93 protein-coding genes, 1 tRNA gene, 1 other RNA gene, 1 pseudogene and 1 riboswitch (1 of these 97 cut by a window edge) are annotated in these 115,343 nt (G+C 69.3%); of the genes and pseudogenes, 70 read left to right on the forward strand and 26 right to left on the reverse strand.

Annotated features, from left to right (window positions below; genetic code table 11):
* The 5 genes from trpE to ACJQWM_RS00825 form a co-directional block, all read left to right on the forward strand.
* Positions 1-33 carry the end of an anthranilate synthase component I gene (gene trpE, locus ACJQWM_RS00805; RefSeq protein ID WP_332704331.1) on the forward strand. Its footprint begins 1,488 nt before the window's first position, so 33 of the gene's 1,521 nt are visible here — the last part of the coding sequence; the start codon falls outside the window, past its left edge; its stop codon occupies positions 31-33.
* Position 34: 1 nt separating this feature from the next.
* Complete coding sequence (locus tag ACJQWM_RS00810) at positions 35-613, forward strand: anthranilate synthase component II (RefSeq protein WP_332704333.1); 579 nt, start codon at positions 35-37, stop codon at positions 611-613.
* Between the two features lie 111 nt (positions 614-724).
* Positions 725-1,759 carry an anthranilate phosphoribosyltransferase gene (gene trpD, locus ACJQWM_RS00815; RefSeq protein WP_411306609.1) on the forward strand — a complete coding sequence of 345 codons (1,035 nt, stop codon included), beginning with the start codon at positions 725-727 and terminating at the stop codon, positions 1,757-1,759.
* A gap of 139 nt (positions 1,760-1,898) precedes the next feature.
* On the forward strand, positions 1,899-2,690 hold the full coding sequence (gene trpC / locus ACJQWM_RS00820) for an indole-3-glycerol phosphate synthase TrpC (RefSeq protein WP_332704335.1): 792 nt from the start codon (positions 1,899-1,901) through the stop codon (positions 2,688-2,690).
* Positions 2,687-3,433: a haloacid dehalogenase-like hydrolase gene (locus ACJQWM_RS00825; RefSeq protein WP_332704337.1), complete on the forward strand. Its 747-nt coding sequence runs from the start codon at positions 2,687-2,689 to the stop codon at positions 3,431-3,433. The genes trpC and ACJQWM_RS00825 overlap by 4 nt, the downstream gene beginning before the upstream one ends.
* 304 nt (positions 3,434-3,737) lie before the next feature.
* Here ACJQWM_RS00825 and crp read toward each other — a convergent pair whose 3' ends face one another.
* Positions 3,738-4,427 carry a cAMP-activated global transcriptional regulator CRP gene (gene crp, locus ACJQWM_RS00830; RefSeq protein ID WP_332704339.1) on the reverse strand — a complete coding sequence of 230 codons (690 nt, stop codon included), beginning with the start codon at positions 4,425-4,427 and terminating at the stop codon, positions 3,738-3,740.
* A gap of 182 nt (positions 4,428-4,609) precedes the next feature.
* Between crp and speD the strand changes: the two genes are divergently transcribed.
* Positions 4,610-5,401, forward strand: coding sequence for an adenosylmethionine decarboxylase (gene speD / locus ACJQWM_RS00835; protein ID WP_332704341.1), 792 nt, complete (start codon positions 4,610-4,612; stop codon positions 5,399-5,401).
* Positions 5,402-5,541: 140 nt separating this feature from the next.
* Here the strand turns inward: speD and coq7 are convergent, their stop codons facing one another.
* The gene (coq7, locus tag ACJQWM_RS00840; RefSeq protein ID WP_332704342.1) at positions 5,542-6,183 is read right to left on the reverse strand and encodes a 2-polyprenyl-3-methyl-6-methoxy-1,4-benzoquinone monooxygenase; all 642 of its coding nucleotides are present in this window, start codon (positions 6,181-6,183) and stop codon (positions 5,542-5,544) included.
* Positions 6,184-6,192: 9 nt separating this feature from the next.
* Complete coding sequence (locus ACJQWM_RS00845; RefSeq protein WP_332704344.1) at positions 6,193-7,404, reverse strand: (Fe-S)-binding protein; 1,212 nt, start codon at positions 7,402-7,404, stop codon at positions 6,193-6,195.
* Positions 7,405-7,586: 182 nt separating this feature from the next.
* On the opposite strand from ACJQWM_RS00845, the gene rplM reads away from it, so the two are divergent.
* From rplM to dnaG, 7 genes are all read left to right on the forward strand, one after another.
* Entirely contained in the window at positions 7,587-8,015 is a 429-nt protein-coding gene (rplM, locus tag ACJQWM_RS00850) for a 50S ribosomal protein L13 (protein WP_332704346.1), read from the forward strand.
* Between the two features lie 56 nt (positions 8,016-8,071).
* A complete protein-coding gene (gene rpsI, locus ACJQWM_RS00855; protein WP_332704348.1) occupies positions 8,072-8,464 on the forward strand; it encodes a 30S ribosomal protein S9 in 393 nt (130 codons plus the stop codon).
* A gap of 48 nt (positions 8,465-8,512) precedes the next feature.
* Positions 8,513-8,587, forward strand: a tRNA-Gln gene (locus ACJQWM_RS00860).
* Positions 8,588-8,766: 179 nt separating this feature from the next.
* The gene (locus tag ACJQWM_RS00865) at positions 8,767-9,756 is read left to right on the forward strand and encodes a fumarylacetoacetate hydrolase family protein (RefSeq protein ID WP_332704350.1); all 990 of its coding nucleotides are present in this window, start codon (positions 8,767-8,769) and stop codon (positions 9,754-9,756) included.
* Positions 9,757-9,840: 84 nt separating this feature from the next.
* Positions 9,841-10,506 carry a maleylacetoacetate isomerase gene (maiA, locus tag ACJQWM_RS00870; RefSeq protein WP_332704351.1) on the forward strand — a complete coding sequence of 222 codons (666 nt, stop codon included), beginning with the start codon at positions 9,841-9,843 and terminating at the stop codon, positions 10,504-10,506.
* A gap of 236 nt (positions 10,507-10,742) precedes the next feature.
* Positions 10,743-11,696, forward strand: coding sequence for a YihY/virulence factor BrkB family protein (locus ACJQWM_RS00875; RefSeq protein WP_332704353.1), 954 nt, complete (start codon positions 10,743-10,745; stop codon positions 11,694-11,696).
* 192 nt (positions 11,697-11,888) lie between these two features.
* Entirely contained in the window at positions 11,889-13,616 is a 1,728-nt protein-coding gene (gene dnaG / locus ACJQWM_RS00880) for a DNA primase (protein WP_411306610.1), read from the forward strand.
* Positions 13,617-13,878: 262 nt separating this feature from the next.
* On the opposite strand, the gene ACJQWM_RS00885 is transcribed toward dnaG, so the two are convergent.
* The 3 genes from ACJQWM_RS00885 to ACJQWM_RS00895 all read right to left on the reverse strand — a co-directional run bounded on the left by ACJQWM_RS00885 (position 13,879) and on the right by ACJQWM_RS00895 (position 18,215).
* Positions 13,879-15,102, reverse strand: coding sequence for a multifunctional CCA addition/repair protein (locus ACJQWM_RS00885; RefSeq protein ID WP_411306611.1), 1,224 nt, complete (start codon positions 15,100-15,102; stop codon positions 13,879-13,881).
* 117 nt (positions 15,103-15,219) lie between these two features.
* Positions 15,220-16,122 carry a complex I NDUFA9 subunit family protein gene (locus ACJQWM_RS00890; RefSeq protein WP_332707941.1) on the reverse strand — a complete coding sequence of 301 codons (903 nt, stop codon included), beginning with the start codon at positions 16,120-16,122 and terminating at the stop codon, positions 15,220-15,222.
* A gap of 5 nt (positions 16,123-16,127) precedes the next feature.
* Complete coding sequence (locus ACJQWM_RS00895) at positions 16,128-18,215, reverse strand: lytic transglycosylase domain-containing protein (RefSeq protein WP_411306612.1); 2,088 nt, start codon at positions 18,213-18,215, stop codon at positions 16,128-16,130.
* A gap of 196 nt (positions 18,216-18,411) precedes the next feature.
* On the opposite strand from ACJQWM_RS00895, the gene ACJQWM_RS00900 reads away from it, so the two are divergent.
* Together ACJQWM_RS00900 and ACJQWM_RS00905 are read left to right on the forward strand one after the other, a co-directional pair.
* Positions 18,412-19,212, forward strand: coding sequence for a sulfite exporter TauE/SafE family protein (locus ACJQWM_RS00900; RefSeq protein ID WP_332705442.1), 801 nt, complete (start codon positions 18,412-18,414; stop codon positions 19,210-19,212).
* A 151-nt stretch (positions 19,213-19,363) separates the two neighbouring features.
* Positions 19,364-22,255, forward strand: a complete 2,892-nt coding sequence (locus tag ACJQWM_RS00905; RefSeq protein WP_332705439.1) for a TonB-dependent receptor — start codon at positions 19,364-19,366, stop codon at positions 22,253-22,255.
* A 264-nt stretch (positions 22,256-22,519) separates the two neighbouring features.
* Here ACJQWM_RS00905 and ACJQWM_RS00910 read toward each other — a convergent pair whose 3' ends face one another.
* The 4 genes from ACJQWM_RS00910 to ACJQWM_RS00925 all read right to left on the reverse strand — a co-directional run bounded on the left by ACJQWM_RS00910 (position 22,520) and on the right by ACJQWM_RS00925 (position 26,162).
* On the reverse strand, positions 22,520-23,293 hold the full coding sequence (locus ACJQWM_RS00910) for an endonuclease/exonuclease/phosphatase family protein (RefSeq protein ID WP_411306613.1): 774 nt from the start codon (positions 23,291-23,293) through the stop codon (positions 22,520-22,522).
* Positions 23,294-23,308: 15 nt separating this feature from the next.
* Entirely contained in the window at positions 23,309-24,169 is an 861-nt protein-coding gene (locus tag ACJQWM_RS00915) for a thiol:disulfide interchange protein DsbA/DsbL (protein ID WP_332705436.1), read from the reverse strand.
* Positions 24,170-24,347: 178 nt separating this feature from the next.
* The gene (locus tag ACJQWM_RS00920; RefSeq protein ID WP_332705433.1) at positions 24,348-25,010 is read right to left on the reverse strand and encodes a thiol:disulfide interchange protein DsbA/DsbL; all 663 of its coding nucleotides are present in this window, start codon (positions 25,008-25,010) and stop codon (positions 24,348-24,350) included.
* Positions 25,011-25,238: 228 nt separating this feature from the next.
* Entirely contained in the window at positions 25,239-26,162 is a 924-nt protein-coding gene (locus tag ACJQWM_RS00925; protein ID WP_332705430.1) for a c-type cytochrome, read from the reverse strand.
* 315 nt (positions 26,163-26,477) lie between these two features.
* On the opposite strand from ACJQWM_RS00925, the gene yihA reads away from it, so the two are divergent.
* From yihA to fghA, 5 genes are all read left to right on the forward strand, one after another.
* Complete coding sequence (gene yihA / locus ACJQWM_RS00930; RefSeq protein ID WP_332705427.1) at positions 26,478-27,083, forward strand: ribosome biogenesis GTP-binding protein YihA/YsxC; 606 nt, start codon at positions 26,478-26,480, stop codon at positions 27,081-27,083.
* A gap of 212 nt (positions 27,084-27,295) precedes the next feature.
* Positions 27,296-28,672: a glutamate--cysteine ligase gene (locus ACJQWM_RS00935; RefSeq protein ID WP_332705424.1), complete on the forward strand. Its 1,377-nt coding sequence runs from the start codon at positions 27,296-27,298 to the stop codon at positions 28,670-28,672.
* A 178-nt stretch (positions 28,673-28,850) separates the two neighbouring features.
* Positions 28,851-31,610 carry a phosphoenolpyruvate carboxylase gene (gene ppc / locus ACJQWM_RS00940; RefSeq protein WP_332705422.1) on the forward strand — a complete coding sequence of 920 codons (2,760 nt, stop codon included), beginning with the start codon at positions 28,851-28,853 and terminating at the stop codon, positions 31,608-31,610.
* A gap of 141 nt (positions 31,611-31,751) precedes the next feature.
* Positions 31,752-32,861: an S-(hydroxymethyl)glutathione dehydrogenase/class III alcohol dehydrogenase gene (locus ACJQWM_RS00945; RefSeq protein ID WP_332705418.1), complete on the forward strand. Its 1,110-nt coding sequence runs from the start codon at positions 31,752-31,754 to the stop codon at positions 32,859-32,861.
* Positions 32,862-32,970: 109 nt separating this feature from the next.
* Positions 32,971-33,801 (forward strand): S-formylglutathione hydrolase, encoded by an 831-nt coding sequence (gene fghA, locus ACJQWM_RS00950; RefSeq protein ID WP_332705415.1) that lies wholly within the window; start codon positions 32,971-32,973, stop codon positions 33,799-33,801.
* Positions 33,802-34,198: 397 nt separating this feature from the next.
* Here fghA and ACJQWM_RS00955 read toward each other — a convergent pair whose 3' ends face one another.
* The 3 genes from ACJQWM_RS00955 to ACJQWM_RS00965 all read right to left on the reverse strand — a co-directional run bounded on the left by ACJQWM_RS00955 (position 34,199) and on the right by ACJQWM_RS00965 (position 39,153).
* On the reverse strand, positions 34,199-37,042 hold the full coding sequence (locus tag ACJQWM_RS00955; protein WP_332705412.1) for a valine--tRNA ligase: 2,844 nt from the start codon (positions 37,040-37,042) through the stop codon (positions 34,199-34,201).
* Positions 37,043-37,094: 52 nt separating this feature from the next.
* Positions 37,095-37,520 carry a DNA polymerase III subunit chi gene (locus tag ACJQWM_RS00960; protein WP_332705409.1) on the reverse strand — a complete coding sequence of 142 codons (426 nt, stop codon included), beginning with the start codon at positions 37,518-37,520 and terminating at the stop codon, positions 37,095-37,097.
* 139 nt (positions 37,521-37,659) lie between these two features.
* Positions 37,660-39,153 (reverse strand): leucyl aminopeptidase, encoded by a 1,494-nt coding sequence (locus ACJQWM_RS00965; RefSeq protein ID WP_332705407.1) that lies wholly within the window; start codon positions 39,151-39,153, stop codon positions 37,660-37,662.
* A gap of 243 nt (positions 39,154-39,396) precedes the next feature.
* On the opposite strand from ACJQWM_RS00965, the gene lptF reads away from it, so the two are divergent.
* From lptF to ACJQWM_RS00980, 3 genes are all read left to right on the forward strand, one after another.
* Positions 39,397-40,494, forward strand: a complete 1,098-nt coding sequence (gene lptF, locus ACJQWM_RS00970) for an LPS export ABC transporter permease LptF (RefSeq protein ID WP_332705404.1) — start codon at positions 39,397-39,399, stop codon at positions 40,492-40,494.
* Positions 40,495-40,510: 16 nt separating this feature from the next.
* Positions 40,511-41,608 (forward strand): LPS export ABC transporter permease LptG, encoded by a 1,098-nt coding sequence (lptG, locus tag ACJQWM_RS00975; RefSeq protein WP_332705401.1) that lies wholly within the window; start codon positions 40,511-40,513, stop codon positions 41,606-41,608.
* Positions 41,609-41,753: 145 nt separating this feature from the next.
* Positions 41,754-42,092, forward strand: coding sequence for a hypothetical protein (locus ACJQWM_RS00980; RefSeq protein WP_332705398.1), 339 nt, complete (start codon positions 41,754-41,756; stop codon positions 42,090-42,092).
* Positions 42,093-42,419: 327 nt separating this feature from the next.
* On the opposite strand, the gene ACJQWM_RS00985 is transcribed toward ACJQWM_RS00980, so the two are convergent.
* A complete protein-coding gene (locus tag ACJQWM_RS00985) occupies positions 42,420-42,899 on the reverse strand; it encodes an RDD family protein (RefSeq protein WP_332705396.1) in 480 nt (159 codons plus the stop codon).
* Positions 42,900-42,928: 29 nt separating this feature from the next.
* Between ACJQWM_RS00985 and xerD the strand changes: the two genes are divergently transcribed.
* The 3 genes from xerD (at position 42,929) to purL (ending at position 49,279) form a co-directional block, all read left to right on the forward strand.
* A complete protein-coding gene (gene xerD, locus ACJQWM_RS00990) occupies positions 42,929-43,924 on the forward strand; it encodes a site-specific tyrosine recombinase XerD (protein ID WP_332705393.1) in 996 nt (331 codons plus the stop codon).
* Positions 43,925-44,062: 138 nt separating this feature from the next.
* The gene (locus ACJQWM_RS00995) at positions 44,063-44,893 is read left to right on the forward strand and encodes a DsbC family protein (protein ID WP_332705390.1); all 831 of its coding nucleotides are present in this window, start codon (positions 44,063-44,065) and stop codon (positions 44,891-44,893) included.
* 162 nt (positions 44,894-45,055) lie between these two features.
* The gene (gene purL / locus ACJQWM_RS01000) at positions 45,056-49,279 is read left to right on the forward strand and encodes a phosphoribosylformylglycinamidine synthase (protein WP_332705387.1); all 4,224 of its coding nucleotides are present in this window, start codon (positions 45,056-45,058) and stop codon (positions 49,277-49,279) included.
* A gap of 190 nt (positions 49,280-49,469) precedes the next feature.
* Here purL and ACJQWM_RS01005 read toward each other — a convergent pair whose 3' ends face one another.
* A complete protein-coding gene (locus ACJQWM_RS01005; protein WP_332705384.1) occupies positions 49,470-50,210 on the reverse strand; it encodes a hypothetical protein in 741 nt (246 codons plus the stop codon).
* Positions 50,211-50,680: 470 nt separating this feature from the next.
* Between ACJQWM_RS01005 and ACJQWM_RS01010 the strand changes: the two genes are divergently transcribed.
* From ACJQWM_RS01010 to ACJQWM_RS01075, 14 genes and pseudogenes are all read left to right on the forward strand, one after another.
* Complete coding sequence (locus tag ACJQWM_RS01010) at positions 50,681-51,796, forward strand: hypothetical protein (RefSeq protein ID WP_332705381.1); 1,116 nt, start codon at positions 50,681-50,683, stop codon at positions 51,794-51,796.
* A 198-nt stretch (positions 51,797-51,994) separates the two neighbouring features.
* Positions 51,995-53,713: a type II secretion system ATPase GspE gene (gene gspE, locus ACJQWM_RS01015; protein ID WP_332705451.1), complete on the forward strand. Its 1,719-nt coding sequence runs from the start codon at positions 51,995-51,997 to the stop codon at positions 53,711-53,713.
* Between the two features lie 114 nt (positions 53,714-53,827).
* A complete protein-coding gene (gene xpsF, locus ACJQWM_RS01020; RefSeq protein WP_332705378.1) occupies positions 53,828-55,045 on the forward strand; it encodes a type II secretion system protein XpsF in 1,218 nt (405 codons plus the stop codon).
* 180 nt (positions 55,046-55,225) lie between these two features.
* Positions 55,226-55,657, forward strand: coding sequence for a type II secretion system major pseudopilin GspG (gspG, locus tag ACJQWM_RS01025; RefSeq protein ID WP_332705375.1), 432 nt, complete (start codon positions 55,226-55,228; stop codon positions 55,655-55,657).
* A 45-nt stretch (positions 55,658-55,702) separates the two neighbouring features.
* Entirely contained in the window at positions 55,703-56,197 is a 495-nt protein-coding gene (xpsH, locus tag ACJQWM_RS01030) for a type II secretion system protein XpsH (RefSeq protein WP_411306614.1), read from the forward strand.
* Positions 56,198-56,379: 182 nt separating this feature from the next.
* Positions 56,380-56,802: a type II secretion system protein XpsI gene (xpsI, locus tag ACJQWM_RS01035; RefSeq protein ID WP_332705445.1), complete on the forward strand. Its 423-nt coding sequence runs from the start codon at positions 56,380-56,382 to the stop codon at positions 56,800-56,802.
* A 119-nt stretch (positions 56,803-56,921) separates the two neighbouring features.
* Positions 56,922-57,590: a type II secretion system protein GspJ gene (locus tag ACJQWM_RS01040; RefSeq protein ID WP_411306635.1), complete on the forward strand. Its 669-nt coding sequence runs from the start codon at positions 56,922-56,924 to the stop codon at positions 57,588-57,590.
* Complete coding sequence (locus tag ACJQWM_RS01045) at positions 57,587-58,519, forward strand: type II secretion system minor pseudopilin (protein WP_332705370.1); 933 nt, start codon at positions 57,587-57,589, stop codon at positions 58,517-58,519. The genes ACJQWM_RS01040 and ACJQWM_RS01045 overlap by 4 nt, the downstream gene beginning before the upstream one ends.
* Positions 58,516-59,802: a PilN domain-containing protein gene (locus ACJQWM_RS01050; RefSeq protein WP_411306615.1), complete on the forward strand. Its 1,287-nt coding sequence runs from the start codon at positions 58,516-58,518 to the stop codon at positions 59,800-59,802. Before ACJQWM_RS01045 ends, ACJQWM_RS01050 begins: the two co-directional genes overlap by 4 nt.
* Positions 59,783-60,412: a type II secretion system protein GspM gene (gene gspM, locus ACJQWM_RS01055; protein WP_332707909.1), complete on the forward strand. Its 630-nt coding sequence runs from the start codon at positions 59,783-59,785 to the stop codon at positions 60,410-60,412. The genes ACJQWM_RS01050 and gspM overlap by 20 nt, the downstream gene beginning before the upstream one ends.
* Complete coding sequence (locus ACJQWM_RS01060; protein ID WP_332707907.1) at positions 60,402-61,220, forward strand: type II secretion system protein, XpsN-like; 819 nt, start codon at positions 60,402-60,404, stop codon at positions 61,218-61,220. Before gspM ends, ACJQWM_RS01060 begins: the two co-directional genes overlap by 11 nt.
* 103 nt (positions 61,221-61,323) lie before the next feature.
* Complete coding sequence (gspD, locus tag ACJQWM_RS01065; protein WP_332707913.1) at positions 61,324-63,558, forward strand: type II secretion system secretin GspD; 2,235 nt, start codon at positions 61,324-61,326, stop codon at positions 63,556-63,558.
* Positions 63,559-63,750: 192 nt separating this feature from the next.
* Positions 63,751-64,620 (forward strand): annotated as a pseudogene (locus ACJQWM_RS01070) (glycosyltransferase); the annotation flags it as partial.
* Positions 64,621-64,694: 74 nt separating this feature from the next.
* Entirely contained in the window at positions 64,695-65,627 is a 933-nt protein-coding gene (locus tag ACJQWM_RS01075; protein ID WP_411306616.1) for a glycosyltransferase family 2 protein, read from the forward strand.
* A 166-nt stretch (positions 65,628-65,793) separates the two neighbouring features.
* On the opposite strand, the gene pyrF is transcribed toward ACJQWM_RS01075, so the two are convergent.
* Together pyrF and ettA are read right to left on the reverse strand one after the other, a co-directional pair.
* The gene (gene pyrF / locus ACJQWM_RS01080) at positions 65,794-66,621 is read right to left on the reverse strand and encodes an orotidine-5'-phosphate decarboxylase (RefSeq protein WP_332707061.1); all 828 of its coding nucleotides are present in this window, start codon (positions 66,619-66,621) and stop codon (positions 65,794-65,796) included.
* Between the two features lie 288 nt (positions 66,622-66,909).
* Positions 66,910-68,574 carry an energy-dependent translational throttle protein EttA gene (gene ettA / locus ACJQWM_RS01085; protein ID WP_332707064.1) on the reverse strand — a complete coding sequence of 555 codons (1,665 nt, stop codon included), beginning with the start codon at positions 68,572-68,574 and terminating at the stop codon, positions 66,910-66,912.
* A gap of 288 nt (positions 68,575-68,862) precedes the next feature.
* Here ettA and glyA point away from each other — a divergent pair, with 288 nt between their 5' ends.
* The 9 genes from glyA (at position 68,863) to thiL (ending at position 77,446) form a co-directional block, all read left to right on the forward strand.
* Entirely contained in the window at positions 68,863-70,116 is a 1,254-nt protein-coding gene (gene glyA, locus ACJQWM_RS01090; protein ID WP_332707067.1) for a serine hydroxymethyltransferase, read from the forward strand.
* A gap of 93 nt (positions 70,117-70,209) precedes the next feature.
* The gene (gene nrdR, locus ACJQWM_RS01095) at positions 70,210-70,731 is read left to right on the forward strand and encodes a transcriptional regulator NrdR (protein ID WP_332707070.1); all 522 of its coding nucleotides are present in this window, start codon (positions 70,210-70,212) and stop codon (positions 70,729-70,731) included.
* 4 nt (positions 70,732-70,735) lie between these two features.
* A complete protein-coding gene (ribD, locus tag ACJQWM_RS01100; protein WP_332707072.1) occupies positions 70,736-71,884 on the forward strand; it encodes a bifunctional diaminohydroxyphosphoribosylaminopyrimidine deaminase/5-amino-6-(5-phosphoribosylamino)uracil reductase RibD in 1,149 nt (382 codons plus the stop codon).
* Complete coding sequence (locus ACJQWM_RS01105) at positions 71,881-72,690, forward strand: class I SAM-dependent methyltransferase (RefSeq protein ID WP_332707075.1); 810 nt, start codon at positions 71,881-71,883, stop codon at positions 72,688-72,690. The genes ribD and ACJQWM_RS01105 overlap by 4 nt, the downstream gene beginning before the upstream one ends.
* Positions 72,691-73,014: 324 nt before the next feature.
* Positions 73,015-73,238: riboswitch (FMN riboswitch) on the forward strand.
* Between the two features lie 137 nt (positions 73,239-73,375).
* A complete protein-coding gene (locus ACJQWM_RS01110; protein WP_332707077.1) occupies positions 73,376-73,978 on the forward strand; it encodes a riboflavin synthase in 603 nt (200 codons plus the stop codon).
* The gene (ribB, locus tag ACJQWM_RS01115; protein ID WP_332707080.1) at positions 73,975-75,084 is read left to right on the forward strand and encodes a 3,4-dihydroxy-2-butanone-4-phosphate synthase; all 1,110 of its coding nucleotides are present in this window, start codon (positions 73,975-73,977) and stop codon (positions 75,082-75,084) included. The genes ACJQWM_RS01110 and ribB overlap by 4 nt, the downstream gene beginning before the upstream one ends.
* Positions 75,085-75,358: 274 nt before the next feature.
* On the forward strand, positions 75,359-75,826 hold the full coding sequence (ribH, locus tag ACJQWM_RS01120) for a 6,7-dimethyl-8-ribityllumazine synthase (protein ID WP_332707083.1): 468 nt from the start codon (positions 75,359-75,361) through the stop codon (positions 75,824-75,826).
* Entirely contained in the window at positions 75,823-76,284 is a 462-nt protein-coding gene (nusB, locus tag ACJQWM_RS01125; RefSeq protein ID WP_332707086.1) for a transcription antitermination factor NusB, read from the forward strand. Before ribH ends, nusB begins: the two co-directional genes overlap by 4 nt.
* 118 nt (positions 76,285-76,402) lie before the next feature.
* On the forward strand, positions 76,403-77,446 hold the full coding sequence (gene thiL / locus ACJQWM_RS01130; RefSeq protein ID WP_332707089.1) for a thiamine-phosphate kinase: 1,044 nt from the start codon (positions 76,403-76,405) through the stop codon (positions 77,444-77,446).
* 160 nt (positions 77,447-77,606) lie between these two features.
* Here thiL and ACJQWM_RS01135 read toward each other — a convergent pair whose 3' ends face one another.
* The 4 genes from ACJQWM_RS01135 to ACJQWM_RS01150 all read right to left on the reverse strand — a co-directional run bounded on the left by ACJQWM_RS01135 (position 77,607) and on the right by ACJQWM_RS01150 (position 81,634).
* Positions 77,607-78,197 carry a uracil-DNA glycosylase family protein gene (locus ACJQWM_RS01135; RefSeq protein WP_332707101.1) on the reverse strand — a complete coding sequence of 197 codons (591 nt, stop codon included), beginning with the start codon at positions 78,195-78,197 and terminating at the stop codon, positions 77,607-77,609.
* 2 nt (positions 78,198-78,199) lie between these two features.
* Positions 78,200-79,579 carry an FAD-binding oxidoreductase gene (locus tag ACJQWM_RS01140; RefSeq protein WP_332707092.1) on the reverse strand — a complete coding sequence of 460 codons (1,380 nt, stop codon included), beginning with the start codon at positions 79,577-79,579 and terminating at the stop codon, positions 78,200-78,202.
* A gap of 189 nt (positions 79,580-79,768) precedes the next feature.
* Entirely contained in the window at positions 79,769-80,179 is a 411-nt protein-coding gene (locus ACJQWM_RS01145; protein ID WP_332707095.1) for a YraN family protein, read from the reverse strand.
* Between the two features lie 12 nt (positions 80,180-80,191).
* Positions 80,192-81,634, reverse strand: coding sequence for a penicillin-binding protein activator (locus ACJQWM_RS01150; protein ID WP_411306617.1), 1,443 nt, complete (start codon positions 81,632-81,634; stop codon positions 80,192-80,194).
* A gap of 209 nt (positions 81,635-81,843) precedes the next feature.
* Here ACJQWM_RS01150 and rsmI point away from each other — a divergent pair, with 209 nt between their 5' ends.
* The 17 genes from rsmI (at position 81,844) to lpxC (ending at position 102,117) form a co-directional block, all read left to right on the forward strand.
* On the forward strand, positions 81,844-82,668 hold the full coding sequence (rsmI, locus tag ACJQWM_RS01155; protein ID WP_411306618.1) for a 16S rRNA (cytidine(1402)-2'-O)-methyltransferase: 825 nt from the start codon (positions 81,844-81,846) through the stop codon (positions 82,666-82,668).
* 402 nt (positions 82,669-83,070) lie between these two features.
* An RNA gene (gene rnpB / locus ACJQWM_RS01160) (RNase P RNA component class A) lies at positions 83,071-83,440 on the forward strand.
* Between the two features lie 619 nt (positions 83,441-84,059).
* The gene (mraZ, locus tag ACJQWM_RS01165) at positions 84,060-84,506 is read left to right on the forward strand and encodes a division/cell wall cluster transcriptional repressor MraZ (protein ID WP_332707684.1); all 447 of its coding nucleotides are present in this window, start codon (positions 84,060-84,062) and stop codon (positions 84,504-84,506) included.
* Positions 84,507-84,616: 110 nt separating this feature from the next.
* A complete protein-coding gene (gene rsmH / locus ACJQWM_RS01170; RefSeq protein WP_332707687.1) occupies positions 84,617-85,702 on the forward strand; it encodes a 16S rRNA (cytosine(1402)-N(4))-methyltransferase RsmH in 1,086 nt (361 codons plus the stop codon).
* Positions 85,699-85,965 (forward strand): cell division protein FtsL, encoded by a 267-nt coding sequence (gene ftsL / locus ACJQWM_RS01175; protein WP_332707690.1) that lies wholly within the window; start codon positions 85,699-85,701, stop codon positions 85,963-85,965. Before rsmH ends, ftsL begins: the two co-directional genes overlap by 4 nt.
* Positions 85,966-86,093: 128 nt before the next feature.
* A complete protein-coding gene (locus ACJQWM_RS01180) occupies positions 86,094-87,881 on the forward strand; it encodes a peptidoglycan D,D-transpeptidase FtsI family protein (RefSeq protein ID WP_332707705.1) in 1,788 nt (595 codons plus the stop codon).
* Positions 87,878-89,431, forward strand: coding sequence for a UDP-N-acetylmuramoyl-L-alanyl-D-glutamate--2,6-diaminopimelate ligase (locus ACJQWM_RS01185; RefSeq protein WP_332707693.1), 1,554 nt, complete (start codon positions 87,878-87,880; stop codon positions 89,429-89,431). The genes ACJQWM_RS01180 and ACJQWM_RS01185 overlap by 4 nt, the downstream gene beginning before the upstream one ends.
* On the forward strand, positions 89,428-90,891 hold the full coding sequence (locus ACJQWM_RS01190; RefSeq protein WP_332707696.1) for a UDP-N-acetylmuramoyl-tripeptide--D-alanyl-D-alanine ligase: 1,464 nt from the start codon (positions 89,428-89,430) through the stop codon (positions 90,889-90,891). The genes ACJQWM_RS01185 and ACJQWM_RS01190 overlap by 4 nt, the downstream gene beginning before the upstream one ends.
* Entirely contained in the window at positions 90,881-91,966 is a 1,086-nt protein-coding gene (gene mraY, locus ACJQWM_RS01195) for a phospho-N-acetylmuramoyl-pentapeptide-transferase (protein WP_332707699.1), read from the forward strand. The genes ACJQWM_RS01190 and mraY overlap by 11 nt, the downstream gene beginning before the upstream one ends.
* A complete protein-coding gene (gene ftsW, locus ACJQWM_RS01200) occupies positions 91,966-93,300 on the forward strand; it encodes a putative lipid II flippase FtsW (protein ID WP_411306619.1) in 1,335 nt (444 codons plus the stop codon). Before mraY ends, ftsW begins: the two co-directional genes overlap by 1 nt.
* A gap of 143 nt (positions 93,301-93,443) precedes the next feature.
* The gene (murG, locus tag ACJQWM_RS01205) at positions 93,444-94,499 is read left to right on the forward strand and encodes an undecaprenyldiphospho-muramoylpentapeptide beta-N-acetylglucosaminyltransferase (RefSeq protein ID WP_332706103.1); all 1,056 of its coding nucleotides are present in this window, start codon (positions 93,444-93,446) and stop codon (positions 94,497-94,499) included.
* A gap of 124 nt (positions 94,500-94,623) precedes the next feature.
* Entirely contained in the window at positions 94,624-96,072 is a 1,449-nt protein-coding gene (gene murC / locus ACJQWM_RS01210) for a UDP-N-acetylmuramate--L-alanine ligase (RefSeq protein WP_332706106.1), read from the forward strand.
* On the forward strand, positions 96,069-97,088 hold the full coding sequence (locus ACJQWM_RS01215) for a D-alanine--D-alanine ligase (protein ID WP_332706047.1): 1,020 nt from the start codon (positions 96,069-96,071) through the stop codon (positions 97,086-97,088). The genes murC and ACJQWM_RS01215 overlap by 4 nt, the downstream gene beginning before the upstream one ends.
* 178 nt (positions 97,089-97,266) lie before the next feature.
* Positions 97,267-98,205 (forward strand): cell division protein FtsQ/DivIB, encoded by a 939-nt coding sequence (locus ACJQWM_RS01220; RefSeq protein WP_332706050.1) that lies wholly within the window; start codon positions 97,267-97,269, stop codon positions 98,203-98,205.
* Positions 98,202-99,467, forward strand: a complete 1,266-nt coding sequence (ftsA, locus tag ACJQWM_RS01225; RefSeq protein ID WP_332706053.1) for a cell division protein FtsA — start codon at positions 98,202-98,204, stop codon at positions 99,465-99,467. The genes ACJQWM_RS01220 and ftsA overlap by 4 nt, the downstream gene beginning before the upstream one ends.
* Positions 99,468-99,656: 189 nt before the next feature.
* Positions 99,657-100,868, forward strand: a complete 1,212-nt coding sequence (ftsZ, locus tag ACJQWM_RS01230; RefSeq protein ID WP_332706056.1) for a cell division protein FtsZ — start codon at positions 99,657-99,659, stop codon at positions 100,866-100,868.
* 340 nt (positions 100,869-101,208) lie between these two features.
* Positions 101,209-102,117: a UDP-3-O-acyl-N-acetylglucosamine deacetylase gene (lpxC, locus tag ACJQWM_RS01235; protein WP_332706059.1), complete on the forward strand. Its 909-nt coding sequence runs from the start codon at positions 101,209-101,211 to the stop codon at positions 102,115-102,117.
* 778 nt (positions 102,118-102,895) lie between these two features.
* Here the strand turns inward: lpxC and ACJQWM_RS01240 are convergent.
* Positions 102,896-103,420: a DciA family protein gene (locus tag ACJQWM_RS01240; RefSeq protein WP_411306636.1), complete on the reverse strand. Its 525-nt coding sequence runs from the start codon at positions 103,418-103,420 to the stop codon at positions 102,896-102,898.
* Between the two features lie 4 nt (positions 103,421-103,424).
* Here ACJQWM_RS01240 and ACJQWM_RS01245 point away from each other — a divergent pair, with 4 nt between their 5' ends.
* From ACJQWM_RS01245 to ACJQWM_RS01260, 4 genes are all read left to right on the forward strand, one after another.
* Positions 103,425-104,348 carry a peptidoglycan DD-metalloendopeptidase family protein gene (locus ACJQWM_RS01245; protein WP_332706065.1) on the forward strand — a complete coding sequence of 308 codons (924 nt, stop codon included), beginning with the start codon at positions 103,425-103,427 and terminating at the stop codon, positions 104,346-104,348.
* 505 nt (positions 104,349-104,853) lie between these two features.
* Positions 104,854-107,589, forward strand: a complete 2,736-nt coding sequence (gene secA, locus ACJQWM_RS01250) for a preprotein translocase subunit SecA (protein WP_332706109.1) — start codon at positions 104,854-104,856, stop codon at positions 107,587-107,589.
* Positions 107,590-107,879: 290 nt separating this feature from the next.
* Entirely contained in the window at positions 107,880-108,845 is a 966-nt protein-coding gene (locus ACJQWM_RS01255; RefSeq protein ID WP_332706068.1) for a Nudix family hydrolase, read from the forward strand.
* Positions 108,846-109,055: 210 nt separating this feature from the next.
* A complete protein-coding gene (locus ACJQWM_RS01260; RefSeq protein WP_332706071.1) occupies positions 109,056-109,529 on the forward strand; it encodes an REP-associated tyrosine transposase in 474 nt (157 codons plus the stop codon).
* A 156-nt stretch (positions 109,530-109,685) separates the two neighbouring features.
* On the opposite strand, the gene coaE is transcribed toward ACJQWM_RS01260, so the two are convergent.
* From coaE to pilB, 4 genes are all read right to left on the reverse strand, one after another.
* Positions 109,686-110,300, reverse strand: coding sequence for a dephospho-CoA kinase (gene coaE / locus ACJQWM_RS01265; protein ID WP_332706074.1), 615 nt, complete (start codon positions 110,298-110,300; stop codon positions 109,686-109,688).
* A gap of 648 nt (positions 110,301-110,948) precedes the next feature.
* Positions 110,949-111,812: a prepilin peptidase gene (locus ACJQWM_RS01270; protein ID WP_332706077.1), complete on the reverse strand. Its 864-nt coding sequence runs from the start codon at positions 111,810-111,812 to the stop codon at positions 110,949-110,951.
* Between the two features lie 18 nt (positions 111,813-111,830).
* Positions 111,831-113,087, reverse strand: coding sequence for a type II secretion system F family protein (locus ACJQWM_RS01275; RefSeq protein WP_332706080.1), 1,257 nt, complete (start codon positions 113,085-113,087; stop codon positions 111,831-111,833).
* A gap of 302 nt (positions 113,088-113,389) precedes the next feature.
* Positions 113,390-115,114, reverse strand: a complete 1,725-nt coding sequence (gene pilB, locus ACJQWM_RS01280) for a type IV-A pilus assembly ATPase PilB (protein ID WP_332706083.1) — start codon at positions 115,112-115,114, stop codon at positions 113,390-113,392.
* Positions 115,115-115,343: the final 229 nt, after the last annotated feature.

Here is a 115,343-nt window from a genome sequence, read left to right on the forward strand (position 1 = left end):
CGGGCCGTGGCCGAAGCGGCGCGGGGGCTGTGACATGTTGCTGATGATCGACAACTACGACAGCTTCACCTACAACCTAGTGCAGTACCTGCAGACTTTGGGGGCGGAGGTACGGGTGATCCGCAACGACGAGCTGTCGCTCCCGCAGATCGAGGCGTTGGCGCCCGAGCGCATCGTGATCTCGCCGGGTCCGTGCACGCCGAACGAGGCGGGCGTGTGCGTGGAGGTGATCAGACAGCTCGGCCGGCGCATCCCGGTGCTCGGCGTCTGTCTGGGCCACCAGAGCCTGGGCCAGGCCTATGGCGGCGACGTGGTCCGGGCCAAGACGATCATGCACGGCAAGACCTCGCGCATCCGCCATGAAGGCCGGGGCGTGTTTGCCGGCCTGCCCGATGCCTACGAGGCCACGCGCTACCACTCGCTGGTGGTGTCGCAGGACACATTGCCGGCGTGTCTGGAGCTGACCGCATGGACCGACCATGAGGATGGCAGCGTCGACGAGATCATGGGGCTGCGCCACCGCGAGCATCCGGTCGAGGGCGTGCAGTTCCATCCCGAGTCGATCCTGACCGAGCACGGGCATGCATTGTTGAAGAATTTTCTGGAGCGGTAACCGCTTTCGTAGGAGCGGCTTCAGCCGCGATCGTGGAATCGTTCGTTGGTGCCGATTTTGGATCGCGGCTGAAGCCGCTCCTACAGACCCTTTGCCGACGGTTGGATACCCATGCCCATCACCGCACAAGAAGCCCTGCAACGCCTGATCGAGCACCGCGAGATCTTCCACGACGAGATGATGGACCTGACCCGGATGATCATCCGCGGCCAGATCTCGCCGCCGATGACCGCCGCGATCCTCACCGGGCTGCGGGTCAAGAAGGAGACCATCGGCGAAATCGCCGGCGCCGCCACGGTGCTGCGCGAGTTCTCGCTGCCGGTCGAGGTCGGCGACCGCACGCATCTGGTCGACATCGTCGGCACCGGCGGCGACGGCGCGCACACTTTCAACATCTCCACCGCCAGCATGTTCGTGATCGCCGCGGCCGGGGCCAAGGTCGCCAAGCACGGCAACCGCAGCGTGTCATCCAAGTCCGGCAGCGCCGACGTGCTGGAGGCCCTCGGCGCGGCGATCGAACTGCGCCCCGAGCAGGTGTCGGAGTGCATCGCCCGGACCGGGATCGGCTTCATGTTCGCCCCGGTGCACCACCCGGCGATGAAGGCGGTGGCGCCGATCCGCGCCGAGATGGGTGTGCGCACGCTGTTCAATATTCTCGGCCCGCTGACCAACCCGGCCGACGCGCCCGCGATCCTGATGGGCGTGTTCCACCCCGACCTGGTCGGCATCCAGGTGCGCGTGCTGCAGGAACTCGGTGCCCAGCGCGCGCTGGTCGTGTGGGGCCGCGATGGCATGGACGAGCTGTCGCTCGGCGCCGGCTCGCTGGTCGGCGAACTGCGCGGCGGCGTGGTGCGCGAGTACGAGGTGCACCCGGAAGACTTCGGCATCGCGATGGCGGCCAGCCGCAACCTGCGCGTGGACAACGCGACCGAATCGAAGGCCATGGTGCTGCAGGCGCTGGAGAACCAGCGCAGCCTGCCGCGCGAGATCGTCGTGCTCAACGCCGGCGCGGCGCTGTACGTCGCCGGCGTGGCCGACAGCATCGGCGACGGTATCGAGCGCGCGCGCGCGGCGATCGCGTCCGGCGCGGCGCGCGCAAAGCTCGACGAGTTCGTTGCGGCGACCAGGAACCTGGCGGCGACGTGACCGTTGATCGTAGAGCGTAGAGCGGAGCTTGCTCCGCTGCATTTCATCGGGAACGCCGGGCGGACAGCCGAGCAAGCTCCGCTCTACGAAGCCAGAAAGCTCAACTCAAAAACCCAAACCTAAGATCGCACCCTTTCCCATGACCGACATCCTCAACACCATCCTGGCGCGCAAGCACGAGGAGATCGAGCAACGCAGCCGGGTGCGCTCGCTCGCCGACCTGCGCGCACGCGCGGCCGACCAGCCGCGCACGCGTGGCTTCATCGATGCGATCCACCGCAGGATCAAGGCCGGCGAGGCGGCGGTGATCGCTGAGGTCAAGAAAGCCAGCCCGTCCAAGGGCCTGATCCGCGCCGACTTCGACCCGGCCGGGATCGCGCGCAGTTATGAGGCCGGCGGTGCGGCCTGCCTGTCGGTGTTGACCGACGTCGACTTCTTCCAGGGCAGCAACCTGTACCTGGGCGAGGCGCGCGGCGCGTGCGCGCTGCCGGTGCTGCGCAAGGACTTCACGATCAATCCGTACCAGGTGTTTGAAGCGCGCGTGATCGGCGCCGACGCGATCCTGCTGATCGTCGCCGCGCTGGAGGACGGGCCGCTGGTGGAGATGTCCAACCTGGCCCATGAGCTCGGCATGGACGTGCTGGTCGAGGTGCACGACATCGACGAGCTCGAGCGCGCCCTGCAGACCGACTGCCAGTTGATCGGGGTCAATAACCGCAACCTGCGCAGCTTCGAGGTCTCGCTCGACACGTCCATCGAACTGAAGGGCGTGGTGCCGCGCGACCGGACCCTGGTCACCGAAAGCGGCATCGCCACACGCGAGGACGTGGCGCGGTTGCGCGGCGCCGGGGTCGACGCGTTCCTGATCGGTGAATCGTTCATGCGCGAGCGCGACCCCGGCGCGGCGCTGCAGCGGTTGTTCGCACCATGAGCCAGGCCGGGCCGTCCGCCGCGCGGCAAGGTTATCCGCAGGCGCGCGAGGACGCGCCGCTGGTGGTGTTCGACTTCGACCACACCCTGTACGACGGCGACTCCGGCGGGCACCTGTTCAAGTGGCTGATCGTGCGCACTTGGTGGCGGCGGGCACTGGCGCTGCTGATCGCGCCGGTGTTCGCGCCGATGATCGCGTTCCTGCCGACCCGTCGCATCGGCATCTCCGGTTTCGTCTGGGCCGGCACGGTGGGGCTGCATTCGCGGCGCGATCTCGATCCGGAGATCGACCGCTACGTGTTGCTGCATACCGCACAGATCAAGCAGCGCCTGTTGCCGGTCGCGCTCGATGTGCTGCATCGCCATCGCGAGGCCGGGGACCGGGTGGTGATCGCCACCGGCGCGCCACCGGAGCTGGCGCGCGCGATCCTCGCCTTCGTCGCCCACGAGGACGTGCCGGTGGTCGGCACCCAGGTCGGGCCGCGGCTGGCGGGCATCGGTGCCAAGCGCCATTGCCATTCGGAAATGAAGATGACGATGCTGCGCGAGGCCGGTTATACCGGCACGGTCGCGATCGCCTACAGCGACAGCAGCGCCGACCTGCCGCTGTTGTTGTCGGCGCGCAAGCCGGTGGTGGTGAACCCCAAGCCCGGGACGGTCGAGATGTTCCGGCGGCTGCTGCCGGCCGGCACCCCGATCCTCAACTGGGGATGCGCCGATCGCGCCGGCGAGCCGGTCGCCTGATCCCAGCGCCTGTGTAGGAGCGGCTTCAGCCGCGAGCTCTTGGTTGGCGGCAAGAGCAGTTGACACGGATCAGGGCGAAAAAAGACGGATCAAAGCGAATAAAGCTTCTGTACAGACCTATCCGTCTTTATCCGTTTTCTTGCGCTCTTATCCGTGTCAAAGGATTCTTTTGATCTTCGAAAGGTTCGCGCCGGTCGTAGGATGGGTTGAGCGGAGCGATACCCATCGCGTTGGCGCCGCGGCGATGGGTATTCTCCGGATGAAGCCCGGGGAATACCCATTCTACAAGAACGGAATGGCTGCCTTACCCGCGCGTGCCGTACAGCACCACGGTCTTGCCGCGCGCGTGCAACTTGCCGTCGGCCTGCAGCTTCTTCAGCACGCGGCCGGCCATCTCGCGCGAGCAGCCCACCAGACGCGAGAGCTCCTGCCGCGATACACGCAGCTGGGTCCCGTCAGGGTGGCTCATCGAGTCGGGCTCCTTGGCCAGGTCGTGCAGCGCGCGCACGATGCGGTCGGTCACGTCGAGGAACGCCAGGCGACCCGCCTTGCGGCTGGTGTCGAGCAGCCGCCGCGAAATCTGCGCGCCGATCGCGTACAGCAGCTTCGGCGCGTCCACCGCCAGGCGCGAGAGCAGGAGCTCGTAGAAGCGTTCATGGCCGATCTCGGCCAGGTCGCAGGGCGTGCGCGTGCGCAGCATCACCTCGCGGTGGTCGTTCTCGATGAACAGGCCCAGCTCGCCGACGAATTCGCCGGGGCCGAAATAACCCAGCACCAGCTCGCGACCGTCCTCTTCCTCGGTGATGATGCTGACCGAACCAGAGACCACGTAATAAAGCGTGGTGGCCGGATCACCGGGCCGGAAAATGTCGGTGCGCGATGGATATCGGCGCCGATGACAATGCGCGAGAAAGCGCTCGATCGTGGCGGCATCCGGCAGCAACGGGCTGTTGGTGCGTCGCAGAGCAGTCAAGGGCGTAACCGTCGTATGCATTGGGCGTGGACTTGTGTGACCTTCCCGAGCTTAGGACGAAGCGACACCCCACGGCAAATCCTGACGTTCCGGGCGCCGCGTCATGGCCTCGGCGCGGCAGGTTGCGGACGCTGTCACGTTTTCCCTGACGGCCCGATTGCCGCATAATGGCCGGTCTCGCCGCCCGACCGGGACCCCCCACCATGGTCAAGCCGTTGCCGCGTCTGAGGTTGCAGGGTTTCAACAACCTCACCAAGGCGCTCTCGTTCAACATTTACGATGTCAGCTTCGCCGCCTCCGAAGAGGAGCGGCAGCGCTACATCGAATACATCGACGAGGCCTACAACGCCGACCGGTTGACCCAGATCCTGACCGATGTGGCCGACATCATCGGCGCCAACATCCTCAACATCGCGCGCCAGGACTACGATCCGCAGGGCGCCTCGGTGACGATCCTGATCTCCGAGGAGCCGGTGGTCGACCGCAAGGACGCCAAGGGCGTGATCTCCGACGCGGTGGTCGCGCACATGGACAAGTCGCACATCACCGTGCACACCTATCCGGAAACGCACCCCGACAACGGCATCGCGACCTTCCGCGCCGACATCGACGTGGCGACCTGCGGCGTGATTTCGCCGCTGAAGGCACTGAACTACCTGATCGAGAGTCTGGAATCGGACATCGTGGTGATGGACTACCGGGTGCGCGGCTTCACCCGCGACATCAAGGGCAAGAAGCACTACATCGACCACAAGATCAACTCGATCCAGGACTACCTGGCCAAGAACATCAAGTCGCGCTACGAGATGCTCGACGTCAACGTCTACCAGGAAAACATCTTCCACACCAAGATGCACCTGAAGGACTTCGACCTGGACCAGTACCTGTTCGAGGAGAAGGCGCGCAACCTGTCGTTCAAGGAGCGCATGAAGATCGAGGCGCGGCTCAAGCGCGAGATCGAAGAGCTGTATCACGGCCGCAACCTGGCCGATTGACTGGCTCTTGTAGGAGCGCCCCATGGGCGCGAACCCGAATCGGACAGGCGCGGTAGTCGGGTCCCGTCGCGCCCATGGGGCGCTCCTACAGAGGTGCCCGCACGCCGTGCTCCAAGCCCGTGCTCCAAGCCGCGGTCGCCTCAGATCCGGTAGGCGACGGTCTTCATCAGCTTCGACGCGGCCGCCATCAATGTCGGCACCGGCATCGGCAGGATGCGGGCGCCGGCCTGCTCGGCCGAGGCGGCGTGGCGCGCTTCGTCGGCCTTCATCGTGCGCAGGATCGCGCGGCTGCGCGCATCGGCCGGTGGCAGCGATTGCAGGTGCTCATCGATATGCGCCTCGACCTGGCGCTCGGTCTCGACCACGAAACCCAGGTTCCAGCCGTCGCCGCGCAGGCCGGCCAGCGCGCCGATCGCATAGCTGCCGGCGTACCACAGCGGGTTGAGCAAGCTGGGGCGGTCGTCCAGTTCGCGCAGGCGGTCGGCGCACCAGGCCAGATGGTCGGTCTCTTCCTGCGCCGCCTCCAGCAGGTGCGCGCGGGTGGTCTCGTCGCGCGCCACCGCGGCCTGGCCGCAGTACAGCGCCTGGGCGCAGACCTCGCCGACGTGGTTGATCCGCATCAGCCCGGCGGCGTGGCGGCGCTCGGCGTCCTCCAGCACGATCTCGGCAGTGTTGCCGGCCGGGTTGTCGCGCAATGCCGGCGGGGCGCCCAGCACGGTTTCCAGGGCGCGCTGCGCATCACTCAGCAGGCGGTCGAGCGGGGACAGGTTGCGAGTGTTCATGGCGGCAGTTTAGGACGCGGGCGCGGCATCGCCCGGTGAAAGTGGCGCCAGCAGGCCGCCGAGGAATTCGAGCGGATGCTGCACCGGCACTGCGGCGGCGTTGCCCAGGTGCAGCCGGCAACCGATGTTGGCGCTGAGCAGCCGGGTCGCGCCGCTGGCGGCGAATTGATCCAGCAGCGGTTGCCGGTAGCCGGCGGCGCGGTCGGGTTGAGTGAACATGTTGAGGCCGGCCGCGCCGCAACAGCCGTAGCCCGCGTCGAGTTCGACCACCTGCAGGCCGGGCACCTGCGCGAGCAGCCGGCGCAGCGCGGGTACCGACTTGACCGCATTGCGCTGGGTGCACGGCAGATGCAGCGCGACGCGCTCTTGGCAGGCAGTGAAGCGCAGGCGCGCCGAGTGCTTGTCCAGGAAGCTGAGCGCATCGACCACGGCGGTTTCGCCGTCGAGCGCCCGGGTCACCGACTGGTGACAGCCACTGGCCAGCGTCAGCACGGTGGTGGCGCCGGCGAAGGCGGCACGGTTGGTTGTCGCCAGTTGATCGGCCTGGTCGAGATCGCCGGCATGGGCATGCAGGCTGCCGCAGCAGGTCTGGTGGGGCGGTGCGATGGTGTCGATGCCTAGCGCGGCGCAGAGCCTGATCACGGCAGCGCGCAGGCCGGCTTCGTACGGGCCTGCCACGCAGCCGATGAACAACGCCACCGCGGCGCCGTCCGGCGCCGCGGTGGCGGCCTGCGCGGCGGTATGACGCACTGGTGGTCGCGGCAGCGGCCGCAGTCGCGCCGGCAGCCAGCGGTAGAGGTGGCGATAAAGCGCCAGCAGCACGTGCAGCCGGCGGGGGCGCGCGGCGAGCGCTTCGCCCCAGCGCTGGCGCCAGGCTGGCACGCGGCGTTCACGTTGGCGGGCTCGCGCGGCGACCAGCAGCTCGTCATACTGCACGCCGGCCGGGCACACGGTTTCGCAGTTGCCGCACCCCAGGCAATGGTCGAGGTGGGCTTCGCCGACCGGGGTTGGCTCGATCGTTTCCAGGGCCCAGGCACGTGCCAGCGCGATGCGGCCACGCGGGGACTCGGCTTCGACCCGGTCGCTGCCGTAGGTCGGGCAGGCCGGCAGGCACAGCCCGCATTGAACGCAGCGGTCGGCCAGCGCCACCAGCGGATCGGCTGCCCGTTGAAGCGGCGCCTGCTGGAGCGGCGGTCGGGGCGCGCGGGCGGCGGGGGACATGGCCGGCGATGCTAGCACGCGTTGCTGCGGCGACTGTCGGCCGGCTTGCGGCGCCGCCGGAAGGCCGCTATCATTCCGCCTCTTTCGTTCCACGAATCACAACGCGCGGCGAAATTCCGGCCAGACGTCCTAATTGGGATGCGCCGAAATCAGCCCGACCACGCACCTATAGAAGACCAGTAATGAAGACTTTCACTGCCAAGAACGAGACCGTCCAGCGTGACTGGTATGTCGTTGATGCGACCGGCAAGACGCTCGGTCGCCTGTCCGCCGAGCTCGCCCACCGCCTGCGCGGCAAGCACAAGCCGGTGTACACCCCGCATGTTGACACCGGCGACTATCTGGTCGTGATCAACGCCGAGAAGATCGTCGTCACCGGTAAGAAGCTCAGCGACAAGCTGTATCACCGGTTCACCGGCTACATCGGCAACCTGAAGACCGAAACCCTCGGCCAGGCGCTCGAGCGCCACCCCGAGCGCGTCATCGAGACCGCCGTGAAAGGCATGCTGCCGAAGAACCCGCTTGGCCGTGCCATGTACCGCAAGCTCAAGGTCTACAAGGGCGCCGAGCATCCGCATGCCGCCCAGCAGCCGCAGGTCCTGGATATTTAACGCGAGTTCCTCGCAAGAGCCCGCGCATCACGTGCGGACTTCCAAAGGTAGAAATCATGGCACTCCAGCAGAATTACGGCACCGGCCGCCGCAAGTCCTCCACCGCCCGCGTGTTCCTGCGCAAGGGTGAGGGCAAGATCACCATCAACCAGCGTTCGATCGAGGAGTTCTTCGGCCGCGAGACCGCGCGCATGATCGTGCGCCAGCCGCTGGAGCTGACCCAGTCGACCGACAAGTTCGATGTCAACGTCACCGTCGCCGGCGGCGGCACCACCGGCCAGGCCGGTGCGATCCGCCTGGGCATCTCGCGCGCGCTGGTCGAGTACGACGAGTCGCTCAAGGGCGAGCTGCGCAAGGCCGGTTTCATGACCCGCGATGCGCGCGAAGTCGAGCGCAAGAAGGTCGGCCTGCACAAGGCGCGCCGCGCAACGCAGTTCTCCAAGCGCTAAGAGTTGTTGCGCTAGAATCCTGTCTCTGGATGCACGTTCACGCTCCATAGCCCCGTCGCCAAGCGGTAAGGCACCTGACTCTGACTCAGGCATTCGGAGGTTCGAATCCTTCCGGGGCTGCCATACCCGCACAACAAAAAACCCGCCAATCGGCGGGTTTTTTGTTGTGCGACTGCCGGTCGGCTTGCGCGGTCGCGCGAGCCGGGACCCCGAGTCCCGAGTCCCGCAGGTCGCCCGACCCGCCCGACCCATCCGGTTACAATTGAAATCATCGCGCGTGGCGCAGGATTTCGAGGTTCCCGATGAAGCTTGGTTCTCTGAAGGAAGGCGGCCGCGACGGCACGCTGGTCGTGGTGTCGCGTGACCTGACCCGCGCAGTGCGCGCCAGCGGCATCGCCGAGACACTGCAGCGTGCACTGGAGGACTGGTCGAACACCGCGCCGCGCCTGAACTCGCTGTCGGATGCGCTCAACGACGGGCGTGCCGAGGGCGCCTTCGAGCTCGACGTGGAGGCGCTGGCGGCCCCGTTGCCCCGCGCCTACGAGTTCGTCGACGGCAGCGCCTACCTGCCGCACGTCGAGCGCGTGCGGCGGGCACGCGGCGCCGAGATCCCCGAGAGCTTCTATAGCGACCCGCTGATGTACCAGGCGGTCAGCGCCGGCTTCTACGGCCCGCGTGAACCGGTGCGGGTGGTCAGCGAGGACCACGGCATCGACCTGGAGGCCGAGCTGGTGATCGTCACCGACGACGTGCCGATGGCGGTCACGCCGGAATCGGCCGCCGCCCATATCCAGCTGGTCGGGCTGGTCAACGACGTCAGCCTGCGCGGGCTGATCCCCGGCGAGCTGGCCAAGGGCTTCGGCTTCCTGCAGTCCAAGCCGCGCTCGGCGCTGAGCCCGGTGTTCGTGACCCCCGACGAGCTCGGTGACGCCTGGCGCGACAACAAGCTGCACCTGCCTCTGCTGACCCACATCAATGGCGAGTGGTTCGGCGCCCCCGAAGCCGGCGTCGACATGCAGTTCGACTTCGCCCAGCTGGTGGCGCACGCGGCCCGGACCCGGCCGCTCTCGGCCGGAACCATCGTTGGTTCCGGCACCGTCGCCAACCAGGACACCTCGCTGGGTGCGTCGTGCTTCGCCGAGCGCCGCACCGTGGAGACGCTGGAGCACGGCAAGCCGCTGACGCCGTTCATGAAGTTCGGCGACCGCGTGCGCATCGAGGTGCTCGATCGCGACGGTCGCAGCCTGTTCGGCGCCATCGAGCAGCGCATTGAACGCCAGGCCGCGCCCTGATGCGCCGGCGCGCGGCGGGCGGCTGAAGTGAGCGGCGGGCATGACCGGCCGGCACCGGCAGCGGGCTCTGCGCAAGGTGGGGGCGTGAACGACCAACTGCGGCTGTATTCGTACTGGCGATCGAGCGCGGCCTACCGGGTGCGCATCGGCCTGAACCTCAAGGGCCTGCCCTACGAGACCGTGCCGGTGCACCTGGTGCGCGATGGCGGCCAGCAGCACACCGCCCAGTTCCGCCAGGCCAACCCGCAAGGGCTGGTGCCGGTGCTGCAGCACGGCAACCGGATGATGCGGCAGTCGGTCGCGATCCTGGAATACCTCGACGAAACCTGGCCGACCCCGCCGCTGCTGCCGGTGCTCGGCCGCGACCGCCAGCGCGTGCGGACACTGTCCCAGCTGCTGGCATGCGACATCCACCCGCTCAACAACCTGCGCGTGCTGCAGCACTTCGAGCACACCTGGAACGTGCCGCAACCCGAGCGCGACGAGTGGGTGCGGCACTGGATCGTCGAGGGCTTCGGCGCATTCGAGGCGATGGTCGCCGGCCATCCCTCCACCGGCGAGTACTGCGAGGGCAACACCCCGACCCAGGCCGATTGCTGCCTGGTCCCGCAGGTCTACAACGCGCGCCGGTTCGGCGTGGCGGTCGAGGACTTCCCGACGATCGCGCGCATCGACCGCGCCTGCCTGGCGCTGCCGGCGTTCGACCGCGCCCGACCCGAGCGGCAGCCCGACTGCCCGACTCCGCAGTAGCCGATTCTGCGCCACGTCGCAGTGCGGGGGCTCGTGGGCGGTCCACGAGCGGCCGGAAAAGCTCGCGGCTGAAGCCGCTCCTACAAGACCTCCGAGTTCCCTCCGCTGGCCGTAGGAGCGGCTTCAGCCGCGGACCCGGCTTGGCGCCGCCGCAACCGGCCCGAAAGCCCACGCGGCGCTAACCTGGCTGCCGCGATACTGGGAGTGACGCAAGCCGCGCCGCTGACGAGCGCTCCATGCAGCCCGACGACACCACAACCCCCCGGCCGGCCGAGGCCGATGACCCCGGCGCGATCGAGCGCCTGCGGGCCTTGCAGCAGCGCCTGGCGCAGAGCTGGCCGGCGAAATTCGTCCGGCGCTTCGTCGACTACGACATCCTCGCGCTGGCCGCGGCGCTGGCGTTCTACACGCTGCTGTCGCTGGCGCCGCTGGTGTTGATGCTGCTGTGGCTCACGACCGCGCTGTATCCATCGGCCCAGGAAGAATTCTTCCGCCAGGTGGGCCTGCTCGCTGGCGCCCAGGTCGAGGACACCGCGCGGCTGATCGTGGCCAATGCCGAAGATCGGCCGGGTGCCGGCTCGATGGCGGCGCTGCTGGGCACCGTCGCGTTGCTGTTCGGCGCCTCGATCGTGTTCGGTCAACTCCAGGTCGCGCTGAATCGCGTGTTCCGCAGCGATGCCAAGCGCCTCGGCGGCATGGCGGCGTGGCTGCGCAAGCGCCTGCTGTCGTTCGGCATGGTGGTGAGCGTGGGCTTCCTGCTGGTCGTGTCGATGGCGGCGCAGGCGGCGCTGCAGCTGCTTATCGCCTACGTGCCCGACCTGCTGCCGGTGTTCGCCGCGGCGGTGTCGTTCGTGCTCTATGGGCTGGTGTTCGCGCTGATGTACAGGCTGCTGCCGGACCGGCCGGTCAGCCGGCGCCGGGCCCTGCTCGGCGGCGCGCTGACGGCGGTGATGTTCATGATCGGACGCTGGGCGATCGGGCTGTACCTGGGCCAGGCTGATCTGGGCACCGCGTACGGGCCGGCCGGCGGCCTGGTGATCCTGCTGGTGTGGATGTACTACTGCGCGGTGGTGTTCCTGCTGGGCGCGCTGGTCACCGCGATGTTCGACGAGCGCGCGCGGGTGAAGCGCCGGCTGGAAGACGAATGCGCCGCGGCGGGGGTGTCGCCGGAGACCTTGCAGGCGCGGTGACGCTGATCGCCGGGTTGGCCGTAGGGTGGGCACGCTTTTTGTGCCCATTGCCGGTGGCTCGCGCCTGGTGGGCACATACAGCGTGCCCACCCTACGGCTTGCATGATGGGCGGGAGCCGCCTCGGACGGCGCGCGTGGCATCCTAGCGGCCGCTTCATCCGGATCTCGCGCCCTCGCCGGGCACCCGCACGCATGGCCCGCATTCCCGACGCATTCATCGACGATTTGCTCGCGCGCTCCGACATCGTCGAGCTCATCGGCACGCGCGTGCCGCTCAAGCGCCAGGGCAAGGAGTACTCGGCGCGGTGCCCGTTCCATGACGAGCGCTCGCCGTCGTTCACCGTCTCCCCGACCAAGCAGTTCTATCACTGCTTCGGTTGCGGCGCGCACGGCACCGCGATCAGCTTCCTGATGAACTACGACCGGCTCGAGTTCCTCGATGCGGTCGAGGAGCTCGCGCGCGGCGCCGGCATGGAAGTGCCGCGCGATACGCAGCAGCGCAACGCGCGCCCCGACAGCCAGGAGCTGTACAACGCGCTGGAGGCCTCGGCACGGTTCTTCCAGAAGCAACTGGCCGCCACCCCGAGTGCGCAGGCGTACCTGGAGGGGCGCGGCGTCGATGCCGATACCCGCGCACGTTTCTCCATCGGCTATGCGCCCGGCGGATTCAACGCGCTGCGCGACGCGCTCGGGGCCGACGAGCGCCGGCTCAAGCTGCTCGAGCGCGGCGGCATGCTGTCCAAAAACGACAGCGGCCGGGTCTACGACAAGTTCCGTGAGCGGGTGATGTTCCCGATCCACGACCGCCGCGGCCGCACGATTGCGTTCGGCGGCCGCGTCCTGCAGAAGGACGACGGCCCCAAGTACCTCAATTCGCCGGAGACCGAACTGTTCCACAAGGGCCGCGAGCTGTACGGGCTGTGGCAGGTGCGCCAGGCGCACAACAAGATCCCGCGGCTGATCGTGGTCGAGGGCTACATGGACGTGGTGATGTTGTTCCAGCACGGCGTGGACACCGCCGTCGCCACGCTCGGGACCGCGACCACGCCGGACCACGCCGAGCTGCTGTTCCGCAACGCGCCGGACGTGTACTTCTGTTTCGACGGCGACCGCGCCGGCCGCGGCGCCGCGTGGAAGGCGGTCGAGTCAGTGCTGCCGCGGATGAAGGACGGGCGCCACGCGTTCTTCCTGTTCCTGCCGGAGGGCGAGGACCCCGATTCGATCGTGCGCAGCGAAGGCGCGGCCGGGTTCGAGACGCGGCTGCAGGAGGCCACGCCGCTGTCGCAGTTCCTGTTCGACTCGCTGAGCGTGGACGTCAAGCTCGGCACGCTGGAAGGCAAGGGCCGGCTCGCCGAACGCGCCAAGCCGCTGCTCGCGCAGATACCTGAAGGCGCGTTCGCCGACCTGATGCGGCAGCGGCTGACCGAGCTTACCGGGGTCGGGGCGCGTGCCGGCTCACCGCAGACGCACGCGCCGGCGCAGCGCCCGCACGGTGGCCGCGGCGCGGCCGCGCCCAGACGCAGCCTGGTGCGCGGCGCGATCGGCCTGCTGCTGCAGCAGCCGGCGCTGGCGCTGGAGCTGCAACCGCCGTTCCGCTTCGCCGGCTTGCGCCAGCCCGGCGTTGCGCTACTGATCGAGCTGCTGCAACTGGTCGATGAGCGTCCCGACATCAGCACCGGCTCGCTGATCGAGCACTTCGATGGCCGCGAGGAGTACGCGGTTCTGCAGAAGCTCGCTGCGCAATCGCTCCCGGGTGAGGAGGCGAGCTGGCGCGACGAGTTCCTCGATGCGGCCATGCAACTGGAACGACTCACCTTGCAGCAGCGCATGGACGAGCTTCAGTCCAAGCAGCGCGAGAGCGGGCTCGACGAGGCCGACAAGGCCGAGTTGCGCTCACTGCTGCAGTCGCGGTTTGCCTGAGCTCCGTAGGGTGGGCACGGTTTTCGTGCCCACCGCCCGTGATGGTAGGCACAAGCAACGTGCCCACCCTACGCATCTGCAGTCGCGGTTCGGATGAGCGGTGGGGAGTTGCGAGAATGCAGTTCCCCCCTTTGAAAAAAGGGGGGCAGGGGGAATTTGCTTTTTGCTTCTGGTCTTTCAACAGCAACAGCAACGGCAAATCCTCCCGACCCTCCTTTTTCAAAGGAGGGAGCTAAGAGCGAGGAGGGCGCATACCGCGCGATCAGCGCTTGCCGGTCGCCGCCGCGATCGCGGCGATCCGCGCGCGCCGCATTGCCTCGCCGATCGCCGGGCCGCTGAGGCCTTCGCGCAGGTCGCCGGTGGTGACCGCCATCGCCGCGGCATGCGCCGCGCGCAGCCCGGCGGCCGGGGGATAGTCGCGCTCGGCCAGCCCGGCGCGGCCGCGTTTGTCGGCCTCGCACACCAGTGCCAGCTGGTCGATGCGTTCGGGCCTGCGGAAGCCGTCGCAGCGTGCGATCAGCTCGTGCACGGTCTGCGCGCGCAGCTCGTCGAAGCGGTGCACGTTGAGGTGCTCGCGGCAGACCGCCTCGGCGAGCTGGCGATGGCCGGTCGGCACCTTCAGCCGTTCGCACAGCACGCGCAGCGGCGCGAGGCCGGCCTGCTCGTGACCGATATGCCTGGGCAGCACATGCGCGGGTGTGAGCGCCTTGCCGAGGTCGTGGGTCAGCGCGGCGAAGTCGATCAGGTCGTCGCCCGGTGCCAGCCGCGCGGCCATGTCGCAGACCAGCTCGACGTGAACGCCGGTATCGACCTCGGGATGGTACTCGGCGCGCTGCGGCACGCCGTACAGCGCCTCGACTTCCGGCAGCACCACCGCCAGCGCGCCGCAGTCGTGCAGGGTGCGCAGGAACGCCGACGGCCGGGTGCTGGCAAGGGCGCGGCGCAGCTCCTGCCAGACCCGTTCGGGCACCAGTTCGGCCAGCTCGCCGGAGTCGACCATCTCGCGCATCAGCGCCAGCGTCTCCGGCGCGACACTGAAGCCGTGCACCGCGAAGCGCGCCATGAAGCGCGCCGCGCGCAGCACGCGCAGCGGGTCTTCGACGAAGCCCGCGCCGACGTGTCGCAGCACCCGGGCCTCGATGTCGCGCGCGCCCCCGTAGGGATCGATTAGTGCGCCGTGCGTGTCCTCGGCGATCGCATTGATGGTGAAGTCGCGGCGGCCCAGATCCTCCTCCAGCGTCACCGACGGGTCGGCATCGACCACGAAGCCGCGATAGCCCCGCCCGGACTTGCGCTCGGTGCGCGCCAGCGCGTATTCCTCGCCGGTGGTCGGGTGCAGGAAAACCGGGAAGTCGCGGCCGACCGGACGGAAGCCCGCCGCCTCCATCGCGGCCTGGGTCTGCCCGACCACCACGTAGTCGCGGTCGCCCGGCGCCAGCCCGAGCAGGCGGTCGCGGACCGCGCCGCCGACGAGATAGGTTTTCATCGAGTTGGGCATGGCTTCAACGTGCATTGATGCGATCGACGTGTAGATCGGAGCTTGTTCCGCTGCTTCTGCTCACCAGGTGGCAGCCGAGCAAGCTCGGCTCTACGTAGGGGGACGCTAGCGAAGTATCTCGTGCAGTTTCGCCGAAACCGCGGTCGCGGTGATGCCGAGCTCAGCCAGCCCGTCGTGCTCGCTGGTCGAATCGAGTTGCAGCGAGCGCCAGTTGTCGCGGCTGATCGGCTTGCCCGGCAGGTGCTCGCCGATCGCCGCCTGCAGTCTGCCCAGGCCCGGCGACAGCGCCATCACCGCGCGGTGGCGGCCGCGCGCACGCGCGGTCATGCGCACGATCTGCGCCAGGCTGAAGCGCTCGGGCCCGACCAGCTCGAAGTACTGGCCGATGCTGCCCGGCTCGGCCAGCGAGCGCACGAACGCATCGGCGACATCAATCACCCAGACCGGCTGGAACACCGCGTCGGCGCGGCCCAGCGGCAATGCCGGCAGCAGGCGCAGCAGCGCGTCGAAGCGGCAGAACAGCCCGTCGCCGGGGCCGGCGATCACCGACGGGCGGAACAGGGTCCAGTCCAGGCCGGACTCGCGCACCGCCAGTTCGGCGCGGCCGCGCGACTGCAGGTAGTGGCTCTGGCCGACGCCGGCGTGCAGCGCGCTCATCTGCAGCAGCCGGCGCACGCCGGCACTGTGCATCGCCGCGATCAGGGTCTCCGCCACGCCCACGAATACGCGCTCGAACCCGGCGCCGTTGTCGCCGCGCTCGTTGAGGATGCCGACCAGGTTGACCACCGCGTCGGCGTCGTGGAACGCACTGCGCAGGAAGCCGGCGTCGTGCACGTCGCCCTCGCGCACGCTGGCCTGCCGCGACAGCGCCGCGCGCTTGTCGGGCGTGAGCTGGCGCGTGAGCACGGTGACGCGATGCCCGGCCTGCAACAGCCGCGGCACCAGGTGGCGGCCGACGAAGCCGCTGCCGCCGAGCACCACCACGTGGCCTGGACCGTCGGTCGCCATCACGCTTACCCGCCGCTGGCCGCCGCCACCGGTGCCGGTGCCGGGCAGGCGAAGCCTTTGCGTGGGCCGTCGATGCGGCCACGCATGCGGTCCTCCAGGGTCAGCGCGTCGCCGTTGAGGCGCCAGTCGTAGATCACGCTGAAGGCGAGGATGCGCGCGACGTACTCGCGCGTTTCCCGGTAGCTGATCGTCTCGATCCAGAAGTCCGGATCCATGCCCGGGCGTTGCGAGCGCCAGCGGTTCAGCGGCGTCGGACCGGCGTTGTAGCCGGCGATCGCGAAGTACGGCTGGCCGCCGTACTCGTCCAGCAACTGGCGCAGGTAGGCGGTGCCGAGCACGATGTTGGTGTCGGCGTCATACAGGCTCTCGCCGCCGCGCCACGGCACCCCGATGCGCCGCGCCACCGCGGCGCCGGTGCCCGGCAGCACCTGCATCAGCCCGCGGGCGTCGGCCGGCGAGCGCGCCTGGGGGTTGAAGATGCTTTCGGCGCGGATCTCGGCGGCGACCCAGGCCGGGTCGATGTCGTACTTCGCAGCCTCGCGGCGGATGGTGGCGGCGTGGTGCAGCGGGAAGCGCAGGCCATACAGGCGCAACTCTTCGGGCTGGGGATCGCCGGCCGGGTTGCGGCCGAGCGAAAACACCGCCCGGTCGAACCAGTCGTTGGCCTGCGCGACCTCCACCGCGATGCGGCGCTGGGTGTCGTCGAAGCGGTCCATCGCCTCGTGCCACTCGGCCACGGCCCAGCCATGGCGGTCCAGCCGGTGCAGCCGTATCGCGCGCGCAATGGCGGGATCGCCGGCGACCGCCGACTCGGCGACCGCGCTGTCCTCGGGCAGCCACGGGCACAGCGGGTAAGGCTGCCCGAGCCGGTCGGCGGCGAGGAAGCCGTGGAACTCCGGCACGCGCGCGGCGGTCCGGTACAGCCGCTGCGCGGCGGCCGTATCGCCGGTGAGTTCGGCCAGGCGAGCCTCAAACCAGGTCCAGCGCGAATCGGCGCGCTGGTCGGCCGGCATCTTGCCGATCGCGGCGAGCGCGGCCGGCCAGTCCGACCGCGACATCGCCTCGCGCACATGCCATTCGTGCAGGCGCTCGTCAAAGCTCGCCTCTGGCACGAGGTTGAGCCGGCGCTCGGAGTCGGGCAGGTAGGAGGCCACGCTCCACAGCGCGATCTGGTACAGCACCCGGCCGCGGTCGGCTTCGGAAAATTCCAGCGCCTGCGCGTACTGCGGCAGCCGCGCCTCGGCGGCGTCGGGGTCGTCCTTGCCGAGCTTCGCCAGGCCATGCGAGGCGACCAGCCGGCTGCGCGGCGTCTTGGGCCAGTCCAGCGCACGTGGATGCACGCTGTCGAGGAACGCGGCGTAGTCGTTGGCCAGCGCCTGCTCCTGGGCAGGCAGCCCGCGCGCGGCGCTGCGCATCACGCCAGGTTGCCACTGCGCCGCCGCCAGTTCGATGCGCTGCCAGAGCAGTTCGGGCGTCAGTCCGTCGTGTTCGGCGAACACGGCGAATGGCCCGTCGCAGGCGTCGGGCAGCGACCGCCCGCTGCTGAGCCAGATCGACTGGACCTCGCCGATCCACTGCGCATCGACGCCGTCGATGGTCTGGCGCGCGTTGAGTGCATGGCAGCGCAGCGCGAGGTTGTCGATGTCGGCCCGCCAGACCGAATCGAAGCCGGCCCAGTCCTCGCGCCTGGCGGCCGCGGCCAGCCAGCCGGCGCGGAAGGTCCTTGCCACGGCCTGTCCGTCATAGCGCGACAGGAACAACTGCGCCTGCGCGGCCGAAACGCGGTCGAAGTCGCGGCGCAGGCTGGCGTATTCGATCCAGCCGTACAGCGGATGGTCGGCAAGGTCGGCGTATTGCGCGGCGGTGAAGCGGCCGCGTTCGGCCGCTTCCAGCGCAGAGCGCACACGCGGCAGCAGCGCGTCCTCGACCGGCGCGATCGAGGGGGTCAGCGGCGGCGGCGCGGGTACCGGAGTGGCTGCGGGCGGGGCGGTGCTGGCCTGGGCGGCGGGCGCGGGCGCGGGCTGCGCGCACGCGCCCGTGGCGAAGCTGGTCGCGAGCGCGACGAGCAGGGTGGTCAGGGGGCGTGGGAGCATCGCCGGACTATAACGAAGCCAATATGAAGCCCTGGTGGGTGTCGACCCTTCCCGTAGGATGGGTTGAGCAACAGGCGATACCCATCGTTGCGCGGTTGATGGGTATCGCCTCTCGGCTCAACCCATCCTACGTTCCTCACCGGCGCGCAGCGCCGACTCACGGCGTAAAGCGCCGACCCAACCTGACTCACCCTCTATGACACTGACGTGGCTGTTGTTCCTCGCGCTGGGCGCGGTTGCCGGCGTGCTTGCCGGCTTGCTGGGTGTCGGCGGCGGACTGGTGCTGGTTGCCGCGCTGGCGTGGCTGTTGCCGACGATGGGCGTGCCGGCAGATGCGGCGATGCATGCGGCCTTGGCCAGTTCTCTGGCGAGCATCGTGCTGACCGCGGCGGCCTCGGCGCGTGCCCACGCGCGGCGCGGCAGCGTGCTGTGGCGGACCGTGGCCTGGATGGTGCCGGGCCTGCTGCTCGGCGGCTGGCTCGGCAGCGGTGTGGCGGTGCGGATCGACGGCGACGTGCTGCGCGTCCTGGTTGCCGCCTACTGCGGGCTTGCAGCGGCGCAGTTGCTCCTCGGGCGCGTGCGCGGCAACGGCGTCGATGCGGTGCCGGCGCCGCGCGGCGCCATGATGAGCGCGGCCGCGACCGGCATCGGCACGTTGTCGGCGGTGATCGGCATCGGCGGTGGCAGCATGACGGTGCCGTTGCTGGTCTGGCGCGGGGTCGCACCGGTCCGCGCGGTGGGTACCTCCTCGGCTTGCGGCATCGCCATCGGTCTGGCCAGCGCGGCCGGCTACGCGCTGCATGCACCGCCCGGGGCGCTGCCGGAGCACGCGGTCGGCTACGTCTACCTGCCCGCGGCGATCGGGGTGGCGGCGGCTTCGGTGTTCGCCGCGCCGCTCGGCACGCGGCTGGCTCATCGCTTGTCCGGCGAGGCGCTGAAGCGGGTGTTCGCGGCATTCCTGGTGCTGGTCGGCGCCAGTCTGCTGCTCGGCGGCTAGGCGCGAATGGCGCTGGTGACCCATGCCGCGGCGCTCCTGAGTGACTTTGCCCCTTGTGGCGGCTGAACGAATTGTTTACAACCTCCTGACGCCGCCGTGAGAGGGGAGCGGCGCACGCACGTCCACCGGCTTTTCTAAGGAGAGAGAGATCATGAACCCGCACCGCCGCCTCACCCTGACCCATGCCATCCAATGCTCGCTGCTGCTCGCGCTGCCTGGCCTCGCGGCCGCGCAGGACGCTCCGGCGCCCACCGCCACCACCCTCGATACCGTCCAGGTCACCGGCACCCGCATCAAGCGCGCCGAGATCGAAGGCCAGGTGCCGGTGCAGACCGTCACCCGCGAGGACATCGAGCGCACCGGCCTGACCTCCATCGGCGATGTCGTGCAGGCGCTGACCGCCTCGGGCTCGGCGCTCAACACCAAGTTCAACTCGTCGGGCAACTTCGGCTTCCCGCCCGACGGCAGCGGCGTCGGCGCCGGCTCGGCCCAGGTCGACCTGCGCCATCTCGGCGCCAAGCGCGTGCTGGTGCTGGTCGACGGCATCCGCTGGGTCAACGAGGCATCGGCCTCGGGCGTCGGCTCGGCGACCGACCTCAACACCATTCCGCTGGCCATCGTCGATCGCATCGAGGTGCTCGAGGACGGCGCATCGGCGCTGTACGGTTCCGACGCGATCGCCGGCGTGGTCAACATCATCACCCGGCGCAGCTTCGATGGCGCCTCCATCAGCGCGCAGTACGGCGAGTACGGCGAAGGCGACGGTGCGACCAGCAAGCTCGACATCGCCTGGGGCTGGAACGGCGAGCGCAGCAACCTGTTCCTCGGCGCCAGCTACACCGACCAGGAGCAGGTGCGTTCAAACACGCGCGAGCAGTCACGCTTCCCGGTCCCGGGCACCGGCGTCGCGTTCGGCAGTTCCGGCACGCCGACCGGCCGCTTCATCTTCACCGACCCCAACACCGGCGCGACACTCGACGTCACGCCCAACACCGGCGACGGCGATCCCAACTACGACCCGACCCAGACCGGCTGTGACCGCACCGACGGTTTCCACTGCTTCAGTAGTGCGGACCGCTTCAACTTCTCCCAGTTCAACCTGCTGGTCACCCCGTCCGAGCGTGCCGGCCTGTTCGGCCAGTTCCGCTTCGATATCAGTGACAGCACCAACTGGTACGTCAAGGCGCTGTACAACCGTCGCGAATCGACCAACCAGGCTGCGCCCGAGCCGATCTTCCTCGGCCCTGCGGCGGGCACTGGCAATCCAATTTCCGACAACATATTCATTTCCGGCGCGAACCCGTTCAATCCGTTCGGCTTCGACCTGGACGCGCGCCTGAGCACGCCGCCGGAAGAACGAAACCTGATCCTGATCGGCCGTCGTCCGGTCGAAGGCGGCCCGCGCGTGTTCGAGCAGGAGGTCGATACCTGGTACGTCGGCACCGGCTTCGAGGGCCTGTTCGATGCCGGCCAGCGCACCTGGTTCTGGGACGTCAACTTCGCCCACAGCGAGAACGAGGCCAAGCAGACCAACTTCGGCAGCTACGACATCCGCAACATCGCCCTTGCGCTCGGCGATCCGGCGGCCTGCGCGGCCGTCGCCGGCTGTACGCCGCTGAACATCTTCGGCGGCCCGGGTTCGATCACCCCCGAGATGCTCGCCTTCATCCAGCCGATCGTGCGCGACCGCAGCGAGAACATCCTGACCCTGGCCACCGCCAACCTCTCCGGCGACCTGTTCGACATCTGGGCCGGTCCGCTGGCGTTCGCGGCCGGCGTCGAGCATCGCCGCTATGAAGGCTCCTACCAGCCCGATCCGCTCACTGTCGCCGGCTTCTACAACGGCGTGCCGTCGCTGCCGACCTCGGGCGAGTACGACGTGACCGAGCTGTACACCGAGTTCAACGTGCCGCTGATGGCCAACGCCGAGCGCGGCAGCCGCCTCGACCTGAGCGTGGCCGGCCGCTACTCGGACTACTCGACCTTCGGCGGCGAGTTCACCGGCAAGCTCGGCCTGCGCTGGCAGGTCGCCGACGAACTGGTGCTGCGCACCACCTTTGCCGAGGGCTTCCGCGCGCCGTCGATCGGTGAGCTGTTCGGCTCGGCCAGCCGCTTCGACGCGCAACTCGTCGACCCGTGTACCGAACCGTTCCTGGATCCGTCGCTGGAGGGCAACTGCCGCGTGCTTGGCGTGCCGGCCGGCTACGCCCAGCCGAACCCGCAGATTTCGGTGACCACCGGTGGCAACGAGCAGCTCGACCCCGAGCGTGCCGACAGCTTCAGCGCCGGCATGGTGTGGAGCCCCAGCCTGCTCGAGAACACCGACATCTCCGAGCGCGTCGACTTCGAGGTCACGTTCTACCGCCACGAGATCGAGGGCGCGATCCAGGCGATCGACGCGCAGACCCAGCTCGACCTGTGCGTGGAGTCGCTCGATCCGCTGTTCTGCGACAGCATCTCGCGCGCGGCGACCGGCGACATCAACGGCTTCAACAACCGCCTCACCAACCTCGGTGTGATCGAGACCTCCGGCTGGGATGTCGACCTGTTCTGGGTGTTCCCGGAGTCGGACCTCGGCCAGCTCAGCGTCGACTGGCGCAACACCTTCGTCGCCGACTACGAGGCGATCGGTGCCGCCGGCCAGCGCCAGCCGCAGGGCGTGGGCATCGAGGTGGTCGACAGCTCGATCCCGGAGTGGACCTCGACCTTCGTGACCGAGTGGGAACGCAACAACTGGTCGGCGGCCTGGACCATCCGCCACATCGACGAGTTGCGCGAGGACTGCGGCGCGGCGGTGACCTTCCCGATCTGCAGCGACCCGGCGACCGGCACCAACGTGCTGGAGGCCACGACCTACCACGACCTGCAGGTCGGTTACCGCTTCGACTGGCTGCGCGGCCTGGAGCTGACCGCCGGCGCCAACAACCTGTTTGACGAGGACCCGCCGATCTGCCTGTCGTGCTCGCTCAACGGCTACGACGCATCGACCTACGACATCCCCGGCGGCCGGTTCTTCTACGTCCGCGCGGACCTGCGGTTCTAGTCGCTACATTGCAGGCGTGACGACGACGGCCGGTGGATGTCCACCGGCCGTTCGTTTTTATGGGCGGGATCCGGGACTCGGGACTCGGGACTCGAACGGATTCTTCCAATTCGCCGTACCGACTAGCGCCGGTACATTCTTCCTAGTGGTTGTTGTTGTTGCGGCTCATGCTGCCCGGCAGGAGCAACAGCAAATCGGCTACGTACGCCTCCGGCGCCGAAGCGCAAAGCGTTTCCGAGTCCCGAGTCCCGAGTCCCGCAAGCCTCAAAGCAGCGCCGCCTCGGGTACCTGCAGGTCCAGCGACAGCGCCAGGTGATCAGAGAACGCCGCCGGCATTGCGCAGGCGCCGGAGCAGCTGAGGCCATCGCCGATCAGGATGTGGTCGATCGCGCGCTGCGGGCGCCAGCTGGGGAAGGTGTTGACCACGCACTCGGGCGGCTGCAGCCGGGTCTGGCGGAACAGCGCGTCCATCTCGGGCCGGTCGATCGGGCAGTTGAAGTCGCCCATCAGCACCGCGTGCTTGTGGTCGTGCAGCAACTCGGCGATGAACCCCAGTTGCGACATGCGCGAACTCGCGCCGAGCGAGAGGTGCACGATCGCCACCAGCAGGCCTTCGTCGCCGTCGCCGAAGCGCGCCAGCAACACCCCGCGACCGCTGATGCGGCCCGGCAGCGGGTGGTCGATGACCTCGCGCGGCTCCAGCTTGCTCAACAGTCCGTTGGCGCTGGAGGCGACGTTGCCGACGCGGCGGTTCGGCTGGTGGCTCCAGTAGTCGAAACCGCCGCGCTGGGCAAGATAGTGGGTCTGGTTGGTGAAGCCCGAGCGCAGGCTGCCCGGGTCGCTTTCGTTGAGGCCGACGATGTCGTGCTCGCCGGCCAGCTTCGCGATCGCGTCCAGGCTGACCCGCTTGTTGCCGGCCGGCAGCACGTGCGACCAGCTGCGCGCGAAATAGTCGTGGTAGCCGCGCGTGCTGGAGCCGGCCTGGATGTTGGCGCTGAGCAGGCGCAGCCGGCGCCGGCCCTGGTCCGCTGCGGCCATATCGCGGGTGTTGGGTCAGTCGCTGGTCACGGGCGGGACCGGCGCGTCGTCCTCGGCCGGCGGCGCGCCGTCGGCCGCGCGCTCGCGCGCGATCAGGTGCTCGGCGATGCGCAGGTGCTCCTCGAAGGTGTTGCCGGTGATGCGGTACTGGCCGTTGACCACCAGTGTCGGGGTCGAGTCGACGCCACTGCGGGTCAGGAACTGGCTCGCGCGCTTCATCTTGGCGTTCACCGCGAAGCTCGACATGGTGTCGGCGAAGCGCTCGGCATCGGCGCCATGCTGCGCATAGAACGCGGCGAGCTGCTCGTTGGTGGGCACCGGCTGCACCGGCAGGCTGCGCTCGATGTGGATCGCGCGGAACATGGCGTCGTGGGTCTCATCGACCAGCCCGAGCGTGTCGGCGGCGTAGTAGGCCTTGGCGTACGGCTCCCAGTAGCCGCCGAAAGGCGCCGCCACCGGCACCACCTGCACGTCGGCCGGCTGGCGCGCCTTCCATGCATCCAGCAACGGCTCGAAGCGGGCGCAGGCCGGGCAGGTGTAGCCGAACACCTCGACCACTTCGATCTTGCCGCTGCCCGGCGCGAACGGCTGGCCGCCGGCGATCACGACATAATCGGTGCCGGCGATCGGCGCCGGACCGGTCGGTGGCGTGATCGGGCCGGGTTCGACCACGGCGGCGGGAGTGGAGGGCTGGGCGGCTTCCACGCCGGCGTTGGCCGGGGAGCCGGTCGCATCGATGGCGGCGCCCGCGGTCGGATCGGCAGCAGGCGCGGCGGTGTCCTGCGACGAGCAGGCGGACAGGGCCAGCAGCGCTGCGAGCAGCAGCGGGATACGGATCGGGGAAAAGCGGGGCAGCAGGGCCGGGCGCGAGGTCATGGGTCAATCTCCGCTGAGTACGGGGGGAAAAACGCGGTCGGAACTTCCGTCGGGATTCTTGCTGGAATGCCGCCGGGACCGCCGCGGCGGCAGGACGACGGATGCATATCGTTGGCGCCGCAGCGGTCCAGCATAGCCACCGGCGGCTTGAACAGGGTGTGTAGCCTGTCTCGCGACTTCAACCGCCGGGCGCGGATCGTTCGCGCGCGATCAGGTGATCGGTGATGCGCAGCATGTCCTGGAAGCTGTTGCCGCGCACGCGGTACTTGCCGTTGACGATCAACGTCGGCGTGCCCTGTACCCCGCTGCGCTGCATGAATGCAGTGACGCGCTCGAACTGGGCATCGATCGCCGGATCGGCCATGGCCTGCACGAACTGCTGCGGGTCGGCACCGTATTCGGCGTAGAAGCCGGCGATCTCCTGCGGCGTCGGCCGGCTCAGCGGCAGGCGGTGCTCGTCGTGCAGGGCGCGGAACAGTGCATCGTGGGTGCGGCCAAGCAGCCCCAGCGTGCGCGCCGCGTAGTAGGCGCGGGCGTAGGGGATCCAGTAGCCGCCCAGTGGCGCGGCCAGTGCGGTGAACTGCACGTCGTCTGCCAACTGCGATTTCCACGGCTCGAGCACCGGCTGGAAGTTGGCGCAATGCGGACAGGTGTAGCCGAACACCTCGACCACCTCGACCTTGCCCGGCATCGCTTCGAACGGGATGCCACCGGGAATCTCGACGTAGTCCACCCCGGCCACCGGCGCCGGCCCGGCCGGCGCGCGGGCCAGTGCGTGGGTGGCGAACAGAAGCTGCAACAACACCAGCAAGCAGCTCAGACGTGCGGTACGTGCGGTCATCGAATCACTCGTTGTAGCGCCTTGCGGAGAAGGCGGGGGCGGCGGTCGGGCCGGTCGGTTCCTGGCGGGTTGCCCGGACTGCCGTCGCAGGACTGGCCACGGACCGGCTGCATGGACGGGCCGCAAGCGGACGCCTGAACAAAAACGCCGGCCGTCATCATAACGGCCGGCGCAAATTGGACCATGAGTGCAGGCTCTGACCCGTCGGAGCGGCAAGTTCCGGAAAACTCAGGAGCCGGGGCCCGGCGCGGCGGCATCATCGCCGGTGGCGTCCGTCTCGTCCTCGGCGGTGGGCTGCTCGGCAGCGGCTCCGGCCGGCGCCGCGTCGGTCTGGGCCGGCACAGTCGATGCGCGCGGCGCGACCGCGGGCGTCGGCGCATTGGCGGCGGCAAGGTCGTGGGCGCGTGGGTGCAGGCCCTGCAGGTAGCTGGCCAGTGCGCCGATTTCCTCGTCGGTCAGTGGTGCGGCGACCGACGCCATCACGTTGAAGGACGCCGGGTCGGTGCGGTCGGTGGCACCGGCGCGGTACTCCTGGAGCCGGCGCTGGCTGTACTCGGCGAACTGGCCGGCGACGTGCGGGTAGGCCGGGCCGGGATTGCCGGTGCCGTCGGGGCCATGGCAGGCCAGGCAGGCCGGGATGCCGCGCTCAGCGTCACCGGCCAGATAGAGTTTTTCGCCGACCTCGTAGTACTGCATGCCCTCGTACGGGCCGGCCGCGATCAGGGCATCGTCGGCGACGCCAGCACCGGCCTGCTGGGTGGCGTAGTAGGCACCGATGTCGCGGGCGTCCTGCGCGCTGAGCATGTCGGCGAACGGCTTCATGATCGCGGCCATGCCGCTGTCGCGCTCGCCGCTCTTGAACAGCGCGATCTGCTGGGCGATGTAGCGCTCGCTCTGCCCTGCCAGGCGCGGGTATTGCGGGTCGGTCGGATTGCCGTCCAGGCCGTGGCAGGCCACGCAGGTGCCGGCCTTGTTCGCTCCGGCCCCGGCGTCGCCCCAGGTGGTCGTCTCCGGCGTCAGCACCAGCGGCGCGGTGTCGACCGGCGGGGTCTCCGGAATCGGCGTCACGGTGGTTTGTGCGTAGGCGACGGCGGCGATTGCAGCGGCGAGGGCGGCAACACCAATCGTGCCGAAAACGCGGGCGTGGCTCATCAGGTGGGGCTCCGGAACTCTAAGGCGACGGGCCGGACCAGCACCGTCGAACCGCGGAATTATCGTCGCCGGGCCGGGCCCGGTCAACGCGGCGGGCGCCGTGGCGCGGGTCGCGGCGGGGCTTCGGATGCGGCGCGGCAGCGGGTTCAGCCAGCGGCGTCGCGCACCGCGAATCCCGCTTTTGCTTTTGCAGGCCGGGCTGGCAAACCCAGCGCCTCGGTTGGCCGCCTCGTCGCGGTGGCAAGGCGCCGGGCTTGCCAGCACCGCTTGCCGCGGGCAGCCCCGCGTCCGCGGTTGCCGTGCGATCCTATGCCGATGGCCAATCCCCTTGCCCGCGCCAAATACCTGCTGGCGGCGCACAATCCGCAGCAACTGCCGCCCGACGGCGGTTTCGAGGTCGCCTTCGCCGGCCGCTCCAACGCCGGCAAGTCGACCGCGCTCAACGCGATCTGCCAGCAGAACGCGCTCGCGCGGGTGTCCAAGACCCCCGGCCGCACCCAGCAGTTGGTGTTCTTCGACATCCCTCCGACCACCGACCGCTACCTGGTCGATCTGCCGGGCTACGGTTACGCCAAGGTGCCCAAGGACCTGCAGGCGCACTGGCAGGGCTTCCTCGATCGGTACTTCCGCACCCGCGAGGCGCTCAAGGGCCTGATCGTGGTGATGGACATCCGCCACCCGCTCAAGGAGTACGACCGGCAGATGCTCGGCTACGCGGTCAGCCGCGGCCTGCCGGCGCACGCGATCCTGACCAAGGCCGACAAGCTCGGCCGCGGTGCACAGGGCAATGCGATGCTGGCGATCCGCAAGGAGATGACGGCCGAGTACCGCGACGCGGTCAGCGTGCAGCTGTTCTCGGGCGAGTCCAAGCAGGGCGTGGACGAGGCGCGCCAGGTGATCGGCCGCTGGCTGGACCTGTAGGAGCGGCTTCAGCCGCGATCCAGAACCGGTCATCCATCGCGACGTCCGATCGCGGCTGAAGCCGCTCCTACAAACCCGGAGTCGTCGCGCCGGCAGGTTGCAGCGTTGCGCCCGCGGCATTGTCCACCTCACCACCGCCGCTACACTGCGACGTCTTGCGATTGCAGGCGCCGCGCCACATATCGCCGGCTTCAGTCCACAGCGAGGTGCGCGTGTCCGGTCCCAGCCAGGTCAAGGATGTACCCATCGAAGGGCGCGATGCGCTGGTCGACTACCTGGCCTCGGGCGTGCGCCCGGCCAGCCAGTGGAAGATCGGCACCGAGCACGAAAAGTTCGGTTTCCGCACCGACGACCTGCGCCCCCCGACGTTCGACGGCGAGCGCGGCATCGAGGCGCTGCTCAAGGGGCTGACCCGGTTCGGCTGGCAGCCGGTCCACGAACACGGGCGCGTGATCGCGCTCAGCCACGACGGAGCGTCGGTGTCGCTGGAACCGGCCGGGCAGCTGGAACTGTCGGGCGCGCCGCTGGACAACCTGCACCAGACCTGCCACGAGGCCTTCGCCCACCTGCGCGACGTGCGCACGGTGGCCGACCCGCTCGGGCTGGGTTTCATTGGAATCGGTTTCCAGCCCAAGTGGCGCCGGGACGACATGCCGTGGATGCCCAAGGGCCGCTACAAGATCATGCGCGATTACATGCCCAAGGTCGGTGCGCTCGGCCTGGACATGATGACCCGCACCAGCACCGTGCAGGTCAACCTGGACGTCGGCGACGAGGCCGACATGGTCAAAAAGTTTCGCGTATCGCTGGCGCTGCAACCGATCGCCACCGCGCTGTTCGCCGACTCGCCATTCACCGAAGGCCGGCCCAACGGATACCTGTCGTACCGCTCGCACATCTGGACCGACACCGACGCCGATCGCACCGGGCTGCTCGACTTCGTGTTCGAGGACGGCTTCGGCTACGAGCGCTACACCGACTACCTGCTCGATGTGCCGATGTATTTCGTCTACCGCGACGGCAAGTACATCGACGCCAGCGGGCAGTCGTTCCGCGACTACATGGACGGCCGGCTGCCGGCATATCCGGGTCATGCGCCAACGATGCAGGACTGGGCCGACCACATGACTACCGCGTTTCCCGAGGTGCGGCTGAAGAAGTACCTGGAGATGCGCGGCGCGGACGGCGGGCCGTGGAGCCGCATCTGCGCGCTGTCGGCGTTCTGGGTCGGGCTGCTGTACGACCAGACCGCCCTGGATGCGGCCTGGGACCTGGTCAAGGATTTTACCCTGGAGGAGCGTCACGCCCTGCGCGGCGGCGTACCGCGCCATGCCTTCAAGCTGCCGGCGCGGCTGGGCACCACGCAGGGCACCGTGCTCGACCTGGCGCGGCGCGCGCTGGAGATTTCCGCCCATGGCCTGGCGCGGCGCGCACGGGTCAACGCCAACGGCGCCGACGAGGCGACCTACCTGGAGCCGCTGATGGAGTTCGTCGAGGCCGGCATCACCCCGGCCGAGCGCAAGCTCGAGCTGTTCCACGGCAAGTGGGGCGGCAACGTCGACCCGGTGTTCAAGGAATTCGCGTACTGAGTTCGAGCCCGCTCCCTCGCTGTAGGAGCGGCTTCAGCCGCGATGCACTGGTAGGAGCAACGTGAGTCGCGACCGGCGCCGCCGCTGTCATCACCCGTCGCGACTCACGTCGCTCCTATCGGGCCGCGGTGACAATCAGCGCACCCGGCCTTGCCCCCGGCTGCGTTAGCCTTGCCGCATGAACACCTCCCCCGCACCTACCGAACAATCCGCCTCCGAGGAACCCCTGCGCACCGTCGAGTTCGCCGCGAGCGACGCGCTGCTGCGCGAGGACGTCAAGACGCTCGGGGCGCTGGTCGGCGAGATCCTGGCCGAACAGCGCGGCGATGCCTTCCTCGCCGAGGTCGAACACCTGCGCCGCACCGCGATCGCGCGGCGCGAGGCCGACGCGCCGGTGGCCGAGCTCGCCGAGGCGCTGGCCGACATCGAGCTTGAACAGGCCGGCGACCTGGTGCGTGCGTTCGCCAGTTATTTCCAGGCGGTGAACCTCGCCGAACGCGTGCACCGCATCCGCCGTCGCCGCGACCACGAGCGCAGCGGTGACGGCGCCCAGCCCGGCGGCTTGCGCGCGGTGCTCGCCACCCTGGCGCGGCAGGGTGTCACCGCCGAGGAGGTGGCCGCCCTGCTGCCGCGGTTGCGGATCGAACCGGTGTTCACCGCCCATCCGACCGAAGCGGTGCGCCGCGTGCTGCTGGAAAAGGAGCGCCAGATCGTTGCCTGCCTGATCGCCGACATCGACCGCGGCCGCACCCCGGCCGAGCGCCGCGCCGGGCGCGAACGCATCCGCCTGGCGCTGACCGCCAGCTGGCAGACCGCCGAGGCGCCGGCGGCCAAACCCAGCGTCAGCGACGAGTTCGAGCACGTCGGCTTCTACCTGTCCGAAGTGCTGTATCGCGTGCTGCCGGTGTTCCACGAGGTGCTCGAGGAGGCGCTGGCGGAGACCTTCGGTGGCGAGTTCAGCTTGCCGCCGCTGCTGGGTTTCGGCACCTGGGTCGGCGGCGACATGGACGGCAACCCCAACGTCGGCGCCGCGACGATTGCCGCCGCGCTGGACGGCCAGCGCGCGCTGGTGCTGGCTGCATACCAGCGTGACCTGATCACGCTGGGCGAGTCGCTGAGCCAGTCGCAGACGCGGGTGCAGGTCTCCGCCGCGGTGCTGGAGCGCATCGAGCAGTACCGCGAGCTGCTGCCGGCCGCGGCGGTGCAGCTCAAGCCGCGCCACGCCGACATGCCGTATCGCAACCTGCTGGCGTTAATGGGCGAGCGCCTGCGCGCCACAGTCGACGAGCAGCCCGCCGGCTATCCCGATGCCGATGCGTTCCTGGCCGATATCGTCGCGATCCAGGACAGCCTGGCCGCGCACGGCGGCACCCATGCCGGCGGCTTTTCGGTGCTGCGCCTGCGTCGTCGCGCGCAGTGCTTCGGGTTTCACCTGGCCAGCCTCGACCTGCGCCAGGACTCGGCGGTGCACGACATCGCCCTGGCGGCGTTGCTCGACGACCCGGCGTGGGCGTCGCGCCCACCGGAGGAACGCGCCGCGCGCCTGCACGGGCTGCTGACCCGGCGCGAGATTCCTGCCGCCGAACCCGACGCGGCCGCCTCCACGCTTGCGGTGTTCCGCACCGTGGCCGAGCTGCGCCCGCGCTTCGGCGAGCATGCGTTCGGGCCGTACATCGTCAGCATGAGCCGCAGCGCGGCCGACGCGCTGGCGGTGCTGGCGCTGGCGCGTATCGCCGGCTGCGTCGGCACCGACGCGGACGGCCGTGGCGATCAGGTGCCGCTGGATGTCGCACCGCTGTTCGAAACCGTCGATGACCTCGATGCCGCCGCCGACACCCTGCGCGCGCTGTTCGCCGACCCGGTGTACCGGCAGCACCTGGCCGCGCGCGGCGACCGGCAGGTGGTGATGCTCGGCTATTCCGACAGCGCCAAGGACGGCGGCATCGTCGCCTCGCGCTGGGCCTTGCAGCAGACCCAGATCGCGCTGACCCGGCTGGCCCATGACAGCGGGGTGCGGATCGCGTTCTTCCACGGCCGCGGCGGCTCGCTCAGCCGCGGCGGCGGCAAGACCGAGCGCGCGGTGATTGCCGCGCCACGCGGGTCGGTCGATGGCATGTTGCGGCTGACCGAACAGGGCGAAGTGATCCACCGCAAGTACGGCATCCGCGCGATTGCGCTGCGCAACCTGGAACAGACCACCGGCGCGGTGCTGCGCGCGACCCTGCGGCCGCGGCCGCCAGAGCCGCGCGAGGAGGGCTGGCGCCGGATCGCCGGACAGCTCGCGAGTGATGCGCGTGCGCAATACCGCGAACTGGTACATGAGGACGCGGATTTCCCCGCGTATTTCCGCACGGCGACTCCTATCGACGTGATCGAGCGCCTGCGGATCGGGTCGCGCCCGAGCAAGCGAGGCGGCAGCGGCGGGATCGAATCGCTGCGGGCGATCCCGTGGGTGTTCGCGTGGTCGCAGAACCGCTGCGGCCTGACCGCGTGGTACGGCGTCGGCACCGCGTTGGAGCGGGCGCTGCAGACCCACGGCCGCGACCACCTGGCCGAGATGGCGCGCGACTGGCCGTTCTTCGGCACGCTCATCGACGATGTGGAGATGGCGCTGGCAAGCTCCGATCCGGCGATCTTCGAGCGCTATTCGCAGCTGGCCGGCGACCTGCACCCGCGACTGCATCCGCGCATCGCCGCCGAGTTCGAGCGCACGCGCAGCGCGGTGCTGGCGATCAAGGGTTGCGACGAGCTGCTGGCCGGCGACTACCGCATGCGACAGTCGATACGCCTGCGCAACCCCTACGTCGATCCTATCAGCCTGCTGCAGGTCGATCTGCTCGCGCGCTGGCGCGCGGCCGGGTGCCCCGACGACGAGCTGCTGCACGCGCTGGTCGCCACCGTGAACGGCATCGCAGCCGGCGTGCAGAACACCGGCTGACCCGCGGAACCCGCCGTTGGCTCCCTTCTTTGTAGGAGCGGTTTCAGCCGCGGTCCGGCCACGCAGAGCCGACGATTTTTGATCGCTGAAGCCGCTCCTACAGCATCTCTATCATTGCGCTTTACCCGCAGGAGCCCCGCCATGAAATCACGCGCCGCCGTCGCCTTCGCAGCCGGCCAGCCATTGCAGATCGTCGAACTCGACGTCGAGCCGCCGCGTGCGGGTGAGGTGCTGGTGCGCATCACCGCCAGCGGCGTCTGCCACACCGATGCGTTCACGCTCAGCGGCGAGGATCCCGAAGGCATTTTCCCGGCCGTGCTCGGCCACGAGGGCGGCGGTGTGGTGGTCGAAGTCGGCGAGGGCGTCACCAGTGTCAAGGCGGGCGACCACGTGATCCCGCTGTACACCGCCGAATGCCGCCAGTGCAAATTCTGCCTGTCGGGCAAGACCAATCTCTGCCAGGCGGTGCGCGCAACCCAGGGCAAGGGCTTGATGCCCGACGGCAGCACGCGGTTCTCCTATGACGGCCAGCCGATCTACCACTACATGGGCTGCAGCACCTTCAGCGAGTACACCGTGGTGCCGGAGATCTCGCTGGCGGTCATCAATCCCGAGGCGCCGCTGGAAAAAGTGTGCCTGCTCGGCTGTGGCGTCACCACCGGCATCGGGGCGGTGCACAACACCGCCAAGGTCGAGGCCGGCGCGAGCGTCGCGGTGTTCGGGCTCGGCGGGATCGGGCTGGCGGTGATCCAGGGCGCGGTGCAGGCCAGGGCCGGCCGGATCATCGCGATCGACACCAACCCCGGCAAGTTCGAACTGGCCCGCAGCATGGGTGCAACCGACTGCGTCAATCCCGGCGATCACGACAAGTCGATCCAGGAGGTGGTCGTCGAGATGACCGACGGCGGCGTCGACTACAGCTTCGAGTGCATCGGCAACGTCGAGGTGATGCGCGCGGCACTGGAGTGCTGCCACAAGGGCTGGGGCGAGAGCGTGGTGATCGGCGTGGCCGGCGCCGGCCAGGAAATCAGCACGCGGCCGTTCCAACTGGTGACCGGCCGGGTCTGGCGCGGCTCGGCCTTCGGCGGGGTCAAGGGCCGCAGCCAGTTGCCGGGCATGGTCGAGCAGGCGATGAAAGGCGAGATCGACCTGGACCCGTTCATCACCCACGAGTTGCCGCTGGAGCGGATCAACGAGGCCTTCGACCTGATGCACGAGGGCAAGTCCATAAGAACCGTAATCCGCTATTGACCGCATACCTGTAGGAGCGGCTTCAGCCGCGATCGGATGCATGTCTGCTCGCGCCGGTGTCACGATCGCGGCTGAAGCCGCTCCTACAAAGCCAGCTGGAGGCCAGCGCATGCAACGCATCGAACAACACGCCTGCTTCGGCGGCCGCCAGCAGGTCTGGCAACACGCATCGAGCGCGCTCGGCTGCGACATGAAATTCGCCGTCTACCTGCCGCCGCAGGCCGAAGGCGGGCCTTGCCCGGTGCTGTACTGGCTTTCGGGCCTGACCTGCAACGAGCAGAACTTCATCGGCAAGGCCGGCGCGCAACGCTTCGCTGCGCAGCACGGGGTGATCCTGGTCGCGCCCGACACCAGCCCGCGCGGTGAGGGCATCGCCGACGACCAGGCCTATGACCTGGGCCAGGGCGCCGGGTTCTACCTCGATGCAACGCGCGAACCCTGGGCCGCGCATTTCCGCATGTACGACTATGTGGCCAATGAGCTGCCGGCATTGGTCGAGGCGCATTTCGACACGACCCCCGCGCGTGCGATCAGTGGGCACTCGATGGGCGGCCACGGGGCGCTGGTGATCGCGCTGAAGAATCCGGGCCGCTACCGCAGCGTGTCGGCTTTTGCGCCGATCGTGGCCCCGTCACGGGTGCCGTGGGGCGAGAAGGCGTTGGCCCATTACCTCGGGGATGACCGCGACGCCTGGCGGCACTGGGATGCAAGCGAATTGGTGGCCGATGCGCAGGAGCGCCTGCCGCTGCTGATCGACCAGGGCGATGCCGACGAATTCCTCAGCACCCAGCTCAGGCCGGAACTGCTGCGGGTCGCGTGCGAGCGCGCCGGTCATCCGCTGCAGTTGCGCATGCAGCCGGGCTACGACCACAGCTACTACTTCATCGCCAGCTTCATCGGTGAACACATCGACCACCATGCGCGTGCGCTGAAAGGCTGACGTGCGCGCCCGCGGCGCACGCGGCCGCTCGGCTCGTAGAGCCGAGCGTGCTCGGCTGCGTCCTCGCCCGGACAGACGCCGGCGGATTTTGTAGGAGCGCCCCATGGGCGCGATCGCGCTCACCCGGCCTCGACATCGGCCGGAAAAGCATCGCGGCCCTGGGCCGCTCCTACAAAAGCGCCGATGACCGCGTAGAGCCGAGCTTGTTCGGCTGCGAATCCACGATGCCTCGCACACCCACCGCACCGCAGCGGAGCAAGCTCCGCTCTACGATCGCATCGCCGCACTCCGGCCGCATCTCTGTAGGAGCGCCCCGTGGGCGCGAACGCGAATCGGCCAGGCGCGGTGGTCCGGTTTCCATCGCGGCCATGGGCCGCTCCTACAGGGGCAGGGCGCTTCAGCCGAGTTTCGCGCGCTGTGCGGCCAGGGCTTCGCGTTGCTGGTTCCAGTCGACCAGGCGCTTGCGCTCCTGCTCCACCACCGCGGCGGGCGCGTTGCTGACGAAAGTCTCGCTGGCGAGCTTGCCGGTGCACTTGGCGATCTCGCCCTCGACCCGCTTGAGCTCCTTGTCCATGCGCGTCCGTTCGGCGCCAAGATCGACCAGGCCCTCCAGCGGCACCAGCAGCTTGAGCTCGCCGACCACTGCGGTCGCGGCGGCCGGCGCCGCGTCGGCATTGGCCAGGAACTCGATCCGGTCGAGCCGGGTCAGGAAGCGCAGCTGCGAATCGAAGCGCTCGGTGCGGGCGCGATCGGGCTCCAGGCCACCGGCCAGCAACAGCGGCACCCGTTTGGCTGGCGCGACGTTGAGCTCGCTGCGCACGCGGCGCAACGCCGAGACCATTGCCTTGAGCCATTCCACATCGGCCGCGGCCTCGGCGAAGCCCGCCGCGTCGACATCGAGCGGCTGCGGGTAGGGGCGCACCATGATGCTTGCCTCGGCCAGGCCGAGCTTCGGCGCCACCGCCTGCCACAGTTCCTCGGTCACGAACGGGATCAGCGGGTGCAGCAGGCACAGCAGCCGTTCGAGTACATGCAGCAGCGTGTGCCGGGTGCTGGCCGCGGCGGCGCTGCCTTCCCCGGTGGCGCTGTCGTTGTTGAGAGCCGGTTTGGCCAGCTCGACGAACCAGTCGCAGAAATCGTTCCAGGCAAATTCGTACAAGGACTGCGCGAGCAGGTCGAACCGGTACGCGGCGAAGTGCGCTTCGGCTTCGGCCGCGGTGCGCGCCAGTTGCGCCAGGATCCAGCGTTCGGCATCGGTTCGCGGAGCAAGAGCGCCCTCATCCGGCCTCCGGCCACCTTCTCCCGCAGGCGGGGGAAGGGAGAACGACTCGGTGTTCATCAACACGAAGCGGGTTGCGTTCCACAACTTGTTGCAGAAGTTCTTGTAGCCCTCGGCGCGGCCCATGTCGAAGCGGATGTCGCGGCCGTGGGTCGCCAGCGCGGCGATGGTGAAACGCAACGCGTCGGCGCCGAACGCCGGAATGCCGTCGGGAAATTCCCGCCGCGTGGCCTTGGCGATCTTCTCGGCCATCTTCGGTTGCATCAGGCCGCTCGTGCGCTTTTCCAGCAACGCATCCAGGCTGATGCCGTCGATCAGGTCGAGCGGGTCCAGGATGTTGCCCTTGGACTTGGACATCTTCTGGCCGTCCTTGTCGCGGACCAGCCCGGTGATGTAGACGTCCTTGAACGGCACCTGCCCGGTGAAGTGGTCGCTCATCATGATCATCCGGGCGACCCAGAAGAAGATGATGTCGAAGCCGGTGACCAGCGCGCTGGACGGCACGAACCGCTCGAAACCGCGTTGCTGCATCAGCTCCTTATTCGGCCAGCCCATCGTGCTGAATGGCCACAGCGAGGCGGAGAACCAGGTCTCCAGCACGTCGTTGTCCTGGCTCAACCGAACATCAGGCCCGATCCCGGCGCGCGCGCGAGCATCTGCCTCGTCGCGACCGACGTAGATCTGGCCGGACTGGTCGTACCACGCCGGGATCCGGTGTCCCCACCAGAGCTGGCGGCTGATGCACCAGTCCTGGATGTTCTCCATCCAGTGGCGGTAGGTGTTGATCCAGTTGCCGGGCACGAAACGCACCGCGCCGGGCTTTCCATCGGCCGCGCCGACCAATTCGAGCCCGCGTGCGCCGAGCGTGTCCATTTTCACGAACCACTGGTCGGTCAGGTAAGGCTCGATTGCCTGGCCGCTGCGGTCGCCGCGTGGCACCTGCAGCTTGTGCGGCTGGGTGTCGACCAGCAGGCCGGCCGCGTCAAGGTCGGCGACCACCCGCTTGCGCGCCTCGTAGCGGTCCAGCCCGCGGTACTGCTCCGGCACCAACTCGTTGGTCGCCGCATCCGGGGTGAAGATATTGATCAGCGGCAGCTTGTGCCGCAGGCCCACCTGGTAGTCGTTGAAATCGTGCGCCGGGGTGACCTTGACCACGCCGGTGCCGAACTCGCGGTCGACGTAGGCATCGGCGATCAGCGGGACCAGCCGCCCGGTCAGCGGCAGGGTGACGGTCTTGCCGACCAGGTGGGCGTAGCGTTCATCGTCGGGGTGCACCATCACCGCTGTGTCGCCGAGCATGGTCTCCGGGCGCGTGGTGGCGACCACCAGCGTGCCGCTGCCGTCGGTCAGCGGGTAGGCCAGCGACCACAGGAAGCCGTCCTCATCCTGGTTGACCACCTCCAGGTCGGAGATCGCGGTCTTCAGCACCGGGTCCCAGTTGACCAGCCGTTGTCCGCGGTAGATCAGGCCCTGTTCGTGCAGCTTCACGAATGCCTCGATCACCGCCTCGGCGGGCATCGGATCCATCGTGAACACGCTGCGGCTCCAGTCGCCGGAGGTGCCGAGCCGGCGCATCTGGCGCTCGATGGTGTCGCCGGAGTGCTGCTTCCACTCCCAGACCTTTTGGATGAAGCCCTCGCGGCCAAGCGAGTCGCGGCTGATGCCGTCACGGCCAAGGTTGCGCGCGACCACCATCTCGGTGGCGATGCCGGCGTGGTCGCTGCCCATCTGCCACAGGGTGTCGCGGCCGAGCATGCGGTGGTAGCGGATCAGCGCGTCCTGCAACGTGTGCTGGAACGCGTGGCCCATGTGCAGGGTGCCGGTGACATTGGGCGGCGGCAGCAGGATCGAATACGGCTCGCCCTCGCCGCGCGGCTGGAACACGCCGCTGGCCTCCCACTGCTGGTAGAGGCGGGTTTCGAACTGGGTGGGGTCGTAGCTGGGGGACAACGAAGTGGTCATCGTGGGTCGCTCTGGTTCGTCATCCCCGCCTGCGCGGGATGACGGCAAAAAACTACATGTCGTGCTTGTTGAGCTCGAACCCGCGCGACTTGTACTGCTTCCAGCGCTCACGCAGCGGCTCGCGTGCGGACTCGTCGGCCGGGACCACCTCGAGCACGCGCTCGAAGCCGCCCTGCACCGCCTCGTCGCGCAGGTTGATCACCAGCGGGCGCATCGGCGCGTCGCTGCCCGGCGCGGCGATCAGCACGTCGGCCTCGTCCTCCTCGATGTCGGCGCCGGCGATCTGGTGCGGGATGAACGCGTCCGGGTCGAACGACCACAGCAGGTCGTCGAGCCGCTCGGCCTGCGCGGCATCGCGCGCCAGCACCAGTGTGGGCAGGCCGGCCGCGTGCGACTTGCGGGCCAGCTCGCATACCAGCAGCAGCGGCTCCTCGCAAAAGCGCGGCTTGGCGATCAGGTAGAAGTCGGCGCGGGGCATGTCAGTCGCTCGCTGCGCTCGCTGTCAGGAGGAAAGTCGGCCGCAGGGCGGCCCGTCAGCGCAAGCAGAGGCGGCCGGCGTTTGCTGATTGCTGACAGACGGCGGAGCCGCCGACAGACCGCGCGCTCAGCGCGTGAGCTCACTGCGCCGCCCGATCGATCAGCCACTGCGACAGCAGGCCCACCGGGCGCCCGGTCGCCATGCCGCGCTTGCCCTCGTCGCTGGCGGTGCCGGCGATGTCGATGTGCGCCCAGCGCTGGCCATCGGTGAAGCGCGACAGGAAGCAGCCGGCGGTGATCGCGCCGGCCCAGCGGCCGCCGATGTTGCATACATCGGCATAGGTCGAGTCGAGCAGGGGCTGGTACTCGTCCCACAGCGGCAGCCGCCAGGCGCGGTCGAACGCGTGTTCACCGGCCTCCAGCAACTCCGCGGCCAGTTCGTCGTTCTTGCTCATCAGGCCGCTGGCGCACTTGCCCAGGGCGATCATGCAGGCGCCGGTCAGGGTGGCGACATCCAGCAGCGCGGCCGGCTGGAACTTCTGCGCCCAGGTCAGCGCATCGCACAGGATCAGGCGGCCCTCGGCGTCGGTATTGCCGACCTCGATGGTCTTGCCGGACATGCTGGTCAGCACGTCGGACGGGCGGTAGGCGTCGGCGTCGAGCATGTTCTCGACCGCCGGCACGATCACCACCAGGTTGATCGGCAGCTTCATGCCCACTGCCGACACGAAGGTGCCCATCACGGTGGCGGCGCCGCACATGTCGAACTTCATTTCCTCCACGCCGCCCTGCACTTTCAGGTTGACGCCGCCGGAGTCGAAGGTGATGCCCTTGCCGACCAGCACGTACGGCTTGGCATCGCCGCCGCCGTCGTACTTCAGCGCGATGAGCCGGGGCGCGTTGGCCGAGCCGCGGCCGACCGCGAGCAGCGCGCCCATCCCGAGCTTCTCCATCGCCGCCACGTCGAGCACCTCGCAGCTGGTGCTGTCGAAGCGGCCGGCGAACTCCTGCGCCTGCGCGGCCAGGTAGCCGGGGTTGCAGACGTTCGGCGGCAGGTTGCCCAGTTCGCGCGCGAACTTGACGCCCGCGGCGATCGCCTGGCCCTGCGCGAGCGCGGCGCGGCTGGCCTCGGCATCGCTGTCGCCGGCGATGCTCAGGCGACGCAGGCCGGGCTCGTCCTGCTTGCTCTTGTCGCCAAGCGTGGCGAGATAGCGGTAGCAGGCGTGGTCGGCAGCAATCGCGGCATGGCGGATCGCCCAATCGCCGTCACGGCCGGTCACCGGCACTTCGACCAGGGTGAACAGCGCATGCGCCACCGGGCCGAGCTTCAGGGCACGCGCGGCATCGGCCACGGCCTTGAGGTACTGCGGCGGGCCGAACTTGCCGGCCTCGCCCAGCCCGACCACCAGCACGCGTGGCGCAGTCACCCCGGCCAGGTCGTGCAGCAGGGTGGTCTTGCCACTCTTGCCGCTGACGTCGCCGCGCTGCAGCAGGGCTTTGACGCGCCCGTTGCTGGCGCTGTCGAGTGCGCTGGCGGCCGGCGTGAGCGTGTTGTCGGCGAACGCACCGACGACGACGCAATCGGCTTGGGCGGCGGCGGGGGCGTCGCGGTTCAGGTCGAATTCGAGGGCCATGCAACGGATTCCAGGCTGGAGTGAGGGGAGGACGGTGCGGGCATCAGGGCGCCACATTGTGCTAGCAGGCGCGCGGGAGGCGTAACCAGATACACGTGAATAACCAGATACACGTGAATCCGCCGAATGGCCGGGCGCTTGGGCCACAATGGCCGCCGGCCCGGTCACGTGCGGCCACGTTCCGCCGTCCAACGAGCCCCCGAGTCTAAAGCAAGCCCGTCCCATGCCGAAGCCCGATGCCCGATGCCCAAGCTTGACCGCTACCTGCTGAGCGAGTTCGCCCAGTCCACGTTCGCCACCCTGACGGTGCTGCTGATCGTCAGTGTCGGCGGCGCGTTCACCGACGTGCTCAGCAACATCGCCCGCGGCCGGGTGCCGGCCGGGATGATGCTGTCGCAGCTGGGCCTGGTGTTGCTGACCTGGCTGCCGCTGATCCTGCCGCTGGCGCTGATGCTGGGTTTGATGCTGGCGGTCGGGCGGCTCTACCGCGACTCGGAAATGCCGGTGATCGCCTCGATCGGTGTCGGCCCGCGACGCATGCTCAAGCCAGTGCTGCTGCTGGTGCTGCCGGTGGCGCTGGTGGTCGCGCTGTGCTCGCTGTGGCTGGGGCCGTGGTCGGAGCGCATGTCGCAGCAGCTGATCGCCGAGGCCAATCGCAACCTGATCGTGGCCGGGCTGGAGCCGGGCAGCTTCACCGAGATTCCCGGCGGCGGCGGGGTGGTGTTCGTCGGCTCGATGTCCAATGACGGCAGCCGTTTCAGCCGGGTGTTCGTGTATCGCCAGTCCGGCGACCGGATCGACATCACCACCTCCAACGACGGCGAGGTCACCCTCGGCGAGGACGGCCAGCGCTATCTGGTGCTCAACGACGGATTCGAGGTCGAAGGGCCGCTAGACGTCGGGGTCGAGGGCAAACTCGACTACCGCCTGATGCGCTACGAGAGCAACGAGGTGCTGATGCAGGCCGACGCACGCCGCTTCGATGAGAACGACCCGGAAGTGATGCCGACCAGCGCCCTGCTCGGCGATCCGCGGCCGGAGGCCAACGCGCAACTGCACGCCCGGCTCGCACCGCCGCTGCTGACCCTGGCGTTTGCGCTGATGGCCATTCCGCTGGCCCGCAGCACGCCGCGGCAGGCCCGCTACGGCCGGATGTTGATGGGCTTCCTGGGTTACCTGATCGGCGTGAACCTGATGCTGATGGGCGAGGGCTGGCTGGAAACCGGCCGGCTGGCCCCGGCGCTGGGCCTGTGGTGGCTGGTGCTGCCGCTGCTGGCACTCGGCGGCTGGCTGTACCTGAGCGACGGCCGGCTGGGCCGCGCGAAGAAGGTTGCCGCGTGATGCCGGGGTGCTCGCGATGAGGCCGGTCCTGAAGATCCACGACCTGTACGTCGGTCGCGTCGTGCTCGGCACGGTGCTGCTGACCTGGGCGGTGCTGCTTGGCCTGGATGTGATGCTGAGCCTGGTCAACGAGTTCGGCGATGTCGGCGAGGGCTACGGCGTGATCGAGGCAATGGCCTACATGGCCTACACCGTGCCGCGCCGCGCGCATGCGCTGTTCCCGTATGCCGCTGTGATCGGCTCGTTGATGGCCCTGGGCCAGCTGTCGGCGACCTCGGAGCTGACCGCGCTGCGCGCCATCGGGCTGTCACGGCGCCGGCTCAGCGTGACGGTGGCCGCGGCGGTCGCGGTGTTGACCCTGCTGATGACGGTCAGCGGCGAGACCGCGGGGCCGTGGGGCCAGCGCCAGGCCGAGGCGTTGAAGACGTCCTCGCGCTCGCAGGACATGATCGTGGCGCGCTATTCGGGGGTGTGGGCGCGCGAGGGCGACACCATCCTCAACGCCCAGGGCGGGCAGGAGCACGACGACGGCGAGGACCGCTGGCTGGAACTGCGCAACGTGCGCCTGTACGAGTTCGCCGACGACGGCCGCCTGCAGTCGTTGGCGCTAGCCAGGATCGCCGAGCACCGCCCCGGCGGCTGGCTGCTGCGCGATGTCACCCGGACCTATTTCGACGAGCGCTCGGTGAGCCAGACCCATGTCGAGGAGGAGCGCTGGGAGTCGCGCCTGGATGCCACCGCGCTGAGCGCAGACATCGACCGACCGCGGTATCTCTCGGCCAGCGAACTGCAGGCCGTGATCGACTACCGCCTGCGCAACCGGCTCGACGCCAGCGAGTTCCAGGAGCACTACTGGGGCCGCTGGTTCTATCCGCTCAACGTGCTGGCGCTGGTGCTGGCGGCGATCCCGTTCGCGTTCGGCATGTTGCGCAGCGGTGGCATGGGCAAGCGACTGTTCGTCGGCATCGTGTTCGCGTTGGGTTTCTGGTTGCTGCAGACGCAGTTCGTGCAGTTGGCGAGTGTCTACAAGTTCGACTACCGCATCGCCTATGCGTTGCCGACGCTGATCATGATCGCGGTGTCGGCGTTCCTGTTCAGGCAGCGCTCGGGCTGATCGCGGGTACGCCGCGGGGGGGCGGTGATCCGCGCTGAGCAGTCATTCCCGTGACGGCGGGAGCCATCCTGCCGTCCCCGTCCCCGTCCCCGTCCCCGTTGCCGTTGCCGTTGCAGTTGCAGTTGCGTTTGCAGTTGCAACGTCAATGAATCCGCGTCGTCTCTCCACAGACCCCGGAGCGGCGGCGGGCATGGATGCCTGCCGTTTTTCGACCGAGCCATGGATGGCGAGTCGAAAAATCCCCGCGCTACTCCACGCCCGCACGGGAGGTGTGTCGGGGAAGACCCTTTCTTTGGTTACTTTCTTTTGGTCAGAAAAGAAAGCGACCCGCCTTCAGGCGGAAGCTCTTGATCTTGATCTTGATCTTGATCTTGATCTTGAGCGCGCCGCGATCTTAAAAACATCCGCAGGCGGTAGACAGGCAAGGATCAAATGCTTTCGCCTGAAGGCGAGTCACTTTCTTTGCGAGGGCCAAAGAAAGTAACCAAAGAAAGGCCCTTCCCCGACACTTCAAACACCTCGCCGTGCGGGCGACGCGGGGATTTCCCGACTCGGCATCCTGCCTCGATCGGAAAACGGCGGCCATCCATGGCCGCCGCCCCTTCGGGGTCTGTGGAGAGGCGGCGTTGATTGATTTGCGTTGCACGGCAACTGCAACTGCAACTGCAACGGCAACGGCAACGGCAACGGCAACGGCAACGGCAACGGCAACGGCAACGGCAAAAGGCAAAAGGCAAAAGGCAAAAGGCGAAAGGCAAGGCCACAACCATAGCCACAGCAAGCCGGTGGCTGCTGCAACAGCCCAAGCGGATTAGTGGCCCCGCGCCTCGCGGCGCATGCGCGTGCCGCTTGCGCGGTCGTGCCAGGTCAGGCGGTCGCGGTCGAACCAGGCCCACCAGAAACCCGCTCCGGCCAACAACAACGACGCCGTCGCGACCGCATAGCGCAGCATCAGCGCGCGCCAGCCCGGGCGGCCGCCATCGGGTGCGGCCACGCGCAGGCGCCAGGCACGCATGCCCAGGGTCTGGCCGCCGCGGCGCCAGCTCAGTACCGCGTATGCGCCGGTGACCGACCACAGCGCGGCCAACTCCAGCCAGCCGGCCAGCGTATCGGCGCGGACCGGCTCGCCGCCGTGCAGTGCCACGCTCAGCACCCCGACCGTGAACCACAGGCCGAGGGCGGGGAACAGGTCGTACAGCAGCGCCAGCCAGCGCCAGCCGATCAGCGCGGCAGGAGGAAGAGGGGCGGTGGCCGGGGTGCCGGAGGGACGGTCGCGGTGGTCGGATGCCATCGCAAAAGGATAGTCGCTAAGCTGCGGCAATGAGCTCGCCTGTACTGGCCCAACCCCGATCCGCCCAGGCACTGCCCGCCAGGCCGCGCACGCCCGCCGATCGCCGGATGCGGGCGATGGCGTTGCCGGTACTGGCCGATGGCGATGCCCGGGTGATCGAGCAGTTCCTGGAGGCCATCTGGTCGGAAAACGGGCTCGCCCGGCAGACGCTGGACAGCTACCGGCGCGATCTGCAAGGCCTGGCGCGCTGGCGCCATGGCCGCGGGCTGGCCGACATCGACCGCGCCAGCGTATTCGACTACCTGGCCTGGCGCACCCGCGAAGGCTACTCGCCGCACAGCAGCGCGCGGCTGCTGTCGGCATTGCGCGCGTTCTTCGCCTGGCGCGTGCGTCGCGGCGACCGGCAGGACGATCCCACCGCCTTGCTCGTGCCGCCCAAGCTGCCGCGCTCGCTGCCCAAGGCGCTGGCCGAAAGCGAGATCGACGCACTGCTCGCCGCGCCCGATACCGAGTTGCCACTGGGTCTGCGCGATCGCGCGATGCTCGAGCTGATGTACGCCTGCGGACTGCGCGTGAGCGAGCTGGTCGGGCTGCCGGCGACCGCGGTCAACCTGCGCCAGGGCGTGCTGCGCGTGCTCGGCAAGGGCAGCAAGGAGCGCCTGGTTCCGCTGGGCGAGGAGGCGCAGCACTGGCTGGAGCGTTACCTGGCGCATTCGCGCCCGGCGCTGGCCGGCAAGCGCGCGCTGGCGCCGCTGTTTCTCGGCGCCGGTGGCCAGCCGCTGAGCCGGCAGCAGTTCTGGGCGCTGGTAAAGCGCTACGCCGGCGCGGCCGGTATCGACGCGGCGAAGATCAGCCCACACGGTCTGCGCCACAGCTTCGCCACCCACCTGCTGAACCACGGCGCCGACCTGCGTGCGCTTCAGATGCTGCTCGGCCACAGCTCGCTGTCGACCACGCAGATCTACACCCTGGTCGCGCGCGAGCAGCTCAAGCAATTGCACGCCCGGCACCACCCGCGTGGATGAACAGGCAGTAGTGCCGTGCGCGCAGGAGCCGATCACAGCTGGGCGCCGGCGCGTCAGCTGCGCTCAAGGTGCTGCATGCCACAATCTTTGCTTGGACGCTAATGTCCGCCCGCCGCCTTCCTGCAAGGACCGCCACCGATGAAACGCATCTTCCTCGCCATGCTTGGCGCGATCAGCCTGTCCGCCTGCGCCCAGGCACCCGATCCGGGCGCTGCCACCGAGGCCGCACCGGCCGCCAGTGCGCCGGCGCCGACCGCCATGGAGGCGCCGGAGGCCGGCACGCCGGAAGCGCGCGCGATCGAGGCGCTACGCTCGCTCAACCCCAACGTTGCCCCCGAGCACGTCGGCGCCGCGCCGATCCCGGGCTTCCGCGAAGCCATCGTCGCCGGCCAGGTGGTCTACGTCAGCGACGATGGCCGCTACCTGTTCGTGCCAGGCAGCGGCGGCGCGCTGTTTGATGCCACCGCCCGCAAGAACCTGAGTGAAGCCGCGCTCTCAAGTGCGCGCAAGGAGCTGCTGGCGACGATCCCCGACAGCGAACGCATCGTGTTTGCGCCGGCCAACCCGGTGCACACCGTCACCGTGTTCACCGACGTGGAATGCGGCTACTGCCGCAAACTGCACGAGGAGATCGAGGACTACAACGCGCAGGGCATCGCGGTTGAGTACCTGGCGTTTCCGCGCATGGGCCTGGGCAGCGAGGACTACGACAAGATGGTCGCGGTCTGGTGCGCCGCGGACCGACGCCAGGCGCTAACCGACGCCAAGGCCGAGCGCGCGGTGCCGAGCCGCGAGTGCACCAACACCGTCAACATGCAGTACGACATCGGCCGGCGGGTCGGCCTGACCGGCACGCCAATGATTTTGGCTGAGGACGGCACCCAGCTCGGCGGCTACGTGCCGCCGGCGGCGCTGCGCGCGGCGCTGGACAAGCTCGATGCCGATGCGGCGCCGGCCGGCGGTGCCTGAGCCCGGCGATGCGGCAGCACTTGCAGGAGCGGCTTCAGCCGCGATGGATGGTCCGGGCCGACGCAACATTCCGGAAGGCATCGCGGCTGAAGCCGCTCCTACAGGCGGGTGCCGGGCTGCTTCGCTACAATCTGCGGCCCGACGTAGCACGGTTCCCCGGACATGATCGTCCTCGAGGGCGCTTCCGCCCTGTCGCCGTTCCGACGTGAACGGCTCCAAGCCCGCCTGCAAGCCCTCCACCCGACCGTCCGCCTGCTCGGTGCATGGCATGTCTACTGGGTCGAACCTGACGCGGTCGCGGCGACCGATGCGCTGGCGATCGATACCGATGCCTTGTGCCGGATCCTGCAGGCGGGTGCGGCACCGGCCGAGCGCGCCGACGGCGCGGTGTCGCGCTACGTCAGCCCGCGCCTGGGCACGTTGTCGCCCTGGGCGAGCAAGGCCACCGAACTGCTGCACGGGGCCGGCCTGCCGGTGAAACGGGTCGAGCGGGGCACCCGCTTCGATTTGGCTGGGTGGCCCGACGATCCCGTCGTCGCAGCCGCGCTCGCGCGGGCGCTGCATGACCCGATGACCCAGTCGCTGCTGGACACCCGCGACGCCGCCGCGGCGCTGTTTGCCGAACCGGCGCGCGGGCAGCTCGAGCGCGTGCCGCTGGCCGAGCTGGAAGCGGCCAACGCGCGGCTCGGGCTGGCGCTGGCCGAGGACGAGATCACCTATCTGCGCGAGCGTTACGGCGCGCTGGACCGGCAGCCCTCGGACGTCGAACTGATGATGTTCGCGCAGGCCAATTCCGAGCATTGCCGGCACAAGATCTTCAACGCGTCCTGGACCATCGACGGGCGCGAGCAGCAGTTGAACGGCGGGCCGAGCTCGCTGTTCAAGATGATCAAGCACACCCACGCGCAGACCCCCGCGCATACGCTGTCGGCGTACAGCGACAACGCCGCGGTGGTCGCCGGCTATTCGAGCCAGCGCTTCCGCCCGGATCCGCGGACCGGCGGCTACCGCGCCGAGGCGACGGTGGAGTCGGCGTTCTGCATCAAAGTCGAAACCCACAACCACCCGACCGCGATCGCCCCGTTCCCGGGTGCCAGCACCGGCGCCGGCGGCGAGATCCGCGACGAGGGCGCGACCGGTCGCGGCGGCAAGCCCAAGGCCGGCCTGAGCGGGTTTTCGGTGTCGCACCTGCGTATCCCGGAGCTGCCGCAGCCGTGGGAGCAGAGGCCGGGGCAGCCCGGCCGCACGCTCAATCCGCGCATGGCGCCGGCGCTGGAGATCATGCTCGACGGGCCGATCGGCGCGGCCGCGTTCAACAACGAGTTTGGCCGGCCCAACCTGACCGGCTATTTCCGCAGTTTCGAACTGAGCGAAGGCAGCGCTGACGGGGTCGAGCTCACGCGTGCCTACGACAAGCCGATCATGCTGGCCGGCGGGCTCGGCGCCATCGACCGGATCCAGGTCGAGAAGCTCGGGCTGAAGCCGGGCCATGCGGTGATCGTGCTCGGCGGGCCGGCGATGCTGATCGGCCTGGGCGGCGGCGCGGCCAGTTCGGTCGCTTCCGGCGACAGCGCCGAGGCGCTCGACTTCGCCAGCGTGCAACGCGACAACCCGGAGATGGAGCGACGCTGCCAGGAAGTGATCGACCGCTGCGTCGCGCTGGGCGCCGAAAACCCGATCGCGAGCGCACACGACGTCGGTGCCGGCGGCCTGTCCAACGCAATTCCGGAGCTGCTGCACGACTCGCGCCTGGGTGGCGTGATCGACCTCAGCAAGGTGCCGAGTGACGATCCCTCGTTGTCACCGATGCAACTGTGGTGCAACGAGTCGCAGGAGCGTTATGTGCTCGGCCTGCCGGCCGACCGCGTGGCGGAGTTTGCGCAAATCTGCGCGCGCGAGCGCTGCCCATTCGCGGTGGTCGGCTACGCGACCGCCGAGGAGCGGTTGGTGGTGGGGTATGGCGCCACCATCGAGAACGTCTACGGCGAAGCCGCAGCCGACTCCCTTCTCCCGCGTGCGGGAGACAAATCGGCAGGGATTGCCGATTTGGACGGCGAAGCCGCCCGGAGGGTGAGCCACATGGATGTGGCGAATCCACGTGCCTGCAGGGCGGATGAGGGCGCGCTCGAATCGAGCCACGACGCGACCGGCCACCCTGCGCGCCCTCACCCGAACCCTCTTCCGCAGGCGGGAGAGGGGGCTAACGGCGAGTCCCGGCTGCACCCCATCGATCTCCCCATGGACCTGCTGTTCGGCAAGGCCCCGAAGATGCAGCGCAACACCCGCCGCCCCGGCGATGCGCCCTGGCCGGCGCTGGACTGGAGCGGGCTGGACCTGCACGACGCGGCGTTGCGCGTGCTGGCGCATCCGACGGTGGCGTGCAAGCAGTTCCTGGTCACCATCGGCGACCGCAGCGTCGGCGGGCTGACCGCGCGCGACCAGATGATCGGCCCGTGGCAGCTGCCGCTGGCCGATTGCGCGATCACCCTGGCGGGGTTCGAGGGCTACGCCGGCGAGGCGATGGCGATCGGCGAGCGCGCCCCGCTGGCGCTGCTGGACACCGCCGCGGCCGCGCGCATGGCATTGGGCGAGGCGATCACCAACCTGTGCGCGGCGCCGGTCGAGTCGCTGGAGCGGATCAAGCTGTCGGCCAACTGGATGGCCGCCGCTTCGCACGATGGCGAAGACGCGCTGCTGTACGACGCGGTCCGGGCGGTCGGGCTGGAGCTGTGCCCGCAGATCGACCTCAGCATTCCGGTCGGCAAGGACTCGCTGTCGATGCAGGCGCAATGGCGTGCCGAAGGCCGCGAGCACAAGTCGGTCTCGCCGGTCTCGCTGGTGGTCACTGCGTTCGCGCCGGTGCTCGACGTGCGCCAGCAGCTCACCCCGCTGCTGTCACGCGAGGACGATTCGGAACTGTGGCTGATCGGCCTGGGCGCCGGCAAGCAGCGGCTCGGCGGCTCGGTGCTGGCGCAGTGCCATCCCGAGGCCGGCCTGGCCGCGCCGGCCGACGGCGCGCTGCCTGCGTTCGCCGGTCCGCCGTCCGAGGATGGGCGCCGCAACGCTGGCGTGCCCGATCTGGACCACCCCGAGCGCCTGCGCGACTTCTTCGAGCTGATCCGCGATGCGCGAGAGGCCGGCCTGCTGCGGGCTTACCACGACCGCTCCGACGGCGGCGCGTTTGCCGCGCTGTGCGAGATGGCGTTCTGCTCGCGCCTGGGCCTGGAGATCATGCTCGACGGCTGGGGCCTGGATCCGTTCCGCACCCTGTTCAACGAGGAGCTCGGTGCGGTCGTGCAGATCGCCGGCGAGGACCGCGCGGCATTCGCCGACTTGGTCGCGCGGTACGGGCTGATCGACTGCGCGCAGCGCATCGCCCGCCCGACCACCGCGCCGGTGATCCGCGTGCGCGAGGACGGCGAGAGCCTGGCCGAATGGCGCTGGGAGGAGTTGTTCGATGCGTGGTGGTCGACCAGCCATGCGATGCAGAGGCTGCGCGACAACCCCGACTGCGCCGACGAGGAGCGTGCGGCCGCGCGTGACTTCAACGCGCCGGGAATCAAGCCCACGCTGGTGTTCGATCCAACCGAAGACGTTACCGGCCCGTACCTCAACACCGGCGCCCGGCCGAAGGTCGCGATCCTGCGCGAGCAGGGCGTCAACGGCCAGATCGAGATGGCCTGGGGCTTCGATCGTGCCGGCTTCGAGGCCATCGACGTGCACATGAGCGATCTGATCGCCGGCCGCATCGGTCTGGAAGGTTTCAAGGGCATCGCCGCCTGCGGCGGTTTCAGTTACGGCGACGTGCTCGGTGCCGGCCGTGGCTGGGCGACCTCGATCCTGGAGCGTCCCGCGCTGCGCGAGATGTTCGCCGCGTTCTTCGCGCGCGAGGATGCCTTCGCGCTCGGTGTCTGCAACGGCTGCCAGATGCTCAGCCAACTCAAGCCTATCATCCCCGGCGCCGCGCACTGGCCACGGTTCCTGCGCAACCGCAGCGAACAGTTCGAGGCGCGCCTGGGCCTGGTCGAGGTGGTGGAGTCGCCGTCGCTGTTTCTGCGCGGCATGGCGGGCTCGCGGATCCCGGTGGCGGTGTCGCACGGCGAAGGCCGCGCCGAGTTCTCCGGCACCCTGGACCGACCCGCCGCCCGCGTCTCGCTGCGCCATGTCGAGTCCGACGGCAGCATCGCCACGCGCTACCCGGCCAACCCCAACGGCTCGACCGACGGCATCGCCGGACTGACCAGCGACGAGGGCCGCGTCACCATCCTGATGCCGCACCCCGAACGCACCCTGCGCACCGCGAACCTGAGCTGGGCGCCGCGCGAATGGGGCGAGGATTCGCCGTGGCTGCGGATGTTCCGCAACGCCCGGGTGTGGGTGGGCTGAACACAGATACGTAGTGTGTGCACGAACGCGCGTTTTTGTAGGAGCGGGCCATGCCCGCGACCGCCAGCCGGAGCTACGCGGTCGCGCCCGTGCCTTTACAAGCATGGGCCGCTCCTACAGGGGCGGCTGGGTGCGTAGAGCCGATTTGCCCGGCTGCTTTCGCAGCGACCGGGCGGCGCATCGACGTGGATCAGTCACACGGCGGCGCGCTGCGGTAGGCCCTCATGTAGGTCCTGATCAGCGCGCTCAAACGGGCTGGGGGCTGGTCGACTTCGCAGATCCGCTGGCACAGGTTCAGCTGCCGGCCGCTGAAGCCCTCCTGCGCGCACGAGACGAACAGATCCTGGTTGATCGACAGCGTCCAGCCGCCAGCTAGCACGCCGCCGTCGCCGGGGCCTTTGTCGGCCACGTACAACTTCCACACGCCGTTCTGCGCGTCGGCATCGCCGTTGAGCGAGCCCAGTTTCTGATTGGGCGTGTCCGCCGGGGCCACGCCGGGAAAGTCGTAGTTGTCCTCGATCCAGTCGGTCGGCCGGTAGGTCCCGGACGTGATCTCGCTGCGCGGAGGGACGTTGGCGTGGGAGGCATCGCTCAAGGTGAGCGTCACCGGATCGATCCGGACCCCGGCACCGACGTCGGACATCAGGCGGATCTGCTGACCGCCTGGCGCGAGCAGCATCACTTCCAGGTCATCGGGGTAGGTGTGCGTCAGGCTGTTGAGGGTGACGGTGACCGAGGTGATGTTGCCGCGCAGGTCGTTCACGGTGATCGGCGAGGGATACAGCGAGCCGGTGCCCTGCTCGGGAACTTCGATGGCGTCCGGGTTGCTGGCATTGGTGGTGAGCTCTATGGCACCGGCGGCGGAGATGGCGGCGGCCGTGCACGCCAGGGTGAGCCAAGTGGCTGCGGCCCGTGATAGGCGGGTTCTCATGGGCACTTCTCCGATTGGGGGGAACAGCATTGGGCGAGATGCGTGAGGGATCAGCGACGGCTCGCGCGCGGATCGCACGACGCCGAGCCCGAACCGACCCTGCGCATCGCCAACCTGAGCTGGGCACCACGCGAACGGGCGAGGATTCGCTGTGGCTGCGTATGTTCCGCAACGCCCGGGTGTGGATGGGGTGATCCCCCGGTCTGACCGGGCGTCCGCGGGTGCGGGCTGCTCCGGTCATCGCCACGGACGGATTCGCCGGTCCGGCCCTGCCGGCCGCGCCATGCAGCCGGTAGACGGCGCGTACCGCCCGACGGACGGCGCTACAGCACGGCCTGTTCATGTCGGCCGTCACGTTTAATGCGTGAACTGCATCACAAAGCAGTGGATCGCGGACGTCGCCCCAGTCCGGCGCCCGCACCTTGCGACGAGGTCGTCAGGATTCGATGGGCTGGCTACAGGGGACTTCCATGAATCGACCGACCACTCGCCGCAAGGCGCGCGGGCTGCTGCGCAGCCTGCTTTTCATCGCCTCGTTGGCCACCGCCACGGCCGCCTGGGCCGGCAAGGATCACCTCGAGGTCAGCGTCTCCGACATCTTGCCCCAGCACGTGTCGCTGACCAGCCAGTCGGCCCCATTGGCCGAAGGGGACTTCAGTTCCGATGCCAGTATCGTGCTGCGCTACGACTACGTCGCCCATGCGTTTCCCGACGGGACGGCCGATTTCGGCAGCTTCGCGCTGGGCCAGCGCCTGGTCGACAACAGTGCCGAACCGGGCAACGACAGCAACTATCCGGTGACGGTGACAGCCGGCCAGAACGGCACCGGCCAGCACCTGCGCGTGGAGGTGACGCCGGGCAACCAGCAGCGCAACGGCCCGGGCGACTTCGATCCGGCCAGCGTCGCCATCACCACCCACTGCTCGGCCGCCAACCCGTGCCCGACCGACGACGGCTCGGAGATCGAGGCCAACCTGCAGTTCTCGCAAGGCTCGGAGGTCAACACCAGCGTCAAGATCAAGGTGGTGGTGAAGCTGGTGCACCCGACCGAATGCGTGCGCTTCTACAACTTCCTGACCGACCAGGACATGACCACCGTGGTCGATTCCACCGAGGTCGGGGTTATCAAGAACGGCAGGAACGCCGGCAAGGTCACCGCGACCAACCCGTTCGGGCAGTTCTCCGACAACGTGCTGGTGGTCAACACCTGTGCGACCGAGCAGAACTTCGACCTCGACATCAACCTGGACCCGGCGTTCGCTACCAACCCCAATCCCACCGGCAACCCCGGCAATGCGGTGTTCACCTACCGCGGCGGCGTGAACGTCGATCCGGACACGTTCAACATCGACGAGTTCTCGATGGGCACCCCGCACGGGCAGCTGCTGTGCCTCAACAACGTGATTTTGGGCGGCAACGAGAGCTTCCTGGCCACGGTGCACATGGGCACCCGCCGCGACCTCCACGTCGATGATCTGCCCGCAGACGGGTTCCTGTTCACCGCCGCGATGCTGGAGCCGAACCTCGCGTGCGCAGGTGCGGAGCTGGCGATCCAGGCCGCCACGATGAGCTACACGATCAAGTAGGCCAACGGCTGTGATGATCGGAACACTCGGGCCCGGCATGCCGCTGCTGCGACATGCCGGGCCGGTTCTTGCGTGGTATCTCCTGCGCGACTGTCGCGTGTGAACGAAGCCGGGCCCGGCGCCTGACCGCATGACTCCGGCCCGACCGTTGTGCTGCTAAAGTCGACGACCTCTTGGGAAACAGGCATGAGCGTAGCGATGGCCGAGGCGCTGTATACCGGTGCAGCTGTGGGCGACAGTGTCGAGACCGGCATCGTCGATGCGCTGCTTGCCAAGGGCCGGCTCAAGGAGCCCGACCTGGTGCGCGCGCGGCGCCTGCAGGAGGAGACCGGCGGTAGCCTGCTGGGTCTGCTCGCGCGGCTCGGCCTGGTGTCGGAGCGCGATCACGCCGAGGCTGTCGCGGCGGTGCTCGACCTGCCGCTGGTCAGCGCCAAGGACGCGCCGGAAATGCCGCCCGAAGGAGTCGGGCTGACGGTCAAGTTCATGAAGCAGTTCCACGTCTGCCCGCGCCACGAGACCGACGCCGCGGTCGAGGTGCTGATGGCCGACCCGCAGGATGACTACACCACCGACGCGGTGCGGCTGGCCATGCAGCGGCCGGTGATCGTCAAGGTCGCGGTGCGCTCGGAAATCGACGACCTGATCGAGCGCTGGTATGGCCAGGGCCGCAGCGCCATGGGCGCGATCGTGGAGACCGCCGAGGGCGAGGGCAGCGATCTCGATGACGTCGAGCACCTGCGCGATCTCGCCTCCGAAGCGCCGGTAATCCGGCTGGTCAACCTGGTGATCCAGCGCGCAGTGGAGTTGCGCGCGTCCGACATCCATATCGAACCCTTCGAGAACCGGCTCAAGGTGCGCTACCGCGTCGACGGCGTGCTGACCGAGGGCGAAAGCCCGCCGGCCAACCTGACCGCGGCGGTGATCAGCCGGGTCAAGATCATGGCCAAGCTCAACATCGCCGAGCGCCGCCTGCCGCAGGACGGCCGCATCATGCTGCGCGTGCAGGGCCGCGAGCTCGACCTGCGCGTGAGCACGATGCCGACCGCGCACGGCGAGTCGGTGGTGATGCGCCTGCTCGACCGCGAGACGGTGGTGCTGGACTTCTACCGGCTCGGCTTCACCGACGAGTTCCTGCCGCAGTTCCAGAAGGTGCTCGAGCAGCCGCACGGCATCCTGCTGGTGACCGGGCCGACCGGCTCGGGCAAGACCACCACGCTGTACACCGCGCTGAGCAAGCTCAACACCGCCGACGTCAAGATCATCACGGTCGAGGATCCGGTCGAATACCAGATCGAGGGCATCAACCAAATCCAGGCCAAGCCGCAGATCGGGCTCGACTTTGCCCACGCGCTGCGCTCAATCGTGCGGCAGGACCCCGACATCATCATGATCGGCGAGATGCGCGACCTGGAGACCGCGCGCATCGCGATCCAGTCCGCGCTTACCGGCCACCTGGTGCTGTCGACGCTGCACACCAACAACGCCGCCGGCGGCATCACCCGCCTGCTGGACATGGGCGTGGAGGACTACCTGCTGACCTCCACGGTCAACGGCATCCTTGCCCAGCGACTGGTGCGCAGGCTCGAGCCAGTCCACGCCGAGAAGTACCCGGCCTCGCCGGAAGAGATCGAGAAGTTCGGCCTGCGCCGGTTCCAGCCCGAGGGCGAGATCTTCCTGTACCACCCGCGCACCTCGGTGATCGCGCCGACCGGATACCTGGGCCGCACCACGATCATGGAGTTCCTGGTCATGAACGACGAGCTGCGGCGCGCGGTGATGCGCCACGCCGGCATGGGCGAGCTGGAGCAGATCGCCCGCGGGGCCGGCATGCGCACGATGTACGAGGACGGCATCGTCAAGGCACTGGCCGGGGAGACCACGATCGAGGAAGTGCTGCGGGTGACGGAAGATGCTTGAGGCCGGGACCGGGGACCGGGGACCGGGGACCCGGGAAAAGCGGGTGCGCATCCCGGTTTTTGCTTTTGATTCTCCCGGGTCCCGGGTCCCGGGTCCCCGGTCCCGAGCCTCCTGATGCCCCTCTACACCTACAAGGCACTGAACTCGCGCGGCGAGATGCTCGACGGCCAGATGGAGGCCGCGACCGACGCCGAGGTGGTCGTGCGGCTGCAGGACCAGGGCCATCTTCCGGTCGAGGCCCGGCTGGCCAGCGAGGGCGGCGGCGCGGCGAGCTGGCGCAGCCTGTTCAAGGCCAAGCCGTTCGCCGGGGCGCGGCTGGTGCAGTTCACCCAGCAGCTGGCCATCCTGCTCGGTGCCGGCCAGCCGCTCGATCGCGCACTGACCATCCTGCTCGAACTGCCCGAGGACGAGGCGGCCAAGCGTACCGTCAGCGACGTGCGCGATGCGGTGCGCGGCGGCACGTCCTTGTCGGCGGCGCTGGAGCGCCAGCACGGCACGTTCTCGCGGCTGTACATCAACATGGTGCGGGCCGGCGAGGCCGGTGGCAGCCTGCATGAGACGCTCGCCCGATTGGCCGATTACCTGGAGCGTTCGCGCGCGCTACAGGGCCGTGTGCTTAATGCGCTGATCTACCCGGCGATCCTGCTGGTGATGGTCGGGCTGAGCTTGTTGTTCCTGCTCGGTTACGTGGTGCCGCAGTTCGCGCAGATGTACGAGAGCCTGGATGCGCCGCTGCCGCTGTTCACCCAGATCGTGCTGTGGATCGGGATATTCGTGCGCGACTGGTGGATCGTGGTGCTGGCGTTGCCGGTGCTGGCGCTGTGGTGGTTCGATCGCAAGCGACGCGATCCGGTGTTCCGCGAGGCGCTGGACCGCTGGTTGCTGAAGCGCAAGTTCGCCGGCAGCCTGATTGCCAAGGTCGAGACCGCACGGCTGGCGCGTACGCTCGGCACGCTGGTGCGCAACGGCGTGCCGCTGATGGCGGCGCTTGCGATCGGGCGCAACGTGCTGGGCAACCGCGTGCTGGCCGCGGACGTCGAGGTCGCGGCCGACGAAGTCAAGAACGGCGTGGCGTTGTCGACCGCGCTTGGCAAGGGCAAGCGCTTCCCGCGGCTCGCGCTGCAGATGATCCAGGTCGGCGAGGAGTCCGGCGCCATGGATGCGATGCTGCTGAAGACCGCCGATACCTTCGACCAGGAGACCTCCTCGGCGCTGGACCGCATGTTGGCGGCGTTGGTGCCGCTGGTGACGGTGGTACTGGCGGTGGTGGTCGGCCTGGTGGTGATGGCGATCCTGATGCCGATCTACGGCTTGACCGAAGTGATCGGCTAGGAAGCAGTAAGTAGTAGCAGGTAAGAGGTAAGAGGTAAGAGGTAAGAGGTAAGGAGTAGAGGTACTAGGCATTCGCGCTTCTGCTGACTGCTCACAAGGGCCGCGCAGCGTCCGCCTTACAGCTCGCGCAGCGAGCGACTTGCAGCCCGCACAACGAGCGACTCACAGGAACCAACCGCAATGAAAAACCGATCACTGACCCGTTCCCCTTCCGCCGCGCGCCAGGCCGGCATGAGCCTGATCGAGATCATCATCGTCATCGTGCTGATCGGCGCGGTGCTGACGTTCGTCGGCAGTCGTGTGCTCGGCGGCGCGGACCGCGCCAAGGCCAACCTGGCCAAGTCGCAGGTGATGACGCTGGCGCAGAAGGTCGAGTCGTTCCAGATGGACACCGGCCGGGTGCCGGACTCGCTGGACCAGTTGGTGACCGATCCCGGCGATGCGCCGGGCTGGCTGGGCCCGTACGCCCGCGCCAGCGAGCTGCAGGACCCGTGGGGCAATCCGATCGAGTACCGCGCCCCCGGTGAGACCGGCGCATTCGACCTGATCATCCTGGGCAAGGACGGCCAGGTCGGCGGCACCAGCATCGACGCCGACATCCGCTACGAGTAGGCCCAGATGGGATGCCGCGTCCACAGCCTTTGGCCCGCGCGTGGCGTGACGCCGCCCCGCAGCGCGTCGATCGCGGGGCCACGGCTGCCGAACACTGTCCGCGGCGTCTCGCTGATCGAAATGCTGCTGGTGGTGATGCTGATCGCCGCGGCCAGCGCGATCGCGGCGGCCGCGTTCGGCGGCGGTTTTGCCGGCATGCAGCTGCGCGCCAGCGCCAAGGAAATCGCATCCCAACTGCGCTACACCCGCACCCAGGCGCTGGCCACCGGCGAGCCGCAGCAGTTCGTGATCGACCCGCAGACCCGGCGCTGGGAGGCCCCCGGCGGCCACAGCGGCGAGCTGCCGGAGTCGCTGGGGATCGTCTTCACCGGTGCGCGTGAAGTGCAGCCGACGCGCGGGCAGGGCTCGATCATGTTCTTCGAGGACGGCGCGGCCACCGGCGGGCGCATCCAGCTCAACCGCGACAACGCGGCATGGAACATCGATGTGGCGTGGCTGACTGGCGAAGTTCGGCTGCGGCGGGCCGAGGTGGCGCGGTGAAGCCGGGGCCGGGGACCGGGGACCAGGGACCCGGGGAAAGCGGCAGCGCTGCAGGCATGCCATCCCGCGCGCGGATGAATTTTTTGCCTCCGCCTCCGCCTCCGTGTTCGCTGTTGCCATTGACCTTCCCAAGTCCCGAGTCCCGCCTTTCCCGGCCCCCGGTCCCCGGTCCCCGGTCCCGGCTGCAGACCGGCTACACCCTGATCGAGGTGATCGTCGCCTTCGCGCTGCTCGCGCTGGCGCTGACCCTGCTGCTGGGGACGCTGTCGGGCTCGGCGCGACAGGTGCGCTGGTCCGGCGATGCCGGGCGCGCGGCGCTGCATGCGCAATCACTGCTCGACCAGGTCGGGATCACCGAGCCGCTCGAGCCCGGTGAGCGCCGTGGCGAGTTCGAGGATGGTCGTTACCGCTGGATCCTCGACATCGCCCCGTGGAACGACCCGTCGCTGCCGCCGGAGGGGCCGCAGCCGCTGGCGGGCTCGGCGCCGCAGCTTTATGAGCTCTCGCTCGCGGTGGAGTGGGGCGATGGCGGCAGCGGCGAGCGACTGGCGCTGCGCAGCCTGCGCATGGTGCAGCCGGGATTGCAGGACTGGGGTGCGCTTTGAAGCGGCTTGTGGACATCTCGCGTCGATGCAAAATCGGGCGTGGAGTGCGGGCGGGCGGTTGCGTGGGTGGAGCGGAGAGCAGGCGTCGGCGATTCACTAGCGCAGGCCGTGCCGACGGCATTGTTCGCGTGGGGCCGGGTATTGCTGCCGGGCGGGGCTTCACGCTGATCGAGGTGCTGTTGGCGACGGTGTTGCTGGCCGCCGGCCTGGCGCTGGCGTTCGCCACGCTCACCGCCGCGACCCGCACCGTCACCCGCGGCGAGGCGATGGCGCAGCACAGCGAGCGCGAACGCGCGGTCTACGGCTTCATGCGCGCGCGCCTCACCGCGGCGCGGTCGATCGCATTTGGCAGCGACCGCGACACCACGCTGCCGCAGCGTTTCATCGGCGAGCCCACGCGCATGCGCTTCGTCGCCGACCTGCCCAACTATCTCGGTCGCGGCGGGCCCTACCTGCACGATTTCAACATCGAGCCCGGCGCCGATGGCGGGGCCCGGATCATGCTGACGCTGTCGATGGTGCAGGCCGGAGAGGTGATCGAGGAAAACCAGCCGCGGGAACCGGAGGTGCTGGTCGAGGACCTGGCGTCGGCCAGCTTCCGCTACCGCTCGCTCGATGGCGAGGGCGGGGTCGGCGAATGGCAGGAGCGCTGGGAGACAGTCGAGCAGTTGCCGCTGCTGGTCGAGGTCACCCTGACCGACCAGGACGGCCGCGCCTGGCCGCCGCTGGTAGTCACGCTGCCGCAGGCGGCCGGTACCGCCGGCGGCATGTTCGGGGGCTCGCTGTGAGCGGCGCGCGCGTGCACGGTGCCGCGTGCGCCGGCGCAGCCGCTGAGGCACAACGCGGGGCTGCATTGTTGCTGGTGCTGTGGCTGATCACCCTGTTGACCGCGCTGGTCGGCGGTTTCGCGCTGTCGGCGCGGATCGAGGCCCTGCAGGGGCGGGTGCTGGTCAGCGGCGTGGTGGCCTCGGGCGCGGCGCGCGCCGGCGTCGAATACGCGCTGACCCGGGTTGCGCTCGAGGATCCGCAGTGGCAATGGCAGCCCGACGGGCGGCCGCATCTGTGGGAGTACGGCGGCGCCAAGGTCGAGGTGACGCTGGTGGACGAGAGCGGCAAGGTCGATCTCAACCAGGGCGCCGCGCCCCTGCTGAGCGGCCTGCTGCGCGCGGTCGGTGCCGAGCAGGCCGTCGCCGAGCGTCTGGCCGGCGCCATCGTCGACTGGCGCGACCTGGACCCGCTGACCCAGCCCGGTGGCGGCGCCGAGGACGCCGACTACGCATCGGCCGGGCTGCCTTATGGCGCCAAGGATGCCCCGTTCGAGAGCATCGCCGAACTCGAGCTGGTGCTCGGCTTCACCCCGGAGCTGTATGCGTTGGTCGAGCCGCACGTCACCGTCTACAGCGGCCGCGGCCAGCCCGATCCTGCGTTTGCCCCGGCTGAGGTGCTCGATGCGATGGGCATGGATGGCGCGGCCGTGGTGGAGCAGCGCATGCGTGTCGACCCGGTCACCGGCCTGCCCGGCGTGCCCGGCGCAGGTGGGCTGCCGATCGAGGCACTGATGGGCAGCCGCAGCGGAACGTATAGTATCGAGAGCCGGGCGCGGCTGACCAACGGCCGCGAGTCGGTGCTGCGGGTCGTCGTGCGTGCGGGCGGAAGCGCCGTGCCGGGAATGGCATACACCGCGTTACGTTGGGAGGAAGGAGCTTCGCCGCGATGACAGGGTTGCGTGACCGCTTCGGTTCGATCGGAGCCCGGCTCGGGCCGGGTGCGGGCGGAGCTGCGCGCGGGTTCTTCGGCTGGTGGGGCCGTGCGCTGGCATCGTGGCTGCCGCTGCGCCTGCGCCAGGTGCTCGGGCTCGATCGCGGCCGCCTGCTGTTGCAGGTCGAGGCCGACACCGTGCAACTGCGCCTGCAGCAGGGCGAGAGCCTGATCGATCTTGGCCAGGTGCCCGGGTTGGCGGCCGCCGCCAACGCCGACGGGTTCGAGTCCGGCCGGACCGACGCCCGCCTGGACCGCGCTCGCTCCGAGGCCAGCCGTACCGACCGCGCCCGCGCCGACCACCTCCGCGCCGACCCGAACGAATTTCCCTACGACCCGCTCGCCGGCCTGCTGGCGCCGCGCGTGGCCACACTGCCGCGCTGGCTGCTGCTGCCGGCCGGCAGCAGCCTGCGTCGCCGGCTGACCCTGCCGGCCGCCGCCGCCGACCGCTTGCGCGACGTGATCGGATTCGAGATCGACCGGCAGACGCCGTTCAGCGCCGACGCCGTCGCATTCGACGCGCGCGTGCTCGGGCGGCGCGAAAGCGATGGCCAGCTCGACGTCGAGCTGGTCGCGGTGCCGCGCACCGCGATCGATCCCCCGCTGGCCGCACTGGGGCCGCTGGCCGCGACGTTGTCGGGCATCGATGTCGCCGGGGCCGATGGCGCGCCACTGGCAGTCAACCTGCTGGCGCCGGATCGGCGCCGCCGCCGCCGCGACCCGTGGCTGCGCTGGAACTGGGCGCTTGCCGCGGCCGCACTGGTCGCCTGCGCCGCCATGCTGGGCCAGGTGCTGGCCAACCGGCGCGACGCAGCCGACGCATTCGAGCAGCTGATCGCCGCCAAGGCCGATACCGGCCGCCGCGCCGCAGCGCAGCGCCAGCAGCTGATCGATCTGATCGAAGGCCAGGTATTCCTCGACAGCGCCCGTACGGCGCGGCCGAGCGCGGTCGAGGTGCTCGACGAACTCGCCCGGCGCCTGCCCGACGGCACCTATCTGGAGAAACTCTCGCTCGAGGACCAGCGGCTGACGCTGATCGGCCTGAGCAACGAGGCGCCAGCGCTGATCGGCCGGCTGCAGGGCTCCGAATTGTGGCGCTCGCCGGCGCTGGCCGGGGCGCTGCAGCCGGACCCGAGCAGCGGCCGTGACCGCTTCACCCTGACCGCCGAACTCGGGCGCACCACGCCGGCCCCGGCCGCCGCAGCCCGCGGAGGTGCGCCCGATGCAAGTGCAACCCGCTGATCGCGACCGCTGGCTCGCACTCGGCCTGCTGCTGGCCGCGCTGGCGCTGGCTTATGCGTTGCTGGTGCATCCATGGTGGACCGTCCCGATGCGGGCCGAGAACCAGCGCATCGATGCCCTGCAGCAGCGCGAGTTGCGCCTGCGCATGCAACTGCAGCAGGCCCCCGCCGTGAGCGAGCGGCTCGAGCAGCTGCGCCAGCAGCAGACCAGCGGCCCCGGCTTCCTGCCCGAAGCCAATGCCCAGCTCGCCACCGCCGCGCTGATCCAGCGTCTGGAAACGGTGGTGCAGCAGGCCAGCCCGGGCAACCGCAGTTGCGCGATCACCAACCGCTCGCCGCTGCAGCCCCGCACGGGCCAGCGTTACACCCGCATCACCGTGCAGGTGCGCATGCGCTGCGGCAACCCGGAACTCGCCGCGGTGCTGCATTCGCTGGAAAGCGGCACGCCGCGGCTGTTCGTCGACAACCTCAACATCCTGGCGCAGCGCATGTACTTCTCGCCCGGCGCCGGCGCCGGCGCCGGCGCGCCGACCGGCGATGGCGGCCTGGAAGTCACCTTCGACCTCTACGGCTACCTGCGCCCCAGCGTGGAGGTCCCGCGTGCGGATTGAAGATGCGAGCTCGCGCACCTGGCTACTGGCTGCGGTCGCCGGCTGGGCGGTAATCGCCTGGGTGCTGGCGCTGGTCGGCATGGGCGGGCGGGTCGCGCCGCTGGACGATGACGCCAGCCTGTTGCGGCCATTGCCGGGCATGCCGGCCGCCTCGGTGAGCCCTCTGGGGCCGCCCACCCAGTACAGCGAGATCGGCGCGCGCCCATTGTTCGCACGGGACCGCCAGCCGCGGCCGTTCCTGCTGCAGGGCGACGACGGTGCCGCTGCCGGCGAGTTCGACTACGTGCTGACCAGCGTGCTGATCAGCCCGCGGGTCAAGCTGGCGATCCTGCAATCGCCCGACGGCGGCGAGTCGGTACGGGTCAGGCTGGACCAGGCGCCCGAATCGCATCCGGCCTGGCGCCTGATCGCGCTGGAGCCCCGCAGTGCGGTGTTCGAAGGCCCCGAGGGCCGGCACGAGCTGGAGCTGCGGGTCTACGACGGCGTCGGCGGGCAGGCTCCGACCGCGGTCTCGCGGGAAGCCCCCGGGCGTGCGCGCACTGACCTGCCGATCCGGCCGCCGGTGCCATCGCGCGCGGCGGATGCGGCGCAGGACTCCGCCTCGCCCGAACGCGCCCCCGATGCCGCCGAGGATGCCGCATCGCCCGGCGCCGACGCGCCATCGACCGACCAGGCGCAGATGGAAGCGATCCGCCAGCGTATCCAGGCCCGCCGCGACCAGTTGCGCATGCAGGCGCCACAGCAGACGCCCCAACCGACACCGCCACAACCCCGGAACTCGCCGCGACCGCCGGCCAAGAGCCAGTAGAGTGCATGCAATGAATCGATCCCCACAGCTCCGCGCCCGTGGCGCCCGCCACGCCCTCGTGTCGCCGGTCAGCCTGCCGTCGTCCAGCCTGCTGCCGTCGGACATGGCGTCACGCACGAGAGCTGGCTGCGCCGCGCTGCAGCGCCTGCTGCTGGCGCTGGTCGCCGGCACGCTGCTCGCCTCGTGCGTCAGCACCCCGGTGCCGAGCGTGCGGCGCGGCGCCGATCCGGCTGCCCTGCAGCGCAACGAGGCAGCCGCCACCGGCGAGGGGCCCGCGGTGGCTGGGGAGGGCGTGCAGGCCGAGCCGCTCGAGCCGGAGGACAACGGGCTGACCCCGCAGATCCGCCGCGGCACCGGGCAGGTGATCAACCGCGACGCCGCCGCCGAGCCGCGGTCCGGCCTGCCCGCCAGCACTGGCGCGGCGACCTTCAATTTCGAAGGCGAATCGCTGCACGCGGTGGTCAAGGCAATCCTGGGCGACATGCTCGGGCAAAACTACGTGATCGCGCCGCAGGTGCAGGGCACGGTGACGCTGGCGACGCCGCAGCCGGTCAGCTCGGCCGGCGCGATCCACCTGCTGGAGATGGTGCTGGGCTGGAACAACGCGCGCATGCTCTACAGCGGCGGGCGTTACAACATCGTCCCGGCCGACCAGGCACTCGCCGGCAACGTCGCCCCGCGCACCGGCCCGGCCACCACCGCGCGCGGCTTCGAGGTGCGCACGGTGCCGCTGCGCTACATCTCCGCCGAGGAGATGGCCAAGGTGCTGGAGCCGTACGCGCGGCCAAACGCGATCGTCAGCACCAACAACGCGCGCAACGTCATCAGCATCGCCGGCACCAGTGCCGAGTTGGAGAACTACCTGCGCACCATCGAGATCTTCGATGTCGACTGGCTCTCGGGCATGTCGGTCGGCGTGTTCCCGTTGCGCTCGGGCAAGGCCACCCGGGTGGTGGAAGACCTGGAGAAGGTCTTCGGCGAGGAAAGCGGATCGCCGGTCTCCGGCATGTTCCGCTTCATGCCGCTGGAGGGCGCCAATGCCGTACTGGTGATCACTCCGCAGCCCGATTACCTGGACAACATCCAGCAGTGGCTGGAGCGCATCGACGGCGCCGGCGGCAGTGCCCAGCTGTTTTCCTACGAGCTCAAATACATCAAGGCACGCGACCTGGCCGATCAGCTGGCCGAGGTGTTCGGCAGCTCGACCGGGCGCGGCGAAGAAGACGGCGGGCGAGCGCCTTCGCTGATGCCGGGCCTGGATCCGGTCGAACTGCGCAGCGGTGACAGCGGCGGGCGCAGCGCCAGCTTCGGGCGCAGTGGCCAGACCGGCGGCGCCGCCGGTGGCGGCCTCGGCAGCGGGGAGTTTTCGCTGAATCAGGAGCGCGAAGGCAGCGGCAGCGTCAGCCTGGACGTCGATGGCGACCGCGTCGGCGTATCGGCGGTGGAGGAAACCAACGCCCTGCTGGTGCGCGCCACCCCCCAGGCATGGCGCTCGATCAGGGACGTCATCGAGCAGCTCGACGTGATGCCGATGCAGGTGCATATCGAGGCGCAGGTGGTCGAGGTACAGCTCAGCGGCGCGCTGGAATACGGCGTGAACTGGTACTTCGAGCGCGCCGTCACCGACGCCGGCCTGCCCAGCGCGGTCGGCCGCGACACCTGGAGCACCCTGGCCGGCAGCGTGCAGTCCGCGGCCGGAGACCCAGCGGGATTGGCCTGGACCTTCCTCGGCCGCAATGCCGCCTCGATCATCAGCGCGCTCGACCAGGTCACCGACCTGCAGCTGCTGCAGACGCCGTCGGTGGTGGTGCGCAACAACGCCGAGGCCGAGCTCAACGTCGGCAGCAACATCCCGATCGAGTCGGTCACGGTCAATCCGGGGCTGGGCGGCGACGCCAGCTTCAGCCAGGTCCAGTACCTGGAAACCGGCGTGATCCTCAAGGTGCGCCCACGCGTGACCCAGGACGGCATGGTGTTCCTGGACATCGTGCAGGAGGTCAGTTCGCCGGGTCCGCGCGAAGCCGGGCAGCGCAACGTGCGCATCGACACCCGCCGGCTCAAGACCGAGGCCGCGATCCAGAGCGGGGATACGGTGATGCTGGCCGGCCTGATCAGCGACGGCGTCACCCGCGGCTCGTCGGGTTTCCCGGGGCTGAGCCGGATCCCGATCATCGGCGGCCTGTTCGGCACCCAGTCCACTCGCACTGATCGCAACGAAGTGATCGTGCTGCTGACCCCGACCATCGTGCGCAACCCGCAGGAAGCGCGCGACCTGACCGACGAATACGGACGCCGGTTCCGCGCGATGGAGCCGTTGAACCCGGCCCGCTCCGACTGATCGAAGGGCGACACTGGGGTGACAGGGGGCGTGGTGACACCGGGTACGGCTGAGCTTTCCGCCGCGGTGCCGCTTGCGGCACCGCGCCCGGGCATGTCCATGCCGCTTGCGGCGTCGCCCCCGGGCATGTCCATGCCGCTTGCCGCGCCGCGACCGGGGACGTCCGCGGCGTTTGCAGCGCCATCCGCGGGCATGTCGACGCAGCCCGCGGCCGCGCCCCGCACGCGGCCCCCCGAGACGCAGCTGCCGATCGTGGTGGTGCCAGTCGGAGTCGACGACGCTGCGCTGGACGCCTGTCTGGCGGCGCTGGAATCCGCGACGCCGGCCGGCACCCGCGTCTGGCTGGCCGACGACGCCCAGGCCGGCCCGCGCGGCTACGCCGTGATCGAACAGTGGATGGCGCGCACCGCACTCAAGGCCGACTACACCCGGCGCCAGCGTGGCGTCGGCCCGGTCGCGCACCTGGACGAAGTGCTTGCCGCCTGCGGTGATGCCGACGTCGCCGTACTCGCCGCCGACGCGATGCCGCTTCCGGGGTGGCTCGAGCGCCTCGGCGCATGCCTGGCGCGCGATGGCGCGATCGCCTCGGCCACGTCGTGGTGCAATGCCGGCGAGGCCGCGGCCTGGCCGCGCATCGGCGAGATCGCGGCCACGCCCCGCGAGCCGCAGCGGCTGGCGCGCGCCGCCGCGGCGATGCCGGCGATCCATCCCGAACTGCCGTCGGCGGTCGGACATGCGGTAGTGCTGCGCGGCAGCGCCCGGCGCCGCGTCGGCGGGCTCGACGCCGCCAGTTACGGCTCCTGGTACGCCGCGCTGATCGACCTGTCGTTGCGGCTGTCGGGACTGGGCTGGCGCAATGTCCTGTGCGAATCGGCGTTCGTCGCGCGCCCGCGCGAGGGCAGCTCGTGCGAGGGCGACATGGACCGCCTTGCGGTGCGCTGGCCGGACTGGCATGCACGCATGGCGAACTTCCTGATGCGCGACCCGCTGCGCGATGCGCGCGAACAGCTCGCCGCGCTGCTGGCCGGCATCGGCCCGCCGGAGCCGCAACGCGATCTGTTCGCAGAGGCATCGCCATCACCGCAGGCCGCCCCGGCCCGCAAGTCCCCGGCGCGCGGACGTGGCAGGGCAAGACCGTGAGTGCGGGCACGCCGCCCGACGGTGGCGCGATCGCCGCGGTTGTCGCCACCTACCAAAGCGCCTCGACGATCGATGCCTGCCTGCAGCGCTTGCGCGTGGCCGACGGCGTCGCCGCGATCCGCGTGGTCGACAACAATTCCAATGACGGCACGCTCGTGATCGTGCAGCGCCACGCCGCGCACGACCCACGGGTGCGGTTCATCGCAAACCCGGACAACCCCGGTTTCGCGGTCGCCTGCAATCAGGGCGCAAGGGAGGCCGCGCACGCCGAGCCCGCACCCGGCTGGCTGGCGTTCGTGAACCCCGATTGCCTGGTCGAGCGCGATAGCCTGGCGCGCCTGCGCGCGCTGGCGGCGTCACACGAAGAAGCGCTGCTCGGCGCCGACCTGGTCGACCAGACCGGCGTGCGCGATCCCGCAGCCCGGCGACGCCAGCCCGATTTCGCCCGCATGCTCGGGGCCGGTCTCGCCGGCGTCGTGCCTGCCGCGGGTCGCAGTGCTCGCCGCGCCGGCGCGGCGAGCACTGCGGTCGCGCCCGACGACAGCCAGCCGCTGCAGCCGGTCGGGGCAGTGTCCGGTGCTTTGATGCTGATGCCGCGCGGCTTGTTCACGCGCATCGGCGGTTTCGACGAGGGCTACCGGCTGCACGCCGAGGACCTGGACCTGTGCCGCCGCGCGCACGAGGCCGGCGCATTGATCGCCGTCGCCAACCAGGTCCGGGTGGTGCACGTGCGCGGCGTGTCGAGCCGCGCCCGGCCGTTGTTCGTCGAGTGGCACAAACATCGCGGCCTGTGGCGCTACTTCGGCAAGTTCGAGGCGGCCCGCTGCAGCGCACTGACGCGAGCCGGCGTATTCGCCGCCATCTGGTTGCGCTTCCCGTTCGCCGTCATGCGCGCGGTGCTGCGTAGCCGCAGCCGTGACACTGTGTAGGAGCGGCTTCAGCCGCGATCCCGACCTGTCCGCAGGGGAACGGTTCCGGTGCGCCTAACCCCCCGGTCCTCGTGGCTCTCGTAGGCTGGGCTGGCAAGCCCGGGGCGCGGCGACATGGGTCGATCATGCTGCCGCAAAAGTGTGGCGTCGCAGCCCAGCCTACGGCTCATCGGTGGCGGTTGATTTCGTCGCGCAGCGTGCGCGCGGCACTCGCTGCGGCATCGGCGTAATCGTCTCCGGCCGACGCATACAGCACCGCGCGCGAGCTGCTGACGATCAGGCCGGTGCCGTCGGCGGTCTTTGCATTGTTCACCACCGCCGCGACATCGCCGCCCTGCGCGCCGACGCCAGGCACCAGGAATGGCAGATCACCGACGATCGCGCGTATCTCGCGCAACTGCTCCGGCCAGGTCGCGCCGACCACCAGTGCGCAATTGCCATGGGTGTTCCATTCCAGCGCGACCTTCTCGGCCACGCGCTGGTACAGCGGCTGTCCCGCGCCGCTTCCGTCCTGCACGAGCAGGTCCTGCAGGTCGCCCGCGCCAGGATTCGAGGTGCGGCACAGGATCACCACGCCGCGATCGCTGCGGTCGAGGAACGGCTGCACCGAGTCACGGCCAAGGTAGGGGTTGGCGGTGACCGCGTCGGCGCGGTAGCGGTCGAATGCTTCGCTCGCGTAGTGCTGCGCGGTGCTGCCGATATCGCCACGCTTGCTGTCGAGGATCACCGGGACGCCCGGATGCGCGATGTGGATATGCGTGATCAGCCGGGCCAGTGCATCTTCGGCGCCGAGCGCTGCGAAGTGCGCGATCTGCGGCTTGAAGCTGCACACGTACTGCGCGGTCGCATCGACGATGTCGCGGCAGAAGTTGAACACCGCGTCGGCGTCACCACCGAAGCGCCCGGGAAACCGCGTCGGCTCCGGATCGAGGCCGACGCAGACCAGCGAGTTGGCGTCTATCCAGCGTTGCCGTAGTGCCTGCATGAAGCCCATCGCCGTCCCTCGTTCAAAAATCCACTGTAGGAGCGGCTTCAGCCGCGAACCAGAACCGGTCTACCGGCGATCCTTCCGATCGCCAGATCCGCTCTGTAGGAGCGACGTAAGTCGCGAGCCGCCGCAACTTCTGGAGGCCATGTACAGGTCGCGACTTACGTCGCTCCTACGACCGGAGGAAGCCCAGTCGGACAGGGAGCGTCGTTGCGATCCTGTAGCACCGTTCGGCACCGATGGAGGTTCGCGGCTGAAGCCGCTCCTACCGGTGTCGACGTCGGCGCCATGGCCTTACTTCAACGCCTTGAACCGCAGCCGGTGCGGCCGCGCGCCTTCCTCGCCGAGCCGGCGCTTCTTGTCTTCCTCGTACTCGCGGTAGTTGCCCTGGAAGAACTCGACGTGCGACTCGCCCTCGAACGCGAGGATGTGCGTGGCGATGCGGTCCAGGAACCAGCGGTCATGCGAAATGACCACCGCGCAGCCGGGGAACTCCAGCAGCGCATCCTCCAGCGCGCGAAGGGTTTCCACGTCCAGGTCGTTGGACGGCTCATCGAGCAGCAGCACGTTGCCGCCCTGCAGCAGCGTCTTGGCCAGGTGGAGCCGGCCGCGCTCGCCGCCCGACAGCGTGCCGACCAATTTCTGCTGGTCCTGGCCCTTGAAGTTGAAGCGGCCGATGTAGGCGCGCGACTGGATCTCCACGCCGTTGATGTTGAGGATGTCGGCGCCGCCGGAGACTTCCTGGAACACGTTGTGGTTGCCGGTCAGCGCATCGCGGCTCTGGTCGACGTAGGCGACCTTGGTGCTCGGGCCAGTAGTGATCTCGCCTTTGTCCGGCTTTTCCTGCCCGGTGATCATCTTGAACAGGGTCGACTTGCCGGCGCCGTTGGGGCCGATGATGCCGACGATCGCGCCCGGCGGGATGATGAAGCTGAGATCGTCGATCAGCAGCCGGTCGCCGAACGACTTGGAGACGTTCTTGAAGTCGATCACCGAGTTGCCCAGGCGTTCGCCCGGCGGGATGAAGATCTCGTTGGTCTCGTTGCGGCGCTGGTACTCGACCGAGTTGAGTTCCTCGAAGCGCGCCAGGCGCGCCTTGCCTTTGCTGCGGCCGCCCTTGGCATTGCTGCGCACCCACTCCAGTTCCTTGGCCAGCGCCTTCTGGCGCGCCTTCTCGCCGGACTCTTCCTGCTTGAGGCGCTCGGACTTCTGCTCCAGCCAGGCGGTGTAGTTGCCCTTCCACGGGATGCCGCGGCCGCGGTCGAGTTCGAGGATCCACTCGGCCGCGTTTTCCAGGAAGTAGCGGTCATGCGTCACCGCCACCACCGTGCCGGTGTAGCGCTGCAGGAACTGCTCCAGCCACTCGACCGACTCGGCGTCCAAGTGGTTGGTCGGCTCGTCGAGCAGCAGCATGTCGGGCTTCTGCAGCAGCAGCTGGCACAGCGCGACGCGGCGTTTCTCGCCGCCCGACAGCTTGCCGATGATCGCGTCCCACGGCGGCAGGCGCAGCGCGTCGGCGGCGACTTCCAACTGGGTCTCCAGCGTGTGCGCATCGCCGCTGGCGAGGATCGCTTCCAGGCGCTGTTGCTCGGCGGCGAGCTTGTCGAAGTCCGCACCTTCCTCGGCGTAGGCGTCGTAGATCTTGTCGAGCTCGGCCTGCGCGCTGAGCACGTCGCCGACGCCGACCTCCACCGCCTGGCGCACGGTGTGGGTCGGATCGAGCTGCGGTTCCTGGGCGAGGTAGCCGACCTTGATGTCCTTGGCCGCGCGCGCTTCGCCGCTGAAATCCTGGTCGACCCCGGCCATGATCTTCAGCACCGTGGACTTGCCGGAGCCGTTGAGCCCGAGCAGGCCGATCTTGGCGCCCGGGAAGAACGACAGCGAGATGTCCTTGATGATCTGACGCTTCGGCGGCACGATCTTGCTGACGCCGTTCATGGTGTAGATGTATTGCGACATGGGGGCTCCGCAGACGGACGGCGGCGCCCTGCGCGGGGGCAGGGGCCGCTGGTGGATTCGGGGACCGCCCATTATCGCGGATATGCCGCCTGGCTGCCACGCGCCGCGAGCGCCGCCGAGCCACTTGCAGGAGCGGCTTCAGCCGCGAACCGGAGTCGGACGATCGACCCGGCATCCGATCGCGGCTGAAGCCGCTCCTACAAGAAGCCGCCGATGGACCGGAGCCGGGCCATGGATCGGTATCTCTCGGCTAAACTCGACGTCCTCCCCATCCCACCCGGAGCGGCAATGTTCCCGCGCGATGCCCGTATCGAAGGTTTCGACCCCGAACTCGCCCAGGCCATCACTGACGAGCGCGCCCGCCAGGAAGACCACGTCGAGCTGATCGCCAGCGAGAACTACGCCAGCCCGCGGGTGCTGGAGGCGCAGGGCAGCGTGCTGACCAACAAGTACGCCGAGGGCTATCCGGGCAAGCGTTACTACGGCGGCTGCGAATACGTCGATGTCGCCGAGAAGCTTGCGATCGACCGCCTCAAGCAGCTGTTCCAAGCCGACTACGCCAACGTCCAGCCGCATTCGGGCTCGCAGGCCAACCAGGCGGTGTACCTGGCGCTGCTGCAGCCGGGCGACACCATCCTGGGCATGTCGCTCGCCCACGGCGGGCATCTGACCCACGGCGCCAAGGTCAACTTCTCCGGCAAGTTCTTCAACGCGGTGCAGTACGGCGTCGATGAAAACGGCCTGATCGATTACGCCGAGGTCGAGCGCCTGGCGACCGAGCACAAACCGAAGATGCTGGTTGCCGGGTTCAGCGCGTATTCGCAGGTGATCGACTGGGCGCGCATGCGCCAGATCGCCGACGGCATCGGTGCGATCTTCTTCGTCGACATGGCCCATGTGGCCGGCCTGATCGCCGCCGGCGTCTATCCGACCCCGCTGCCGCATGCGCACGTGGTCACCTCGACCACCCACAAGACCCTGCGCGGGCCGCGCGGCGGCATCATCCTCGCCCAGTCGCCGCCGGAGGATCTGGTCAAGAAGCTGCAGAGCATCGTGTTCCCGGGCATCCAGGGCGGCCCGCTGATGCACGTGATCGCGGCCAAGGCGGTCGCATTTAAGGAAGCGCTGGAGCCGGAGTTCAAGCAGTACCAGCAGCAGGTGGTCGACAACGCGCAGGCCATGGCGAAGACGATTATTTCCCGCGGCTACAAGATCGTCTCCGGCGGCACCCAGAACCACCTGATGCTGGTCGACATGATCGGCAAGGGCATCACCGGCAAGGACGCCGAAGCCGCCCTCGGCCGCGCCCACATCACCGTCAACAAGAACGCGGTGCCCAACGATCCGCAGAAGCCTTTTGTGACCTCCGGTCTGCGCATCGGCACCCCGGCGGTGACCACCCGCGGGTACCGGGAAGACGATTGCATCGCGCTGGCGAACTGGATGTGCGACGTGCTGGATGCGCCGAGCGATGAGGCGGTGATCGCGCGGGTGCGCGAGGCGGTGACGGCGCAGTGCCGTGAGTTTCCGGTGTATGGCTAGGTTGGGACCGGGGACCGGGGACCGGGGACCCGGTAAAAGCAGAACCGACTCTCCCGGGTCCCGGGTCCCGGGTCCCCGGTCCCGGCTCCTCTGATGCACTGCCCCTTCTGCCAGCACACCGACACCCGGGTGATCGATTCGCGCGTGTCCGACGACGGCGCCACCATTCGCCGGCGGCGGGTCTGCGAGGCGTGCGGTGAACGCTTCTCGACCATCGAGACGATCGAGCTGAAGCTGCCGGCGATCATCAAGTCCGATGGCCGCCGCGAGGCATTCGATGCGCGCAAGCTGCGCGCCGGGTTCGACCGGGCGTTGCAGAAGCGCGCGGTGCCCGATGAACAGATCGAGGCTGCGGTGCGCGCGGTGGTGCACCAGCTGCGCATGACCACCGAACGCGAGCTCGCATCGCGCCGGGTCGGCGAGTTCGTGATGGCCGAGTTGCGCAGGCTCGATCACGTCGCCTACGTGCGCTTCGCCTCGGTCTACCGGGCGTTCGAGGACGTCGCCGATTTTCGCGAGGAGCTCGACCGGCTCGAGAGCGACAACGCCGGCGAAGACCAGTTGCCGCTGCTCGGGGGTGAGCCCGCGCCGCACGGCAAACCCAGGAAGCGCTGATCGCATGTCCAGTCCCGCGTCTCCAGGCCCTGGCCCGACCCCCGGATTCTCCGCGACCGACCACGCCCTGATGGCGCGCGCCTTGCGCCTGGCCGAACGCGGCGCCTACACCACCAAGCCCAACCCGATGGTCGGCTGCGTGCTGGCGCACGGCGCGGAGGTGATCGGGGAAGGCTTCCACGCGCGCGCCGGGCAGGCCCATGCCGAAGTCCACGCCCTGCAGGCGGCCGGCGACCGCGCCCGTGGCGCCACCGCATATGTCACCCTGGAACCCTGCGCGCACACCGGCCGCACCGGCCCGTGCGCCGATGCGCTGATCGCCGCCGGCGTCGGCCGGGTGGTCGCGGCGATGCGCGACCCGTTCCCGCAGGTCGACGGGGCCGGTTTCGACCGCTTGCGCGCGGCCGGCATCGAGGTCGCCAGCGAGCTGATGGAACTTCAGGCGCGCACGCTCAACCGGGGCTATCTCTCGCGGCTGGTGCGGGGCCGGCCATGGGTGCGGGTCAAGCTCGCCACCAGCCTGGACGGCCGCAGCGCGCTGGCCAACGGCGATTCCAAGTGGATCAGTGGCGAGGCTTCGCGCCTGGACGTGCAACGCTGGCGCGCGCGGGCCGGCGCGATCGTGACCGGCGCCGGCACCGTGCTGGCCGACGATCCCTCGCTGACGGTGCGCCTGGGCGAGGACACGCCCGATTCGTCGCGAGATTTCGTCGCGCCGCTGCGGGTGGTGCTCGATGCCGGCCTGGCCACCGTGGCGCGCGGTCGCGTGCGCGAGGGCGATGCGCCGACGCTGTACATCCACGCGCCCGACACCAAGGTCGGCCGCGGGCTGAGCGCGCAGACCGCGGTGGTCGAGGTGCACGGCTCGCGGTTCGATCTGGCCGCGGTGCTCAAGCTGCTGGCCGCGCGCGGGGTCAACGAGGTCCAGGTCGAGGCTGGTGCGACCCTGGCCGGGGCCTTTCTCGCCGCCGGCCTGGTCGACGAGCTGCTGCTGTACGTCGCCCCGGTGCTGCTGGGCTCGCAGGCGCGGCCGTTGTTCGACGGGCTCGACATCGCCAGCATGGCCGAACGCATGCGGCTGCAGATCGTCGAGACGCGGCGCATCGGCGAGGACCTTCGCCTGCTGCTGCGCACGCCGGACGCGCTGCCGTGAAAGTGCCCGACGCGCCGACGCCTTCTGGTTCGCGCGACGTAGCCTCGTTCAAGGATCACTTCTCCGGCGTCGCCGACGCCTACGCGGCGGCGCGCCCGGAGTATCCCGACGCGCTGTTCGATGCGCTGGCGGCGGTGGTGCCCTCCGACGCGCAGGTCTGGGAGCCCGGCTGCGGCAGCGGCCAAGCCACACGCGGGCTGGCGCAGCGATTCGCACGCGTGCACGCGTCCGATCCGAGCGCGCAGCAGATTGAGCGGCATTGGGGTAGGGCGGCGCCGCCCAGTATCACCGTTGCGGTCGAACCGGGAGAGCGCACCACGCTCGCCGATGCCAGCGTGCAACTGGTCGCGGTCGCCCAGGCGCTGCACTGGTTCGACCGCGCGCGCTTCTTCGCCGAGTGCCGGCGGGTGCTGGCACCGGGCAGCGTGCTGGCGGCGTGGGGATATGGCGATTTCCTGGTGCCCGACGGCATGGCCGTGGCGGTCGCCGACTTCCGCACGCAGATCGAGCCGCACTGGCCGCCCGAGCGGGCCCAGATCGATGCACGCTACGCCGGCTACGACTGGCCGTTCCCGCCGCTGCCGGCACCGGAATTGTCCTTGCAGGCGCGCTGGACCCTGCCGCGTTTCCTCGGCTATCTGGCCAGCGGCTCGGCCAGCGCGCGCTGCATCGAGGCGACCGGCGAGGACCCGGTCGCCCGACACACCGCCGCGCTCGCCGCAAGCTGGGGCGATGCCGAGACCACGCGCACCATCACCTGGCCGCTGTTCCTGCACCTGCGCCGCAAACCCGATATCCGGCTGTAGGAGCGGCTTCAGCCGCGATCCCCAGCCGGTCGCCCGTGCCGGTTCCCGATCGCGGCTGAAGCCGCTCCTACAAATTCCGGCCGACGTAGAACGCGGTGAGTCGAAGGCGAATCGCTGCATCGTTGACGACCCCAGCGCCGCCGCGAGGCAGCTCGGGGCGAACCCAGGGGCTTTGGCCCCGACAGGATCCGGTGTAGGAGCGGCTTCAGCCGCGATCGAACCTGCGCCGGCGCCGAACGCACCGTTCCGCGGCTGATGCCGCCCCTACAGGGGCCGGAGCTGGTTGCGGTGCTAGAATCCTCGCGCCGCTGCGGCGGCAACTCATAACGTCTTCAGGGCGGGGTGGAACTCCCCACCGGCGGTAAGTCGGCTGGTTGCCAGTGCAATCCCGATGAGCCCGCGAGCGCCTCCAGTGGCACGCCTGTGCGGGCCGCCGGAGGGTCAGCAGATCCGGTGCGATGCCGGAGCCGACGGTTGGGCGTCGTGGTCCAGTCCTGCTGCAGGACCGGTCTGCGACTCCCTGAAAGTCCGGATGAAAGAAGACGGCAGCACCCGGCCAGTGCCGGGCGCGTGCCATGCCTTGCGGCGTTTTTCGCTAGCCATTGCGGGAAACGTTCATGCTCACTGCTTTCACGTCCATCGCCACGCAGCGCGATCGCCGCGGCCTCCAGGCGGAGTCGCGCTGATGTTCACCGGTCTGATCGAAGGCGTCGGCCGGCTCGCCGCGCGCGACAGCCGCGGCGGCGATGCGCGCCTGCGCATCGAGGTCGGCTCGTTGCCGTTCACGCAGGTCGCCCTGGGCGAGAGCGTCGCGGTCAATGGCGTGTGCCTGACCGTGGTGGCGTTCGACGCAGCCTCGTTCGAGGTCGACGTCTCCAACGAAACACTCGCGCTCACCACCCTGGGCCGATTGCCGCCCGGCGCGGCGCTCAATCTGGAACGCGCGATGCGCCCCAGCGACCGCCTCGGCGGACATCTGGTCAGCGGCCACGTCGACGGCGTCGGCGAGGTCGCGACGATCCGTGAGGACGCGCGCGCGCAACGCTGGCGCTTTGCCGCGCCGGCCGCGGTGCTGCGCTACCTCGCGAAGAAAGGTTCGATCTGCGTCGACGGCGTCAGCCTGACGGTCAACGAGGTCGACGCCAGCGGCTTCGAGGTCGCGCTGATTCCGCACACCGTCGCGCACACCGCGTTCTCACAGTCCGGCGTCGGCGATGCGGTCAACCTCGAAGTCGACCTGGTCGCGCGCTATGTCGAGCGACTGCTCGGCCAAGGAGTACAGCAATGAGTTTTTCCCCGATCCCCGAATTGCTCGAGGAAATCCGCGCCGGCCGCATGGTGGTGATCGTCGACGACGAGGACCGCGAGAACGAGGGCGATCTGATCATGGCCGCCGAGCTCGTCAAGCCGCAGGACATCAACTTCATGGTGACCCACGCGCGCGGCCTGGTGTGCCTGTCGCTGACCCGCGAGCGCTGCCGCCAGCTCGGCCTGCCGCCGATGGTCCGCGACAACACCTCGCAGCACCACACCAACTTCACCGTCAGTATCGAGGCCGCGGAGGGCGTCACCACTGGCATCTCGGCCTACGACCGCGCCCACACCGTGCGCACCGCGGTGCGGCCCGATGCCGCGCCGCGCGACCTGTCGCAGCCGGGCCACATCTTCCCGCTGATGTCGCAACCCGGCGGCGTGCTCAACCGCGCCGGCCATACCGAGGCTGCCGCCGACCTGGCATTGCTGGCCGGGATGGAGCCGGCCGGCGTGCTGGTGGAGATCCTCAATCCCGACGGCAGCATGGCGCGGCGGCCGGAGCTGGAGCGTTTCGCCGCCGAGCACGGACTCAAGATCGGTTCGATCGAGGAGCTGATCCGCTACCGGCTCGACACCGAACACACGGTCGAGCGGGTCGATGCACGCGAGATCGAAACCGAGCACGGGCACTTTCAGCTGGTCAGCTACCGCGACCGGCTCAGCCACGCGTTGCATTTCGCGCTGCTGCGCGGCGAGCCGGACGCGGGCGCTCCGACGCTGGTGCGGGTGCACGTGCAGAACCCGCTGGCCGATGCGCTGCACTGGCGCCGCGCCGACTTCGGCCCGGCGGTCGGCGACGTGCTTGCCGCGATCGCCGCCGAAGGCCGCGGCGCACTGGTGCTGCTGGGTGACGACCTCGACCCCGACACGTTGCTGGCGCGCGTGCGCGAGCAACCCGACGTGGTCGACCCGGCCCGCCCCGCCCGCGGCCATGCCCTGGCCGAATGGCGCCGCAACGGCGCCGGCGGCCAGATCCTCGCCGACCTCGGCCTGGGCAAGCTGCGCGTACTCGGCACCCCGCGCAAGCAGGTCGGCCTGGCCGGCTTCGGGCTGGAGGTGGTGGAGTACGTGGGCTTGTGATTGGCCGCTGAGGCTCGCGGTCGGGACTCGCGGGACTTGCGGGGCTCGGGACTCGGGAGGAGCGCGTCCGCGGCGCGGCTCTGATGGTGCGTGGCCTGCCTGAAGCTCCCGCTGCATCGGTATTCCCGCCGTTGCCGTTGCCGTTGCCGTTGCTGTTGCTGTTGCTGTCCCCGAGTCCCGAGTCCCGGGTCCCGGGTCCCGGGTCCCGAGCCTCAATCCCGGTCCCAAGGCCCAGCCCGGCTACACTACGTCCCCCGTCTCCATCGACCGCCCCATGCCCCATATCGAAGGCGACCTGCGCAGCCCCGAGGGCGCGCGCTTCGCAATCATCGCCAGCCGCTGGAACCCGCGCATCACCGATACGCTGGTGGCCGGCGCGCGCAAGACCTTTGCCGAGCACGGCGTGTCCGAGGACGCGATCGACGTGATCCGCGTGCCCGGCGCCTGGGAGCTGCCGGTGACCGCGGCGCGACTGGCGATGGCCGGCGGCCATGCCGCGATCGTCGCCCTGGGCTGCGTGGTGCGCGGCGACACCCGCCACTTCGAGCAGGTCGCCGACGGTTGTTCGGACGGGTTGATGCGGGTATCGATCAAGTACGGGCTGCCGGTCGCCAACGGCGTGCTGGCGGTGGAGCTGCACGATGATGCCCAAGCGCGCGCCGGTGGCAGTCACGGCAACAAGGGCGAGGAGGCCGCACTCGTCGCGATCGAGATGAGCCAGCTGCTGGAGCGGTTGCCGTGAGCCGGGCGCCGCGCCGGGACGGCATCGATCCGGTTGCGCGCTCGCGCGCGCGTCGCCGCGCACTGCAGGCGGTCTACGCCTGGCAGATGGCGGGCGCGCGCGTGAACGACGTGATCGCCCAGTTCGCCCACGAGCAGGCCAAGGAAGTGGCCGACCTGGAATACTTCGAGGACCTGGTGCGCGGCGTCGACAAGCACCGGGCCGACCTCGATGCCGCACTCGCGCCGTTCCTCGACCGCGAAATCGAGCAGGTCGACCCGATCGAACGCGCGGTGCTGCGCATCGCCGCCTTTGAACTACGCCTGCGCCCGGACGTGCCGTATCGGGTGGTGATCAACGAGGCGATCGAGACGGTCAAGCGATTCGGTGCCGAGCACGGGCACACCTATATCAACGGCGTGCTCGACCATGCCGCCGCGGCCTGGCGCGCCACCGAAGTGCAGGCGCCGCGCAAGTAGCGCTAGCGCCCTTGTAGGAGCGGCTTCAGCCGCGATGCTTCTTCCAGAGTGCGATCGCGGCTGAAGCCGCTCCTACATCCCGAAGGGTACCCTTGGGGAGCGACCCGGGAGAATCCGCGTGGCCGAGTTCGAACTGATCGACCACATCCGCCGCCGCGCCCTGCAGCGCAGCGACGTGATCCTCGGCATCGGCGACGACGCCGCGGTGCTGGAGGTGCCGCCGGGCAAGCACCTCGTGGTGGCCACCGACACGCTCAACGCCGGCGTGCACTTTCCCGAGGCCACCGCGCCGGCCGACATCGGCTGGAAAGCGCTGGCGGTCAACCTGTCCGATCTGGCGGCAATGGGCGCGCAGCCCGCGTGGTGCACCCTGTCGCTGTCGTTGCCGGGCAGCGATGCGGCGTGGCTGGATGAATTCCTCGACGGTTTTCTTGAACTGGCCCAACAGCATCGCGTCGCGCTGGTTGGTGGGGATACGACTCGGGGCCCGTTGTCGATATGTGTCACCGCACACGGCCTGGTCGAGCCCGACCGGGCGTTGCGGCGCGACGGCGCACAAGCGGGCGACGATATCTGGGTCAGCGGCACCCTCGGCGATGCGGCCGCCGCGCTGCGGCTCCTGCTCGCCCTCCGCCCGGGAGAGGGCGGAAGTGAGGGGCCGGAGCAGACGGACAGGCACCGGGCCGCTCCGGACCTGGTGCAACGCCTCCACCGTCCGACCCCGCGCATCGCCACGGGGCTCGCGCTTGCCGGCATCGCCCACAGCGCCATCGACATCTCCGACGGCCTGCTCGCCGACCTCGGCCATATCTGCCACGCCAGCGCGGTTGCCGCGCAATTGCAACTCGATGCGCTGCCGGTATCGCAGACGTTACGCGACAGCTTCGAGCCCGCCCAGGTCCGCGAGCTGCAGACCGGCGGTGGCGACGACTACGAGCTGTGTTTCACCGCGCCATTCGCGGCGCGGGACACGATCCAGCAGATCGCACGATCGACCCGCACGGCGCTGACCCGCATCGGCCGGATCGAAGCCGGCAGCGGCGTGCGCGCGCTGACCGGGCAGGGGCAGCCGTGGATGCCGCCACGGACCGGGTATGCGCACTTCGCACCTACGAGCGGCTTCAGCCACGATCGGATGCACGACAGCTCGTCCGATTGCTGATCGCGGCTGAAGCCGCTCCTACAACAGCGCGCGCACCGCTCGCGCAGCGCCGGCAATACCTCGCACCGTACGGTGGGCACGATCTTTGTGCCCACCATCCCGGGCGGTGGGCACACAAGACGTGCCCACCCTACGGGCCTGATTGCGGCTGACGCCGCTCCTACAACAGCGTGCGCACCCGCTCGCGCAGTGCCGGCAACACCTCGCCCTCGAACCACGGGTTGGCCTTGAACCAGCCGACGTTGCGTGGGCTGGGGTGCGGCAGCGGCAGGTATTGCGGCAGGTAATCGCGCCAGGCACGCACCGTCTCGCCAAGCGTGGACTTGCGCCGCGCGCGCAGAAAGCCGGCCTGCGCGTACTGGCCGACCAGCAGGGTCAGCTCGACCCCGCCCAGCAACGGCAGCAGGCGCGGGTGCCAGGTGTCGCGGCACTCGCGGCGTGGTGGCAGGTCGCCAGAGGCACCCTTGCCGGGATAGCAGAAGCCCATCGGCACGATGGCCACGCGCGCCGCGTCGTAGAACGTGTCGGTATCGATCTGCAGCCACTCGCGCAGGCGCCTGCCGCTGGCGTCGTCCCACGGCACGCCGCTGGCGTGGACCTTGGTGCCCGGCGCCTGGCCGACGATCAGCAGGCGCGCGCTGCCGGAGGCCCGCAGCACCGGCCGCGGGCCGAGCGGCAGCTGGGCCTCGCACAGCCGGCACGCGTGGATCTCGCCGAGCAGGCGGTCTAGTGAGATGCGGTCCGACGGCATGCTCACGGCGGCAGCAGCTTGCCCGGGTTGAGAATGCCGTCCGGGTCGAACACCGATTTGAGTTGCCGCATCAGCGCCAGCGTGGCCCCGGTCACCGCCAGCGGCATGAAGTCGCGCTTGGCAAGGCCGATGCCATGCTCGCCCGACAGCGTGCCACCGAGTGACAGGGTCAGCGCAAACACCCGCGCGAGCGCCGCGTGCGCGCGCTCGAGCTGCGCGGCGTCGGCCGGATCGAACAGCAAATTTACGTGCAGGTTGCCGTTGCCGGCGTGGCCGAAGCAGACGATCGGCAGCTCGAACTCGCGCGCCAGCACCTGCACGCCGTCGACCAGCTGCGGGATGCGCGAGACCGGCACCACCACGTCCTCGTTGATCTTGCCCGGCGCGAGGGTGCGCAGCGCCGGCGACAAGGCCTTGCGCGCGGCCCACAAGCGCTCGCGCGCGGCCTCATCGGCGGCGTCGTCGAGCGCGACCAGACCTTCGCCTTCGGCCGCGCGCATCAGCGCTTCGACGTCGTGCGGCAGGGTGTCGGCATCGCCGTCGGTCTCGATCATCAGCAGTGCCCCGGCATCGGCCGGCAGGTCGGCGCCGCCGACGTCACGCGCCAGCCGCACCGCGTGCGCATCCATGAACTCGAGCATCGACGGCGTCACCGGCTGCGCCATCAGCCGCGCCACCGCCTGCGCCGCAGTCGAGACGTCGCGGTAGATCGCGCGCAGCGCGCGGTGGGCCGGCGGCGACGGACTCAGCCGCAGACTCGCCTCGACGATCAGGGCCAACGTGCCCTCGCTGCCGACCAGCAAGCGCTGCAGGTCGTAGCCGGTCGAGCCCTTGGTGGTGGCGGTGCCGCAGACGATCAACTCGCCGGCGCCGGTGACCGCGGTCAGCGCGAGCACGTTGTCGCGGCTGGCGCCGTACTTCACTGCACGCGGACCGCCGGCGTTGCACGCCAGGTTGCCACCGATGGTGCTGAACATCGCGCTGGTCGGGTCCGGCGGCCAGAACAGCCCGTGCGGGTTCAAGGCGGCCTGCAGATCGCCGTTGAGCACGCCTGGTTCGACCACTGCGCAGCGATCGCCCGGCCGCACTTCGAGAATGCGGTTCATGCGCTCGAACGACACCACCACGCCGCCGTCGACCGGCACCGACGCGCCGGTGGTGTTGGTGCCGCGCCCGCGCGCGACCACCGGCACCCGGTGCGCGCGGCAGGCGCGCACCAGCCCGAGGACCTGCTCGCGCGTGGTCGGCAGCGCAACTGCGTCGGGCAGCACCTCGCGCCGCGAGTTGTCGTAGGCATAGGTCAACCGCTCGCTGGCATCGGTCAGCCAGCCGTCGCCGAGCAGCTCGGCAAGTTCGCGATGCAGTGGGGAAGGGAGCGGCATGGTGTCTGGAGGGGCGGAAAAGCTTTGACGCGGATCAGGGCAGAAAAAAGCGGATAAGGATCAACAGAAGAACGCATATTGGCGGCGCCGGCTACCGGGCTGGCAAAACGTTCGACCAGCAGGTTTCCGATCTGAATTATCTGCTCTTATTCCGTGTCGATCCGCGTTGATCCGCGTCAGGGCCTTTCTTCAGCAATCATCCGCGCGAAATGCGTCACGCAGCCAGGTCAGCGTGGGTGCGGCCGGGTCGCCCTGGGCTTCGACCACATCGAAGCGGCATGCGGCGTTGGCGTATTGCCGGTGCGTCAACAGGAACGCCTGCGCGGCGCGGACTAGCTTGCGGCGCTTGCCGGCGTCGATCGATGCGGCGCCGCCGCCAAATGCGGCGCTGCGGCGGTAGCGGACCTCCACGAACACCAGCATCGCGCCCTGTCCGCCGCTGGTCGCCTGCCGGCCGTCATCGAACATCACCAGATCGAGCTCGCCGGCGCGGAACGTCGCATTCGCCGCAACCAGGCGCAGGCCGGCCGCCTGCAGATGCACCCGCGCGGCCGCCTCGACCGCGGCACCGCGGCTGCGCCGGTCGATGACGTCCCTCATCGGGCAGGCGCCCTAGCGCCCCGGGCCGGCCAGCGGAACCACATGGCCGCTGATGAACGTCGACCACGCCGGCGTGCGCCGCACGTGGCCGAAGCCATCCAGCCGCAGCGTGCCGGTGGCCCCCTCGACATGCGCATCCAGGCGGGTCGCCAGATGCTCCAGATAGGCCGTGAGCAGCCAGGCGTCGTAGCCGAAGGCAAACAGTCGTGCGGCCGGGCCCCGGGCCGTCGGCAGCGTCTGTCCGGCGCTGGTGACCGGCGGCAAGCCGCGCACGCCGCGGTTGGTCCAGGCCTCGCTCGGGAATGCAATGCCGTCGAGCACCTGGTCCTGCTCGGCATTGCCGGTGCCCGAGAGCAATTGCGAGGTCGCCACCCGCGGGATGTCGGCCAGGCCGGCGAGCGCCAGCTTCGGGATCAGCTCGCGCGCGGCGCTGCCACGGATCGCAAGCAGCACCGCGTCGACGCCGCCCTCGCGCTGCGCGAACGGCGCGAGATCGGCCGTGGCCGCACCGACTACATCGGTCACCACGCCGCCGCTTTCGGTCAGGCGCTCGCGGAACGCCGCGACCGCACGGCGCTGGCTGTCGTCGCTGCCCTCGACCACCAGTACCCGCCGCGCCCCGCGATCGGTCAGGTAATCGGCCGCGGCCAGACCCTCGTCTTCGGGCGACAGCGAAAATCCGGCGTGGCCGGCTGGTGGGCGCACCACGCCGCGGTTGAGTGCGAGCACCGGCACCGGCAGCGCGGCGCGGTTGAACAAGGCGCCGACCTCCTCGCGACCGAGCGGGCCGAGCACGAAGTCATTGCCCTCCGCGCTGGCCTGGTCGTACGCGGCCACGGCGCCGCCCGGCGTGCCCTGGGTGTCGTAGAAGGTGACCTCGGGGCGGCGGCGTTGCTCACCGTAGTAGCCGGCGAGAAGTCCGTCGCGCACCGGCGCGGCCGCGGCCGACATGTCGCCCGACAGCGGCAGCAATACCCCGAGCATGACCGGCGGCCGGTAGCCATCGGTATCGGCCGGCGGGCGGATGCCTGACCCGAACTGCCACTGCTCCCGATCGAACGCACGCGGCGCCGGCATGCCCCGGCGCAGCAGCGCGCGGCCAGCGTAGTTGTACAACGGATCGCCCGGCGCCAGCGCGGCGGCTTCGCGCGCGAGCGTCTGGTCGTCCAGCTGCGACAGTAATGCGTCGATCCGCTCGTCGTTGGCCTCGCGCGCCGCGCCGCCCAGCGCGTCGCTGCCGCGCGCCAGCTCGGAGGCCTGCGCGGTGACCGGGTGGACGCTGGGCTGCGCGGAAGCGGATGGCCCGACCGCGCGCGTCTGCACCGTGCCGCACGCAGCGAGCACGCCCGCCACCAGCACGCCGGCCAGCAGTGGCCGCAACGGGCCCGACAGCGCGGATGGGAATGACTCGATCTTCGACAGCGCGGCCCGGGACCGCAGGTTCGGAAGGCTCATCGGCGTGCGTGCGCCGCAGGGCGGCGTTCTCAGGGGAATGACCCGATTCTACCCGTCCGGCTGGGCCGGCACGGTCGCCCGCCCGGCCAGCACGTTGCGCAGGGTAGGAAACGAAGCGGTGGGCTGCACGGATGCACTTCCCCGGCGCCCCGTGGCCATGGCGCCCGTGGCCGAGACAGCATCGGCACCGACCACTACCATGCTGCAGGATGCACACCCCCGGCACGCTCCACATCGTCGCGACCCCGATCGGCAATCTCGGCGACCTGTCGCCGCGCGCGCTGGAGATCTTGCGCACGGTCGCGGCGATCTGCGCCGAGGACACCCGCCACACCCGCCAGCTGCTGTCGCACTTCGGCCTGGAACGTCCGCTGCTGGCCCTGCACCAGCACAACGAGGAAGCCCAGGCCGCGCAACTGGTCACACGTCTGCAAGCCGGCGACTCGCTGGCGCTGGTGTCCGATGCCGGCACGCCGCTGGTCAGCGATCCCGGTTTCCGCCTGGTCCGCGCCGCGCGCGCCGCGGGCGTGCGGGTGTCGCCGCTGCCGGGCGCCTGCGCCGCGATCGCCGCGCTGAGCGTGGCCGGCCTGCCGTCGGACCGGTTCGTGTTCGAGGGCTTCCTGCCGGCCCGGGCGAGCGCGCGCCGCGAGCGGCTGGCGCGGTTGGCCGCCGAGCCGCGCACGCTGATCTTCTACGAGTCCGCCCACCGGATCGAGGAGGCGTTGGCCGACATGGCCACGGCGTTCGGCGCTGCCCGCCCGGCGGTGCTCGCGCGTGAACTGACCAAGCTGTTCGAGACCGTGCTCGATGGCGATCTTGCGGAGTTGCGCGAACGTGTTGCGGCCGATCCCAACCAGCGCCGTGGCGAGTTCGTGCTGATCGTCGAGGGCGCCGGCGACGATGCCGACGCCAAGCTGATCGAAGGGCGGCGCCTGTACGCCAAGCTCAGCGAACACCTGCCGCCCTCGACCGCGGCCAAGCTCGCCGCCGAGCTCAGCGGGGCGCCGCGCAAGGGGCTGTACGGCGGGGGCTGATTGCTGGTCAGCAACAGCAACAGCGGAGTGGACGGTTTCTCGGCTTCGGGTGGGCGTCGCCCTGTCCGGGCATTGCTGCCCGGTTCGGGCGGCCATCCATGGCCGCACTCACCGCCGTGCGCCATCCATGGCGCACTCTTCGCAATACCGGGACAGGACGCCGCGCCGGCGTGTGCGGTGCGCAGCGTTGTTGGCTAGGTTGTCGCTTCGCTTCCATCGGATGCGCACGCTTTTTTGTAGGAGCGGCTTTAGCCGCGATCGGAAATCGTTCGCCCGCGCCGATTCCAGATCGCGGCTAAAGCCGCCTCCGACAAGTGCCCCTGCTTCGTTCTGAACCAAGCCTCTTTGATGAGCGTCACAAACCCGTCGGCGATGCTCGCCAACCGGTAGACTGCACGCGGCGGAGTCGGCCAGGCAGTCGCGTCATCCGCATGCACCTCGGTGCGTGAGGGTGCCGAGGAAAGTCCGGGCTCCACAGGGCACGGTGCCAGGTAACGCCTGGGCGGCGCGAGCCGACGGAAAGTGCAACAGAGAGCAGACCGCCGAACGGTCCCCCCGGGGATGCGTGGCAAGGGTGAAACGGTGCGGTAAGAGCGCACCGCGAGTCCGGCAACGGACCGGCACGGCAAACCCCACCGGGAGCAAGACCAAATAGGGAGGCAATGCCGCGGCCCGCGGTGCCTCCGGGTAGGTTGCTCGAGCGTATCGGTGACGATGCGCCTAGAGGAATGACTGTCCACGACAGAACCCGGCTTATCGGCCGGCTCCGCCGCTTTTGCTGTCGCGCTTGCGACAGCAAAAGCTCCAAAATTTTCATGAAGCAAAATTTTGGACCCTGGCCTTCGCCTCCAATTCCCCGCCGCTGTCGCGGCGCCCCCTTTACTAAAGGGGGCTGCTTGCCGTGGTTGATCGTTGGCAGGCAGATTTCTGCAGTCGCATGTCCGGTCGCAGATCGGTCTTCTTTAGGAGCGGCTTCAGCCGCGAACTCTAGGTCACGAGCCGAGCCGCTCACACGTGGGGCCGCAGCCGAACCACTCCCGCCAGCCGCCACTCCGGAACGGCCGTGTTTTTGCTGCGTTGCGACAATCCATGAGTCGGTCTTTTTCTGAACAGACCACAAGCCGCGACGGAAGCCTCAATCTCAAAATACGAGACGAAACAAGGCTTAGTGGATAACTCTTGAATAAAACTCTGAAGTCTGACGCAAGCCATTGATGCACCTGATGAATTTGGCCCACGGAACTTGTTGACAACCCTCTGGGGCGTGCCTAAGGTGGTGATCCGAGGGAAAGCCTGGTTTTTAGCGGTTTTCCGTGGCCGGATCCGCCCCAGTTGGGCGTTTCCATCGACAGGCTGATCCGCCCGCAGAGGCGGGCTTCCACAGGTGCGCAATGTTCCAGGGCGAGACCGCGATCACCATCGACGACAAGGGCCGGCTGGCGGTGCCCACCGCCCACCGGGACGTCGTCGCGCGTGAGTGCGGCAACCGCCTGGTGATCACCTACAGCCCGTTCGAGGCCGGCTGCCTGTATCTCTATCCGATGCCGGTCTGGGAGCGCCTGCGTGACCAGGTCAACAAGCTGCCCAGGACCCGCAGGCACAGCCGCATGATGCAGCTCAAGCTGGTGGGTGCGGCGACCTTCGTCGAGCCCGACGGCAATGGCCGCATCACCGTGCCGGCCAGCCACCGCGCCGCGGTGGGGATCGAGAAGAAAGCCGTGCTGCTGGGCATGGGCGACAAATTCGAGTTGTGGAGCGAGCAGGCGCATCACGCGCAGATCCGTCAGACGATCTCTGATGACGATCTCAGTGACGAGCTGCTCGACCTGCAGCTATGACGGGCGGTGGCATGGAGCGCCCCGATGCGCCCTCCGGCCACCCCCAAGCCTCGCAGACGACGGCCTCGGAGACGCCGGCCCCCCAGCCGCCGTCGCAGCATCTGCCCGTCATGTTCGCGCAGGCCCTGGCGGGGCTGCGGATCAGTGCGCAGGGCACCTATCTGGATGGCACCTTCGGACGCGGCGGCCACGCCCGCGGCGTGCTCGAGCAACTGGGCGCGGGAGGTCGGCTGCTGCTGATGGACAAGGATCCCGACGCGATCGCGGTGGCCGAGCGCGAGTTCGGCGCGGACGAGCGCGTGGCGATCTTCCGCGGCAGCTTTGCCGACCTGCTGCACTGGGATGCGACCGCCGCCGGCCTCGACGGGGTGCTGCTGGACCTCGGCGTGTCCTCGCCGCAGCTCGATGTCGCCGAGCGCGGCTTCAGCTTCGGCAAGGACGGTCCGCTGGACATGCGCATGGATCCCGAGTCCGGCGAGAGCGCTGCGCAGTGGCTGGCCCACGCCGGGGAGCAGGACATCGCCAACGTGCTGTGGACCTACGGCGAGGAGCGCATGAGCCGCAGGATCGCGCGTGCGATCGTCGCGCGCCGCGAGGCGCAGCCGCTGACCCGCACCGCGCAACTGGCCGAGATGATCGCGTCGGTGATGCCGCGCGTGGACAGAAGCAAGCAGCACAAGAGCATCCATCCGGCCACCCGCAGCTTCCAGGCGATCCGCATCCACATCAACCGCGAACTGGCCGACCTCGAGACCGGCCTGGACGCGGCACTGCAGCGGCTCAAGCCGGGCGGACGGCTGGCGGTGATCAGCTTCCACTCGCTGGAGGACCGCATCGTCAAGCAGTTCATCGCACGCCACGCCAAGGCCCCACCGGCCAACCGCCGCCTGCCCGAAGCCCGCGCGTTCGTCCCGGCCCTGCGCATGATCGGCGCCGCGCAGAAGGCGGTCGGCGAGGAGACCGCAAGCAACCCGAGGGCGCGCAGTGCGGTGCTGCGGGTTGCCGAGAAGCTCGGGACCGGGGACCAGGGACCCGGGACCCGGGTCCCGCAAGAGCAGCAGCCGCAGTCGGCACCGGAGTCGCGCAACGACCCCGAATCCAACAGTACCCAGCGTCACAGCCGCGACCGGGGATCCCGCCTCACCCGAGTCCCCGGTCCCGGGTCCCCGGTCCCGGTTCGCGGAGCGAAGCCATGACCCCGCGGCTGCTGCTGACCTTGCTGGTGATCGCCACCGTCGTCTCGGCGCTGGGGGTGGTGCAGGCGCGCCATCAGCATCGGCAGCTGTTCGTGCAGCTGAGCAAACTGCAGAAGGCGCGCGACGAGCTCAACATCGATTTCGGCCGGCTGCAGCTGGAGCAGGCGACCTGGGCTGAAAGCAACCGCATCGACCAGGTCGCGCGCGACCGGCTCGGCATGACGTTTCCCCGAGGCGGCGAAACCGTGGTGGTGCGGCCATGAAACAGCGCAACGCAACGGCCGCCCGCAGCGACAATCCGTGGTGGCGCAAGCTGCCGCTTCTTGGCCAGCGCACCCCCCGTGCACTGCAGCCGCGCGGTGCACGGCCGCGTTACAACCTACGCAACCGAATGATCCTGGTCGGCGGCACGCTCGGGCTGTGCGCGCTGGCGCTGGTCGGGCGCGCGCTCGACCTGCAGGTGATCAACAACGACTTCTACCGCGCGCAGGGCGACCAGCGCATCCTGCGCGAGATCGCCATCCCCACCTCGCGCGGCATGATCACCGACCGCAACGGCGAGCCGCTGGCGGTGTCCACCCCGGTCGAGTCGGTCTGGGGCAACCCGCAGGAGCTGCTCAAGCATCCCGGGCAGATCCCGCTATTGGCCCGTGCGCTGGATGTTCCGGTCGATGAGCTGACCCGCAAGCTGAGCCAGCGCGCCGACAAGGAGTTCGTCTACCTCAAGCGCCGGATCAACCCGCTTCAGGCGCGCGCGATCCTCGCCCACGACATCCCCGGGGTGTTCAGCCAGCGCGAGTACCGCCGCTTCTATCCGCAGGGCGACGCGGTCGCGCACGTGCTGGGCTTCACCAACATCGACGACCGCGGCCAGGAAGGGCTGGAGCTGGCCTTCGACGACTGGCTGCGCGGCACGCCCGGCGCCAAGCGCGTGATCCGCGACAGCCGCGGGCGTTTCGTCGAGAACGTCGAGCTGATCGAGGCGGCCCGGCCCGGCCATGACCTGGTCCTGAGCATCGACCGGCGCATCCAGTACCTGGCGCACCGCGAGCTGCGTAACGCCCTGACGCGCACCGGTGCGAGCGCGGGCTCGGCGGTGGTGCTCGACATCGCCACCGGCGAAGTGCTGGCGATGACCAACCTGCCCAGCTACAACCCCAACGCGATCGGCGTGCGCGACGCCGACGCCTACCGCAACCGCGCGGTGACCGACGTGGTCGAGCCGGGCTCGACGATGAAACCGATCACGGTCGCCGCCGCGCTCAGCGCCGGTGTGGTCACCCCCGGCACGCTGATCGACGTGTCGCCGGGTTACATGTCGCTGGGCCGCTACACGATCAGCGACTTCCGCAACTACGGCGTGCAGACGGTCACCGGGCTGATCACCAAGAGCTCCAACCTCGGCGCTGTCAAACTGTCGGAGCGGCTGCCGGACGAGTACTTCTACGAGTTCATCCGCGGCTTCGGCTACGGTCAGGCGCCGGGCAGTGGCTTCCCCGGCGAGACACCGGGCGTACTGGCCCATCCGGAGGACTGGAGCGGCTCGTCCAAGGCGACCATCTCCTACGGCTATGGCCTGTCGGCGACCCCGCTGCAGATCGCGATGGCCTACGCGGCGCTGGGCAACGGCGGGCGCCTGATCGCGCCGACCTTCGTCAAGGGCCAGCGCAACGAGGCCGAGCAGGTGCTCGATCCGGCGGTCGCCGCGCAGGTCATGCGGATGATGCAGACCGTGACCGAGGACGGTGGCACCGCCACCCAGGCCGCGATCCTGGGCTATCACGTCGCCGGCAAGACCGGCACCGCGCGCAAGTACAACGACACCGGCGGCTATTCGCGCCGCTACGTGTCGTTCTTCGCCGGCGTGGTGCCGGTGGAGAACCCGCGTTTCTCGATGGCGGTGGTGATCGACGATCCCGACCCGTCCACCGGCTACTACGGCGGCATGGTGTCCGGACCGGTGTTCAAGAACGTGATGGAGGGCGCGCTGCGGCTGATGGACGTCGCGCCCGACGACATCGAGACCTGGCTGGCGGTGCAGGCGGCGGAGGACGCAAAGCGCCTGAAAGCCAACAACGGCAAGCCCGGCCACGGGCCGGTGCTGCCCACGCCTATTCCGGTTGCCGCGGGCGCGGGCGCGCTGGTGCCGGCGGTGTCCACCGCGGGCGGTGCGCAATGAGCCGCACCCTGCCGTTGGCCGAGTTGCTGCCGGACGTGGCGGGCATCCCCGCCGACCTCGTCATTGGCGGCCTGGCGCAGGACAGCCGAGAGCTCGACGCCGGCGACGCGTTCATCGCCATCGCGGGGTTCGGAGCGCACGGGCTGCACTTCGTCGACCAGGCGCGCGCGCAGGGAGCCAGCGCAATCCTGTTCGAGCCGCCGCTGCCGGACGGCCTGTCGGCGCCGGCCGATGCCATCGCGGTGCCGGGGCTGCGTGCGCGCCTGGGCGAGCTCGGCCATCGCTTTTATGGCGGCGCCAGCGAGTCGATGCGCGTGGTCGGGGTCACCGGCACCAACGGCAAGACCTCCACCGTGCAGTTGCTCGCCCAGGCCTGGGCGCTGCGCGGCGTGCGCGCCGGGACCATCGGCACGCTCGGCGCGGGCCTGTACGGCCAGGTCCGCGCGACCGGCTTCACCACGCCGCAGGTGCTGCGCCTGCACGCGTTGCTCGCCGATCTGCACCAGGCCGGGGCGCAGGCGCTGGCGATGGAGGTCAGCTCGCATGCCCTCGACCAGGGCCGCGTCGACGGCGTGCGGTTCGAAGTTGCGGTATTCACCAATCTGAGCCGCGACCACCTCGATTACCACGGCGACATGGCCGGCTATGGCGCGGCCAAGGCGCAGCTGTTCGCGTGGCCGGGACTGCAGGCGGCGGTGATCAACCTCGACGACGCATTCGGCCGCCAGCTGCATGCGGCGCTGCCGGACTCCGTGCGCGCGATCGGGCTCAGCTCCCGCGGCAACGAGAGCGCCAGCCTGCGCGCCGAGAACCTGCAGCTGGACGGCGCCGGCATTGGGTTCGAGTTGGTGCTGGACGGGGCACGCCACCCGGTGCGCTCGCCGCTGCTGGGCCGCTTCAACATCGACAACCTGCTTGCGGTCGCCGGCGCGCTGCATGCGCAGGGCGCTGCGCCGGCAGAGATCGCCGGCACCCTGTCGCAGCTGCAGCCGATCCATGGCCGCATGAACCGGCTCGGCGGCGGCATGCCCGCCGGCGGCCGCGCGCAGCCGCTGGTGGTGATCGATTTCGCACACACCCCGGATGCGCTGGAACAGGCGCTGGTGTCGCTGCGCGCCCATGCCACCGCGCGGCTAATCTGCGTGTTCGGCTGCGGCGGCGAGCGCGATCGCGGCAAGCGCCCGCAGATGGCCGCAATCGCCCAGTGCCATGCCGATCTGGTGGTGGTGACCGACGACAACCCGCGCCGCGAGGACGGCGACGCGATCGTGGCCGAGATCATGGCCGGCTTTTCCAGCGGCGGCGACGCGCCTGCGGCGCAGATCCTCGTGCAGCGCGACCGCGGCCGCGCGATCACCGAGGCGATCGGCCAGGCCGGTCCCGACGACATCGTGCTGGTCGCCGGCAAGGGTCATGAGCCCTACCAGGAGATCGACGGCGTGCGGCACCCGTTCGATGACACCGAAGTCGCGCAGCGGGCTCTCGAGGGCAGGGCGCCGCCAATGGATGTGCAGGGCTCGCGAGCGCACGATGCGCAGGAGCGACCATGAAGCCGATCGCACTGTCGGAGATCGCGCGCATGACAGGCGGCCGCCTGGCCGGCGAGGACGTCGTGGTCGAGGCACTGGTGACCGACACCCGGGCGCCGTCGGCAGGCACGGGCCGTCTGTTCGTCGCGCTGAAGGGCGAGCGCTTCGACGGGCACGACCACGTCGCCGCCGCGGCGCGGGCCGGCGTCGCCGCGGCACTGGTGGAGCGCCGCATCCACACCGGTCCCGCCCAGGCCGACATCGCCCAAATCATCGTCGCCGACACCGAGCGCGCGCTGGCCGACTGGGCCGGTGCGGTGCACCGCGCGGCTCATAGCTGCACCCTCGCGATCACCGGCAGCAACGGCAAGACCAGCGTCAAGGCGCTGCTGCTGGCGATCCTGGAGCAGGTCGGGCGCGCGTACGCCAACCCCGGCAACCGCAACAACGAGATCGGCCTGCCGCTGGCGGTGCTGGACGCGCCCGCGGATGCGGAGTTCTCGATCTACGAGATGGGCGCCGGAAAACCGGGCGACATCGGCTATCTCACCGCGATCGCCAGGCCCGATGTGGCGCTGGTCAACAACATCGCGCCGGCGCACCTGGAGCGCATGGGCAGCCTGCTCGGCGTGGCCGACACCAAGGCTGCGATCTACGACGCGCTGGCGGCCGACGGCGTCGCGGTCATCAACGCCGATGACGCGTTTGCGCCCTTCTTTGCCGAGCGCGCGCACGGGCGCCGGATGATCCGTTTCGGCCTGGACAGCAGCGCCGACGTCATTGCGCGCGACATCCGCATCGACGCCGACGCCAGCCGCTTCACCCTGGTCACACCCGAAGGCGAGGCTGCCATCACGCTGGCGCTGCCGGGCCGGCACAACGTGCGCAATGCGCTGGCGGCCGCGGCGCTGGCGTTGGGGGCGGGGGCATCGCTGGACGCGATCGCGGCCGGACTTGCTGCCGCGCAGGCGGTCGCCGGCCGCTTGGTGGCGCGCCCGCTCGGCGGCAACGCGGTGCTGATCGACGACAGCTACAACGCCAATCCCGGCTCGCTGGCCGCGGCCATCGACCTGCTGGCCGAGGCGCCCGGCGATGCATGGCTGGTGCTGGGCGACATGCGCGAGCTCGGCGGCGATGCGCAGGCAATGCATGCCGAAGCCGGGCGCCGCGCCAAGGCTGCCGGAATCCAGCGGTTGTACGCGCTCGGCCTGCTGAGCGCGGCCGCCGCGCAGGCGTTCGGCGCAGGCGGCACCGAGTACGACAGCCACGCCGCGTTGATCGCCGCGCTGCGCGACGACCTGGCCCGTGTAGGAGCGGCTTCAGCCGCGATCCCGCCGGGCGGTTCAATCGGGGCTGAAGCCCCTCCTACAGAAGCGGCAGCCGGCGTGCGCGTGCTGGTCAAGGGCTCGCGCGGCAGCGCGATGGACAAGATCGTCACCGCGCTGCTGTCTGACCGGGAGGACACCACGCATGTTGCTTGAACTGGCGCGCTGGCTGGAACAGCTGGAAAGCATCTTCGGGGTGTTCAACTACCTCACCCTGCGCGGCATCCTCAGTGCATTGACCGCGCTGGGGCTGTCGTTGTGGTGGGGGCCGGTGGTGATCCGCCGCCTTGGCCAGCTCAAGGGCGGCCAGCCGATCCGCCAGGACGGTCCGCAGTCGCACTTCTCCAAGGCCGGCACGCCGACCATGGGCGGCGCGCTGATCCTGATCACCGTGTTCGCCGCGGTGCTGCTGTGGGGCGATCTGCGCAACCGCTACGTGTGGCTGGTGCTGGCGGTGATGGTCGCGTTCGGCGCGATCGGCTGGTACGACGACTGGATCAAGATCGTCAAGCGCGATCCCAACGGCATGAAGTCGCGCTGGAAGTACGCGCTGCAGTCGGTGTTCGGCCTGGCCGCCGGCATCTACCTGTTCATGAGCGCCGACACGCCGACCGCCACCACCTTCTACATCCCGCTGTTCAAGACGATCGCATTGCCGCTGGCCGGGCTCACCTTCATCGCGATCGCCTACTTCTGGATCGTCGGCTTCTCCAACGCGGTCAACCTGACCGACGGCCTGGACGGGCTGGCGATCATGCCGACGGTGCTGGTCGCGTGCGCGCTGGGCGTGTTCGCCTATGCCTCGGGCAACGCGGTGTTCTCCGAATACCTGCAGATCCCGCCGGTGCCGGGCGCGGGCGAGCTGATCATCATCTGCGCCGCGATTGCCGGGGCCGGGCTCGGTTTCCTGTGGTTCAACACCTATCCGGCGATGGTGTTCATGGGCGACATCGGTGCGCTCGCGCTCGGTGCGGTGCTCGGCACCATCGCGGTGATCGTGCGCCAGGAGCTGGTGCTGGTGATCATGGGCGGGATCTTCGTGATCGAGACGCTGTCGGTGATGATCCAGGTCGCGTCGTTCAAGCTGACCGGCAAGCGCGTGTTCCGGATGGCGCCGATCCACCACCACTTCGAGCTCAAGGGCTGGCCGGAGCCGCGCGTGATCGTGCGCTTCTGGATCATCTCCGTGGTGCTGGTGCTGGTCGGCCTGGCGACGTTGAAGGTGCGCTGATGATCGAGCGCCACGCCCATGCCAGTCACAAGCATGCCGGCCACGCCCAAGGCGGCAGCACCCGCCAGGCCACGCGCCTGGATGCGATCAGCGGTCGCTTCGATCCGTGGCTGATCGGAATCGCGTGCGCGCTGGCGTGCCTGGGCGTGGTGATGGTCGGCTCCAGCTCGATCGCGATCGGCGAAGGCCTGGATGTGGGTCCGTTCCATTTCCTGACCCGCCACATCGTGTTCCTGGGGGTTGGCGTCGCCTGCGCGCTGTGGCTCACGCGCACCGAGCTCAAGCTGGTCGAGCACCACAGCCAGACCCTGTTGCTGTTGTGCTTTGCACTGCTGCTGCTGGTGTTCATCCCCGGCATCGGCCACAGCGTCAATGGCGCCCAACGCTGGATCCGGATTCCCGGTGTGTCCAACTTCCAGGTGGTCGAGGCGGTCAAGCTGCTCTACATCGTGTGGCTGGCCAGCTACCTCAAGCGCTACAGCGAGGAGGTCAGCGCCACCTGGCCGGCGATGCTCAAGCCGATCGGGGTGGCGCTGGGGCTAGTGGTGCTGCTCGCATTCCAGCCGGACTTCGGTTCGCTGTCGCTGATCCTGGCGATCACCGGCGGCATGCTGGTGCTGGGCGGGGTCAACATGCCGCGGATGTTCGGCCCGGTGCTGGTCGGCTTGCCGCTGCTGGCGATCGTGGCGATCGCCGAGCCGTACCGGATGCGCCGCCTGACCTCGTTCATGGACCCGTGGGCGGACCCGTTCGACAGCGGCTACCAGCTGACCAATGCGTTGATGGCGGTCGGGCGCGGCGAGTGGTTCGGCGTCGGCCTGGGCGGTTCGATCCAGAAGCTGCAGTACCTGCCCGAGGCGCATACCGACTTCATCCTGGCGGTGACCGCCGAGGAGCTCGGCTTTGTCGGCGTGTGCCTGGTGATCGGCCTGTACGTGGCGCTGGTGGGGCGTGCATTCTGGGTGGGCATGCAGTGCGCGCAGATGCGCCGACATTTCTCCGCCTACTGCGCGTTCGGCATCGCGTTGTGGATCGCGTTGCAGAGCTTCGTCTCGATCGGAGTCAACCTGGGCCTGCTGCCGACCAAGGGGCTGACCCTTCCGTTGATTTCCTACGGCGGCTCCAGCGTGCTGATGAGCTGTGCCGCGCTGGGCCTGCTGATGCGGGTGTCGTTCGAGCTCGACCGTGCCCAGCGCCAGGTCGCGCGCCTGCGCGGCGACGCGGCACGCCCAGCGGCAGAGCCGCCTTCGACGCCCACGGCGGCGGGCAACGAGGCGCGCGCCACCGGCCGCCTGCGCCAGCGGGTCGAGCGGTCGCTGGGGAGGCTCGCATGAGCCGGCCCCAAGAGAATGACGAGGCTCGCATGAGCCGACCCCGAGAGCATGGCGAGGCTCGCATGAGCGGACCCAGTGAACATGACGAGGCTCGCGTGACCGGCACCGGCACCGGCAACCCGCCGCAGCAGCTCCGCCCGGTGATGATTCTCGCCGGCGGCACCGGCGGGCATATCTTCCCCGGCCTCGCAGTGGCCCACGTCCTGCGCGGGCGCGGCGTGCCGGTGGTCTGGCTCGGTGCTCGCGGCGGCATGGAGACGCGCCTGGTCCCGCAGCACGACATCGAGATCGAGACGATCGCGGTGCGCGGCGTGCGCGGCAAGGGGCGGGCGACCCTGCTGGCGGCGCCGTTCAAGCTGCTCGGCGCGATGAGTGCGGCGCGGCGCGTGCTGCGCCTGCGGCAACCCGCGGCGGTGATCAGCTTCGGCGGGTTCGCCGCCGGCCCCGGCGGTCTGGCCGCGCGAATGTCCGGCATCCCACTGATCGTGCACGAGCAGAACCGCGCGCCGGGCATGACCAATCGCGTGCTCGCCCGCCTGGCCGACCGCGTACTGACCAGCTTCCCCGACACCTTCCCGCGCGCGCACGAGCACGTCGTCGGCAACCCGGTGCGCACCGAAATTTCCGCCATCGCGCCGCCGGAGCAACGCTTCGAGGGCCGCGGCGGCGCATTGCGACTGCTCGTGCTCGGTGGCAGCCAGGGGGCACGCGCACTCAATACGCACGTGCCGCAGGCGCTCGCCGCGCTGCGCGGCGTGGTCGCCTGCGAGGTGCGCCACCAGTGCGGCGAGACGCTGCGCGAGGAGGCCGCACGGGCCTACGCCCAGGCCGGCGTCCCCGCCTCGGTGGAGCCGTTCATCAAGGACATGGCCGCGGCCTATGCCTGGGCCGACATCGTGGTCTGCCGCGCCGGCGCACTGACCCTGGCGGAGCTGTGTGCAGTGGGAGTCGGCAGCATCCTGGTGCCGTTTCCGCAGGCGGTCGATGACCACCAGACCCGCAACGCCCAGTACCTGCTGGACCGCGGCGCCGCCCAGCTGCTGCCACAGGGCGAGACGCTCGCCGAGCGCATCGCCGCGACGCTGGAAATCCTCTCCGAACGCGCCGACCTGCTGCCCATGGCGCAGGCCGCGCGCGCGCTGGCGCGGCCGGACGCCGCCGAGCGCGTTGCCGACGCCGTGCTGGAACTAGCCCAATGACCCCGGCCGAAAACCTGAAACCTAAAACCGAAAACAAGACTCGTCTGCTGGCGATCGCCTGCGAAAGCACCGGCGCCCCTGAGGCCCGGGTGCTGCTGTCAGGAGTGCGCGAATGAACGCCACCGTGCGCCGCCGCCTGCAACACACCGGCGACCTCGCCAAGGCGTTTCCGCGGGTGCATTTCGTCGGCATTGGCGGCACCGGCATGAGCGGCATTGCGGAGGTGATGTGCACGCTCGGCTATCAGGTGTCGGGCTCGGACATGGCCGACACGCCGGTGACGCGGCGGCTGGCGAAACTGGGCGTGACCGTGCACCGCGGCCACACCGCGGCGAACGTGCTGGGCACCGACTGCGTGGTGATTTCCAGTGCGATCAGGCCGGACAACCAGGAACTCACCGAGGCGCGTTCGCAGCGCATCCCGGTGGTGCCGCGCGCGGAGATGCTGGCCGAGTTGATGCGCTTCCGCCGCGGCATCGCGGTGGCCGGCACCCACGGCAAGACCACCACCACCTCGCTGATCGCCAGCGTGCTCGGCGAAGGCGGCATCGACCCGACTTTCGTGATCGGCGGGCAACTGCTGGCCGCCGGCGCCAATGCCCGGCTCGGCAGCGGCCAGTGGCTGGTGGCCGAAGCCGACGAGAGCGACGGCAGCTTCCTGAGGCTCAACCCGCAGATCGCGATCGTCACCAACATCGACGCCGACCATCTGGAGAACTACGGCGGCGACTTCGCCCAGGTCCAGGCCGCCTTCGGCGAGTTCATGCACCGGTTGCCGTTCTACGGGCTGGCGGTGCTGTGCATCGACGATCCGGAAGTCGCCGCACTCGCCGCCAATACCCCGCGCCACGTCATGACCTATGGCTTTGCCGGCGAGGCCGACGTGCGCGCCGACGAGGTCAGCCAGCACGGCGCGTGCATGCACTTCATCCTGGCTTTGCCCGACGGCACCCGCACGCCGGTGACGCTGGCGATGCCGGGCCGCCACAACGTGCAGAACGCGCTGGCCGCGGCGACGGTCGGCTGGCAGCTCGGCGTGGAGCCGGCGGCGATCGCGCGTGCACTGCAGGGCTTCGCCGGCATCGGCCGGCGTTTCAACGTACTCGCGCCGGTGCCGGTGCCGCGCGGCGGCACGGTCACCGTGGTCGACGACTACGGCCACCACCCGCGCGAACTCGAGGCGGTGTTCGCCGCCGCGCGCGGCGGCTGGCCCGACAAGCGCCTGGTGGTCGCGTTCCAGCCGCACCGCTACAGCCGCACGCGCGATCTGTTCGACGATTTCGCCGCGGTGCTGTCCAGCGTCGACGTGCTGGTGCTGACCGAGGTCTACCCGGCCGGCGAGGCGCCGATCGCCGGCGCCGATGCGAAAGCGCTGGCACGTGCGATCCGCGCGCGCGGGCGCATCGATCCGGTGGTGGTAGGCAGCGCCGGCGACTTGCCCGGGGTGCTGGGCGACGTGCTTGAGGACGGCGACCTGCTGCTGTTGATGGGCGCCGGCGACATCGGCCAGGCCGCGCAGCAGGTGGCGATGGGCGGATTCGCTGCCAGCGCTGCACCGGGAGACGCCCCATGAACGCTGCATTGCCCGCGCCTCGGGTGAGCGATCCGGCGGTGTTCGGTCGCGTCGCGGTGTTGATGGGCGGCACCAGCGCCGAACGCGAGGTGTCGCTGGATTCGGGCCGCAACGTGCTGGCTGCCTTGCAGGCGCGCGGCGTGGAGTCGTTCGCGGTGGACGGCATCGCCGCGCTGGTGGACGTGATCCGTGCCGGCGCAGGCGGCGCCGGTCGCGTCGACCGGGTGTTCAACATCCTCCACGGCAACAAGGGCGGGGGCGAGGACGGCGTGCTGCAGGGATTGCTAGACGCGCTCGGCGTGCCGTACACCGGCTCCGGCGTGCTCGGTTCGGCCTTGAGCATGGACAAGATCCGGACCAAGCAGGTGTGGCTCAGCCAGGGCCTGCCGACCCCGCGCTATGTGCGCCTGGCCGCAGCCGGCGGGGGCGCGCGCGATGACGTGCACGCCGCCGCGCGCGAACTGGGGCTGCCGGTGATTATCAAGCCTTCCTCGGAGGGATCCAGCGTCGGCATCTCGCGTGTGTACGACGGTGCCGGCCTCGACGAAGCGGTGGCGCTGGCCGGACGTTACCCGGGCGAGCTGCTGATGGAGCAGTTGGTGGTCGGTGACGAGCTGACCGTCGCCATCCTCGGCGTGGCCGATGAAGGCGGCCGGCTCGCGTATCACGCGCTGCCGTCGATCCGCATCGTGCCCAAGGGCGAGTGGTACGACTACAACGCCAAATACGTCGCCGAGGACACCCAGTACCTGTGTCCCGGCCTGGACGGCGCCGACGAGGCCGAGATCCGCCGCATCGCGCTGGAGGCCTTCATCGCCGCCGGCTGCGAGGGCTGGGGGCGGGTCGACGTCATGCGCGACCGCGACAGCGGCGGGCTCCACAACGGCAAGTTCCACCTGCTGGAGGTCAACACCGCCCCGGGAATGACCAGCCATTCGCTGGTGCCCAAGGCCGCGCGCGAGGTCGGCATCGATTTCGAGGAGTTGTGCTGGCGGGTGCTGGAGACGTCGCTATGAGCGTCGCGACTTGGGACTCGGGACTCTGGGCTGGATTCCGCTGTCCTGTAGGAGCGGCTTCAGCCGCGATCGGGCACCACGCCCGCCGACGGTTCCGGTTCGCGGCTGAAGCCGCTCCTACGATGAGCGGATACGCCGCGCGCCACACCATTCCCGCAAGCACCGCAGGAGCGCTGCAATGAGCGCGCTGCTGCGCCTGATCGGCTGGTCGCTCGCGGTCGCGCTGGTGGTGCTGCCGGTGGTGGCCGTGCTCAACGGCTGGGTCGGCAGCGGACATTGGCCGCTGACCAAGCTGCGTGCGACCGGCGCGTTCGAGCGGGTCGACGAGGCGGTGCTGCGCGAGACCCTGCTGCCGTACGCGCAGCCGGGTTTCTTTGCGGTGCGCCTGGACCAGGCGCAGGCCGCGGTAGCGCGCCTGCCGTGGGTCGAGCAGGCCGAGGTGCGCAAGCGCTGGCCGGACGTGCTGGAGGTGCGCGTGACCGAGCACCGGCCGTTCGCGCGCTGGGGCGAGGACCGGCTGCTGTCCTCGCAGGGCCGGCTGTTTCCGGCCGAAGGCATTGAGGTGCCGGCTGGACTGCCGCAGCTGAGCGGACCGGACGCCCGGGTGCCCGACGTGGTGGCGCTCTACAACGAGGCGCGCTCGCTGCTGGGTCCCATCGGCATGGAGGTGCAGGTGGTGGCGCTGGATGCGCGCGGCAGTTGGACGCTGGGGCTGGCCCGTGCAGGTGCTCCCGGTGACCGCGATGAGGGCGTCGCCTCCGACCGCATGCCACCCGACAGCACGACGTTCGACGGCAGGGTCGCCACCGAGGTCGTGGTCGGCCGCAACGAGGCTCGCGCGCGGCTGGAGCGCTTCGCCCGGCTGATGCCGCGCATGCTCACCCAGCAGGCGCAGCGGCTGGTCCGCGCCGACCTGCGCTACACCAACGGGTTCGCGCTGACCTGGGCGCCGCGTGAGGTCGAAGCGCCGGGACCAGGGACCGGGGACCCGGGACCGGCAAGCAGCACGCCCCTCGCCACAGCGCCACCAGCACTCACACCACCCGTTCTCAACCCCCGCTTTTACCGGGTCCCCGACCCCCGGTCCCCGGTCCCGGCTTCCAAGGCATCCACATGAATCGAAAAGGCGACAAGTCGCTCATCGTCGGCCTCGACATCGGCACCTCCAAGGTGGTCGCGCTGGTCGGTGAATACACCACCGACAGCAGCCGCGGCGACAACGGCCGCGACGGCAATCCGATCGAGGTGATCGGGATCGGCTCGCACGAATCGCGCGGCCTGCGCCGCGGCGTGGTGGTGGACATCGAATCGACCGTGCAGTCGATCCAGCGTGCGATCGAGGAGGCCGAGCTGATGGCCGGTTGCGAGATCCGCTCGGTCTACGCCTCCATCTCCGGCAGCCACGTGCAGTGCCGCAACTCGCAGGGCATCGCGCCGATCCGCGATGGCGAGGTCAGCTTCTCTGACCTGGACCGCGTGCTCGACGCGGCCAAGGCCGTCGCGATACCGGCCGACCAGAGGATCCTGCACGCGATCCCGCGCGACTACGTGTTGGACGACTCGCAGGAAGGCATCCGCAACCCGGTCGGCATGAGCGGGGTGCGCCTGGAGGTGCACGCGCACCTGGTGGTGTGCGCGCAGTCGGCCGCGACCAACGTCAGCAAGTGCGTGCAGCGCTGCGGGCTGCAGGTCGACGACCTGGTCCTGGGCGTGCTCGCCTCCAGCCACGCGGTGCTCACCAACGACGAGCGCGAGCTTGGCGTGGTGCTGGTGGACATGGGCGCCGGCACCACCGACATCGCGGTCTTCGTGCACGGCGCGATCGCCCACTCGGCCAGCCTCGGCATTGCCGGTGACAAGGTCACCGAGGACATCGCCCACATGCTGCGCACGCCGACCCCGGAAGCCGAGCAGATCAAGGTCCGCTACGCCTGCGCGCTGGCGCAGATGGCGACCGCGGAGGAGTCGATCCAGGTGCCGAGCGTCGGCGACCGGCCGCCGCGGCGCATGCCGCGCGCCTCGCTGGCCCAGGCGGTGCAGGCGCGCTACGAGGAAATCTTCGAGATGGTCCAGGCCGAACTGCGGCGCAGCGGCTTCGAGCAGCACGTGCGCGCCGGCATGGTGCTGACCGGCGGCGCGGCAAAGATGGAAGGCGTGGTCGAGTTGGCCGAGGAAATGCTGCAGATGCCGGTGCGCGTGGGCATCCCGCAGCACGTGACCGGCCTGGGCGAAGTCGTCGGTAACCCCGTGCACGCCACCGGCGTCGGCCTGCTGCTGATGGGCAGCCAGATCGAAAACCCGCGGCGGCCGGTGATCTCGACCGGGCGGGCGGGCTCGTTCTTCAACAAGTTGAAGAACTGGTATCGGGGCGAGTTTTGAGAGCCGGGACCGGGGACCCGGGACCGGGGACCCGGGACGGCAAAGGCGAAAGACGAGACGGCGAAGCAACAGCAGTGAGTGAAGCGGTCGTAAGAGCAACGGGAAGCAGCTTTCGCGGGTCCCGGGTCCCCGGTCCCCGGCCCGATTCCCCACCAGCACCACATAACTAAAAGCTAAGAGGACACGGACATGGCGCACTTTGAACTGGTAGAAAGCATGGCCCCCAACGCGATCATCAAGGTGATCGGCGTCGGCGGCGGAGGCGGCAACGCAGTCGCCCACATGGTCAGCGGGAATGTCGACGGCGTTGAGTTCATCACCGCCAACACCGACTCGCAGGCGATCAAGAACTGCGGCGCCAAGCTGCAGTTGCAGCTCGGCAGCAACGTCACCAAGGGCCTGGGCGCGGGCGCCAATCCGGAGGTCGGTCGGCAGGCCGCGCTGGAGGACCGCGAGCGCCTGATGGACGCGATGCAGGGCGCCGACATGGTGTTCATCACCGCCGGCATGGGCGGCGGCACCGGCACCGGCGCGGCGCCGGTGGTGGCGCAGCTGGCCAAGGAGATGGGCATCCTCACGGTGGCCGTGGTCACCAAACCGTTCCCGTTCGAGGGTCGGCGTCGCATGCAGGTCGCGCTCAAGGGCATCGAGGAACTCAGCCACCACTGCGACTCGCTGATCACCATCCCCAACGAAAAGCTCATCACCGTGCTGGGCCGCAACGCGACCATGATCCAGGCGTTCCGCGCCGCCAACGACGTGCTGCTCGGCGCGGTGCAGGGCATCGCCGACCTGATCGTGCGCCCGGGCCTGATCAACGTCGACTTTGCCGACGTGCGCACCGTGATGTCGGAGATGGGCCTGGCGATGATGGGCACCGGTACGTCGGGCGGCGATGATCGCGCCCAGGCCGCGGCCGAGGCGGCGATCCAGAACCCGCTGCTCGACGACGTCAACCTGCAGGGCGCCAACGGCATCCTGGTCAACATCACCGCCGGCCCGGACTTCACCATGGCCGAGTTCGACGAGGTCGGCCGCACCATCGAGGCGTTTGCCGCCGAAGATGCCACCGTGGTGATCGGCACCGTGCTCGACCCGGACATGCGCGACACGGTCCGGGTCACCGTGGTCGCCACCGGGCTCAACCGCGTGGCGGTCAGGGGCCGCGAGCGCGATACCCAGCGCTCGCCGGTGCGACTGGTCCGCGACGGCACCACCGGGTTGCCGATCGACAACGGCGAGGGCGACTACACGGCGGCGGCGACACCGGGCTTCGGCGAGCTGCGCAGCAGGTCGCACGGCAGCGCGGAGACCGCCGCGCCGGCGCCGGCGGCGGCCGACTTCGGCGCCAGCGACAGCTACCTGGATATCCCGGCGTTCCTGCGCAGGCAGGCCGACTGATCAGCCGCGACCGCAGCGCCAGCGTCAATCCTCGACTGGTCCCGGGCCTGGCCCGGGGCACTTTTGACCGGTCGGTCACGGCCGACCGGTCAGTTTCCACAGCGTCGATGACATCGACAGGACAGCGCGCCGTTTCCGTTCAGGTTCAGCTACCTGCGTGCTACTCTTTCGCCGCTTCAGCGTCATGAATGTCCCGGTTCCCGAGTCGACGCGTCACCCGGTCTCCGCGCCATGAAGCCATGCCGCCGGCAAGTTTTCGTTCCGCGCCACCACGTACCGCGCAACGCCCCCGCGTCCTGCCGATCGTAGCGCCACAGAAACCCACAACAGACCCGAGCCCATGCTGCGCCAGCGCACCCTCAAGAATGTGATCCGCGCCACCGGCGTCGGGCTGCACAGCGGCGAGAAGGTCTTTCTTACCCTGCGGCCGGCGCCGGTCGATGCCGGCATCGTGTTCCGCCGCGTCGACCTCGACCCGGTGGTGGAACTGCCCGCGCGCGCCGAGCTGGTCACCGAGACCGTGCTGTGCACCGGCCTGAGCTGTGGCGCCGGCAAGGTCCAGACCGTCGAGCACCTGCTCTCGGCCATGGCCGGGCTGGGCATCGACAACGCCTACGTCGAGCTGTCCGCGCCGGAAGTGCCGATCATGGACGGCTCGGCCGGTCCGTTCGTGTTCCTGCTGCAGTCGGCCGGCATCGCCGAGCAGGAGGCACCCAAGCGCTTCATCCGGATCATCCATCCGGTCGAGGTGCGCGACGGCGACAAGGTCGCGCGGTTCGAACCGCACGACGGATTCCGCATCGGCTTCACGGTCGAGTTCGACCACCCCGCGATTCCGTCCTCGCAGTCGCGCGCGGAGGTCGAGTTCTCCACCGCGTCCTACGTCAGGGAAGTCAGCCGCGCCCGCACCTTCGGCTTCATGCGCGACCTGGAATACATGCGCGAGCGTAACCTCGGGCTGGGCGGATCGATGGACAACGCGATCGTGCTCGACGAGTTCCGCGTGCTCAACGACGACGGACTGCGCTACGCCGACGAGTTCGTGCGGCACAAGATCCTCGACGCGGTCGGCGACCTGTACCTGGCCGGCCACCCGATCATCGGTGCCTACGAAGGCTTCAAGTCCGGCCACGCGCTCAACAACGCCCTGGTCCGCGCCCTCCTGGCAGAACGCTCGGCCTGGGAAGAAGTGACCTTCACCGGCAACGAGCCGGTCCCGGTGACCTACGGCGCGCCGCTGACGATCTAGGCAGAAGCAGCGGAGCAAGCTCCGCTCTACAAACCCGCCGCGCATGTGTACGACCGGCCCACGTCGCGCCCGCCACGCCTTTGCAGGAGCGGGCCATGCCCGCGATCGCGGCCACACGCGCAGCAGAGCGATCGCGCCCATGGGGCGCTCCTACGAAAAGCAGGAGCGAGGCAGGAGCCGCCCATGCGAGGCGATCCCGCCTTTGTAGGAGCGGGCCATGCCCGCGATCGCCCGCACACGCGCAGCAGAGCGATCGCGCCCATGGGGCGCTCCTACGAAAAGCGGCAGCGAGGCAGGAACCGCCCATGCGCGGCGATTCCGCCTTTGTAGGAGCGGGCCATGCCCGCGATCGCCCCCACACGTGCAGCAGAGCGATCGCGCCCATGGGGCGCTCCTACGAAAAGCGGCAGCGAGGCAGGAACCGCCCATGCGAGGCGATCCCGCCTTTGTAGGAGCGGGCGATGCCCGCGATCACCCCCACACGCGCAGCAGAGCGATCGCGCCCATGGGGCGCTCCTACGAAAAGCGGCCCGCGTAGGATCGCGCCAGGCCCGCACAGGCAGCAGGGAAAACCAATGGCCGGCCGGCGGGGCCTGTACCGCGGCAAACGCGCGTTGTGTCACATAGAAGGGGGCAAGCCCGCAATATTTAACGGTTTCGTAACGCATTTCCGCCAATCGGCGCGCGTTTGTTAACAAAACCCTGCCCGGGCGCCGTTAGGATGCCCCCACTTGATGGCGCGGCTGCATGGCAAAGCCACGCCACGACGCCCGCAGCCTCAGGTCGAATCATCGGAATCAGCGCTGGACCCGGCGTCATCGGAACCAACGTCGTCATCGAAACCAGCACCACCGGAACGAGCAACATGGGAATCCGACGGACCGGGCTCCTTCAGCGACGCCAGTGCCGCTTGCAGGGCTTGCTGGGTAGTCGCTGACAAGGGAATGACCGGACGCGGTGCCTGCATGGGGTGGGCCACCGGAACAGCCGTCTTGACGACGAGTTCGGCCGCAGCAATCCCGACGGAACGGGCCGCATCGAGCAGCTCCGGGGCCGCGAGCCTCAGCTTGGCCCGCCACACCGGGGCATCGACCACGAACACGAGCCTGCCGTTTTCAAAGTTAGCCAGCCGCGCGTGCGCGGCAAGTGAATACGGCAAGTGGGGGCGTAATCGACGGTCCAGCCCGTCGAGCCAGAGGGCTCGCCGGATCGGGTCGCCCGCCGGCTCCGCCAGCAGCGCGTCAAGCGCAGGCTGGGGGGACGACGGACGCCGCGGCGGGGGCTTGGACCTGTAATCGGACATCGACATGACCTATCAATCCAGAAACCAGGCCATCGTAAACACTCCAGGCGGCGTACTGGGGCAGTTGCTCCAGCATGCCGCTGAGTTCGGCGGCCGCCGTCCCGGCCTGTTCGTCGCGCTGTTGCTGGGTACCGGCCTGGCGACGGGTAGCGGCGCTGGTATCGCCTACAACGCCAGCCTGCGGGCCCAGGTGAATGCCCAGCAGGCGCAGATCGAGGCCACCCGCCGCGACGCGCAGCGCGAGATCAACGCGCTGGCCGCCCGGCTTGGCGAGCTGCAGGCCGAAGCCAACCGGCTGAACGCCCTGGGCGAGCGCCTGACCCGTATCGGCCGGCTGCAGGACGGCGAGTTCGACTTCGAGAAGCCGGTCGCCATCGGCGGCGCCGGCCCGGTCGAGGACATGCCGCGGCAGGAGCTGGATATCGGCCTCGACCAGCTCGACAGCCAGTTCAACGCCTCCGGCGAGCAGCTCGCGGTGCTCGAATCGCTGCTGTTCAACCGCCAGCTCGACATGAACTCGGTGCCGTCGCGTGAACCGGTCGCCGCGGGTTATGTCACCTCCAGCTTCGGCTATCGCGCCGACCCGTTCCGCGGCGGCCGCGCGCTGCACAAGGGCATGGATTTCTCGGCCCGCACCGGCGATGCGGTGCTGTCGGTGGCCGACGGGGTGATCAGCTACGCCGGCCGCCGTGCCGGCTACGGCAACATGGTCGAGGTCGACCACGGCAACGGCTACGTCACTCGCTACGCCCACAACTCGCGCCTGCTGCACAAGGTCGGCACGCTGGTGCGCGCCGGTCAGGAGATCGCCAAGGCCGGCTCGACCGGGCGTTCCACCGGCCCGCACGTGCATTTCGAGGTCTGGCAGAACGGCCGCGCGGTCAACCCCAACAAGCTACTGACAGCGCAGTCGCCGCTGCGCGGCTGAGCCGCACGCACCTTTCTGCAGGAGCGGCGCGCCCGCAACGCGTGCCTTTGTGTAGGAGCGGGCCATGCCCGCGATCGCCCCCACACGCGCGGCAGCGCGATCGCGCCCATGAGGCGCTCCTACAAAACCGTCACGCACCCACCATTTGTAGGAGCGGGCCATGCCCGCGATCGCCCCAACACGCGCGGCAGCGCGATTGCGCCCATGGGGCGCTCCTATCAAACCGTCACGTACCCATCGTTTGTAGGAGCGGGCCATGCCCGCGATCGCCCCAACACGCGCGGCAGAACGATCGCGCCCACGCGGCGCTGCTGCAGCGGCGAATTCGGGCTGCGCATACCGCCACCGGCCCTTGTTAGGCGCCCCGCCGCCCCCACGCTAGAATAGGCTTCGCCACGACAGGGCGCCTCGCGTCCTGTCTTTCTGTGTATTGCTTTTGTCCGGGGGCTACGCATCGCATGCTTGCATGCGCCTGGCCCGCCCACGACCCGCTTCGGACCCGTTCATGCTCAACAACCTGCTTACCCGCGTTTTCGGCAGCCGCAACGAGCGCCTGCTGCGCCAGCTGCAACGCTCCGTCCTCAAGATCAATGCCCTCGAGGCGGAGATGGAGAAGCTCACCGACGCGCAACTGCAGGCCAAGACGCCCGAGTTCCAGCAACGCATCAAGGACGGCGAATCGCTCGACAAGCTGCTGCCCGAAGCGTTCGCGGTGTGCCGCGAAGCCTCCCGGCGCGTGCTCGGCATGCGCCACTACGACGTGCAGCTGATCGGCGGCATGGTCCTGCACCTGGGCAAGATCGCCGAGATGCGGACCGGCGAGGGCAAGACCCTGGTCGGCACGCTGCCGGTCTACCTCAACGCGCTGGAAGGCAAGGGCGTGCACGCGGTCACCGTCAACGACTACCTCGCGCGGCGCGACTCGGCCTGGATGGGCAAGCTGTACAACTGGCTGGGCCTGTCGGTCGGCGTGGTCTACCCGGGCATGAACCCCGGCGACAAGCGCGCCGCGTATGCAAGCGATATCACCTACGGCACCAACAACGAGTTCGGCTTCGACTACCTGCGCGACAACATGGCGCTGTCGAAGGACGACCGCAACCAGCGCGGCCTGAACTACGCGATCGTCGATGAGGTCGACTCGATCCTGATCGACGAGGCGCGCACCCCGCTGATCATCTCCGGCCCAGCCGACGAGTCGCCGGAGCTGTACATCAAGGTCAACCGCATCGTGCCCTCGCTGGTCCGCCAGGCCGCCGAGGACGCCGAAGGCGACTACTTCGTCGACGAGAAGGGCAAGCAGGTGCACCTGTCGGAAACCGGCCAGGAGCGCGCCGAGGACCTGCTGCGCGAGGCCGGCATCCTCAACGCCGAGGACGAGGACGGCCTGTATGGCCCGCAGAACCTCAGCGTCGTGCACCACCTCAACGCCGCACTGCGCGCGCACGCGATCTACCAGCGCGACGTCGACTACATCGTGCGCGACGGCGAGGTCGTGATCGTCGACGAGTTCACCGGCCGCACCCTGGCCGGGCGCCGCTGGTCCGACGGCCTGCACCAGGCGGTCGAGGCCAAGGAGGGCGTGCCGGTGCAGCGCGAGAACCAGACGTTGGCCTCGGTCACCTTCCAGAACCTGTTCCGCATGTACGGCAAGCTGGCCGGCATGACCGGCACCGCCGACACCGAGGCCTTCGAGTTCCAGAGCATCTACGGCCTGGAAGTCATTGTGATCCCGACCAACATGCCGATGGTGCGCCAGGACCACTCCGACCAGGTGTTCCTCAACCGCGCCGGCAAGTTCCGCGCGGTCGCCAACGAGATCAAGGAGGCGCACGCGCGCCAGCAGCCGGTGCTGGTCGGCACCACCTCGATCGAGGTCTCCGAACTGCTGAGCCAGCAGCTTACTGAGGCCGGCATCCACCACGAGGTGCTCAACGCCAAGCAGCACGAGCGCGAGGCGACCATCATCGCCCAGGCCGGCCGCCCTGGCGCGATCACCATCGCCACCAACATGGCCGGCCGCGGCACCGACATCGTGCTCGGCGGCTCGCTGGACGCCGAGCTGGCCGAGCTGGAAAAGGAGACCGGCGCGCCGGTCGACGAGGCCACCGCGACCCGCATGAAGGCCGAGTGGCAGCAGCGCCACGACGCGGTCAAGGCCGCCGGCGGCCTGCACATCGTCGGCACCGAGCGCCACGAGTCGCGTCGCATCGACAACCAGCTGCGCGGCCGCGCCGGGCGCCAGGGCGACCCGGGCTCCTCGCGCTTCTACCTGTCGCTGGAAGACAACCTGATGCGCATCTTCGCCGCCGATTGGGTGCAGAAGGTCATGGCGCGCATGGGCCTGAAGGAAGACGACATCATCGAAAGCGCGCTGGTCAGCAAGCAGATCGCCAACGCGCAGCGCAAGGTCGAGGCGCACAACTTCGACATCCGCAAGAACCTGCTGGACTTCGACGACGTCAACAACGACCAGCGCAAGGTGATCTACGGCCAGCGCGACGAGCTGCTCGAAGCCGAGAGCGTGCAGGACAACATTGTCGGCATCCGCGAGGACGTGGTCGGCGACATGGTCGCGCGCCATGTGCCAATGAACTCGGTCGACGAGCAGTGGGACCTGCCCGGCCTGGAGGCCACTCTGGCCGAGGAGTTCGGCCTGCAGATGGCGCTGGTGCAGATGGCCAAGGACAGCAGCGAGCTCAACGCCGAGGACATCGAGGAGCGCGTGCAGGCCGCCGTCAACAGCCACTTCGAGCAGCGCGAGGCGCAGCTCGGGACGGAGACCTCGCGCATGCTGGAGAAGCACATCATGCTAAACGTGCTCGACCAAAGCTGGAAGGAGCACCTCGCGCGCATGGACTACCTGCGCCAGGGCATCCACCTGCGTGGCTACGCGCAGAAGCAGCCCAAGCAGGAGTACAAGAAGGAGGCGTACCAGCTGTTCTCCGACATGCTGGACAAGGTCAAGCGCGAAGTGGTGACCCTGCTGGCGCGCGTGCGCATCCGCAGCGAGGAGGAGGTCGCCGCGTTGGAGGCACAGGAGCGCGCCCAGGCCGAGGCCAAGGCCCGGCAGATGCAGTTCCAGCACGCCTCCGCCGGCGGCTACAGCGCCGACGAGGAAGCCGAGCAGGCGCAGCAGCGAAAGGGCGGCAACGAGCAGTTCGCCCGGGTCGGCCGCAACGAGCCGTGCCCCTGCGGCAGCGGCAAGAAGTACAAGCACTGCCATGGGCAGCTGGCCTGACACCCACTTGCACCCGCCCCACCTCCTGTAGGAGCGCCCCATGGGCGCGAACGCCTTACTGCGCATCGCCCGGTCGCAGGCATGGCCCGCCTTCACCAGCGTCCGCTGTAGGAGCGCCCCATGGGCGCGAGCGCTTCACTGCGCATCGCCCGGTCGCAGGCATGGCCCGCCTTCACCAGCGTCCCCTGTAGGAGCGCCCCATGGGCGCGAACGCTTCACTGCGCATCGCCCGGTCGCAGGCATGATCCGCTTTTCCCCCGCCAAGCCAGTGCAGGTAACGGGCGCCACCCATGTCTGACCCGCCCCCCATCGACGTCATCGCCGGCGTGATCCGCGACTCCCGCGGCCGCATCCTGCTGGCCCGGCGCACCGAAGGGCGCGACCTGGCCGGCCGCTGGGAGTTCCCCGGCGGCAAGCGCGAGCCCGGCGAGTCCCCCGAAGCGGCTCTGATCCGCGAGCTGCGCGAGGAGCTCGGCATCGAGGTCGAAGTCGGCGCCGCCTTGATCACTGTGCCCCAGGCCTACCCGCAAAAGCGCCTGCGCCTGGACGTGCGCCACGTCAGCGCCTGGCGCGGCACCGCCCGCGGCCTGGAAAGCCAGGCGCTGGCGTGGGTCCCACCGGCCCGGCTGTCGAGCTATCCGATGCCGCCGGCCGACCTGCCGGTGGTGGCCGCCCTGCAGCAGCCCGACACCTGCCTGGTGACGCCGGAACCGGGCGTCGACGACGCCACCTGGTTGCAACAACTCGAGCTCGCGCTGGCCGCCGGCGTGCGCCGCGTCCAGTTGCGCGCGCCGTCACTGCCGTCGGAGCGCTGGCGTCCACTGGCGTCCGCCGCGGCACAGCGCTGCAAGGTGGCCGGCGCCGAAGTGCTGGTCAACGGCGACGCCGCCCTGGCCGCATCGCTCGGAGCCGGCTTGCACCTGCAGGCGGCGCAACTGACCGCCTTGGAGCAACGCCCGGTCGCCAAGGAGGTGACGCTGTCAGCCTCCTGCCACGACCTCGCCGAACTGCGCCGCGCCGAGGCCCTGGGCTGCGATTTCGCCGTGGTCGGCGCAATCAAGCCGACCCCGACCCACCCCGGCGCCGCCGGCATCGGCTGGCAAGGATTCGCCGAGCTGCGCGAGCAGGTATCGCTACCGCTATACGCCATCGGCGGCCTGACCCGCGCCGACCTGCCCGAAGCCCGCCGCCACGGCGCCCAAGGCATCGCCGCCATCCGCGGCCTGTGGCCCCAGGACCAGACCGCACCCCTGTAGGAGCGCCCCATGGGCACGACCGCTCTACTGCGCATGTGGGCCCGATCGCGGGCATGGCCCGCTCCTACCAAAGCGACGCGGATGTCCGTGAGAGCGGGCCATGCCCGCGATCACCACCACACCGTATCGCGCCCACCACGGGATTTTTCCTACCCGTAAGCTCGGCGCCGACCTACAGCCGTCCGACAAGACCGTTGTCAGCATTGCCCCATGGAATCCCTCGCACCCTCACCGCCCGGCCACGCCGCACTGCGGCGCGGCCGCACCTCCCAGCCACACCAGGTCTATCACCTGACCATTACGACGCAGGCACGCGCGCCGGTTTTCGCCGACTACCGCGCCGCCTTTGCCGCATCGCGGTGCTTTCAGAACGCGACCATGCTGGGCGACGCCACGATGCTGGCCAGGGTGCTGATGCCCGATCACGCCCACTGGCTGCTGCAGCTCGGCGAAAACGATCAGCTCGAAGCCGTGGTCAATCGCCTCAAATCGGGCAGCGCACGCGCGACAAACCGGATGCTGGACAGAAAGGGCGTGCTGTGGAGCCGCGCGTACCACGATCACGCGATGCGCAGCGACGAGGACCTGCGTGCAGTCGCGCGTTACATCGTGGCCAACCCACTGCGCGCCGGACTCGTAGATTCGATCGGAAACTACCCGTTCTGGAACGCCGTCTGGCTGTAGCCCCTTTGCACGAGCCCCTTACCCGCGATCCCGCCTGTGTAGGAGCGGGCCTTGCCCGCGATCGTGGCGCTTTTGTAGGAGCGGGCCATGCCCGCGATCGCCCCCACACGCGCAGCAGAACCATCAGGCCCATGCTTCATATCGGCAAGCGCCGCTCTACAGCGCCCCAGCCATTTCCCGGTAGCGCCGATCCAGCGCGGCCACCCGCTCATCGAGCGCATCCAAAGGCCCATCGTTGACGATCACGTCGTCGGCGATTGCCAACCGCTCCGTGCGGCTGGCCTGGGCGGCGATCATGCGCGTGGCGAGCGCGTCATCGATGCCGTCGCGCAGCATCAGGCGCGCGTGCTGCACCTCGACGGGCACGTCGACCACCAGGATGCGGTGCAACCACGGGTATCCCGTGCGGCCGCCGCCTTCGGTCAGCAACGGCACCGCCGCGATCGCATACGGACCGGTGGCCTCACTGCATTGCACCTGCAGCCGCTCGCGCACGCGCGGGTGGATGATCGACTCCAGCAGCTTCCGCGCCCCGGGCTGCTCGAACACCCGCGCCCGCATGGTCGCGCGGTCGAGTGCGCCTTCGGCATCCAGCACGTCCTGCCCGAATGCGGCAACCACCTCGGCCAAGCCCAGCGAGCCGACCGCCACCGCGGCGCGTGCGGCGACATCGGCGTCGGCCACCGCCACGCCCAAGGCGCCGAAGCGGCGGGTGACCTCGCTCTTGCCGGACGCGACCCCGCCGGTGATGGCGACGATGTAGTTACTCATGCGTGTGGACTGCTCTTGTCCGACAAGGATGCTTCACGGCGTGGGAGCGGCCCACGCCCGCGATCCCGCCTTTGTAGGAGCGGGCCATGCCCGCGACCGCCCCCACACGCGCAGCAGAGCGATCGCGCCCATGGGGCGCTCCTACGAAAAGCAGCAGCGCAGGCAGGAGCCGGGCCATGCCCGCGACCCTGCCTTTGTAGGAGCGGGCCATTCCCGCGATCGCCCCCACACGCGCAGCAGAGCGATCGCGCCCATGGGGCGCTCCTACGAAAAGCAGCAGCGCAGGCAGGAGCCGGGCTATGCCCGCGACCCTGCCTTTGTAGGAGCGGGCCATGCCCGCGATCGCCCCCACATGCGCAGTAGAGCGATCGCGCCCATGGGGCGCTCCTACGAAAAGCACCAGCGCAGGCAGGAGCCGGGCCATGCCCGCGACCCCGCCTTTGTAGGAGCGGGCCATGCCCTCGATCGCCCCCACACGCGCAGCAGAGCGATCGCGCCCATGGGGCGCTCCTACGAAAAGCGGCAGCGCGAGGTAGGAGCGGGCGATTGCCCGCGATCCCTCCTGTGTAGGAGCGGGCCATGCCCGCGATAGCCCGCACACGCGTAGGAACGCGATCGCGCCCATGCTCCATAGCGGCATGGGCGCTCCTACGCCAACCCCGACAAACGCAAATACCCGTCGACCAACTGATCGCCCCAGAAAAACACGACCCAGCCCGCCACCGCGAGGTAGGGGCCGAACGGGATCGGGGTGGCCTTGTCGCGGCCCTTGGCCGCCAGCCAGATCGAGCCGATGATCGCCCCGACCAGCGACGACAGCAGCACCGTCGGCAGGATGCCGTTGAGCCCGACCCACGCGCCGATCGCGGCCAGCAGCTTGAAGTCGCCAAAGCCCATGCCTTCCTTGCCGGTGATCTGCTTGAACAGCCACCACACCGACCACAGGCTCAGGTAGCCCGCCACCGCGCCCAGCAGCGCCGGCTTGGTGTCCATGTACAGGCTGTCGGCCGCCGCGATAAGCCCCAGCCACATCAGCGGCAGGGTCAGCTGGTCGGGCAGCAGCTGGGTGCGCAGGTCGATGCCCGACAGCGTGATCAGGAAGCCGGTGAACACCACCGCGCCGAACCCCTGCCAGCCAAAGCCGAAGCGCCACACGCAGGCGATGAACAACACCATCGTCAGCAGCTCGACCAGCGGGTACTGCGCCGAGATCCGGGTGCCGCAACCGCGGCAGCGGCCGCGCAGCGCCAGCCAGCTGAGCACCGGGATGTTCTCGTACCAGGACAGCTGGTGCTTGCACTGCGGACAATGCGAGCGCTCCACCACGATCCCGGGTGGCGGCGGATCGTAGGCCTCCGGCTCGCCGAGCACCTCGCGACTGTCCTGCTGCCACTGCCATTCCAGCCGCCGCGGCAGCCGCAGGATCACCACGTTGAGGAAGCTGCCGACCAGCAGCCCGAGGCCGGCCACCAGCGGAAAGCCGATGGCCGGGTTTTCGTCGAGGAATGCCATGCCTTGCCGGGCTTCCGGTCAGATGGTCGCGGCGAGCTTGAAGATCGGCAGGTACATGCCGACCACCATGCCGCCGACGATCACGCCCAGGATGATCATGATCAGCGGCTCCAGCAGGCTCGACAGCGCATCCACCGCGTTGTTGACCTCCTGCTCGTAGAACTCCGCGACCTTGTACAGCATCGCATCCAGCGCGCCGGCCTCCTCGCCGATCGCCACCATCTGCACCACCATGTGCGGGAACACGTTGACCTGCTTCATCGCCAGGTTGACCTGGTAACCCACCGAGACGTCGTCGCGGATGCGGTTGACGGCCTGCTCGTAGACCACGTTGCCCGTTGCGCCGGCCACGGTGTCCAGCGCCTCCACCAGCGGCACGCCGGCCTGGAAGGTCACCGCCAGGGTGCGGGCAAACCGCGCGATCGCGGAGTTATGCAGGATCTGCCCGACCACCGGCAGCTTCAGCATCATCCGGTCGAGGAAATGTGCGAACCGCGGCGAGCGGTTCTTGGCCATGACGAACAACACGCCGGCACCGACCGTGACCAGCAGCACCAGCCACCAGTAGGCGATCATGAAATCACTGGCGGCCAGGATCATCAGGGTGAACGCCGGCAGGTCCGCGCCGAAGCTGGCGAAGGTCTTCTCGAACTGCGGCACCACGAACACCAGCAGGATCGCGCTGACCAGGATCGCCACGGCGACCACGGTGGCCGGATAGAACAGCGCCTTCTTGATCTTGCCCTTCAGGCTCTCGATGTTTTCCTTGTAGGTGGCGACCGTATCGAGCACGGTCTCCAGCACGCCGGCCGATTCACCTGCCTTGACCAGGTTGCGGAACAACTCGTCGAACTGGACCGGGTGCTTGGTCAGCGCCTCGTGCACCGAGGAGCCGCTTTCCAGGTCCGCGCGCAGCGAGTTGACCATCGCCTTCATCTTGGGGTTCTTGTGGCCGCTGGCGATGATCTCCATGGAGGTCACGATCGGCACGCCCGACTTCATCATCGTCGCCAGCTGGCGGCTGAACACGGCGATGTCGCCCGGGGTGATGCGCTTGCCCGAGCTGCCGAACAGCGGCTTGGGCTTGACCTTCACCACCTTGGGCATGATCCCCTGGCGACGCAGCTCGGCGCGCACCATGTTGGCGTTCTTGGCCGGCTGCTCGCCCTTCATGGTGACGCCGCGCTTGTCGGTGCCTTCCCAGACGAACAGAGGCTGTGCATCGGCACGGCGGACGGGGAGCTTCGGCTTGATGGCAGTACGGGTCGCGGACATTGGCGTGGTCCCCTCGGAGGGTCAGTCAGAACGCAGGAAGCAACCTGCTTTCGTTGTTGCGGTATGGAGTGAAGCGTCGCGCATGGGCTCTTGCCCGTCATTCCCGCGAATGCGGGACGCGTGCAGCTTTTGTTCGTCATTCCCGCGAACGCGGGAACCTAGTGACTTCGCTCCCGAAATCCCGGTAACAGCAAAGGCACTGGCTTCCCGCATGCGCGGGAATGACGAGCGGGGTGCTTTCGTAAAGCTCCCGCGGACGCAGGACGTGCGCGGCAATGACGATTGGGCCGGATGCATCATCATCAGTCCTTGGTCACCCGGTTGATCTCGGCCAGGCTGGTGACGCCGTTCTTGACCTTGAGCAGGGCCGACTGGCGCAGGTCGCGCACGCCGGAGCGCTGCGCGGCGTCGGCAATCTGCATGGCATTGCCGCCCTGCAGCACGATCGCCTGGATCTCATCGCTCATCGGCATGACCTGGTAGATGCCGGTGCGGCCCTTGTAGCCCTCGGTGCAGTCCGGGCAGCCGACCGCTTCGAAGATCTTCAGGCCAGCGTCCAACTCGTCCTGGGTGAAGCCCTCGGCCAGCAGCGCGTGGTCGGGCAGGTGCACCTCGCGCTTGCAGTCGTGCAGGCGCCGGGCCAGGCGCTGGGCGATCACCACGGTTACGCTCGAGGTGATGTTGAACGGCGCCACGCCCATGTTCATTAGCCGCGCGATGGTCTGCGGCGCGTCATTCGTATGCAGGGTGGACAGCACCATATGGCCGGTCTGCGCGGCCTTGATGCCGATCTCGGCGGTCTCCAGATCGCGGATCTCGCCGACCATGATCACGTCCGGGTCCTGCCGCAGGAAGCTGCGCAGCGCGGCGGCAAACGTCATGCCGCGCTTGACGTTCATCTGCACCTGGTTGATGCCCGGCACCCGGATCTCGACCGGGTCCTCGACCGTGGAGATGTTACGGCTGTCGTCGTTGAGGATGTTCAGCGCGGTGTACAGCGACACCGTCTTGCCCGAGCCGGTCGGGCCGGTCACCAGCACCATGCCGTAGGGCTTCTTGACCGCGTTGACGAAGATCTCCCGCTGGTCCGGCTCGTAGCCCAGCTTCTCGATGCCCAGCCGGGCCGCGCTGCCGTCCAGGATGCGCAGCACCACCTTTTCGCCGAACAGCGTCGGCAGGGTGCTCATGCGGAAGTCGATCTGGCGGGTCTTGGACAGGTTGAGCTTGATCCGGCCGTCCTGCGGCACGCGCTTCTCGGCGATGTCCAGCTGCGCCATCACCTTGAGCCGCGCGGCGATGCGCGCCTGCAGCTTCACCGGCACCTTGGCGACCTGCTTGAGCAACCCGTCGATGCGCAGGCGCACGCGGTAGTCGGTCTCGTAGGGCTCGAAATGGATGTCGGAGGCGCCGCGGCGGATCGCGTCGACCAGGATCTTGTTGATGAACTTGACCACCGGGGTATCGTCGCCCTTGGCGTCGATACCGGTGTCGGGGCCGGCGGCCAGCTCATCGTCGCTGCCGACCTCCAGGTTCTCCATTCCCTCCTCGTCCTCGCCGTGGCTCAGCGAGTCGCTGCTTTCCAGCCAGCGGTCCAGGCTGCGGCGGATGCTGTCCTCATCGACCAGGATCGCCTCGATCGTGAGGTTGGTCTGGAATTTGATCTCGTCCAGCGCGCGCGTGTTGGTCGGGTCGGCCAGCCCGACGAACAGGCGGTTGCCGCGCTTGAACATCGGCAGCACGCAGTGCTTGCGCAGCAGCTCCTCGCTGACCAGGTTGATGGCCGACTGCGCCGGGTCGATCGCGGAGGCGTCCATCAACGGCACGCCAAACTCGATCGAGTTGGCCGCGGCCATCGCCGATGGCGCGACCAGCCGCTTCTCGGCCAGGAACGTGGCGATAGGTTTACGCTCGGCCGTGGCCCCGGCCAGCGCCTCGCGCGCGGACGACTCGTCCATGGCGCCGTCCATGACCAGGCGCCGGGCAATACCGGTGATGCCGACCAGGTTGGCGGTGGTGACGGCGTTCATGCAGGCCCCGAAAAGTGTTCCCCCTGCGGACTTTAGCGCAATCCAGCGTGCGCGAGCGGACACAGCGCACCTTTCCGCAGCCCCCGCCAGCGCGTTAAGCCAATACCCCTCTCCCGCCCGCGGAACTACCCTTCTCCCGCGTGCACTGCACCCCCCCCTCTCCCGCTTGCGGGAGAGGGGGGGGGAGGGAGGGCACTCGACCCCCACCTGCGACAAACCTCCCCTCCAA

This window comes from Novilysobacter longmucuonensis, assembly GCF_046600735.1.
In the GTDB taxonomy this organism is placed as follows: Bacteria; Pseudomonadota; Gammaproteobacteria; order Xanthomonadales; family Xanthomonadaceae; genus Novilysobacter_A; species Novilysobacter_A longmucuonensis.

What these genes read in the sequence shown, in the direction of transcription:
- ACJQWM_RS01275 (WP_332706080.1), bottom strand. Translation starts at nt 113,087, where the DNA reads ATGTCCGCGACCCGTACTGCCATCAAGCCGAAGCTCCCCGTCCGCCGT.
- gspE (WP_332705451.1), top strand. Translation starts at nt 51,995, where the DNA reads ATGGCCGAGGCGCTGTATACCGGTGCAGCTGTGGGCGACAGTGTCGAG.
- ACJQWM_RS01255 (WP_332706068.1), top strand. Translation starts at nt 107,880, where the DNA reads ATGTCTGACCCGCCCCCCATCGACGTCATCGCCGGCGTGATCCGCGAC.
- gspD (WP_332707913.1), top strand. Translation starts at nt 61,324, where the DNA reads ATGGCGTCACGCACGAGAGCTGGCTGCGCCGCGCTGCAGCGCCTGCTG.
- coq7 (WP_332704342.1), bottom strand. Translation starts at nt 6,183, where the DNA reads ATGAACACTCGCAACCTGTCCCCGCTCGACCGCCTGCTGAGTGATGCG.
- ACJQWM_RS00910 (WP_411306613.1), bottom strand. Translation starts at nt 23,293, where the DNA reads ATGGCCGCAGCGGACCAGGGCCGGCGCCGGCTGCGCCTGCTCAGCGCC.
- ACJQWM_RS00945 (WP_332705418.1), top strand. Translation starts at nt 31,752, where the DNA reads ATGAAATCACGCGCCGCCGTCGCCTTCGCAGCCGGCCAGCCATTGCAG.
- rsmI (WP_411306618.1), top strand. Translation starts at nt 81,844, where the DNA reads ATGCACACCCCCGGCACGCTCCACATCGTCGCGACCCCGATCGGCAAT.
- coaE (WP_332706074.1), bottom strand. Translation starts at nt 110,300, where the DNA reads ATGAGTAACTACATCGTCGCCATCACCGGCGGGGTCGCGTCCGGCAAG.
- ftsA (WP_332706053.1), top strand. Translation starts at nt 98,202, where the DNA reads ATGAATCGAAAAGGCGACAAGTCGCTCATCGTCGGCCTCGACATCGGC.
- pyrF (WP_332707061.1), bottom strand. Translation starts at nt 66,621, where the DNA reads ATGGGCTTCATGCAGGCACTACGGCAACGCTGGATAGACGCCAACTCG.
- ribD (WP_332707072.1), top strand. Translation starts at nt 70,736, where the DNA reads ATGTCCAGTCCCGCGTCTCCAGGCCCTGGCCCGACCCCCGGATTCTCC.
- rplM (WP_332704346.1), top strand. Translation starts at nt 7,587, where the DNA reads ATGAAGACTTTCACTGCCAAGAACGAGACCGTCCAGCGTGACTGGTAT.
- ACJQWM_RS01110 (WP_332707077.1), top strand. Translation starts at nt 73,376, where the DNA reads ATGTTCACCGGTCTGATCGAAGGCGTCGGCCGGCTCGCCGCGCGCGAC.
- ACJQWM_RS00925 (WP_332705430.1), bottom strand. Translation starts at nt 26,162, where the DNA reads ATGAGCCACGCCCGCGTTTTCGGCACGATTGGTGTTGCCGCCCTCGCC.
- ACJQWM_RS01185 (WP_332707693.1), top strand. Translation starts at nt 87,878, where the DNA reads ATGAGCCGCACCCTGCCGTTGGCCGAGTTGCTGCCGGACGTGGCGGGC.
- dnaG (WP_411306610.1), top strand. Translation starts at nt 11,889, where the DNA reads ATGGCCCGCATTCCCGACGCATTCATCGACGATTTGCTCGCGCGCTCC.
- murG (WP_332706103.1), top strand. Translation starts at nt 93,444, where the DNA reads ATGATTCTCGCCGGCGGCACCGGCGGGCATATCTTCCCCGGCCTCGCA.
- ACJQWM_RS00985 (WP_332705396.1), bottom strand. Translation starts at nt 42,899, where the DNA reads ATGGCATCCGACCACCGCGACCGTCCCTCCGGCACCCCGGCCACCGCC.
- gspG (WP_332705375.1), top strand. Translation starts at nt 55,226, where the DNA reads ATGAAAAACCGATCACTGACCCGTTCCCCTTCCGCCGCGCGCCAGGCC.
- ppc (WP_332705422.1), top strand. Translation starts at nt 28,851, where the DNA reads ATGAACACCTCCCCCGCACCTACCGAACAATCCGCCTCCGAGGAACCC.
- ACJQWM_RS01005 (WP_332705384.1), bottom strand. Translation starts at nt 50,210, where the DNA reads ATGAGAACCCGCCTATCACGGGCCGCAGCCACTTGGCTCACCCTGGCG.
- glyA (WP_332707067.1), top strand. Translation starts at nt 68,863, where the DNA reads ATGTTCCCGCGCGATGCCCGTATCGAAGGTTTCGACCCCGAACTCGCC.
- rpsI (WP_332704348.1), top strand. Translation starts at nt 8,072, where the DNA reads ATGGCACTCCAGCAGAATTACGGCACCGGCCGCCGCAAGTCCTCCACC.
- ACJQWM_RS00900 (WP_332705442.1), top strand. Translation starts at nt 18,412, where the DNA reads ATGACACTGACGTGGCTGTTGTTCCTCGCGCTGGGCGCGGTTGCCGGC.
- ACJQWM_RS01215 (WP_332706047.1), top strand. Translation starts at nt 96,069, where the DNA reads ATGAACGCTGCATTGCCCGCGCCTCGGGTGAGCGATCCGGCGGTGTTC.
- ACJQWM_RS00980 (WP_332705398.1), top strand. Translation starts at nt 41,754, where the DNA reads ATGAATCCGCGTCGTCTCTCCACAGACCCCGGAGCGGCGGCGGGCATG.
- ACJQWM_RS00955 (WP_332705412.1), bottom strand. Translation starts at nt 37,042, where the DNA reads ATGACCACTTCGTTGTCCCCCAGCTACGACCCCACCCAGTTCGAAACC.
- ACJQWM_RS00865 (WP_332704350.1), top strand. Translation starts at nt 8,767, where the DNA reads ATGAAGCTTGGTTCTCTGAAGGAAGGCGGCCGCGACGGCACGCTGGTC.
- lptG (WP_332705401.1), top strand. Translation starts at nt 40,511, where the DNA reads ATGAGGCCGGTCCTGAAGATCCACGACCTGTACGTCGGTCGCGTCGTG.
- ACJQWM_RS00960 (WP_332705409.1), bottom strand. Translation starts at nt 37,520, where the DNA reads ATGCCCCGCGCCGACTTCTACCTGATCGCCAAGCCGCGCTTTTGCGAG.
- ribB (WP_332707080.1), top strand. Translation starts at nt 73,975, where the DNA reads ATGAGTTTTTCCCCGATCCCCGAATTGCTCGAGGAAATCCGCGCCGGC.
- lptF (WP_332705404.1), top strand. Translation starts at nt 39,397, where the DNA reads ATGCCCAAGCTTGACCGCTACCTGCTGAGCGAGTTCGCCCAGTCCACG.
- xerD (WP_332705393.1), top strand. Translation starts at nt 42,929, where the DNA reads ATGAGCTCGCCTGTACTGGCCCAACCCCGATCCGCCCAGGCACTGCCC.
- ACJQWM_RS00915 (WP_332705436.1), bottom strand. Translation starts at nt 24,169, where the DNA reads ATGACCTCGCGCCCGGCCCTGCTGCCCCGCTTTTCCCCGATCCGTATC.
- ftsL (WP_332707690.1), top strand. Translation starts at nt 85,699, where the DNA reads ATGACCCCGCGGCTGCTGCTGACCTTGCTGGTGATCGCCACCGTCGTC.
- trpD (WP_411306609.1), top strand. Translation starts at nt 725, where the DNA reads ATGCCCATCACCGCACAAGAAGCCCTGCAACGCCTGATCGAGCACCGC.
- ACJQWM_RS01190 (WP_332707696.1), top strand. Translation starts at nt 89,428, where the DNA reads ATGAAGCCGATCGCACTGTCGGAGATCGCGCGCATGACAGGCGGCCGC.
- ACJQWM_RS01135 (WP_332707101.1), bottom strand. Translation starts at nt 78,197, where the DNA reads ATGCCGTCGGACCGCATCTCACTAGACCGCCTGCTCGGCGAGATCCAC.
- ACJQWM_RS01260 (WP_332706071.1), top strand. Translation starts at nt 109,056, where the DNA reads ATGGAATCCCTCGCACCCTCACCGCCCGGCCACGCCGCACTGCGGCGC.
- ettA (WP_332707064.1), bottom strand. Translation starts at nt 68,574, where the DNA reads ATGTCGCAATACATCTACACCATGAACGGCGTCAGCAAGATCGTGCCG.
- ACJQWM_RS00995 (WP_332705390.1), top strand. Translation starts at nt 44,063, where the DNA reads ATGAAACGCATCTTCCTCGCCATGCTTGGCGCGATCAGCCTGTCCGCC.
- ACJQWM_RS00875 (WP_332704353.1), top strand. Translation starts at nt 10,743, where the DNA reads ATGCAGCCCGACGACACCACAACCCCCCGGCCGGCCGAGGCCGATGAC.
- speD (WP_332704341.1), top strand. Translation starts at nt 4,610, where the DNA reads ATGGTCAAGCCGTTGCCGCGTCTGAGGTTGCAGGGTTTCAACAACCTC.
- ftsZ (WP_332706056.1), top strand. Translation starts at nt 99,657, where the DNA reads ATGGCGCACTTTGAACTGGTAGAAAGCATGGCCCCCAACGCGATCATC.
- mraZ (WP_332707684.1), top strand. Translation starts at nt 84,060, where the DNA reads ATGTTCCAGGGCGAGACCGCGATCACCATCGACGACAAGGGCCGGCTG.
- ACJQWM_RS00810 (WP_332704333.1), top strand. Translation starts at nt 35, where the DNA reads ATGTTGCTGATGATCGACAACTACGACAGCTTCACCTACAACCTAGTG.
- ACJQWM_RS01010 (WP_332705381.1), top strand. Translation starts at nt 50,681, where the DNA reads ATGAATCGACCGACCACTCGCCGCAAGGCGCGCGGGCTGCTGCGCAGC.
- ftsW (WP_411306619.1), top strand. Translation starts at nt 91,966, where the DNA reads ATGATCGAGCGCCACGCCCATGCCAGTCACAAGCATGCCGGCCACGCC.
- secA (WP_332706109.1), top strand. Translation starts at nt 104,854, where the DNA reads ATGCTCAACAACCTGCTTACCCGCGTTTTCGGCAGCCGCAACGAGCGC.
- ribH (WP_332707083.1), top strand. Translation starts at nt 75,359, where the DNA reads ATGCCCCATATCGAAGGCGACCTGCGCAGCCCCGAGGGCGCGCGCTTC.
- gspM (WP_332707909.1), top strand. Translation starts at nt 59,783, where the DNA reads ATGCAAGTGCAACCCGCTGATCGCGACCGCTGGCTCGCACTCGGCCTG.
- ACJQWM_RS00920 (WP_332705433.1), bottom strand. Translation starts at nt 25,010, where the DNA reads ATGACCGCACGTACCGCACGTCTGAGCTGCTTGCTGGTGTTGTTGCAG.
- ACJQWM_RS00885 (WP_411306611.1), bottom strand. Translation starts at nt 15,102, where the DNA reads ATGAAAACCTATCTCGTCGGCGGCGCGGTCCGCGACCGCCTGCTCGGG.
- pilB (WP_332706083.1), bottom strand. Translation starts at nt 115,114, where the DNA reads ATGAACGCCGTCACCACCGCCAACCTGGTCGGCATCACCGGTATTGCC.
- ACJQWM_RS00965 (WP_332705407.1), bottom strand. Translation starts at nt 39,153, where the DNA reads ATGGCCCTCGAATTCGACCTGAACCGCGACGCCCCCGCCGCCGCCCAA.
- ACJQWM_RS01145 (WP_332707095.1), bottom strand. Translation starts at nt 80,179, where the DNA reads ATGAGGGACGTCATCGACCGGCGCAGCCGCGGTGCCGCGGTCGAGGCG.
- ACJQWM_RS01180 (WP_332707705.1), top strand. Translation starts at nt 86,094, where the DNA reads ATGATCCTGGTCGGCGGCACGCTCGGGCTGTGCGCGCTGGCGCTGGTC.
- lpxC (WP_332706059.1), top strand. Translation starts at nt 101,209, where the DNA reads ATGCTGCGCCAGCGCACCCTCAAGAATGTGATCCGCGCCACCGGCGTC.
- fghA (WP_332705415.1), top strand. Translation starts at nt 32,971, where the DNA reads ATGCAACGCATCGAACAACACGCCTGCTTCGGCGGCCGCCAGCAGGTC.
- crp (WP_332704339.1), bottom strand. Translation starts at nt 4,427, where the DNA reads ATGCATACGACGGTTACGCCCTTGACTGCTCTGCGACGCACCAACAGC.
- yihA (WP_332705427.1), top strand. Translation starts at nt 26,478, where the DNA reads ATGGCCAATCCCCTTGCCCGCGCCAAATACCTGCTGGCGGCGCACAAT.
- ACJQWM_RS01270 (WP_332706077.1), bottom strand. Translation starts at nt 111,812, where the DNA reads ATGGCATTCCTCGACGAAAACCCGGCCATCGGCTTTCCGCTGGTGGCC.
- ACJQWM_RS00905 (WP_332705439.1), top strand. Translation starts at nt 19,364, where the DNA reads ATGAACCCGCACCGCCGCCTCACCCTGACCCATGCCATCCAATGCTCG.
- ACJQWM_RS01240 (WP_411306636.1), bottom strand. Translation starts at nt 103,420, where the DNA reads ATGTCCGATTACAGGTCCAAGCCCCCGCCGCGGCGTCCGTCGTCCCCC.
- ACJQWM_RS00895 (WP_411306612.1), bottom strand. Translation starts at nt 18,215, where the DNA reads ATGCTCCCACGCCCCCTGACCACCCTGCTCGTCGCGCTCGCGACCAGC.
- ACJQWM_RS01220 (WP_332706050.1), top strand. Translation starts at nt 97,267, where the DNA reads ATGAGCGCGCTGCTGCGCCTGATCGGCTGGTCGCTCGCGGTCGCGCTG.
- ACJQWM_RS01150 (WP_411306617.1), bottom strand. Translation starts at nt 81,634, where the DNA reads ATGAGCCTTCCGAACCTGCGGTCCCGGGCCGCGCTGTCGAAGATCGAG.
- ACJQWM_RS01050 (WP_411306615.1), top strand. Translation starts at nt 58,516, where the DNA reads ATGACAGGGTTGCGTGACCGCTTCGGTTCGATCGGAGCCCGGCTCGGG.
- ACJQWM_RS01140 (WP_332707092.1), bottom strand. Translation starts at nt 79,579, where the DNA reads ATGCCGCTCCCTTCCCCACTGCATCGCGAACTTGCCGAGCTGCTCGGC.
- nrdR (WP_332707070.1), top strand. Translation starts at nt 70,210, where the DNA reads ATGCACTGCCCCTTCTGCCAGCACACCGACACCCGGGTGATCGATTCG.
- ACJQWM_RS00825 (WP_332704337.1), top strand. Translation starts at nt 2,687, where the DNA reads ATGAGCCAGGCCGGGCCGTCCGCCGCGCGGCAAGGTTATCCGCAGGCG.
- xpsF (WP_332705378.1), top strand. Translation starts at nt 53,828, where the DNA reads ATGCCCCTCTACACCTACAAGGCACTGAACTCGCGCGGCGAGATGCTC.
- purL (WP_332705387.1), top strand. Translation starts at nt 45,056, where the DNA reads ATGATCGTCCTCGAGGGCGCTTCCGCCCTGTCGCCGTTCCGACGTGAA.
- mraY (WP_332707699.1), top strand. Translation starts at nt 90,881, where the DNA reads ATGTTGCTTGAACTGGCGCGCTGGCTGGAACAGCTGGAAAGCATCTTC.
- rsmH (WP_332707687.1), top strand. Translation starts at nt 84,617, where the DNA reads ATGTTCGCGCAGGCCCTGGCGGGGCTGCGGATCAGTGCGCAGGGCACC.
- ACJQWM_RS00890 (WP_332707941.1), bottom strand. Translation starts at nt 16,122, where the DNA reads ATGGCGACCGACGGTCCAGGCCACGTGGTGGTGCTCGGCGGCAGCGGC.
- trpC (WP_332704335.1), top strand. Translation starts at nt 1,899, where the DNA reads ATGACCGACATCCTCAACACCATCCTGGCGCGCAAGCACGAGGAGATC.
- ACJQWM_RS01245 (WP_332706065.1), top strand. Translation starts at nt 103,425, where the DNA reads ATGACCTATCAATCCAGAAACCAGGCCATCGTAAACACTCCAGGCGGC.
- ACJQWM_RS00845 (WP_332704344.1), bottom strand. Translation starts at nt 7,404, where the DNA reads ATGTCCCCCGCCGCCCGCGCGCCCCGACCGCCGCTCCAGCAGGCGCCG.